Origin of the sequence: Lentzea sp. CC55 (assembly GCF_021056325.1) — a bacterium.
Taxonomy (GTDB): domain Bacteria; phylum Actinomycetota; class Actinomycetes; order Mycobacteriales; family Pseudonocardiaceae; genus Lentzea; species Lentzea jiangxiensis.
The window spans coordinates 120,192-232,581 of sequence record NZ_JAJCXE010000056.1 but is presented as its reverse complement, the minus strand read 5'-3'; the positions used below and the strand labels follow the sequence as shown (position 1 = coordinate 232,581).

80 protein-coding genes and 4 pseudogenes are annotated in these 112,390 nt (G+C 70.8%); 35 read left to right on the top strand and 49 right to left on the bottom strand.

Translation table 11 applies throughout. The features are described 5' to 3' along the window. Both L6E10_RS35895 and L6E10_RS35890 read left to right on the top strand, forming a co-directional pair. Window positions 1-470, top strand: a pseudogene (locus tag L6E10_RS35895) (MFS transporter); the annotation flags it as partial. Beyond that, on the top strand, window positions 457-1,074 hold the full coding sequence (locus tag L6E10_RS35890; RefSeq protein WP_236224614.1) for a class I SAM-dependent methyltransferase: 618 nt from the start codon (window positions 457-459) through the stop codon (window positions 1,072-1,074). The pseudogene L6E10_RS35895 and the gene L6E10_RS35890, both read left to right, overlap by 14 nt. A gap of 122 nt (window positions 1,075-1,196) precedes the next feature. Here L6E10_RS35890 and L6E10_RS35885 read toward each other — a convergent pair whose 3' ends face one another. The 6 genes from L6E10_RS35885 to L6E10_RS35860 form a co-directional block, all read right to left on the bottom strand. Continuing rightward, the gene (locus tag L6E10_RS35885; RefSeq protein ID WP_236224613.1) at window positions 1,197-4,361 is read right to left on the bottom strand and encodes a DUF2961 domain-containing protein; all 3,165 of its coding nucleotides are present in this window, start codon (window positions 4,359-4,361) and stop codon (window positions 1,197-1,199) included. 10 nt (window positions 4,362-4,371) lie between these two features. Then, entirely contained in the window at window positions 4,372-5,868 is a 1,497-nt protein-coding gene (locus tag L6E10_RS35880; RefSeq protein ID WP_236224612.1) for an FG-GAP-like repeat-containing protein, read from the bottom strand. 18 nt (window positions 5,869-5,886) lie between these two features. Next, entirely contained in the window at window positions 5,887-7,422 is a 1,536-nt protein-coding gene (locus tag L6E10_RS35875; RefSeq protein WP_236224611.1) for a glucosaminidase domain-containing protein, read from the bottom strand. Between the two features lie 24 nt (window positions 7,423-7,446). Beyond that, entirely contained in the window at window positions 7,447-10,314 is a 2,868-nt protein-coding gene (locus tag L6E10_RS35870; RefSeq protein ID WP_236224610.1) for a BTAD domain-containing putative transcriptional regulator, read from the bottom strand. 34 nt (window positions 10,315-10,348) lie between these two features. After that, complete coding sequence (locus L6E10_RS35865; RefSeq protein ID WP_236224609.1) at window positions 10,349-11,389, bottom strand: hypothetical protein; 1,041 nt, start codon at window positions 11,387-11,389, stop codon at window positions 10,349-10,351. Between the two features lie 197 nt (window positions 11,390-11,586). After that, on the bottom strand, window positions 11,587-14,244 hold the full coding sequence (locus L6E10_RS35860; RefSeq protein WP_236224608.1) for a BTAD domain-containing putative transcriptional regulator: 2,658 nt from the start codon (window positions 14,242-14,244) through the stop codon (window positions 11,587-11,589). Window positions 14,245-14,393: 149 nt separating this feature from the next. Here L6E10_RS35860 and L6E10_RS35855 point away from each other — a divergent pair, with 149 nt between their 5' ends. Together L6E10_RS35855 and L6E10_RS35850 are read left to right on the top strand one after the other, a co-directional pair. Next, window positions 14,394-15,587: a serine/threonine-protein kinase gene (locus L6E10_RS35855; protein ID WP_236224607.1), complete on the top strand. Its 1,194-nt coding sequence runs from the start codon at window positions 14,394-14,396 to the stop codon at window positions 15,585-15,587. A 158-nt stretch (window positions 15,588-15,745) separates the two neighbouring features. Continuing rightward, on the top strand, window positions 15,746-16,021 hold the full coding sequence (locus tag L6E10_RS35850) for a hypothetical protein (RefSeq protein ID WP_236224606.1): 276 nt from the start codon (window positions 15,746-15,748) through the stop codon (window positions 16,019-16,021). A 21-nt stretch (window positions 16,022-16,042) separates the two neighbouring features. Here the strand turns inward: L6E10_RS35850 and L6E10_RS35845 are convergent, their stop codons facing one another. The 3 genes from L6E10_RS35845 to L6E10_RS35835 form a co-directional block, all read right to left on the bottom strand. After that, window positions 16,043-16,255: a hypothetical protein gene (locus L6E10_RS35845; RefSeq protein ID WP_236224605.1), complete on the bottom strand. Its 213-nt coding sequence runs from the start codon at window positions 16,253-16,255 to the stop codon at window positions 16,043-16,045. A 234-nt stretch (window positions 16,256-16,489) separates the two neighbouring features. Next, the gene (locus L6E10_RS35840; RefSeq protein WP_236224604.1) at window positions 16,490-17,311 is read right to left on the bottom strand and encodes a DUF2382 domain-containing protein; all 822 of its coding nucleotides are present in this window, start codon (window positions 17,309-17,311) and stop codon (window positions 16,490-16,492) included. Between the two features lie 116 nt (window positions 17,312-17,427). After that, window positions 17,428-18,267 carry a hypothetical protein gene (locus tag L6E10_RS35835; protein WP_236224603.1) on the bottom strand — a complete coding sequence of 280 codons (840 nt, stop codon included), beginning with the start codon at window positions 18,265-18,267 and terminating at the stop codon, window positions 17,428-17,430. A 360-nt stretch (window positions 18,268-18,627) separates the two neighbouring features. On the opposite strand from L6E10_RS35835, the gene L6E10_RS35830 reads away from it, so the two are divergent. Both L6E10_RS35830 and L6E10_RS35825 read left to right on the top strand, forming a co-directional pair. Then, window positions 18,628-19,020 carry a YciI family protein gene (locus L6E10_RS35830; protein WP_236224602.1) on the top strand — a complete coding sequence of 131 codons (393 nt, stop codon included), beginning with the start codon at window positions 18,628-18,630 and terminating at the stop codon, window positions 19,018-19,020. Then, on the top strand, window positions 19,017-20,303 hold the full coding sequence (locus L6E10_RS35825; RefSeq protein WP_308102948.1) for a DUF6596 domain-containing protein: 1,287 nt from the start codon (window positions 19,017-19,019) through the stop codon (window positions 20,301-20,303). Before L6E10_RS35830 ends, L6E10_RS35825 begins: the two co-directional genes overlap by 4 nt. Here L6E10_RS35825 and L6E10_RS35820 read toward each other — a convergent pair. The 3 genes from L6E10_RS35820 to L6E10_RS35810 all read right to left on the bottom strand — a co-directional run bounded on the left by L6E10_RS35820 (window position 20,245) and on the right by L6E10_RS35810 (window position 22,352). Continuing rightward, window positions 20,245-21,207: a hypothetical protein gene (locus L6E10_RS35820; protein ID WP_236224601.1), complete on the bottom strand. Its 963-nt coding sequence runs from the start codon at window positions 21,205-21,207 to the stop codon at window positions 20,245-20,247. The two genes, L6E10_RS35825 and L6E10_RS35820, sit on opposite strands and share 59 nt — an antisense overlap. Then, a complete protein-coding gene (locus L6E10_RS35815) occupies window positions 21,204-21,701 on the bottom strand; it encodes a SigE family RNA polymerase sigma factor (protein WP_236224600.1) in 498 nt (165 codons plus the stop codon). Before L6E10_RS35815 ends, L6E10_RS35820 begins: the two co-directional genes overlap by 4 nt. 135 nt (window positions 21,702-21,836) lie before the next feature. Next, on the bottom strand, window positions 21,837-22,352 hold the full coding sequence (locus L6E10_RS35810; RefSeq protein ID WP_236224599.1) for a helix-turn-helix domain-containing protein: 516 nt from the start codon (window positions 22,350-22,352) through the stop codon (window positions 21,837-21,839). 89 nt (window positions 22,353-22,441) lie between these two features. Between L6E10_RS35810 and L6E10_RS35805 the strand changes: the two genes are divergently transcribed. Then, window positions 22,442-23,215: an SGNH/GDSL hydrolase family protein gene (locus L6E10_RS35805; protein WP_236224598.1), complete on the top strand. Its 774-nt coding sequence runs from the start codon at window positions 22,442-22,444 to the stop codon at window positions 23,213-23,215. 22 nt (window positions 23,216-23,237) lie between these two features. Here the strand turns inward: L6E10_RS35805 and L6E10_RS35800 are convergent, their stop codons facing one another. After that, complete coding sequence (locus L6E10_RS35800; protein ID WP_236224597.1) at window positions 23,238-24,248, bottom strand: zinc-binding dehydrogenase; 1,011 nt, start codon at window positions 24,246-24,248, stop codon at window positions 23,238-23,240. Window positions 24,249-24,499: 251 nt separating this feature from the next. Next, window positions 24,500-25,120 (bottom strand): TetR/AcrR family transcriptional regulator, encoded by a 621-nt coding sequence (locus L6E10_RS35795; RefSeq protein ID WP_308102947.1) that lies wholly within the window; start codon window positions 25,118-25,120, stop codon window positions 24,500-24,502. A 211-nt stretch (window positions 25,121-25,331) separates the two neighbouring features. On the opposite strand from L6E10_RS35795, the gene L6E10_RS40540 reads away from it, so the two are divergent. Beyond that, the gene (locus tag L6E10_RS40540; protein WP_236224595.1) at window positions 25,332-25,802 is read left to right on the top strand and encodes a nuclear transport factor 2 family protein; all 471 of its coding nucleotides are present in this window, start codon (window positions 25,332-25,334) and stop codon (window positions 25,800-25,802) included. A gap of 280 nt (window positions 25,803-26,082) precedes the next feature. Then, window positions 26,083-26,754 (top strand): hypothetical protein, encoded by a 672-nt coding sequence (locus L6E10_RS35785; protein WP_236224594.1) that lies wholly within the window; start codon window positions 26,083-26,085, stop codon window positions 26,752-26,754. A 66-nt stretch (window positions 26,755-26,820) separates the two neighbouring features. Here L6E10_RS35785 and L6E10_RS35780 read toward each other — a convergent pair whose 3' ends face one another. The 4 genes from L6E10_RS35780 to L6E10_RS35765 all read right to left on the bottom strand — a co-directional run bounded on the left by L6E10_RS35780 (window position 26,821) and on the right by L6E10_RS35765 (window position 37,360). Beyond that, entirely contained in the window at window positions 26,821-28,419 is a 1,599-nt protein-coding gene (locus L6E10_RS35780) for an aldehyde dehydrogenase family protein (protein ID WP_236224593.1), read from the bottom strand. Continuing rightward, window positions 28,416-35,714: a type I polyketide synthase gene (locus tag L6E10_RS35775; protein WP_236224592.1), complete on the bottom strand. Its 7,299-nt coding sequence runs from the start codon at window positions 35,712-35,714 to the stop codon at window positions 28,416-28,418. Before L6E10_RS35775 ends, L6E10_RS35780 begins: the two co-directional genes overlap by 4 nt. A gap of 69 nt (window positions 35,715-35,783) precedes the next feature. Next, window positions 35,784-36,440 (bottom strand): DJ-1/PfpI family protein, encoded by a 657-nt coding sequence (locus L6E10_RS35770; protein ID WP_236224591.1) that lies wholly within the window; start codon window positions 36,438-36,440, stop codon window positions 35,784-35,786. Window positions 36,441-36,514: 74 nt separating this feature from the next. After that, complete coding sequence (locus tag L6E10_RS35765; RefSeq protein ID WP_374237596.1) at window positions 36,515-37,360, bottom strand: GlxA family transcriptional regulator; 846 nt, start codon at window positions 37,358-37,360, stop codon at window positions 36,515-36,517. A 209-nt stretch (window positions 37,361-37,569) separates the two neighbouring features. On the opposite strand from L6E10_RS35765, the gene L6E10_RS35760 reads away from it, so the two are divergent. The 5 genes from L6E10_RS35760 to L6E10_RS35740 are packed head-to-tail and all read left to right on the top strand — an operon-like array spanning window position 37,570 to window position 44,364. Continuing rightward, window positions 37,570-39,462 (top strand): cytochrome c oxidase assembly protein, encoded by a 1,893-nt coding sequence (locus L6E10_RS35760; RefSeq protein ID WP_236224590.1) that lies wholly within the window; start codon window positions 37,570-37,572, stop codon window positions 39,460-39,462. A 6-nt stretch (window positions 39,463-39,468) separates the two neighbouring features. Next, a complete protein-coding gene (locus L6E10_RS35755; RefSeq protein WP_236224589.1) occupies window positions 39,469-41,691 on the top strand; it encodes a cation-translocating P-type ATPase in 2,223 nt (740 codons plus the stop codon). 26 nt (window positions 41,692-41,717) lie between these two features. Then, complete coding sequence (locus tag L6E10_RS35750; protein ID WP_236224588.1) at window positions 41,718-42,398, top strand: DJ-1/PfpI family protein; 681 nt, start codon at window positions 41,718-41,720, stop codon at window positions 42,396-42,398. A 56-nt stretch (window positions 42,399-42,454) separates the two neighbouring features. After that, window positions 42,455-43,597, top strand: coding sequence for an MFS transporter (locus L6E10_RS35745; RefSeq protein ID WP_236224587.1), 1,143 nt, complete (start codon window positions 42,455-42,457; stop codon window positions 43,595-43,597). Further along, the gene (locus tag L6E10_RS35740) at window positions 43,594-44,364 is read left to right on the top strand and encodes a hypothetical protein (protein ID WP_236224586.1); all 771 of its coding nucleotides are present in this window, start codon (window positions 43,594-43,596) and stop codon (window positions 44,362-44,364) included. The genes L6E10_RS35745 and L6E10_RS35740 overlap by 4 nt, the downstream gene beginning before the upstream one ends. Here L6E10_RS35740 and L6E10_RS35735 read toward each other — a convergent pair. Beyond that, window positions 44,333-45,421, bottom strand: coding sequence for an acyl-CoA dehydrogenase family protein (locus tag L6E10_RS35735; protein WP_236224585.1), 1,089 nt, complete (start codon window positions 45,419-45,421; stop codon window positions 44,333-44,335). The two genes, L6E10_RS35740 and L6E10_RS35735, sit on opposite strands and share 32 nt — an antisense overlap. 73 nt (window positions 45,422-45,494) lie before the next feature. On the opposite strand from L6E10_RS35735, the gene L6E10_RS35730 reads away from it, so the two are divergent. After that, on the top strand, window positions 45,495-47,075 hold the full coding sequence (locus tag L6E10_RS35730) for a CoA transferase (protein WP_236224584.1): 1,581 nt from the start codon (window positions 45,495-45,497) through the stop codon (window positions 47,073-47,075). Further along, on the top strand, window positions 47,072-48,703 hold the full coding sequence (locus L6E10_RS35725) for a class I adenylate-forming enzyme family protein (RefSeq protein WP_236224583.1): 1,632 nt from the start codon (window positions 47,072-47,074) through the stop codon (window positions 48,701-48,703). Before L6E10_RS35730 ends, L6E10_RS35725 begins: the two co-directional genes overlap by 4 nt. 532 nt (window positions 48,704-49,235) lie before the next feature. On the opposite strand, the gene L6E10_RS35720 is transcribed toward L6E10_RS35725, so the two are convergent. The 8 genes from L6E10_RS35720 to L6E10_RS35685 form a co-directional block, all read right to left on the bottom strand. After that, window positions 49,236-49,544 carry a hypothetical protein gene (locus L6E10_RS35720; protein ID WP_236224582.1) on the bottom strand — a complete coding sequence of 103 codons (309 nt, stop codon included), beginning with the start codon at window positions 49,542-49,544 and terminating at the stop codon, window positions 49,236-49,238. Between the two features lie 5 nt (window positions 49,545-49,549). Continuing rightward, the gene (locus tag L6E10_RS35715) at window positions 49,550-49,759 is read right to left on the bottom strand and encodes a hypothetical protein (protein WP_236224581.1); all 210 of its coding nucleotides are present in this window, start codon (window positions 49,757-49,759) and stop codon (window positions 49,550-49,552) included. Beyond that, the gene (locus L6E10_RS35710; RefSeq protein WP_236224580.1) at window positions 49,756-49,941 is read right to left on the bottom strand and encodes a hypothetical protein; all 186 of its coding nucleotides are present in this window, start codon (window positions 49,939-49,941) and stop codon (window positions 49,756-49,758) included. Before L6E10_RS35710 ends, L6E10_RS35715 begins: the two co-directional genes overlap by 4 nt. Before the next feature lie 343 nt (window positions 49,942-50,284). Beyond that, window positions 50,285-51,478, bottom strand: coding sequence for a helix-turn-helix transcriptional regulator (locus L6E10_RS35705; RefSeq protein ID WP_308102945.1), 1,194 nt, complete (start codon window positions 51,476-51,478; stop codon window positions 50,285-50,287). A gap of 214 nt (window positions 51,479-51,692) precedes the next feature. Next, complete coding sequence (locus L6E10_RS35700; RefSeq protein WP_236224579.1) at window positions 51,693-52,466, bottom strand: metal ABC transporter substrate-binding protein; 774 nt, start codon at window positions 52,464-52,466, stop codon at window positions 51,693-51,695. A 3-nt stretch (window positions 52,467-52,469) separates the two neighbouring features. Then, the gene (locus L6E10_RS35695; protein ID WP_236224578.1) at window positions 52,470-53,273 is read right to left on the bottom strand and encodes a metal ABC transporter permease; all 804 of its coding nucleotides are present in this window, start codon (window positions 53,271-53,273) and stop codon (window positions 52,470-52,472) included. Beyond that, window positions 53,270-53,923, bottom strand: a complete 654-nt coding sequence (locus L6E10_RS35690) for an ATP-binding cassette domain-containing protein (RefSeq protein WP_236224577.1) — start codon at window positions 53,921-53,923, stop codon at window positions 53,270-53,272. The genes L6E10_RS35695 and L6E10_RS35690 overlap by 4 nt, the downstream gene beginning before the upstream one ends. A gap of 26 nt (window positions 53,924-53,949) precedes the next feature. Beyond that, window positions 53,950-54,549: a sigma-70 family RNA polymerase sigma factor gene (locus tag L6E10_RS35685; RefSeq protein ID WP_374237595.1), complete on the bottom strand. Its 600-nt coding sequence runs from the start codon at window positions 54,547-54,549 to the stop codon at window positions 53,950-53,952. A gap of 243 nt (window positions 54,550-54,792) precedes the next feature. Here L6E10_RS35685 and L6E10_RS35680 point away from each other — a divergent pair, with 243 nt between their 5' ends. From L6E10_RS35680 to L6E10_RS35670, 3 genes are all read left to right on the top strand, one after another. After that, window positions 54,793-55,548, top strand: coding sequence for a zf-HC2 domain-containing protein (locus L6E10_RS35680; protein WP_236224575.1), 756 nt, complete (start codon window positions 54,793-54,795; stop codon window positions 55,546-55,548). Window positions 55,549-55,648: 100 nt separating this feature from the next. Further along, window positions 55,649-55,918, top strand: a complete 270-nt coding sequence (locus L6E10_RS40535; protein ID WP_308102944.1) for a sensor histidine kinase — start codon at window positions 55,649-55,651, stop codon at window positions 55,916-55,918. 129 nt (window positions 55,919-56,047) lie between these two features. Further along, window positions 56,048-56,965, top strand: coding sequence for a DUF1963 domain-containing protein (locus L6E10_RS35670; RefSeq protein WP_236224574.1), 918 nt, complete (start codon window positions 56,048-56,050; stop codon window positions 56,963-56,965). A 91-nt stretch (window positions 56,966-57,056) separates the two neighbouring features. Here L6E10_RS35670 and L6E10_RS35665 read toward each other — a convergent pair whose 3' ends face one another. After that, window positions 57,057-57,383, bottom strand: coding sequence for an alpha/beta hydrolase (locus L6E10_RS35665; protein WP_236224573.1), 327 nt, complete (start codon window positions 57,381-57,383; stop codon window positions 57,057-57,059). On the opposite strand from L6E10_RS35665, the pseudogene L6E10_RS41325 reads away from it, so the two are divergent. Next, window positions 57,328-57,519: pseudogene (locus L6E10_RS41325) on the top strand (TetR family transcriptional regulator C-terminal domain-containing protein); the annotation flags it as partial. The gene L6E10_RS35665 and the pseudogene L6E10_RS41325 overlap by 56 nt on opposite strands. 346 nt (window positions 57,520-57,865) lie before the next feature. Further along, a complete protein-coding gene (locus L6E10_RS35660) occupies window positions 57,866-59,287 on the top strand; it encodes a M1 family metallopeptidase (RefSeq protein ID WP_236224572.1) in 1,422 nt (473 codons plus the stop codon). Window positions 59,288-59,338: 51 nt separating this feature from the next. Here the strand turns inward: L6E10_RS35660 and L6E10_RS35655 are convergent, their stop codons facing one another. From L6E10_RS35655 to L6E10_RS35645, 3 genes are read right to left on the bottom strand one after another with little or no spacing between them, the layout of a single operon-like run. Beyond that, window positions 59,339-60,274 (bottom strand): LysR family transcriptional regulator, encoded by a 936-nt coding sequence (locus tag L6E10_RS35655; protein ID WP_236224571.1) that lies wholly within the window; start codon window positions 60,272-60,274, stop codon window positions 59,339-59,341. Between the two features lie 15 nt (window positions 60,275-60,289). Beyond that, window positions 60,290-61,588: a cytosine permease gene (locus L6E10_RS35650; RefSeq protein WP_236224570.1), complete on the bottom strand. Its 1,299-nt coding sequence runs from the start codon at window positions 61,586-61,588 to the stop codon at window positions 60,290-60,292. 2 nt (window positions 61,589-61,590) lie between these two features. Then, a complete protein-coding gene (locus tag L6E10_RS35645; protein ID WP_236224569.1) occupies window positions 61,591-62,289 on the bottom strand; it encodes a tRNA-dependent cyclodipeptide synthase in 699 nt (232 codons plus the stop codon). Window positions 62,290-62,457: 168 nt separating this feature from the next. Here L6E10_RS35645 and L6E10_RS35635 point away from each other — a divergent pair, with 168 nt between their 5' ends. The 6 genes from L6E10_RS35635 (at window position 62,458) to L6E10_RS35610 (ending at window position 68,878) form a co-directional block, all read left to right on the top strand. Next, window positions 62,458-63,390: a LysR family transcriptional regulator gene (locus tag L6E10_RS35635; protein ID WP_275677282.1), complete on the top strand. Its 933-nt coding sequence runs from the start codon at window positions 62,458-62,460 to the stop codon at window positions 63,388-63,390. Between the two features lie 90 nt (window positions 63,391-63,480). Then, window positions 63,481-63,828 carry a rhodanese-like domain-containing protein gene (locus L6E10_RS35630; protein WP_236224568.1) on the top strand — a complete coding sequence of 116 codons (348 nt, stop codon included), beginning with the start codon at window positions 63,481-63,483 and terminating at the stop codon, window positions 63,826-63,828. A 46-nt stretch (window positions 63,829-63,874) separates the two neighbouring features. Then, the gene (locus tag L6E10_RS35625; protein WP_236224567.1) at window positions 63,875-64,336 is read left to right on the top strand and encodes a co-chaperone YbbN; all 462 of its coding nucleotides are present in this window, start codon (window positions 63,875-63,877) and stop codon (window positions 64,334-64,336) included. Between the two features lie 70 nt (window positions 64,337-64,406). Then, on the top strand, window positions 64,407-65,555 hold the full coding sequence (locus L6E10_RS35620) for an MFS transporter (RefSeq protein ID WP_236224566.1): 1,149 nt from the start codon (window positions 64,407-64,409) through the stop codon (window positions 65,553-65,555). A gap of 172 nt (window positions 65,556-65,727) precedes the next feature. Further along, entirely contained in the window at window positions 65,728-67,170 is a 1,443-nt protein-coding gene (locus L6E10_RS35615; protein WP_236224565.1) for an FAD-dependent oxidoreductase, read from the top strand. Between the two features lie 436 nt (window positions 67,171-67,606). Continuing rightward, window positions 67,607-68,878: a cation:proton antiporter gene (locus L6E10_RS35610; RefSeq protein WP_236224564.1), complete on the top strand. Its 1,272-nt coding sequence runs from the start codon at window positions 67,607-67,609 to the stop codon at window positions 68,876-68,878. 63 nt (window positions 68,879-68,941) lie between these two features. Here L6E10_RS35610 and L6E10_RS35605 read toward each other — a convergent pair whose 3' ends face one another. Next, complete coding sequence (locus L6E10_RS35605) at window positions 68,942-70,399, bottom strand: NAD(P)/FAD-dependent oxidoreductase (RefSeq protein WP_236224563.1); 1,458 nt, start codon at window positions 70,397-70,399, stop codon at window positions 68,942-68,944. A 497-nt stretch (window positions 70,400-70,896) separates the two neighbouring features. Here L6E10_RS35605 and L6E10_RS35600 point away from each other — a divergent pair, with 497 nt between their 5' ends. Next, window positions 70,897-71,688 (top strand): class I SAM-dependent methyltransferase, encoded by a 792-nt coding sequence (locus tag L6E10_RS35600; protein WP_236224562.1) that lies wholly within the window; start codon window positions 70,897-70,899, stop codon window positions 71,686-71,688. A 55-nt stretch (window positions 71,689-71,743) separates the two neighbouring features. Beyond that, a complete protein-coding gene (locus L6E10_RS35595) occupies window positions 71,744-73,069 on the top strand; it encodes a salicylate synthase (RefSeq protein ID WP_236224561.1) in 1,326 nt (441 codons plus the stop codon). Between the two features lie 48 nt (window positions 73,070-73,117). Here L6E10_RS35595 and L6E10_RS35590 read toward each other — a convergent pair whose 3' ends face one another. The 6 genes from L6E10_RS35590 to L6E10_RS35565 are packed head-to-tail and all read right to left on the bottom strand — an operon-like array spanning window position 73,118 to window position 92,087. Continuing rightward, entirely contained in the window at window positions 73,118-74,734 is a 1,617-nt protein-coding gene (locus L6E10_RS35590; protein WP_236224560.1) for a (2,3-dihydroxybenzoyl)adenylate synthase, read from the bottom strand. After that, window positions 74,731-76,068 carry a cytochrome P450 gene (locus tag L6E10_RS35585; RefSeq protein ID WP_236224559.1) on the bottom strand — a complete coding sequence of 446 codons (1,338 nt, stop codon included), beginning with the start codon at window positions 76,066-76,068 and terminating at the stop codon, window positions 74,731-74,733. The genes L6E10_RS35590 and L6E10_RS35585 overlap by 4 nt, the downstream gene beginning before the upstream one ends. After that, a complete protein-coding gene (locus tag L6E10_RS35580) occupies window positions 76,065-77,237 on the bottom strand; it encodes a Gfo/Idh/MocA family oxidoreductase (protein WP_236224558.1) in 1,173 nt (390 codons plus the stop codon). The genes L6E10_RS35585 and L6E10_RS35580 overlap by 4 nt, the downstream gene beginning before the upstream one ends. Continuing rightward, window positions 77,234-78,352, bottom strand: coding sequence for a saccharopine dehydrogenase NADP-binding domain-containing protein (locus L6E10_RS35575; RefSeq protein ID WP_236224557.1), 1,119 nt, complete (start codon window positions 78,350-78,352; stop codon window positions 77,234-77,236). Before L6E10_RS35575 ends, L6E10_RS35580 begins: the two co-directional genes overlap by 4 nt. After that, window positions 78,349-83,799 carry a non-ribosomal peptide synthetase gene (locus L6E10_RS35570; protein ID WP_236224556.1) on the bottom strand — a complete coding sequence of 1,817 codons (5,451 nt, stop codon included), beginning with the start codon at window positions 83,797-83,799 and terminating at the stop codon, window positions 78,349-78,351. Before L6E10_RS35570 ends, L6E10_RS35575 begins: the two co-directional genes overlap by 4 nt. Then, the gene (locus tag L6E10_RS35565; RefSeq protein WP_236224555.1) at window positions 83,796-92,087 is read right to left on the bottom strand and encodes a non-ribosomal peptide synthetase; all 8,292 of its coding nucleotides are present in this window, start codon (window positions 92,085-92,087) and stop codon (window positions 83,796-83,798) included. The genes L6E10_RS35570 and L6E10_RS35565 overlap by 4 nt, the downstream gene beginning before the upstream one ends. A 672-nt stretch (window positions 92,088-92,759) precedes the next feature. Between L6E10_RS35565 and L6E10_RS35560 the strand changes: the two genes are divergently transcribed. Together L6E10_RS35560 and L6E10_RS35555 are read left to right on the top strand one after the other, a co-directional pair. Next, complete coding sequence (locus L6E10_RS35560) at window positions 92,760-93,284, top strand: EF-hand domain-containing protein (RefSeq protein ID WP_236224554.1); 525 nt, start codon at window positions 92,760-92,762, stop codon at window positions 93,282-93,284. A gap of 629 nt (window positions 93,285-93,913) precedes the next feature. Continuing rightward, entirely contained in the window at window positions 93,914-95,776 is a 1,863-nt protein-coding gene (locus L6E10_RS35555; RefSeq protein ID WP_236224553.1) for a KedN5 family methylcobalamin-dependent radical SAM C-methyltransferase, read from the top strand. A gap of 341 nt (window positions 95,777-96,117) precedes the next feature. Here the strand turns inward: L6E10_RS35555 and L6E10_RS35550 are convergent, their stop codons facing one another. From L6E10_RS35550 to L6E10_RS35535, 4 genes are all read right to left on the bottom strand, one after another. Further along, window positions 96,118-97,206: a GRAS family protein gene (locus L6E10_RS35550; RefSeq protein ID WP_236224552.1), complete on the bottom strand. Its 1,089-nt coding sequence runs from the start codon at window positions 97,204-97,206 to the stop codon at window positions 96,118-96,120. A gap of 194 nt (window positions 97,207-97,400) precedes the next feature. Then, window positions 97,401-98,579: a 2-oxo acid dehydrogenase subunit E2 gene (locus tag L6E10_RS35545; protein WP_236224551.1), complete on the bottom strand. Its 1,179-nt coding sequence runs from the start codon at window positions 98,577-98,579 to the stop codon at window positions 97,401-97,403. Beyond that, window positions 98,576-99,589 (bottom strand): alpha-ketoacid dehydrogenase subunit beta, encoded by a 1,014-nt coding sequence (locus tag L6E10_RS35540; protein ID WP_236224550.1) that lies wholly within the window; start codon window positions 99,587-99,589, stop codon window positions 98,576-98,578. Before L6E10_RS35540 ends, L6E10_RS35545 begins: the two co-directional genes overlap by 4 nt. Beyond that, entirely contained in the window at window positions 99,586-100,440 is an 855-nt protein-coding gene (locus tag L6E10_RS35535) for a thiamine pyrophosphate-dependent dehydrogenase E1 component subunit alpha (RefSeq protein WP_236224549.1), read from the bottom strand. Before L6E10_RS35535 ends, L6E10_RS35540 begins: the two co-directional genes overlap by 4 nt. Before the next feature lie 1,800 nt (window positions 100,441-102,240). On the opposite strand from L6E10_RS35535, the gene L6E10_RS35530 reads away from it, so the two are divergent. Continuing rightward, window positions 102,241-102,471 carry a hypothetical protein gene (locus L6E10_RS35530; RefSeq protein ID WP_236224548.1) on the top strand — a complete coding sequence of 77 codons (231 nt, stop codon included), beginning with the start codon at window positions 102,241-102,243 and terminating at the stop codon, window positions 102,469-102,471. A gap of 173 nt (window positions 102,472-102,644) precedes the next feature. On the opposite strand, the gene L6E10_RS35525 is transcribed toward L6E10_RS35530, so the two are convergent. Genes L6E10_RS35525 through L6E10_RS35500 form a run of 6 tightly spaced genes read right to left on the bottom strand, consistent with a single transcriptional unit; the run spans window position 102,645 to window position 108,687 of the window. Beyond that, the gene (locus L6E10_RS35525; RefSeq protein WP_236224547.1) at window positions 102,645-104,054 is read right to left on the bottom strand and encodes a glutamate decarboxylase; all 1,410 of its coding nucleotides are present in this window, start codon (window positions 104,052-104,054) and stop codon (window positions 102,645-102,647) included. 30 nt (window positions 104,055-104,084) lie between these two features. Next, the gene (locus L6E10_RS35520; protein ID WP_236224546.1) at window positions 104,085-105,065 is read right to left on the bottom strand and encodes an aldo/keto reductase; all 981 of its coding nucleotides are present in this window, start codon (window positions 105,063-105,065) and stop codon (window positions 104,085-104,087) included. Then, complete coding sequence (locus tag L6E10_RS35515; RefSeq protein WP_236224545.1) at window positions 105,062-105,373, bottom strand: L-rhamnose mutarotase; 312 nt, start codon at window positions 105,371-105,373, stop codon at window positions 105,062-105,064. Before L6E10_RS35515 ends, L6E10_RS35520 begins: the two co-directional genes overlap by 4 nt. 39 nt (window positions 105,374-105,412) lie before the next feature. Continuing rightward, a complete protein-coding gene (locus L6E10_RS35510) occupies window positions 105,413-106,300 on the bottom strand; it encodes a sugar phosphate isomerase/epimerase (protein WP_236224544.1) in 888 nt (295 codons plus the stop codon). Between the two features lie 21 nt (window positions 106,301-106,321). Then, on the bottom strand, window positions 106,322-107,653 hold the full coding sequence (locus L6E10_RS35505; RefSeq protein ID WP_236224543.1) for a D-arabinono-1,4-lactone oxidase: 1,332 nt from the start codon (window positions 107,651-107,653) through the stop codon (window positions 106,322-106,324). Window positions 107,654-107,655: 2 nt separating this feature from the next. Then, on the bottom strand, window positions 107,656-108,687 hold the full coding sequence (locus L6E10_RS35500) for an NAD-dependent epimerase/dehydratase family protein (RefSeq protein WP_236224542.1): 1,032 nt from the start codon (window positions 108,685-108,687) through the stop codon (window positions 107,656-107,658). A 263-nt stretch (window positions 108,688-108,950) separates the two neighbouring features. Between L6E10_RS35500 and L6E10_RS35495 the strand changes: the two genes are divergently transcribed. Further along, complete coding sequence (locus L6E10_RS35495; protein WP_236224541.1) at window positions 108,951-109,502, top strand: NUDIX domain-containing protein; 552 nt, start codon at window positions 108,951-108,953, stop codon at window positions 109,500-109,502. 536 nt (window positions 109,503-110,038) lie between these two features. Continuing rightward, window positions 110,039-110,203 (top strand): annotated as a pseudogene (locus L6E10_RS41320) (hypothetical protein); the annotation flags it as partial. A gap of 100 nt (window positions 110,204-110,303) precedes the next feature. Here the strand turns inward: L6E10_RS41320 and L6E10_RS35485 are convergent. Beyond that, window positions 110,304-111,596, bottom strand: a complete 1,293-nt coding sequence (locus L6E10_RS35485; protein WP_236224539.1) for a salicylate synthase — start codon at window positions 111,594-111,596, stop codon at window positions 110,304-110,306. A 424-nt stretch (window positions 111,597-112,020) separates the two neighbouring features. Here L6E10_RS35485 and L6E10_RS35480 point away from each other — a divergent pair. Continuing rightward, window positions 112,021-112,390 (top strand): annotated as a pseudogene (locus L6E10_RS35480) (hypothetical protein); the annotation flags it as partial.

Genomic DNA, 112,390 nt, shown 5'->3' with positions numbered 1-112,390 from the left:
CGGCCGGCGCCGCCGGACTGACCGTGCACGAGAACCTGTGGCTGCTCGGACCGGTGCTCGCCGCGACCGGGTTCGCCGTCTCCATCTCGCTCACCGCCGCCTCCGACGCCCTGCTCGCCGCCGCACCGCCCGAGCAAGCGGGCGCGGCGGCCGCGGTCGAGGAAACCGCCTACGAACTCGGCGCCGGCCTCGGCGTCACGGTCCTGGGCAGCATCGCCGCACTGATCTACTCGACCGGCCTTCCCCGCGAGGCAGCACAGGCACGAGACGGCCTCACCGAGGCGACCGCCGCTGCCGCCGCACTCACCCCCGAAGCAGGCTCCCACCTGCTCGAACTGGCCCGTGCCGCGTTCGTGACCGGCCTGCGAGCCGCGATGGTGGTCGGCGTCGTCCTGTTCGTCCTCGCCACGATCGCCGCGGCACGCGCACTGCCCAAGACGAAGGAATCACACAACGATGACCGAGCTTGACCTCAAGACCAGCACGACAGAGCCGGCCCGGCCGGGTGTCCGCGGCGGCTGGCGCACCCCCGACCGCCTCTACCGGCTGATCAGCAGCCCGGTCCTGCGGATGATCCTCGGATGGGACCTCCCCCGCTACGACCTGCGGGTGGTCGAACGCCGTGCCGGCACGGTCTGCATGGAGGTCGGCAGCGGCGGCGGCTTCTACACCACGGCGCTCAAAACCCACCTGGGCAGCGAGAACACCCTGATCGCCCTCGACCCGTCACCCTCGGCCATGCAGTCACTGCGGCACCGGCTGGACGGCGTGCCCGGTGCGCGGATGTCCTACCTGGCCGGTGACGGTTGCAAGCTGCCCCTGGCCGACGACCAGGCCGACACCCTGTTCTACGGCTACAGCCTCGAGGAGATGCCCGACCCTCTGGCCGCCATCCGCGAGGCGCACCGGGTGCTCCGGCCAGGCGGAGAGCTCGTCCTGTTCCTCTGGCGCCCTGTGTTCACCCGGCATCGCCGCCGCCCGGTCGTCGCCCTCCTGGACGAGCTCTTCGAACGCCGTCGCACCTCGGCCGGCCCGCAGAACATCCGCCTGGTGTACCGCAAGCCCGCCGAGTGACCTCATCAGGCGGCTGTGGACCCCGCGGCACCGAACGGCACCTCGACAGGTCGCACCGGCCCGCTGACGGCCGCATCCCCTGAGCACGGTCGCCACGGCGGCCGGGCTCGGGGGCGGGCCTGTCAGATCGACGGGCGGGGCAGCTCCGCGCCGAAGGCGAACCGGTCGTGCCACTTCACGCCGTCACCCGCGAAGCCGGCGCCGGTGGAGGTGGCCACGTACACGTCCCCCGCGTCACCCCTGGTGAACGTGACGACGTCCGCACGGCCGTCGCCGGTGAAGTCGGCGACACCGGGAACCTCGTCCCCGACCGCGAACCGCTCGTGCCACACCGCGGCGGCGCCGAAGGCGAACCCGGTCGACCGGGCCACGACCACCTTGCCGCCGCTGAAGGTGACGGCGTCGGCCCGGCCGTCACCGTCCACGTCCCCCAGCGACGGCCGCCCTGGCAGGTCCGCGTGCCAGCGGAGGCCATCACCCGCGAACGACGAGCCCGTGGACATCGCGGCGTACACCGCGCCGCCTGTGAACGTGACGATGTCGTCGCGGCCGTCGCCGTTCACGTCACCGACCGCCGGGGTTTCCGCGCCGACCGCGAAGCGGTCGTGCCACTTCTCGGAGGTTCCGGCGAACGACGAGCCGGTGGACAGCGCCACGTACACGTCGGCCCGGTCGCCGCGGGTGAAGGTGACGATGTCGTCCCGGCCGTCGCCGTTGAAGTCACCCACGAGCGGGATCTCGTCGCCCACCGCGAAGAACCCGTGCCACTGCCGGGCGTCCTGCGCGAACCTGGAGCCGTCGGACAGCGACACGAAGACCTTCGCGCTCCGGCCCCGGGTGAACGTCGCGACGTCCGCCCTGCCGTCACCGTCGAAGTCACCGGTGAGCGGGATCTCGCCGCCGACCGCGAAGTCGTCGTGCCACTTCGCGGAGGTGCCCACGAAACTGGAGCCGTCCGACCTGGCGACGAACACGTCGGCGGTGTCACCACGGGTGAACGTCGCGATGTCCGCCCTGCCGTCACCATCTACATCGGACACCGGAGCCTGCTTCACGGTCGCTGACACCACGGCCGACGGCGCGCTCGCGTTGCCCGCCGCGTCCACCGCGACGACCCGGTAGTGCCACGTCGAGCCGACGGTGAGCGCGGCATGGCGGAACGACGTGGTGCGACCGGTGCCGAGCAGCGTCTGCGGGGTGATCGGTACGGACGCCGACCGCGAGCCGTGGATCCGGTACGCGTCCACGCCGACGTCGTCGGTGGCCGGTTTCCACTCCAGGCCCAGGGAACGCGCCCGCGAGCCGGTGATCGCGGCCTGGGGCGTGGCGGGGGCTCTCGTGTCCGCGACCGGCTCGCCCAGCGACTCCACCGCGTACCGGGCCGCCGTCCACGGACCGCTCGGCCGCAGTGTCACGGTGAGCCGCGCCTTGTCCGTGGCGGGCAACGTGAACGAGTCCTCCAGCCAGCGCGAGGTGCTGTTGTGCAACGGCTGGTGCCAGGTGCCGACGGCGGTTCCGTCCACCAGCACCTCCGCGCTCGCCGGCGCTGCCTGGTCGCTCGTGCGGCGCAGCACGACACCACGGCTGCCCGGTGTCACCGCTATCCGGAACGACACGGGGCCCGTGCTCGTGCGGACGTCGTCGCGCACCGGCACGTCGTTGTCGTCGCCTTCGAACTGGGCGGTCAGCTCCGACCGGGTGCCGCCCGTCTCGGTCCAGCCGTGGGCGGCCCGGCTGGCCGCGTCTCCGGCGTCGAGCACGTCGGTCCGCCTGCTCGACGGCTCCGGCCGCGTGTACAGGTACGCGGTCGACGCGTAGTCGGCGTCGAAGGTGTTGCTCGGACCGTGTTCGATGCCGAACCGCAGCGCACTGGAGTAGCCGATCGCGTCGGCCAGCAGCAGCCGGTAGACGCTGTCGCACTCGCGCGGGCAGCCGGCGGTCTCCTTCTGGTGCAGGGTGTTGCCGTTGAGCGGCGCGCTGAACTCCTGGCGGTGGAAGTACCAGCCGCCTTCGTAGAAGTCCTCCGTGCCCGTGCCGTGCCAGGACGGTGAGGGCGAGGAGTCCACGTGCACCCGTTCGTCGCCCTCCAGGTACTCGCGGAGGTGCCCGGTGGACTCCAGGCCGCGCATCGTCTGCGTGACGCCGACGAGCTTGCCCCGTCCTCCCGCGTCGGCGATCGTCCAGTCGCGGCCGTCCTCGGTCCGGCCGGCTCGCGACTGGGTGGTGAAGTGGCCGGACGACTCGGTCCACGCCCGCGGTGCCGAGGTCACCTCGGCGGTGGCGGTCACGGCCGTTCCCGGGTTCACGAGCTCGACCAGCGCGGAGGACCGGTACGGCATGGGCCACCAGCTGGTGTGCCGCGGCCCGTCCATCGCGAACATGAGCGACCGCACGGCGGCCTGTCCCAGTCCGCTGCCGAAGAACTCGCCGACCGGACTGTCGACGGTGGTCTTGCCGTCGAACGTGAGCCGCAGCCGCAACGAGTTGTCGTACGCGGGCAACACGAGCCGCAGGGCGTTGATGCTGCCCGGTCCGGTCAGCCGCGCGAGCGGCACCCGGCTCCCGGCCGGAACCTCCACCGTCCTGGTGGCGGTCGTGGCACCGGGTGCGACCGGCTTCGGGTCACGGGTGCCGGAGGCGCGCAACATCGCCAGCACGTCCTCCGCGCGGTCGGACCTGTCGAACGCGCGAACCCCCTCCGCCGAGGCGAAGTCGCGGTACGTCACGTGGTAGAAGTTCGGGTTGTGCTGCACGGTGATCCGCATGGATTCCCGGTAGGGCATGGGGACCTTGACCTGTACGCCACCGGAGCTCTGGTCGGCGTTCGCGACCAGGGGGTGCACGAACGGCGCGCCCTCCTTGCCGTCGACCAGTTCCTGCAGCGAGCGCTGCACGACGGTGCGACCGTCGAGTTCGACGCGGATCCAGCCGGTGGCGCTCACGTCGCCCTCCCGGCCGCCGGCGCCCTGCGTGAACCAGATCGACGCGACCTCGCCGGGACCGCTGCGTTCGGCGAGCACGCACCCGGTGTCGTCCTTGCGCAGACAGGAGTACTCACCGCTGAAGCCGTCGCCGGTGTTGCTGCCGTCGCGCCCGAAGCTGGAGAACTGCCCGGTGCGCGCCGGGTTCAGCTGAGAAAGCCGGTCCAGCCTGCGGTAGGTGTCCCAGCCGACCGGTCCGTTGTCCGGCGCCGGTGCCGGTGCCGCCTGTGCGGCGGGGAGGGCGAGCGCACTCGCCGCGAGGATGATCGCGGCGAGTGCGGAGCCCCCGGGTGAACGGGAGTTCATCGGATGCCTTTCAGGCGCCGGGAGGGCTGACGTAGCCGGAGACCGGCCTGTTGGCGTTCGCCTTCGCGGTGCGCGGGTCGATCGTCGTCTGGTGCACGTACCTCGTGCCGGGGCCGGAGTTGCCGTCGACCGTGGTGATCGTGCCGTTGCCGTTGACCGCCACCACGACGGACACGTGCCCGCCGGTACCGCTGCCCGGTGCGCCGTAGATGACCCAGTCGCCCACCTGCGGGTTGCCGACCTGGCCTGCCGGACGCGGCTTCCACGTGCCCTGCTTCTGGCCCCAGCTGCCGAGAGAAGTCGCGACGTACTGACCGCGTGGCACGCCCTTGACGCCGGCCCGCTCCCACACCCAGGTCGCGAACATGGCGCACCAGGCGGTACGGCCGCCGTTGCACGGCCCGTACTTGTTGCAGTTCGGCTCGGCGACACCGACCTCGCCCTTGGCGATGGTGACGATGGTGGTCCTCAGCCCGACGGTGCCACCGAGCACGAACGTCGCGATGTCGGCCTTCTTGTCGCCGTTGAAGTCACCGGTGCGGGGCACCTCGGTGCCGAGGGCGAACCGGTCGTGCCACTTCAGCGCGTCGCCGACGAACGCGGTGCCGTTCGAAGCCGCGATGTAGACGTCCGAAGCGCCACCACGGGTGAACGTCGCGATGTCCGCCTTGCCGTCGCCGTTGAAGTCGCCGACCTCGGGGATCTCCGTGCGGAAGGCGAAGTTCTCGTGCCACTTCCAGCCGTCCTGCACGAACTTGGTGCCGTCGGAGAACGAGACGAAGACGTCGCCCGCGTCGCCTCGGGTGAAGGTGACGATGTCGTCCTTGCCGTCACCGTCGAAGTCACCGGCGTCGACGACCTCGCCGTGGAGGCCGAACCGGTCGTGCCACTTCACCGTCGTGCCGGCGAAGCCGCTGCCGGTGGACAGCGCCACGAAGACGTCGCCCGCCTCGCCTCGGGTGAACGTGGCGATGTCGTCCTTGCCGTCACCGTTGAAGTCACCGGCCACCGGCACCTCGCCGCCGACGGCGAACCAGTCGTGCCACTTGACCGCAGTGCCGGCGAAAGCGCTGCCGTTGGACAGCGCCACGAAGACGTCACCGGTGTTGCCCTGGGTGAAGGTGGCGATGTCGTCCTTGCCGTCGCCGTTGAAGTCGCCGACCAGCGGCGTCTCCGTGCCGAAGGCGAAGTCGTTGTGCCACTTGACCCCCGTGCCGCTGAAGCCTTCTCCTGACGACAGCGCGACGTACACGTCGGCCCGGTCGCCGCGGGTGAAGGTGGCGACGTCGTCCTTGCCGTCGCCGTTGAAGTCGCCGGTGAGCGGGATCTCGTGGTCCACGCCGAAGAACTCGTGCCACTTCCAGCCGTCCTGGACGAACCTGCCCCCGTCGGACAGCGACACGTAGACGTCGCCCATCGCGTCGTTCGCATTCGCGGTCGGAGCGGTGGTGACGGTCAGTGCCGCCAGCCCGCACACCGCTGCGGTGATGAGTTTCCTGTGGTGCATGGTTTCCCCCCGGGTGTCTCAGAGAACAGCGGGTGCCGGGATTTCGGCGCCCGCCGCGAACCAGTCGTGCCACTTCACGCCGTCACCGGAGAATCCCCCGCCGGTGGAGGTCGCGACGTACGCGTCGGCGACGTTTCCTCGGGTGTAGGTGACGATGTCGTCCTTGCCGTCGCCGTTGAAGTCGCCCACCCCCGGCGTCTCGGTGCCGACGGCGAAGCGGTCGTGCCACTTCACGCCGTCACCGACGAACCGGGCGCCGTCGGAGAGCGCGACGTAGGCGTCACCAGCGGCGCCGCGCGTGAACGTGATGACGTCGGCCTTCTTGTCGCCGTTGAAGTCGCCGACCAGCGGCACCTCACCGTCGAAGGCGAACCGGTCGTGCCATTTGACGGTGGTGCCCGCGAAACCGGAGCCGGTGGACAACGCCACGAAGACGTCGCCGGCGGAGCCGCGGTTGAAGGTGGCGATGTCGTCCTTGCCGTCACCGTCGAAGTCGCCGACGGCCGGAATCTCGTTGTGCGCGGCGAACCAGTCGTGCCATTTGACGGTGGTGCCCGCGAAACCGGAGCCGGTCGACAACGCCACGAAGACGTCCGCAGCGGCACCCCGCGTGAAAGTCGCGATGTCGTCCTTGCCGTCACCGTTGAAGTCACCGACGGCCGGGACCTCGTCGTGGTAGGCGAAGGTGTCGTGCCACTTCACGGTCGTGCCGGTGAAGCCGCTGCCCGTGGACAACGCCACGAAGACGTCCGCCGAACCGCCGCGCGTGAACGTGGCGATGTCGGCCTTGCCGTCACCGTCGAAGTCACCGGTCAGCGGGATCTCCTCGTGGAAGGCGAAGTCGTTGTGCCACTTCGTCGCCGTGCCGGTGAAGCCGGTCCCGGTGGAGGAGGCGACGAACACGTCCGCGGCGGCGCCACGGGTGAACGTGGCCATGTCCGCCTTGCCGTCACCGGTGAAGTCGGTGTCGCCCCCGCCGATGATCAGCTCCTGCGGCGCGGGCAGCGGGCCACCGCTGTCGAACCGGTAGAGGTTGTTGTCCCGCATGACCTTGATGACCTTGTCGGCGTAGGCCGGGTCGGTCGCGTACGGCCGGGCGATCGCCCGGATGTAGCGGTCGGGGTCGTTGCGGAACGGCATCGCGTGGGCGTAGGCGGAGTTGGTGGTCAGGTTGCGGCCGTGGTCGCGGAACGAGTCCCGCATCGACGCGAAGACCCGGAAGTACGCCTTGGTGCCCCCGCAGTTGCCGCCGGGGCACTCGACCGTCGGCAGCTGCCTGCACCCCGTCGCGATCGGTCCCGGCCGGTCCGGCGACCCGCACTTCAGGCCGTGGAAGTTCAGGTAGTTCCTGGAAAGCCCGCTCCTTCCCCAGTTGGACTCCAGGATCGACTGGGCGATGCTCACCGAGGCGGGGACGCCGTATTCGGCCTTCTCCGCTCGCGCGTGCCCAGCCGCCTCGGTGATGTAGGCGGTGTCGGCCCGAGCCGGTGCCACCGCCACCAAGGTGATCGGCAGCGCGACCATCAGCCCCGCCGCCAGTGCTCTGAGTTTCATGGGAGCGACGCTAGGGAGGCGCTCTCACAGAATTCTGTGAAGATCCTGCGAGCCCGGCAGTGGCGGGGACGGTTCCCCCACCTCCCTGCTGCCGTGCCGCGCGAACAACGCCCCGGCCTCGTCCCGCACCCTGTCCGCCTCTGCCGGACGGCCGAGCGCCCGGTACGACTCCGCCATGTCGCGCAGGCATCTCGCGCGCCACAGCGGCAGGGACAACGCGTCCCACCACTGCAGCGAGAGGCCGAGCAGACGGCAGGCCTCCTCCGGGCGGCCCCTGGCCAGTTCGAGTTCGCCGACCGTGCGCAGCACCAGCGCCTGACCGAACCCGTCCTGCAGCCCACGACAGGTGACGAGCGCTTCCTGCAACACGTCGTGCACCTCGTCCGGTGCGCCCTGCCGGATCCGGGCCTTCGCCCAGGCCTGCGCCGCGTACGCGGTCATGTGCCGGTCGCCGAGGTCGCGCAACGTGCGCAGCGCGCGGGCCGAAAGGCGTTCCGCGGTACCGAACGCCCCGGCCGCTCGGTGCGCGATGGCCAGTGACCGTTCGACCAGGGCGACCTCCCTCGGCGCGGCCAGCCCCAGATACGCCTCGCGGGCACGTTCCAGTGCCCCGACGGCTTCCGCCAGGCGGCCGAGCTCGGTGAGCACCTTGCCCCTGCCGTGCCGGGCCCGCGCCGTCAGCGCCGCGTCCTCGAGGTCCGCCAGTGCCGCGGTCACCAGGTCCAGCGCGCCGGCGAGGTCGCCGCGCTCGCGCAGCACCTCGCTGAGCATCACCTTGATCGCGGTGATGGCGCTCCTGTCACCGATCTCGCCGTACTTCTCCATCGACCGCTCGTAGTAGGCGGCTGCCTCGTCGAGCCGGTCCTGCTCGCGGCGCAACCACCCGAGTCCGGCCAGCAGCTCGGCCTGCCCTGGAACGTCGCCGGCTCTCACGGCGGCGTCGAGTGCCACGCTGTGCGTCTGCCAGCGCAGGCTGAACTTGTTGCCGGCGGCCAGTTCCGAGGCGCACACGTCGACCGCCAGGCGCACCGCGACGTCCGTGAGGCCGAGTTCGCAGGCCCGGTGCACGGTGTGCACCACCGCGTCCTGCCCGGCGTCGAACCACTCCTGCGTGGCGGGCAGGGCGACCAGCCGCAACCAGCCGTGCGCCACCCGTTCCACCGCGTCCAGCAGGTTCTGCCGCACGTCCCCGGCCTCCGCGAGCTCCCAGCCGAACGTCCTGGTCAGGTCGTGCAGCCGGTAGCGCCCGGCGCCCGCGATGTCGAGCAACCGCGCGCGCACCAGTTCGTCGAGCACGTCCTCGGCGTCCTGGGCCGCGACGCCGAGCAGGGCGGCGGCGAGCCACGGTTCGAAGTCCGGCACGCCGAACCAGCCGAGGCCCCGCAGACCGGCTTGGGCACGCGCGGACAGCCCGGTGTAGCTGAGCGCGAGACTGCCGCGCACCTCCAGGTCGCCGACCGCCAGTTCGTCGAGAAGCCTGTGCTGCTCCCGCAACCGGGCCGCGAGCCGCCCCGGCGAGAAGTCGGGCCGCGACACCAGCCGGGCCCCCGCGATGCGCAGTGCGAGCGGCAGCCGGCCGCACAGCCGCACGATCTCCCGCGCGGACCCCGGTTCCGCCGCCACCCGCCCGGCTCCGACGATCCGGTCCAGCACCACGAGGGACTCGCCCTCGCCCAGCGTGCCCAGCTCGACGTGCGCGGCACCCTCCAGCGCGCTGAGCCGCGACCGGCTGGTCAGCACGCAGGCGCACGTCGGCGCCCCCGGCAGCAGCGGCCGGACCTGCCGCTCGTCCGCCGCGTCGTCGAGCACCACCAACACCCTCCTGCCCGCGACCAGCGACCGGTAGAGCAGGACCCGTTCGTCGGCGCACCGGGGCATCGCCGCGTCGGACACCCCCAGTGCGTGCAGGAACCGCACGACCACCTCACGCGGCTCCCGCACTCCCCGCAACGACGCGTACAGCTGGCCGTCGGGATACCGCTCGCGCACCTGGTGCGCGGCGCGGACGGCAAGGGTGCTCTTCCCCGTCCCGGCCGGGCCGGAGATCGCCACCACCGGCACGACGTCCGGGGTGCCGGTCAGCCTGCGGTACAGCCCGGCGAGTTCGGCTTCGCGAGCGGCGAAGTCGGCGATGTCCGGTGGCAGCTGCGCCGGTGAGGTGCCGGCCGGCTGACCGGCCAGCACCCGCCGGTGGGCGTCGCGCAGCTCACGACCGGGATCGACCCCCAGTTCGTCGGCGAGGATCCGGCGGCCCTCGTCGTAGCAGGCCAGCGCCTCGGCCTGTCTGCCGAGGCCGGACAGCACCAGCACCACCTGAGCGCGCAACCGTTCCCGCAACGGGTTCGCCGCCACCAGAGCGACGAGCTCGGCGACGGGTGCCACGGCGAACCCGGTCGTCGCGGCGACCTCGAGCTGGTCCTCCACGACCGCGAGCCGCAGGTCGGCCAGCCGCGCGCGTTCCCCGTCCGCCCACGACCCCGTTGCACCTCCGAGCGCGGCACCTCGCCACAACCCGAGCGCGGCCTGGAACTCGGCGGCGGCCTCCGCGTGCCGGCGCTCGCGGAAGGCCTCCCGCCCCCTGGCGACCCGGCTGCCGAACTCCCGGACGTCCACCTGTTCCGGCGGCACGTCCAGCAGGTAGCCGCCGCCCCGGCGCACGATCACGTCGGCGGCGAGCGCCCGGCGCAACGCGCAGACGTTGGTGTGCACCGCCGCGCGCGAGTTGCGGGGCGGCCGGCTCCCCCAGACCGCCTCGACGACTTCATCCATCCCCACGACCTCGCCGACGGCCGTGGCCAGCACGGCGAGCATCGTCGCGGGCCTGGCTCCCCCGAGCTCCACCCGCTGCGCGCCGACACGAACCTCCACAGGCCCCAGTACCTGGAATCTCATGCTCGCGAACCCCCTCGGTCCGACGGGAACTGCTTCAGTCCGAGGTCTCCTTGTCCAGCCCGGCGACGCCTCCCGCGAGGTAGACGCCGACGACCGTGAAGACCAGCGAGCGGCGGAACTCCGCCGTGCTCGGCTCGTCCCGCATCCGGCCCAGGTTCCGCAGCACCCCCAGCACGCACAGACCGATCACGAGCAGCGTCACCGTCGCGTCGAGCTTCGGCGCGTCGCTCAGCAGGACCGCTCGCGCCCACGACTCGACATCGGCCGGATAGAGCGCGTACGTCCCGTGGACGTTGCCCACGAGCATCAGCACCGCCAGCGTGGACCCGACGGCGATCGCGCCCATCACCACTCCCCTGCGGCCACTGCCCGCGTGCGCGCCACTGCGGATCTGGTCGAGGAACAGCCGCCCGACCACCCGGCACACGACGACGGCGAGCAGCCACCCGAGCACCAAAGCGCCGATCGACGCCCCCTCCTCCCAGAACTCCCCCGGTACCAGGCCGATCAGCCACCGCCCACCGGCGATGACACCCACCAGCACCGCGGCGCAACCGAGGGCCGGCGAGACCCCCTTCACCCACCTGGCCCTGGCCTCGTAGGCGGTCCCCAGCACCACCGCGACGACGAGCGCCGCCCCGACCCACGCGAAACCGCCCAGCAGGAACTCGAACAGCCCCACGAACGGGCGGAGCAGGTGGTCGTTCAGCAGGGTCACGACCCAGCCGACGACGCCGAGCACGAACCCGATGACGGTGCCGATGATCTTCGCGATGAACCGGCCGAGGACGAAGACCCACGCGAGTCCGTGCAGCACGAATGTGGACGCCACGAGTACACCGAGTCCCCACAGGACAAGGCGCGGCCGTTTGTGCCGCCACGACAGCAACACCAGGGCCACCACGTACGCCGTCACGGCGCAGCCGATCCACGTCAGCAGGGACGTGATCGGCGGCAGCGCCGCCTTGAGGGCCGCGCTCGCCTCCCCCGGCCGCGCGAGCCAGGACCAGCCGGCGCGCTTGGCCAGGAGCTTGGTGCCGTCCGAGAGGCTGGCGATGAGGAACACGGCACCCACGACGATCACCGCCGTTGTGGCGAGAATCCGACGAAGAACGGTGAATACGGGTCGAAAAGCAGATTTCCGCAAATCTTCACGATGTCTTCCGCGATGAGCAAAAATTGCTTCGCCGTTGTACATGAAAATGAATTCTACTGACCGGAACGCACGTCGTCCTGGCCTCTTGAGCTGGGAATTCCAGGTTTTCGAAGGATTCAGTCCGCCAGCTTCACCCGCACTGCCGCCGCTTCCTCCAGTTCCAGTTCGGCGAACAGGAACTCCGCACGCCGCCACGCCTCTCGCGCGGCGGTGATGCGACCGACGGCCTGCAGTGCGTCGCCCAGCCAATCGGCGGTGACGGCCTCGCTGTAGGAGTCGCCCAGCTCGTGGAAGAGCTCACGGGCGCGCTCGTGGTGGCCGACGGCCGCCGCGACATCACCGCGTTGCCGTTCCACGAATCCAAGGGTGCGCTGGGCGTGCGCCTCGCAGTCCCGGTCGCCCTCGTCCTCCAGCAGGCGCAGGGCCGCGAGGCTTTCCTCGACCGCGAGGTCGAGATCGCCCATCTGCGCGTGGTACCAGCCCGCCGCGCAGAGGCTGAACGCCTCCCAGGCGCGGTTGCCCGTGGCGCGGAACAACGCCAGCGCCTGCCGTCCGTGCTCCAGCGCCGCCACGGCGTTCCCACTGCGGGCGTGCGCGACGCTGAGCGAGAAGTGGGTGATGCCCTCGCCCACGGGGTTCGCGACGGCGCGGAAGGACGCCAACGCCTCGGTGAGCTCGTCGATCGCACGAGGTTGATCACCCAGGACGCTGTGCCCGCGGCCGAGCAGCAGCAGCGTCTCCGCCAGCGCGGCGTGGTCGCCCAGCCGGCGAGCGGCGGCCACGGCGGCCCGCTGGGTCGCGGTCCGCTCGTCCCAGTGGCCGCTGCGGGTGAGGTAGGTCGACAGCACCCAGGGCAGCTGCCAGGCGTGCACGTCCCAGCCCTCGCGGGCGGCCAGGTCGGCGCAGGCGAGCAGCACCGCCCGTTCCGCGGTGAACCACTCGATCGCCTCGTCGTAGGAACCGGTGGAAGGCGTTGCGGCGGCCAGCTCGATGGGCGGCCAGTGCGGCGAGAGGTGGCGTTCGGCGGCGAACCCGGTGTGGAGGTAGTGGTCGAGCACCCGGCGCAGCGCCTGCCGCGCTTCCTCGGGTGAGGCCTCGTCGCGGGCGAAGGCACGCAGCAGGTCGTGCGACGCGAACCGGCCGGGCACCGGCTCGTCCAGAACGTGCGCCCTGGTCAGCTCGGCGAGCAACGGCCTGGCCTCCGCGCCGGCCAGCGCGGACGCGGCGGTCACGTCGATGTCGGGGCCGGGGTGCACGCCGAGCAGGCGGAACAACCGCGCGGCGGGCGCGGAGAGCCGGTGATAGGACCACGACGTCACGGCCCGCACGCTGGACGCCGGTTCGCCGGCGTCCAGCGCGTCGAGCCGGCCGCGTTCGTCCTGCAACTCCTTCACCAGTGCCCGCAGGGGGAAGCCGGGATGTGCCAGCGCCCGTGCCGCGACCACGGAGAGCGCGAGAGGCAGGCCGGCGGTGAGCCTGATGAGGTCGTGCACCGCCTCGGTGTCCGCGAGCCGCTCGCCGCCCAGCCGCTGGGTCAGCAGCGCGATCGCCTCGTCGACGGCCAGCATCGGCACCGTGACCGGCCGGGCCTGCTCGGCCACGGTCAGCCCGGTGAGCCGGTTGCGGCTGCTCACCACCACGAGGCAGGTGTCCCCGCCCGGCAGCAGCGGCCGGACCTGGTCCTCGTTCCAGGCGTTGTCGAGCACGACCAGCATCCGCCGCCCGGAGACGCGTTCGCGGAAGAGCGCGCTGCGGGAGTCGAGGTCGTCCGGCATGCGTTCGGGCAGGACACCGAGCGCTCCCAGGAACCCGTGCAGCACCACGCTCGCCTGGGCGGGAGGCGCAGACGGGTCGAAGCCGCGCAGGTTCACGTGCAGCTGCCCGTCCGGGAAGAGGTGGGCCCGGTCGTGTGCCCAGCGCAGGACGAGCGCGGTCTTCCCGACACCACCGGGTCCGCCGACGACGACCACCCCGCTGACCGCATCGTCCAAAGTGGCCCGTTCGCCCGCACGGCCGACGAACGCGGGCGGTGGCGCGGGGAGCTGACGCGGAACCGCGTTGTCGCTGATGAGCAGTTGCTGGTGCAGGCGGCGCAACTCGACACAGGGATCGGCACCCAACTCGTCGCGGAGACGCTCGCGCAGGTCCTCGTAGTACCGCAGCGCCTCGGCCTGGCGCCCGTCGCGGTACAGCGCGAGCAACAACTGCCCGGCCAGCCGTTCGTCGCGAGGGTGTTCGGCGACCGCCGCGATCAGCTCGGGCACCAGTGCGCTGTGCCCGCCGCACCGCAACGCGATGTCGGTGCGGAGCATGCGCGCCGCGAAGTGCTCCTCGACCAGCGTCGCACGCTGCGTCACGAACCAAGGCGTGCCGGCACCGTGGAACGGCTCGCCGCGCCACAACCCGAGCGCTTGCGCGACCGGTTCCGCCGCGTCGGCATCGGGCAGCTCGCGGGCCTGCCGCACCAGTGCGCGAAACCGGTGCAGGTCAACGGATTCCGGTGCGGTGTCGAGCAGGTAGCCGCCTGAGCTCCGCGCGATCTCCACACCCAGCACGGGTCGCAGCCTGGCGACGTAGGTCTGCAGTGTCTCTTTGGGCCGGTGCGGCCGGTCGGTGTGCCACACCGCGTCGACGATCTGCTCCACCGGCACGACCTGCCCGGCGTGCACGAGCAGCACGGCCAGCACCCTGCGCTGCTTCGGCGGCCCCAGGTCGAGCACCTCGTCGCCGGCACGAGCCTCGATGGTGCCCAGCACCGTGAAACGAGTCCCCACAGGCGAACTGTACCGAGCTGGTCACAGAACGTGACAGCCCAGGGTGCGCCGCCGGACAGCACGCTGCTGGGCATTTGTCACTTGTGGTGTTTCACGCCTGCACAGCAGGGCACCCGAAGGTGTCGCGTTGGACTATGGAGGGTGTGGCGGTGTCACAGACGGTGAACGGCAACCTGCTGGCCGGCCGCTACCGGTTGCTGGACGCGGTGGGTGCCGGCGGGATGGCGGAGGTCTACCGCGCCGAGGACACCGTTCTGGGCCGTGAGGTGGCGGTCAAGGTCTTCCGGCCGGGATGGGACGACACGGCCAGGCGCCGGTTCGAGTCCGAGGTCCGCACACTGGCCGGGCTGTCGCACCCCGGTTTGGTGCCGGTCCACGACGCCGGCACCGGAGAGGACACGCCGTTCCTGGTCATGCGGTTGCTCGAGGGGCGCACCCTGCGCACGGAGATCGCTGACGGCCCGTTGTCCCCGCAGCAGGTGCGTCGACTGGGCGCGGAACTGGCCGAAGCCCTGGCCTACGTGCACGCCCGGGGTGTGGTGCATCGCGACGTCAAACCGTCCAACATCCTGCTCGACGACCTGGACAGGCCCTACCTCGCCGACTTCGGCCTGGCCCGTCTGCCCGGCGCGACCAGGCTGACCCGCACCGACCAGATGGTCGGCACCGCCGCGTACCTCGCTCCCGAGCAGGTCCGGGGCGCCGACGTCGACCACCCCGTCGACATCTACGCCCTCGGCCTGGTGCTGCTGGAGTGCCTCACCGGCCACCGCGAGTACCCCGGTGGCGAGGTCGAGGCCGCCGTCGCCCGCCTGCACCGCTCTCCGGCCATCCCCGAGCACCTGCCGGCCGACCTGGCCGGCCTGCTGTCGTCGATGACCGCGTCCGACCCCGGCCAGCGGCCGACCGCGGCGCACTGCGCTCGAGCCCTGCAGGCGAACCCCGCCGCCGACGACACCGTGCCGGTCCCCGTCCACGTCGCGGAGAAGACTCCGGCCGAGGCGCCGCGGTCGGGTCGGGTGCCGCGCAAGGCGCTGCTCGCCTCGGCGGCGGCGCTGCTGGGCGCGGTCAGCGTCGCCTGGGCGGTCGCACCCGGTGCCCAACCGGTCAACTCCGCACCCACGCCGAGCACGTCCTCGACCACCACGTCATCCACCGCGTCAACCCCGTCCGCCGTACAGGTGACGACGCCGGCGCGACAACCAGCCGTTCAGACCGGCACCGCCACGCCCGTTGCGGAGGTCGCGCAGCAGCCGGCTGCCCCGGCCCCGGCCCCGGCCGCGGAAGCGGGCGCGAAGAAGCAGAAGAGCAAGCCACAGCCACCAGCCAAGGGCAAGAAGTAGCCGGTGCCGGCACACGCGTGATGACGTCGTGGCTTCGGCGAACTCGGCGTTCAGAGGATTAGCCATCGCCCGATCGGGGTAAAAGCGGATGCCGACGCGCCTTCGCATCGGTGCAGTCCTGACCGTGTTACCCCATCGATCCACCAGGGACCACAGCGATGAGCAGCTCCAACCGCCCCGTCGAGGGTTCCGTCGAGCACAGCGGCAGCACTGCCCCCGATGACCGCGAGGGCGCTTCAACCGCTGCCCAGCCGAGCACCGCACCCGCCGCCGATACGGCGGCGACCCCGATCTACGACGAGTTGGTCGCCCGCTTCGGTCTGCCGCGCCTTCGCGAGGAACCAGAGCACCGCACCGACAGCGCGCCAGTCGACGTGGCCCTGTCCGGCGTCGTGGACGCGGAGCCGCCCGAAGGCATGCGCCCGGCCTGCTGACGAGCCGCTGACGTTCGCGTCCTACGCGACTGCCGGACCGGTGTCGGCCGCCGAGTCGCAGGCCTGCCCAGCCGCGTTGCGGCGATCCGGCCCAGCGGTGAGGTGGAGCGTGGCACGGTGCCGTTCGATGCGCAGCAGGAGGTCCTGTGCGCATTGGGCGATCAAATCGACACCGTTCGCCACCTCGGGCTCGGCGGACCCCATTGACGAGTTCGCTTGGACGTCTTCATCCAAGACGAGTTCTTCGTGCCCTGCCAGCTGTGCGCTGATCGCCGGTGCAGCTGGTTGAAAGTCATCAGGCCGTGGTGCGTCATGAGGTGAACTTCTGCGTCTCGACGTCGTGCCGGTTGGGAATGTTGTTGCGTCCCAACAGGAATGGCTTGCTCAAGGCGCGATGAGGTGGTCGGCTCCAGGCCGAAGCCCCGACCGCCGGTGGGCAAGATCGGGGCTTCGGCGCGGAACCTGTGGTCAGCGTCGGCCGTGGCGTCCCTGGTCGACGTCGCCTTCGGCATCGGTGTCGATGCGTTCCTTGCGGACCTCACCGGTGACGGTCTCGGTGTCGGTGACCTGTTCCTTGGCCAGCCGCACGCGCTCGACCGGCACGGCCTCGGTGTCCACCACCGGGCGTTCCTCGTGCAGCGTCACCTCGTGCTCGGCCTCGGAGATCGCCGGGCCCGACAGGGCCTCGCCGCGGTTGGCCTCGGTGATCGGCTCCCGCTCCAGGCGGACCTCCTCGCGCGTGACGGGCACTTCGACCTGCTCGGTCTCGGTCACCACGTACTTGCGCAGCCGCGCCCGGCCGGCCTCGCGCTGCTCGGTGCCCACCCTGAGGTGCTCCTCCGAACGGGTCATCGCCTCGTCGGTGTCGCGGCCGGTGGTGCCACGACCGGTGAGGTCGCGATCGGTGGTGCCACGACCGGTGAGGTCGCGCTCGCCGCCCGCGTAGCCCGTCTCGGTGTGCCGTGCCGTGCTCACGCCGTAGTGATTGTAGAGGCGTTCTTCCTCATCGGCGTCGAGGTGTGCGCCATCGGCGTCGATGTTGGGCGCGTCCTTGACCTGGTCCTTGGTGTAAGGGGTGCGCAGGTCGCCGTTGCTGTCTTCGGTGATGCCCTGCACGGGCAGGAAGGACTCGCGCAGGCCGAACAGGCCCGTGCTGACCGACAGCCAGGTCGGCTGCCCGCTGTCGTCGTCGAACCACAGCTGTGCGACGGTACCGATCTTGTCACCGGCGGTGTCGCGGACCTCCCGGCCGGTCCAGTGGGTCATGCGCTCGCGAATGGTGTTCGTCATGGTTGTCCGTCGTTCCTTCCTTCGGCACACCCGGTCGTGAAACCGGTTCTTCCGTGCGCGCAGAGTGGATTTCGGTCGGTGGTCCCCCGAGTGCTTCCTTCGGATGACCGGCTGCGTCAGTAGCCGCGGGTGGAACCTCCGTTCGGCGGTGGCGTCGGCTGCCCGGCGACGGCGGGCATCTGCTGGGTGGGCGCGTTCATCGCCTGCTGCGTGGGCGCCGCGGTGCGGGTGGCGTCCTCACGGCCGCGCTGGTAGGCCTGCGCGTGGGCCTTGGCCTGCGGCAGCTCCTGCTCGGCCTTGTTCAGCCACTGCTCCCACCGCTGCTGCATCGGCCGCACCAGGCCGCCACCCACACCGATCACGGCGATACCGCCGGCGGTGGCCAGCACCGTGATCAGGATCGGGGTGGTGACCGAAGTGGCCACACCGATCTGGTTGAGCGCGGCGATCACACCCAGGCCGAGGATGAACACCGAGGCGGTGTTGGCCACGACCCGGCCGTAGGACAGGCCGCCCAGCGCGTTGCCCACGAGGTCCTTGACCGCCTTGGCGATGGCCGCGGCGATCACCACGATCACGATCGCGACCGCCGCGCGCGGCAGCCAGGCCACGATGTCGGTCAGCAGCGCCGAAACCGGGTTCGGGCCCCACACGCCGAACGCGATCTGCAGCGTGATCAGCAGGATCGCGTAGTAGACCAGCTTGGCGATGATGTCCGAGGCGTCGTACTTCGACCGCGCCAGCGCCTGCTTGACCCCGCCGCGTTCGACCACCTGGTCGAACCCGACCCGTTCCAGGACCTTGTTCACGGCCTTCGCGACGAACTTCGCGACGAAGAACCCGATCACCAGGATCAGCAAGAAGCCCACGAGCTTGGGCACGAAGGTGATCACTGAGCGCCACGCGTCCGAGACGCCCTGACCGAAGTCGATGGCGACCACTGTCGATGTCGGCATGTCCGGCCGTTCCCTTCTCCGTCACCTGCCGGCCCCCTCCGGCACAGGTCGCCGGACCGGTCACGACGCCGATTACCCCGAGCGAGTGAACTAACACCTTTGAGCGGTGCCCAACCTGAACGGAGTAGCCACAACTACGCATTACGGACAGAAGTGCTACGTAGAGTAGTTGCCGAAGGGAAACGGGCACGGGCCGCCGCTTCGCGTCCGCAGAGAGACGAAGTCTGCTTCACCTGTGCTGCCGGCATGCGGCGCGGAAATTCTGCGGCGGGATGTAGACGCGGCGCGCCCAGCTCCGACGTCCCACGCGAGGATGGGGCCGACCGGCCGCGTCCACGACGAAGACCAAGGGGCCGACAGGTGAAGTACGTGATCATGATCCACTCCAACCCGCAGCCGTGGGGGCACCCGACCTCCGACTACCTGCCCGAGTACCAGGTCATGTCGAAGGAGCAGCTGGAACGGCTGAACGCCGACTTCGAGGCGATGCTCACCGACCTGCGGGAGAACGGTGAACTGCTCGGGGGCGAGGCGCTGGGTGCGCCCGAGTCGTCGCGGCTCTACCGCTGGAGCGACGGCAAGCCGCTGGTCACCGACGGCCCGTATTCGGAGGCCAAGGAGCACCTGGCCGGGTTCTTCCTCATCGACGTGGACAGCCGGGAACGCGCGGAGGAGATCGCGGCACGGTTCGCGGGTCCGGGCGAGACCGTCGAGCTGCGGCCGGCGATGGGGCCGGGCGGGTCCGACCAGTGATCGGACGGGTGGTCGAGGACGTGTGGCGGCGGGAGTCCCCGCACGTCCTCGCCGCCCTGCTGCACCGGTACGGCGACCTGGGCGACTGCGAGGACGCGGCACAGGAGGCGGCCGAGGCGGCGGCGCGGCAGTGGGACCGCGACGGCGTGCCCGGCAACCCCCGCGGCTGGCTCATCCGGGTCGCGTCGCGGCGGCTGGTCGACCGGCTGCGGGCCGATGGCGCGCGGATGGCGCGGGAGAACGCTCTCGGCACCGCACTTCCCGCCGACGCCCACCTCTCCCCTGCCGCCGACCGGTCACCTCGCGACGAAGCCGACGACACCCTGCGGTTGTTGCTGCTGTGCTGCCACCCGAGCCTGAGCCGGTCCTCGCAGGTCGCCTTGACGCTGCACGCCGTCGGCGGGCTGAGCACCGCGCAGATCGCCGCCGCGTACCTGGTGCCCGAGCGCACGATGACGCAACGCCTCACCAGGGCGCGGTCCACGTTGCGGGCGGCGGGTGCGGTGTTCGGCCTCCCGGCCCGTGCCGACCTGCCCGCGCGCATCGCCGCGGTGCTCGACGTCTGCCACCTCATGTTCACCGAGGGACACACGCGATCCACCGGTGACGCGCTGGTCGACTCGCCGCTGGCGGAGGAGGCCATCCGCCTCACCCGGCAACTGCGCGCGGTCGTCCCCGACCACGACGAGGTCGCCGGTGCGCTGGCGTTGATGCTGCTGACACACGCCCGTGCGGCTGCCCGCACCGAGAACGGCGACCTCGTGCCGCTGGCCGAGCAGGACCGGTCCCGGTGGGACCGGCAGCGGATCGCGGAAGGCGTGCGGATCCTCGAACGGGTCCTGCCGCGCGGGCACGTCGGCAGGTTCCAGCTGCAGGCCGCGATCGCCGCCGTCCACGCCGAGGCCGAGAGCGGGGAAGCCACCGACTGGCGGCAGATCACCCTGCTCTACGCCATGCTCGCACGGGTGGCGCCGGGCCCGGTCGTGACGCTCAACCAGGCGGTCGCGCTCGGGATGGCGTTCGGTCCGGAGCACGGCTTGGCCCTCCTCGGACCCTTGCTCGACGATCCCGCGATGCGGCGACACCACCGCACTCACGCCGTGCACGCGCATCTGCTGGAAATGACCGGCGACCTGCCCGGCGCGCTCGAGAGCTACCGCCAGGCGGCCCGGCTCACGGCGAGCCAGCCCGAGCAGCGCTACCTCAACGCCCGCATCCGCCATCTCACCGCAGGCCGAGCGTCACCCTCCACTCCCCCGTGGAGCGCTCGGGAACCACGGTGATCTTGACTGTCCGTCCCTGCGCGATGTCCAGGCCGAAGGTCTGCTTCCACTCGCGCGGTTCGACCTGCTCCCCGCCGACGCCGTAGGACCAGTTCGAGTGGTCGACGATCTGGACGTCGTCGACGAGAACGCGCATCCTGCCGGGTGCGTTCATCTGCGCCACCATCACGTTGTCGCCCGGCCACGGCACCGTGAACTCCCTGCGCGCGTTGGGATCCGCGGCATCGGACTTCAGCTCCACCACGGGTGTGGGGTGGGTCGGCGGGAACGCCGGCAGCGTCTGCGGGCGTGGCGGGAACGGGTACTCGCTCACCGGTACCGCCTCGCCGATGCCGATGGCGAAGGTGCCGTTCGCCGGCAGGGGAAGCACCCGCAGCTCGCCCGTCTCGTCGAAGCTCTGCTTGCCGTCCACGGTCAGCGTGATGATCGACGGTTGTCCCGGCACGACGTCGAGTCCGGTCCAGTCGAGCGGCCTGCTCGCACCACCACAGGTGTTGCGCTCGGCCATCGGGTGACCGTTCACCGTCGTGCTGAACAGCAGGCGGTCCTCCGGCCCGGTCTCGCACCGGGTGAAGATCATGAGGTCCAGCGACTTCGGCACGAACCGCAGGGTGACGGCGGTGGAGGGAAGGTCCGCCCAGGCCTGCGCGATGATCCGCGTGCCGTACTGGTACTCGGTCATGCTCCTCGGCGGCTCAGCGGGTTCGGGCAGGCGGTCGGGCCGGGGAAGCACGGCGTAGACGATGCCGACGAGCGCGAGCACCACCGCGGCCACACCCGCGACCGCACGCCGCCGCCGTGCCGCGGCCACCTTCGCCCGCACGCCGGCCATGCGCGCCTCGTGGGCCGAGTCGGCGAGCGCCGCCCGGTCGCGCAGCACCTCGGTGAGATCGGTCAGGTTCATCGCCGCACCCCTTCGAACGTGATCGTCTCGTCGATCCGCAGCTTGGCCAGCGCCTTGCTGGCCTGGCTCTTGACCGTGCCGACCGCACAACCGAGGAGTCCGGCGACCTGCGCCTCCGTCAGGTCCTCGTAGAACCGCAGCACCAGCACCGTTCGCTGTCTTCTGGGCAGCCGGCCCAGCGCCTGCCACAGCCACTCGCGTTCGTCCACCACGTCCTGCGGGGACTGCCCGGGCCGTTCCGGCAGGTCACCGGTCGGTTCCTCGCCTCTCCACCGGCGCCGCCACCAGGTGGCGCGGGAGGTCACGATGATCCGCCGCACGTACGGCTCCGGATCGCCGTCGACGCGGCCCCAGGCCCGCCACGCCTTGGCCAGCGCCGTCTGCAGCAGGTCCTCCGCGTGCCCCGCGTCCCGCGTCAGGAGAAAAGCCATCCGCAGGAGCCGGGGCGTCGCGCCCACCACGAACTCCTCGAACCCCTCAGGTGAGCGCTCCACTTCCCGGCCCCTCCACTCAGTCCGTCACTGCTACTACCAGTCGGACCGCGCGGATGGTTGCCGGCCGGGGACGAGCGACCGTCAGCGGCTTCGAGTTCGACCTGAGCCTCTCGGCGAGGCGTCCGAGGCGATGGCTCAGTCGCGTGCGCGGGCGCCGGGTCCGGGGGCGGCCCGGATGTCGCCGAGGCTGTCCACGGGGTGGTCGCGGGTGCAGCGGACCTGGGTGCGGATCGGCGCGCCGCAGTCGCGGTGGGTGAGCACGACGGTGGGCCCGCCGGGTGCGGGAAGCCAGTGGTCGGCCCAGTCGAGCAGGCTGATGATCGCGGTGGCCAGGTCCCGTCCCTTGTCGGTGAGGCGGTACTCGTGGCGGCCGCGTGATCCGGTGTCGTGGTAGGCGACCTTGGCCAGGATGCCCTGGTCGGTCAGGTCGCGCAGGCGTGCGGACAGCACGCCGGGGGTCAGGCCCGTGTGGCGGCGGAAGTCGTCGAAACGCCGGGTGCCGTAGAACGCCTCCCGCACGACCTGCCCGGCGCTGCGCGGCACGAGCACGTCGAGCGCTCGTTGCACCGAGTCCGGCTCCAGGAGCCACGCTTCGCGGTTCCACGCCGGGTCCGCGGCTTCGGTCGGATCGTGCGCGCGAGGCTGCTGCATGCGCGCACTGTGTCACATGCCTCTGCTTTCGGCGTCGCCAAGAGCCGCTGTTGTGCGGCGTGACGAGAGGTTCGGCTACCGTGCTGAGTATGGTTTACAGTACTCAGCCGGTGCGGCGGTTCGTGGCGCTCGGCGACAGCCTCACCGAGGGGGTCGGCGACCCCCGGCTCGACGGCACGCTGCGCGGCTGGGCCGACGTCCTGGCCGGCGAGCTCGACCACGCGTGGCCAGGGCTGCGCTACGACAACCTCGCCGTGCGGGGATGGCACGCCCAGCACGTCATGGAGCACCAGCTGGAGCAGGCGCTGCGGCTCGAACCCGATCTGGCGAGCGTCATGGTCGGCGCGAACGACGCTTTCGACCGTCACGGGTTCGACGGTGCCGAGGTGGGCCGTGTGCTGCGCAGGACGGTGGCGGCCCTGTGCGACAGCGGTGCACGGGTGGTCATGGCGACGCTGCCGGACATCACCCGGCGCTGGCCGGGGCCCGCACGCCTGCACCAGGCGACGCGCTCACGGTTCGAGCTCGTCAACGACCACGTCCGCACGATCGCGGCCGAGCACAACGCGATCATGCACGACCTGTGGCACGACGAACGCACCCACGCACCGCGAATGTGGTCGATCGACCGGGTCCACCCCGGCACGCACGGGCACGCCGGCATCGCGCACAGCTTCGCCGAACTCCTCCTCGGCAGCACCCGCTCACCGTGGACCCCGGCGGGACCGGCGGTGACCGCGGCGCAACGACTGGCGGAGATCCGCTCGCTCTGCACGATCCTGCGAGCCGACCGCGGGCGCCCACTGCCCGCCCAGCTCCCCCGCGGGCCGTGGAACCTCTCCCACACCGGAACACAGCACTAGGGAGCGATTCCCGGCGGCGGTGTCAGAACTCGATGACCAGGCGGGCGGGGACCGAGCCGTTCAGGATTTCGGTGAAGGAGCTGTTGACGTCGTCGAGCTTGCGGGTGAGGGCGACGACCCTGGTGCGGCCGGCGGCGTGCAGGGCGAAGACCTCCGCCAGGTCCTGGCGGGTGCCGACGATGGAGCCGACGACGGTGATGCCCTTGAGCACCAGGTCGAACACGGGAACGGGCAGGACGCCGTCGGCGGGCAGGCCGACGCAGACCAGTCGCCCGCCGCGGCGCAGCGAGGCGAACGCCTGCTCGAAGCTCTTCGGCGAGGCGGCGGTGGCGATGGCCACGTCCACGCCGCCCAGCTCCGCGATGGCGGCGACGGGGTCGGTGGTGCGGGCGTTGACGGTGTGGTCGGCGCCCAGGTCGCGAGCCAGGGCGAGCTTGTCGTCCTCGACGTCCACGGCGACGGTGAAGCCGCCGGCGATGCGCGCGTACTGCAGCGCCAGGTGCCCGAGGCCGCCGATGCCGAACACGGCGACCCGCTCGGCGGAACGCACCGCGGCGACCTTCACGGCCTTGTAGGTGGTCACACCGGCGCAGGTCAGCGGCGCGGCGTCCACACTGGACACACCGTCCGGCACCGGCACGGCGCAGCGGGCGTCGGCGAGGGTGTGCTCGGCGTAGCAGCCGTCGACGGAGTAGCCGGTGTTGCGCTGCTGCTCGCACAGCGTTTCCCAGCCGGACACGCAGTAGGAGCACTCGCCGCAGGCGTGCCCGAGCCAGGGGATGGCCACGCGCGTGCCGACCCGTTCCGGGGCGATCCCCCGGCCGACGGCCTCGATGACGCCGACGCCTTCGTGGCCGGGGACGAACGGCGGGGTGGGCTTGACCGGCCAGTCACCGTTGGCGGCGTGGATGTCGGTGTGGCAGATCCCCGACGCCTCCAGCCGCACCAGCACCTGACCGGCGGCGGGTACCGGCACCGGCACCTCGCGGACCTCCAGCGGCGCACCCAGCTTCGTGACAACAGCAGCCCTCACGGCGACTCCTCGATCTCGTTGCTTCCGCGACCAGTCTTGCCAGGTCGCGGTGCGGGAGCCGCAGCCCGAGGTCACGTCGGAGCAGGGCCTTTCGCCTCACGCGGGCCACCACCGCGACGTGGGCGAACGGTTCCTCCCCTCGGCCAGGTTCAACGTGAACAGGCTGTGATCGACGCCGTTGCCAGCGACACGAGCCCGTCCCGATCCGGTGGCACCTGCCGATCTGCGCGACGGCGTGGGGAGCGGGTCCGTTATGGACGGTGCGCAGGACCGGCTTCTTCCATGCGCTGACCGCGGAGCGCGCGGAGCGCGTCGAGTGCGACCGCGGTGAGAACTCCGCGGCCGACACCGGCGCGGCCGAGCAACTCCATCCCCCGGGTGACGGCGACGAAGTAGAGCGCCAGCGACTGCACGTTCGCGTCCTCCGCGAGATCCCCGTTCTCCCGCGCGTGTTCCAGGCATTGGGCATAGATTTCGGCGAGCTGTTCGATGCCGGCCTTCGTGACCGTCGAGAGAGGATCCTCCTCGCCGGTCGATTCGACCAGCGCACGCGTGGTGAGCGAGACCCGCCGATCGCTGCTGCTGAACTCGATCGCCATCGTGAGCAGATGACCCCGGATTCGTTCCAGCGGCGAAGCGTCCTCGTGCCCGAGCGCTTCCGAGACGGCGCGCGTCGCCTCCTCCCGATCCTCGGAGAGCGCCCGGAAGAACAACTCCCGCTTCCCGCCGAACGCGTTGTACAGGCTCTGCTTCCCCAGGCCGGTCGCCCGCACCAGGTCGTCCAGTGTCGCCGCGGCGAGGCCGCGCACGGCGAACACCTCGCCGGCGCTGCTGATGACATCACTCTCGCGGAACTTGCGGGGACGAGGCACGTGAGCAAGCTTACGTTATTGACCATATGGTCAATAACTTGCTAGCTTGACCGGGCGCACATCGAAAAGGCCACGTCGGAGGCGTCGTCGCCTCGGCGGATGGCGTCGTCACCCGACTCCTGCCCATCCCCCGGGCCGCCCGCGAGCGCCGGCGCCCGGGCGGCAGCGACTTGTCCCGTGCAGCGATGTGAAGGAACACAGGAGAGCAGAAGTGAAGAGCAACGAAGAGATCGTCCGCGAGGCGTACCGGCTGGCGGAAGGGAACGTCCTCGACGGACCCGGTTTCCGCGCCTTGTTCACCGAGGACGGGACGTTCAACGACGTGCCGAATTCCCAGACCTTCCGCGGGGACGAGATCCCCTGGGCGTTGACGGGCCTCGCCGGCGTCTTCCCCGACATCCACCGCGAACTGCTCGAAGTCCACGCGCTCGGCGATGTCGTCGCCGTCGAACTGCGGATCCAGGGCACGCACCTCGGCGCGTTCCCGACCCCGATCGGTGACATCCTCCCGACCGGCAGGCGCATCGACGTGCCGGCGGCGGACCTCTGGTACCTCCGTGAGGGGAAGATCGCGAGGTTCAACTGCTACAACGCGACGAGCGTGATGCTCGCCCAGATCGGAGCCACCCCCGACTTCAAGTCGGCGATCGAGGCCGCCGAGATGGCTGCCACAGGGGTGTAGCCCCCGACCGGGAGGCGCCGGCGCACCGCCTGCCCGGAACCCGCGCGACTCGGAGCGGGCGGAAGGGATCGCACGACCTCGACCGATGCCGTCGTGCCAGTCGGTGCGCCGTGAACACCGCTTGGACTTCCGGAGCGGTTTCGACGAGGCTCGGTCGACGCGTGACGGATCACCCGCTCACCGACACCCAGGTCGCGGCGTCGTTTCCGCCGCACGCAGACCTCATTCTTTCGAGTTGTCTACGGCCGAGTCCTCTGTGGAATGCGTGACACTGGGAATCATGGCGATCACTCGACGTATGTTTGTCAGCGGCGCGATGGCGGCTCCTGTTCTCGCGCAGCTGCACGGTGCGACATCCGCGAACGCGAGTCCGACGGCTGACGCGGCGTTCACCCTGCTGGATGGACTGGGTGAGATGCGGTTGACCGAGGTCGCGCGTGAGCGGCTCGCGACGGAAAACATCGAAGTGCAGGCCGTGGCGCCGGCTACCCCCGTCGTGGGCGCTGACGGCACGACTGTTGTGGGCGTGAAGCTCCCACCTGAGTACAGCACCGGCACGATCAGCCCGGTGGGGCAACCGGGGAAGGGGTCCGGACGCGCGCTGGGCGGGGTGGTCTTGCGGAACGCGAAAGCACGCATGGAGATCACCGGCATTCGGGGTTCGGTTCCCGACGGGCGGGTCCACGCCTTTTTGAAGATCGACGACGAGTGGGTCGGCGAGGTGCCGTTGTACGCCGGGGACGTGAGCGCGGTGAGGCTGTCCGTGGAGCCGGGGGCGCCGGGGCAGCCGACCACGATCAAGGGGAGCGACATCCCGATCACCCCTACCCAGGAGGGCGTGGACGCCTTCACGAAGGCTTTCGGCGTTGCGTTGTTCGCGATGACGGACACGGTGTTCACCGCTTCCGGCAGCGGGCGCGCGTGGCCTGTACCGGCCTCGCTGCCCGGCTGATCAGCTCGGGACGACGACCACCGGCGCATCGGGTTCTCCCGATGCGCCGGTGGTCGTCGCGTGGTGTCAGTTCATGCCTATGACGGCTTGCCAGGGGTGAGTTCTGGTCGTGGCGATGGCGACGGCCTGGAGGCGGCTGGCGCGCAGGAACGGGTAGGCGGCCTCACCGTGAGAACCGCCGCTGCGCCCGGTGCCACCGAGCCCGGGCAGGTGCCGGGCGTGCGCCATGTGGGAGTCGTTGACCTTGAGCACTCCCCCGTTGGTCACCGCGGTGGTGAACCGCTCGATCACCTCCCGGTTCTCCGCCCACAGCGAGTTGCGCAGACCGAACCTGTTGCCGTTGAGGAAGGTGATGCAGCGGTCGAGCAGGTCCGGGCCGTCCTGCGGCACCACGACGGACAGCAGCGGGAAGAAGCACTCCTCACGCACGGCGGCAACGGTCTCGGCGAACTCCAAGCCGTTGACGCGCAACACCGTCGGTTCGAGGAACAGTCCATGGGGATCAGGCTCGCCGCGCAGGTTGATCTGCGCGCCACCGCAGACCTTCGTGGCGCCCGCGCGCAGTGCTTCGTCGAGACAGCGCTTGAAGGCCGTGGCACGCAGAACGGGACTGAGCACCGTGTCGGAGTCTTCCGGGTCGCCGGGGCGCAGCGCGGACGCGGCCTCGCGCAGCCGGGTGAGCAGCTGATCGGCGATGGCGGGGTGGACAACGGCGTACTTCGGGCCGATGCAGGCCTGGCCCGAGGCGTAGAACGACTCGACCAGTGCCGCGGTGGCGTGCTCGAGGTCGGCGTCGTGCCACACCAGCAGCCCGTCGTTGCCGGACAACTCCAGGATCGCCCGCTTGCCCCGCTCCACGCATTCGCGTTCCAGTGCCAGCCCGCGGCTGCTGGAGCCGAAGTAGTAGATGGTGTTCACCAGCGGACTGTCCAGCCACTGCCGCATGGTGGCTTCGAAGTCGGCGCACAGCACGTTGATCGTTCCCGGCGGCGCCCCGTGTGCCTCCAGCGCCGGGATGATGATGTTGTGCAGCGCATGGGCCAGTGAGCTGGCGCAGCTGCGCGGCACCCGGATGACCACGCTGTTGCCCGCCAGCAGGACCAACGAGGCGATCAACCCGTACAGCGGCGTGTTGGCGGGCGGGTCGACGCAGACCACACCGTCGGGCTGGCGTTGCAGCACGATCTTGTGGTGAGGCGTGGTGATCTCCTGCCGCAGCAGGGAACGCGCCAGCTCCAGGCTTTCCGGGTGGACGAGGTGCAGCACCGCGTTGAGCTGGGCCTCGGCCAGCAGGCGCGGGCACCCCTCCATGCGCATCAGCCGCGCGAGTTCCTCGCGATGCTCCAGGAATCCTTCGTACAGGGCGCCGACGCACGCCAAGCGGTCGGTGAACGGCAGGACGCGCAACCGCGCCGCTGCCTCCGCTGCCGCCCGCAGCGCCGCCTGCCCCTGCTCCGGTGTGGACAACGCGACGGAGCAGAGGATGTGCGGGTGGGCGTGCAACTCCTCTTCGGAGCCTTCGCGGAGCAGGCGGAACAGCGATGTCGCGGCGGCCCCGTCCGGTTCCAGGACGGCGCGCACGCTCATGCCGTACGCGCGTTCGTCGGTGTCGACGAGTTCGCCGCCGATGTAGAGCGGGAAGTGCCGCACGGTCGCCTGGGTCACTGGTTGTCCTCGGTCTTGAAGTAGGTGGCCAGGGAACGGGCCAGGTCGTCGATGCCGCTGCTCGCGACCACCCGCATGATCGGGATCTCCCTGCCGAACCGGCGCCGCATCTTGGTGACCAGCTCGGCGCCCATCAGCGAGTCGACCCCCAGCTGGTCCAGTGGCCGGTTGCGGTCGACGCGTTCCGGTGCGACGCCCAGCACTTCGGCGAGCGTCTTGACGATGTGTTCGGCGACGAGCTCGGCCGCTTCGTCCACCGAGGCCTCCCGCAGGCGGACGAGAAGATCGTCGTCCTCACCGCCGGCGGCCTGTTCGCCCCCTGCCAGCTCGCCGAGCCGTGGTGTGGTCAGGTGGGAGTAGAGGCGGCGCAGGAACTGGCCGTCGTGGCTCCACACCAGCGACACCTCGGGACCGCCGACCAGTTCGTCCAGCGCTTGGCGCACCGCACGCAACGGCAGCAGGGCCAAGCCGGCCCTGACCACCGTCTTGGCAGTGGCCTCGTTGCGCGCGACGTAGCCGACTTCGCCGAGGGCACCCCAGGCGATCGTCTGCCCGGCCAGTCCCCGGCCGCGGCGAGCACGGGCCAGTGCTTCCAGGAACAGGTTCCCGGCGCAGTAGGCGGCCTGACCGGCGTTGCCCACCACGGCCGCCCCCGAGGAGAACAGGAGGAAGAGGTCGAGGTCGTGGTGACAGGTGAGGCGGTCGAGGACCATCGCGCCGGCCATCTTCGGCGCGAGCACGGCGCGGAACCGCTCCGGCGTCAGGTCCGCGATCATCGCGTCGTCGAGCACCATCGCCGCGTGCACCACGCCGCGCAGCGGGGCGCCACTACGGTCGATGGAGTCGATGACCGCGCGCATCGCGGACTCGTCGGTCACGTCGGCGGCGTGCACGGACACCGCCGCGCCCCGCGCGGTCAGCTCGGCGATGAGGTCTTCGGCTTCCGGTACGGCCCGCCCCCGGCGGTTCACCAGTGCGAGGTGTCCGGCCCCGCGGTCCACGAGCCAGCGTGCCGTCTCGGCGCCGAAGCCGCCCGCGCCACCGGTGACCAGGTAGGTGCCGGACGGGTCGGGCACGAAGGCGCCCGGCTGGGCAGCCCGCTCGACCGGCGGTCGCCGGTCGAAGGTGGCGACCAGCTTGCCGATGTGCCGGGAGTGCTGCAGGGACCGGAACGCCTCGGCAGCCTGGGCGGCCGGGAACGCCCGGTACGGGACGGGGTGGACGGCTCCCGCCCGGACGTGGTCGATGATCTTGTCGTGCTCGTCGGCGATCTCCTGCAGACGCTGGCTTCCCAGCTGGTCGACGTCCACGACGAAGTAGCTGATGTTGTTGCGCAACGGGAACAACGAGACGTTGCGGTCGCTGTAGAGATCGCGCTTGCCGAGTTCGACGAACCGGCCGCCGAAGCGCAGCAACTCCAGGCTGCGGCCGATGAACTCCCCGCCCAGCGAGTTGAGCACGACGTCGACGCCCTGCCCGTCGGTCACGGCGAGCACGTCGGCGACGAAGCTGAGGCTGCGGGAGTCGAAGACGTGCTCCACGCCGAGCAGTTTCAGGAAGTCGCGCTTCTCCTCGGTGCCCGCGGTGGCGATCAGCGTGGCACCCAGGGAGCGGGCGCACTGGAACGCCGCCAGCCCGACGCCGCCGGCGGCGCCGTGCACCAGGACCGTCTCGCCCTTGGCGAGCTTGGCCTGGTGCACCAGGCCGTAGCTGGCGCTGATCAACGCGACGGGCATGGTCGCCGCGGAGACCAGGTCGATGCCGTCGGGCACCGGTCCCACCAGGTTCTCGTCGGCCAGCACGTGCGAGGCGAAGGAACCGGCGACGGACCCGAAGACCCGGTCACCCGGCCGGTACCGGGTCACGCCGGGACCGACGGCCGTGACCACCCCGGCGCATTCACCGCCGAGGTGCGTGCCGGTCATGCCGGCCTCCACCACCCACCCCGGCAGCAGTCCGACCGCGAGCAGCGCGTCGCGGTAGTTGATGCCCGTGGCGTGGACCTCGAGGGCCACCTGGCCCGGACCGGGTTCCGGCATCTCCGCGGCCACCCACGCCAGCTCGTAGGAGGGCCCCGCGTCGCGGGCGATGAGCCGGTACGGCGTGGCGGGGTCGTCGGCAGGAGGTGGCGGCATGTCGCGCAGACGCGGCACGAACCGGCCCGACGCCGTGAGCACCACCTCGTCCTCGTCCGTGGGGTCGAGGAGCTCGCGTGCGACTCGGTCGACCGGGACGTCACGCGCGACCGAGATCCGCCGGATGCCCATCGGGCTGTGTTCGGCGGCCACGGTGCGCGTGGCGCCCCAGAACGCGGCACCGGCCGGGTCCGTCGTCCCTTCGGGCGCCGGGTTGACCCCGGTGGGGCGGCTGACCAGCCACAGCCGCGTCACCGCGCCCGCGGGGAGCTCGGCGGACCTGACCGCGAGCGTGCGCACGAGCTCGAACCGCCGTGTGGTCGCCTCGACGGCGCCCAGCGGATCCACCTCGTCCTCGGCGAGCACGAGCACCACATCGGTCTCGGAGGAGGTGAACCAGTCGGCTGTGCCGGTGACGGTGGTCGTCCGCACCGCGTCGGCACCCAGCTCCGCGAGCCTCGTGGTGAGCGCGACGGCCAGCTCGTCGGTGCCGTCCTCGGCGACGACCACGACACGGCTGCTCGCGGCGGTACCCGTCGCCTCCTGCACGGGGGCGGTGCGCGGCACCCTGCTCGCCGTCGTCAGCGAGCACAGTTCCCCTTCGAGAACCGTTCGCGCGGCGCGGAAACCGCTGCCCGGCAGCAGATCACGCCACTGCTGAGCGGACAGCACCGGCGAGGTGGGCCGCAGGTCGAGATCGGTCATCGACCAGAACTCGGGTACCAGGCCGAACGGCAGGGCGAGCAGCACCGGATCGTGGGCCTCGACGAACAGCAGACGTCCGTTGTCGGTCAGCATCTCCGACACCGCGCGCAGTGCCGCACGCACGTCCTTGGCTGCGTGGAGGGCGTTTCCGGCGACCACGACGTCGAAGCCACCGGCCTCGACGTCGGGCTGGTCGAGGTCGAGGATCCGGTACTCGACGAAGTCGTACCGCCCGAAGCGCGCCTCGGCCGGGGCGAGGAAGGTCTGCGAGATGTCCGTGAACACGTAACGCGTGCGGTCTCGCGGCAGGACGGGCAGCAGCGCCGCGGTCAGCGCACCGGTGCCGCCACCCACCTCCAGGATCCTCAGTGGACGGTCGGCCGGCCACGCCTCGGCCAGTGCGCGCATCACCTCCGCCGCGGCGTGGTTGCACGACCGCAGCAGCGGAGACAGGGCGTGGTAGTGGGCGAGGGTGTCGCTGCCGTGGGCGGGGAGGAGGATGTCCAGCGCGTCCCGTTCACCGCGCAGCAGCTCGGCCAGGTGCAGGCCGCACCGGCCGAACAGGGTCAGGTCCGGGACGTGCTCGGGGAAGTCGGCGACCAGGCCCGCGAACGCGGGTTCGGCGACGTCGGGACGGATCCGCCAGCGGGTGCGTCCCTGGAACTCGCCGAGCCACTCCAGGTGGCCGTGGTCGGCGGCCAGTGCTGTCAGCAGGTCGAGCAGGCGGCCGAACTCCGGGCGCACCCCGGCGGCCAGCAGGGCGTCGGTGAAGAACACCTCCGCTCCGTCGAGGACGGTGGTGAACGCGCGCACCGTGAAGGCGGCGGCCGCCTCGAGCCGCCGTCGCCTCAGCTCCGCGTAGCCGGTGACCGGCGGGGCCTGGACCCGCGGTGACGGGCAGGGCACCTCCGCGGCGGGTGGCAGGCCGCGCGGTGCGGCGCGGAGCTCGGTGTGCTGGCGCCGGACCACGCGCCGGCTGGGCACCTTGACCCGCAGGAACCGGCAGTCGAGCAGTTCCAGGGCGACGGTGCCCGCGTCGTCGGTGAGGGTGATGTCGGCCGAGGCCCAGGACTCCGAGAGGGTGCGGCAGCGGAAGTGCACGGCGCCGGTCTTGGTGGGTGGGTTCCACAACCGCGCGGAGCCGATCGCCACGGGCATGTAGGAGTCCTCGTCGGCGACGTGGCCGCGGCGGATCCGGCCGAGTTGGATCGCGGCCTGCGGGGCGACGTCGGTCCACGCCGGGTGCGCGTGGAACCCGGTGAAGTCCAGGTGGCCGCAGTCGTAGTCGCCCAGGACCTCCATGCCGTCCACCCACAGGCCGGAGAGGACCAGGAACTCGGGGCCGTAGCCGAGTCCGATCCGTTCCCCGTCGGCGTACAGAGTGTCCCGGTCCACGTGCTCGCCCCTCCCGGCGAACCGTGCGCGCAGTGCGGTCAGGTCGAGCGGTGGCGGGGCCGAGGCCACCCGGCGGCGCACTCGCCCTCGTGCGTGGGTCAGCCACGTCTGGCCCTCGGCCGAGCACGTGGCGACCCGGAACACCCCGTCCTCTTCGGACAGTGAGACCTGCATGCGCGGCAGCACCGACTCGTCGTCAGGAGCCACCATCGGCTTGGTGATGTGCAGCTCCCTCACCTCCGCCGGTCCGTCGAACACGAGCTGCCCGGCCGCCCAGCCCATCTCCAGGTAGCCGGCCGCCGGCATGATCGGCGTCCCCGCCGCCCGGTGGCCGGTCAGCCACGGCCACCGCGCCGGGTCGACGGTGGTCTGCCACGTCGGGTCGGAGACGGCGACCCGGTCGCCGAGCAGCACGTGGTCGGGTGGAGCACTGGTACCGCCCCAGGTGTGCTGACCGCCCAGCCAGAACCGCTCGCGTTGCCACGGGTGGGCGGGCAGCGTCACGACCCGGCCTCGGCGGGGGAAGAACCGTTCGGGGGCGATCGCCACGCCCGCGGCCAGCGCGGACTCCACCGTCGCCCGCAGCGCGGCCGCTCCGGGCTCGTCCCGGGTGAGCGTCGGCAGCACGGCGAGCACGCCGTCCTTCGCGGCTCGCTTCAGGTACGTCCGCAGCACCGGTTTCGGCCCGATCTCGATGATCGTGTCGAACCCGGCGGCGACCAGGTGGTCGGTGGCCGCGGCGAAGCGGACCGGCTCGCGGACGTTGCGCCACCAGTACTCCGCGTCCAGTCGCTCGCCTGCCAGGGGTTCGCCGGTGACCGTGGAGACGAAGTCGACTGTGGCGGCTTTCGGTGCCAGAGCGGCCAGGTCCGCCAGCAGCGGGGCGCGCAACGGCTCCATCGCCGCGCTGTGGAACGGGTAGTCCAGGTCGAGGACGCGGCAGAAGACCTCGCGCTCCGCCAGCCGGTCGGCGAGGTCCTGCAGATCGGTCCTCGGCCCGGCGACGGTGACGTCGCCGGGACTGTTGATCCCCGCGATCTCCACGCGCCCGTCGTAGCGTGCGAGCAGTGTCCCGATCTCCTCCGGCCCGAGGCTGACCGCGGCCATGGTGCCGGTGCCGGCGGTGGTCGCCTGGGCCCGGCTGCGCGCCACCACCAGCGCCACGGCCTGGTCCACGTCGTAGATCCCGGCGGCGAAGGCGGCGGCGATCTCCCCCACGCTGTGGCCGTACACGGCTTCCGGACGCAGACCGTGTTCCGCGAGCACCGCCACGATGCCGGCCTGCACCGCGAAGAGGACGGGCTGGATCACACCGGTGTCGTGCAGCCGCGGCTCGGCCGACCGCAGTTCGCCGGCGACCGTCCAGCCGACGAGCGGTGCCAGCGCGGCGTCGATCCGGGCAACCGCGCCGGCGAACACCGGGTCGGTGTCGACGAGGTCCGCCGCCATGCCGGGCCACTGCGCGCCATGACCGGAGAAGGCGAAGGCGACGCGGCCCCGCTCGGTCGCCCGTTGCGGCGGGATCTGCTTCGCCAGGCGACGACGCGCCTCGTCCGCGTCGGCGGCGAGCACCACGCGGCGGTGGGCGTGCTTTCCCCGTCGCTGCGACGAGGTGTAGGCGAGGTCGGCGAAATCCGTGCAGCCGGCCAGGCGGAGGTCCATGCGGGACACCGCGTCGGCGAGGGCGGCCTCGGTGTGCGCCGAGACGACGATCGGCACCTCGGTTCCCCCGTGCGGCGCTGGATGAGCCGCAGGTGGTTCCTCCAGGACGACGTGCACGTTCGCACCGCCGAACCCGAACGAGTTCACCCCGACCAAACGGCCCGCCGCCGGCCGGGACCGCTCCACCGGGGTCAGCGCCAGGCCGTCGAAGTCGATCTCCGTGCTGCGCGGGCTCGCGTTCGGGGTCGCGGGGATCTCGCCGTGGCGCAGCACGAGGATCGCCTTGCACAGCCCGGCCATGCCCGATGCCGGTTCGAGGTGCCCCAGGTTGGCCTTGATCGAGCCGATCGGCAGCGCCGCGCCGGTGCGGCGCAGTCCGAGGGCGTTCCCGATCGCCCGGCACTCGACCGGGTCGCCGATCGGTGTCCCGGTGCCGTGCGCCTCCAGGTAGGCCAGGTCGTCCGGGTCGAGCCCGAACCGGTCGTAGACCTGGCGCAGCAACGCTTCCTGGGCCTCGCAACTGGGCAGCACCAGTCCGCTGGTGTGCCCGTCGCTGTTCGTGCCGGACCCCGCGATCACGGCGTGGACGCGGTCCCCGTCGGCGACCGCGTCGGCCAGGCGCTTGAGGACCAGCACGCCACCGCCCTCGGCACGGACGTACCCGTCGGAACGGGCTGAGAACGGCCGGCAGTGCCCGGTCGGCGACAGGAACCCGGCTTTGGCGAACCCGACGTAGGTGATGGGGTTGAGCAGCAGGTTGACCCCTGCGGCGAAAGCGACCCGTCCGCCGCCGTGCCGCAGGTGCTCGCAGGCCAGGTGGACCGCGTTCAGCGACGAGGCGCACGCCGTGTCCACCTTCAGGCTGGGCCCGTGCACGTCGAGCTGGTGGGACAGCCGGTTCGCCGTGTTGGACAGGGCGGCTCCGGAGTTGGTGTAGGGACCGACCGCGGACGGGATCAGCATTTGCTGTCCGCCGTAGTCCAACGCGGACACACCGACGAACACGGCGGCGTCGGTGCCGGCCAGCGAGGCCGGGTCGATCCCGGCGTCGTCGAGCGCCTCGACGCCCAGTTCCAGCACCAGCCGCTGTTGCGGATCGATGCACACCGCCTCACGCGGGCTGATGCCGAAGAAGCCGGCGTCGAACCCGGTGATGTCGTCGAGGTACCCGCCCGCGAACGTGTAGGACTTGCCCGGCCGCAGCTGGTTGGAGTCCCAGTACCGCTCGACGTCGAACCGGTTCGGCGGTGGCGGCCCGACCACCTCGCGCTCTGCGGCCAGCAACGACCACAGCCCCTCCAGATCGCCGGCTCCGCCGGGGAAACGACACGCCACGCCCACGATTGCGATCTTGTCCAGCACGTCGGGATCATTTCGGACCGGGAGTGCCGAATCCATGCCGGCAAACGCTCTCACCCGGATAACCAACCCATCAGGTGACGCGCGCTCGCCCCTCCGGGGGTGAACTCAACTCGACAGCACGCGCCTCGCACTTTCGACCACGTCCGCCGGGGCGGAGTCGAGCGACCCCGCGGAGTAGGGCGGCTCCGGCGCGTACTCGATGACGAGCTGCACCGTCTGCGCGACGTCATCGCCCGCGATCAGCCCGCCCAGGGTCAACGCCATGTCGATGCCCGCGGACACGCCGGCCGCGGTCGCGTAGTGACCGTCGACGACGACCCGCTGCTTCGATGGGATCGCGCCGAACCCGGCGAGCTGGTCGAGCCCAGCCCAGTGGGTCGTCGCCCGGCGGCCCTCGAGCAACCCGGCCGCGGCGAGGAGGAAGGTGCCGGTGCACACGGCCGTCGTCCACCTGCTGGTGCGGTCGGCCGTACGCAGCCAGTCGAGCAGGGCGTCGTTGGCCATCTGCTCCACCTGGCCCGGTCCTCCCCCGACGAGCACGACGTCCGGCGTCGTGACGTCGGCCGGGGTGGCCACGGCCTCGATCGACAGGCTCTCCAGGTCGTTGACGACCAGGCCCGGCTTCTCGGCCACGAAGACGACCTCGGTGTCGGGAAGGCGTCCAAGGACCTCATACGGCCCAAGAACGTCCAACGAGGTGAAGCCGGGATACAGAACGATGGCGACCTGCATGTAGGTGCCCCTCCAGTTCGCGAAGATCAACGCGAAGAACGCTAGTTCCGCCGGCCCGAGGCGGCTATGCCATGCACCCCAACGAATCTGCCATCTGCCAGAGATCAGAGTCGACCGCGCCGGTACTCCGTGGGCGAGACACCGAGTTCACGCACGAACGCGCGGCGCATCCCTTCCTGCGTCCCGTACCCGCATTGACGTGCGATCCGCGACACGCCTTCACCGGTGTCCACCAGCATGCGCTGCGCGGCCTCCAGCCGGATGAGGTCCACGAAACGCCCTGGTGTCACCCCGGATTGTTCGGCGAACGCCCGCGCGAACTGCCGCGGTGACAGACCGGCCCGCCGCGCCATCGCGGGAACGGACAGGTCCGCCGCGAGGTTGGCGGTGGCCCAGTGCTGGACCTCGCGCAGAGGAGCGGAGTGGGCGACCTGGGCGGAAAGCTGCGCGCTGACTTGGGCCTGGCTGCCCGGTCTGCGCAGGAAGACCACCAGCAGCCGGGCGACCTCGTGCGCCACCGCGCGGCCGAAGTCCTCCTCGACCAGGGCGAGCGTGAGGTCCACCCCCGCGGTCACCCCGGCCGACGTGTAGACGGGACCGTCCCGGACGAAGATCGGCTCCGGCTCGACCCGCACCTCGGGGTGGCGGTCGGCCAGGTGCGCGCAGGCCTCCCAGTGGGTCGTCGCCCGGCGGCCGTCCAGCAGACCGGCCTCGGCCAGCAGCCAGGCCCCGGTGCACACCGACACCACCCGTCTCGCCCTGGGAGCGCGCTCGCGCAACCAGGCCACGAGCCGGTCGTCGACTTCTGCCACGCCCGGTCCCCCCGGTACGAGAAGCACGTCGGGGTCCTCGGCGGCGGCCAAGTCCACGTCCGGAAGCATCCGCAGTCCTCCGGCGGCACGCACCACTTCACCGCCGAGCGAGGCCGCGCGAACGACGTACGGCGGCATGTCCTCGGTCCGGCGAAACGCGCCGCCGCCGCGAACACGTCCAGAGGTCCGGCGACGTCGAGGGGCTGCACACCGTCGAACAAGATCACGAGCACGGATCGGGTGCGCACCTGCGGCACCTCGCACGTGCGCAGTCTGATGCGTCACACGGACGCCGGAAGTTCGGGCTCTCCGGGAACCGAACCGGAGTTCTGCCCGACCGCCTGTGCATGAGGGTGGACAGGACCGTCGCGGTGGCGTCGGCCGGCTCGGCGTTGTGCGTCGCGGTTGTCGTGTTCTGGGCGGGTGACGTGCACGCCGCTCTGGGAGACAGTGATCCGGGCAGACTCACGTCGCTGGCGTTCGGCATCGTGCGCACGCTCGCGAACGCCGCCGCCACCGTCACGGTGGGAGCGCTTGCTTTCGCGGCGTTCGTCGTGCCCGCGCCACCGAAGCGGATCAAGCTGACCGCGCACGCGTATGCCGCTGTGCGCACCGCCGCGACGGCGGCCGCGGTGTGGGCCTGCGCGGCGACCTGTGCCGTCGTCCTGTCCGTCGCGGACGCGTCGGGGCAGTCGGTCGCCGTGGCGCTCGACCACCTCGGTGGGCTCGTGGCGGCGACCGGGGAACCGAAGGCCTGGATCTGCTCGGCTGTGGCCGCCGCGGTCGTGGCGGCGGGTGCGCGGGCGACGCTGACGTGGACGACCTCGGTGTTGTGGCTCGTGCCCGCGACCGCCGGTGTGCTGGCGCCGGTCATCGCGGGTCATGTGGCGAACGGCGCGTGGCACAACGTCGCGACCAACGCCATGGTCTGGCACGTCCCGGCGGCCGCGGTGTGGATCGGCTCGCTCATCGCGTTGCGCGCGTATCTGCGTCGGCCCGGGACCAGCGCCACCGACGTCGTCGTGCGGCGCTATCACCGGCTCACGACGTGGTGCGTGGTTGTGCTCGTCCTCAGTGGATCGGTGACCGGCGCGGTGCTGGCCGGACCTGCCGGGCTGCACAGCGGTTACGTGGTTTTGTTGCTGCTCAAGCTTTCCGCGTGTGCGGCCGTCCCGGTGCTGCGGGCGCGGTGGGGTGTGTGCCGGCCGCTCGGCGTGGAGTTGGTGGCGGTGGGACTGGCGATCGGCGCGTCGGCCGGGCTCGCGCACCTCGTGCCGCCCGCGTGGTTCGTCCGCGGGCCCTCGCCTCAGGAGACGGTGCTCGGCTACGAGCTGCCGAACCCGCCGACGCCGGCGGAACTGGTTCTGGGCTGGCGGCTCGATCTCGTGCTGGGGCTGGGCGCCGTCGTGCTGGCGGTGGCGTACGTCGTGGCTGTCCACACCTTGCGCCGGCGGGGTGACGGGTGGCCGGTCGGCCGGACGGTGGCGTGGTTGTCGGGCTGCGCGGTCGTGCTGGTGGTGACGTCGTCCGGTGTCGGCAGGTACGCGGCGGGCACGTTCAGCACGCACATGGTCGCGCACATGTCGCTCACCATGCTGGCGCCGGTGCTGCTCGTGCTCGGCGGGCCGGCCACGCTGGCGTTGCGGGTGCTGCCGCCGGGGCCGAGGCAGTGGGTGGCGGCGTTGCTGCTCTGCCGCGCCGCGCGGCTGGTCGCGCACCCCGCGGTGGCCGCGACGACGTTCGCCGGGTCGTTCTACGTGCTGTACTTCTCCGAGCTGTTCGGTGCGGCGATGCGCTTGCACTGGGCGCATCAGCTGATGAACATCCATTTCCTGCTCAGCGGCTACGTGTTCTTCTGGCTCGTCATCGGGGTCGACCGCGCACCGCGCACGCTGCCGCACCTGGCCCGGCTCGGGCTGTTGTTCTCGGTGATGCCGTTCCACGCGTTCTTCGGCGTGGTCCTGATGAACCACCAGACCGTGATCGCCGAGTTCTTCTACCGCACCCTCGGCCTCACCTGGGTGCCCGATCTCCTCGGCGACCAGCGCCTGGGCGGCGGGATCGCCTGGGCCACCGGGGAGATTCCCATGTTGGTCGTCGTGCTCGCGCTGCTGCGGCAGTGGGCGGTCGCCGACCGGCGCGAGGCCGTGCGGTTCGACCGCGTCACCGACACCGGGCACGACGACCGGCTGACCGCCTACAACGCGATGCTCGCGGAGCTTTCCGGAAGGAAGAACTGACCTGTCATGACGACCACAACGCACGACGCCGTCGAGCTGTCGGTGTCCGGTATGACCTGCGCGGCCTGCGCCACGCGGATCGAACGCAAGCTGAACAAGGTCGACGGCGTGCGCGCCACCGTCAACTACGCCACCGAACGCGCGATCGTGCACGTGCCGCAAGGAATGCGCACCGACGACGTCGTGCAGGTCGTGCGCGATGCCGGCTATGACGCCTCCGTGGCCGGGCACGACCGCGAGCAGCCTCAGGACACCGTTGCCGAGCTGCGGCGCAGGCTCGTGGTCGCGGCCGTGCTGGCGATCCCGCTGGGCAACCTGTCGATCAGCCTCGCGCTCGTGCCCGCGTTGCGCTTCGCCGGCTGGGAGGCGTTGTGCGTGCTGCTCGCGCTGCCGGTGGTCACGTACTCGGCGTGGCCGTTCCACCGTGCGGCGTTGCGCAACCTGCGGCAGGGAGCGTCCAGTATGGACACTTTGGTGTCGCTGGGTGTGCTCGCCTCGTTCGGGTGGGCGTTGTGGTCGCTCCTGGCGGGATCGTCCGGTCCCGGTTACTGGCTGGGGTTCGGTGTGACGGCGGAGGGCGCGGACGCCGTGTACCTCGACGTGGCCGCGGGTGTCACGACGTTCCTGCTCGCCGGGCGTTATTTCGAGCTGCGGTCGCGGCGTTCGGCGGTGGGCCTGCTCACCGCGCTCGCGGGCCTCGCGGCCAAGGACGCCAGGGTGCTGCGTGACGGCGTCGAGACGACGGTGCCCGCGGCGCGGGTGCTCGTCGGGGACCTGCTCGTGGTGCGGCCGGGTGAGGCCCTGCCCGCGGACGGTGTCGTGACCGAGGGGTACTCCGCGATCGACACGGCGTCGATGACCGGCGAACCGGTCCCGGTCGAGGTGGGGCCCGGCGACCAGGTCACCGGCGGCACGGTCAACAGCGCCGGTCGGCTGGTGGTGCGGGCGACGGCGGTCGGGGCGAACACGCAGCTGGCGCAGTTGCGGGCACTCGCCGAGCAGGCCGCCGAACGCAAGGCGGCGGTGCAGCGCCTGGTGGACCGGGTGTGCGCGGTGTTCGTGCCGGTCGTGCTGGTGCTCTCGGCGCTGACGCTGGTGGGGTGGCTGCTCGCGGACCACTCGACGCGTGAGGCGTTCACCGCGGCGGTCGCCGTGCTGATCATCGCCTGCCCGTGTGCGCTCGGGCTCGCCACGCCGACCGCGCTGATGGTGGGCGTGGCCCGCGCCGCCCAGCTCGGCATCCTGGTCAAGGGGCCGGAGGCCCTGGAGGCGACCCGTGCCGTGGACACCGTCGTGCTGGACAAGACCGGCACCGTCACCACCGGTCGTATGCAGGTCACGCGGACGCGGTCGTTCACGGACGCGGACGAGCAGGCCGTCCTGAGGTGGGCGGGCGCGGTGGAGGCCGCCTCGGAACACCCGATCGGCGTGGCGATCGCCGCGGCCTGCGCCGACGTGCCCGTGGTCACCGGTTTCGAGGCGTTGGTCGGGGCGGGCGCACGCGGCGAGGTCGAGGGCGCACCGGTGGTCGTGGGGTCCCCGGAACTCATGGCGCGCCGGGACATCGCGGTGTCTTCGACGGCGACGGGGTGGCTTTCGGACCTCGGCCCGGCGACCGGGGTGCTGGTCGCCCGGGGTGGCGAGGTGGTCGGGGGTATCGCCTTGCGCGACACCGTGCGCCCGTCCGCGCGTGGAGCGGTCGCACGGCTGCACTCGCTCGGTCTGCGCACCGTGCTGCTCACCGGTGATCACGAAGCCGCGGCCCGGGCCGTCGCGGCGGAGATCGGCGTTGGTGACGTGATCGCGAACGTACGCCCCGCGGACAAAGTCGCCACCGTGGAACGGTTGCGCGCGCAGGGACGCCACGTCGCGATGGTCGGTGACGGCATCAACGACGGTCCCGCGCTCGCCGCCGCCGACCTGGGCATGGCGATCGCGCACGGCAGCGACATCGCCGCCCAGGCCGCCGACGTCGTCCTGGTGCGCGACGACCTCGACGCCGTCGCGGACGCGGTCCTGCTCGCCGGCCGCACGCTCGCCACCATCAGGGGCAACCTGCTCTGGGCGTTCGGCTACAACGCCGCCGCGCTCCCGCTGGCGGCTTTCGGGCTGCTCAACCCGCTGATCGCGGGCGGGGCGATGTCGTTGTCCTCGGTGCTGGTGGTCGCGAACAGTCTGAGATTGCGCAATCAGCTGGGGAACCGGACGGACTCGCCACCCGACCTGTAGGGGGACACCGACTTGAGGAGGCCATCGTGGAACGCCGGACTTTCTTGCGGGCATCGGCACTTTCCGCGGGTATCGCGGGCGCGGCGAGCGCGACCGCCTCGGCGGCGAACCCGCTGCGCGTGCAGGTGCTGATGTTCGACGGCGTGGAGGAACAGGACTTCGTGGCGCCTGTGGAGGTGCTCGGCCTGGCCGCGAAGATGTCGGGTGGCGCGGTGCGCACCACCCAGGTCAGCGCGGGCAAGCCGGGAACGGTCACGTGCACGTACGGCACGAAGGTCGAAGTGACGCGCGGCTGGTCGCCCGAGGACGCCGACCTGCTCGTGGTGCCCGGCGGCGGCTACCTCGACAAGACCGGGCCGGGCGTGCGCAAGCTCATCTCCGACCAGTCGTTCCTGCGTCGCCTGGCCGCCGCGGACGTGCTGCCGGTGGGCATCTGCACCGGCACGATGCTGCTGTCCGCGGCCGGTCTCACCCGAGGCCGCAACGCCACCACGCACAACGGGGCGAAGGCCGACCTCGCCGCGCAGGGCGCGACGGTGATCAACGCGCGCGTGGTCGACGACGGCGACCTGATCACCGGCGGTGGCATCACCTCCGGCCTGGAGGTCGCGCTGTGGCTGCTGGAACGGTTCCTCGGCGCCCAGACCGCGCACCGGGTGGAGACGGTGCTGGAGTACGAACGGAGGGGCACCGTCTGGCGCAGGTGACCGCCTTGTCCGGGTTCAGCCGGAACTCCCCTGCCGCGGTATCCGACCACTGAGGTGTGAGGACTGTAGTGACCGCGGTGTCCACGGCCGCGATGGCCGTGTCGATGCTGCAACTGTTCGTGCTGGGCGCGTTGGGGCCGGTGCTGGTCGCCGAGCTCGGGGTGGCCGAATGGCAGCTCGGCGCGCTGGTCGCGGCCGGGTTCGGGGTGGCGACGCTGCTGTCGCTGCCCGCGGGGTCACTGGTGGACCGCGTCGGGCCCCGGCGCAGCCTGGTCGGGCTGTTTCTGGTGAGCGCGGTGGCGTTGACGGTGCTGGCGGTCGCCAGATCGGCCTGGTGGATCGCGGCGGGGGTGGCGCTGGGCGGCATCCCGCAGGCGCTGGCGAATCCTGCGACGAACAAGGTGGTCCTGGTGGCCGTGGAACCGGAGCACCGTGGGACGGTGACGGGGTGGAAGCAGTCCGGTGTGCAGCTGGGTGCGTTCGTGGCTGGTGTGCCGCTCGCCGCGGCGGCCGCGGTGGCGGACTGGCGCTGGGGTGTCGGGCTGCTCGCGGTGCTGTGTCTGGTCGGTGCGGCGGTGACCGCGCGACTCACCCTGCCCACGCTTCCTGCCAGGAGCGTGCCCGGCGACGGCGTGGGTGACCGGGTGCGTGCGCTGGCGGCGTTCTCGTTCACGCTCGGGTTCGGGCTGGCGTCGGTGAACACGTTCTTCGCCCTGTACGGCGTGCAACGGCTCGACCTGTCCGCGCCGGTTGCGGCCTGGCTGATCGCGGTGATGGGACTGGCCGGCATCGCGGGCCGGGTGTGGTGGAGCGGTGCGGCCGGCAGGGCGGACGATCCCGCCGCGGTGTTGCCGTTGCTGGGACTGGGGGCCGTCGTCGCGGTGGCGGTGGTGGCGCTGGCGGACCAGGCGCGGTGGCTGGTGTGGTTCGGGGCGGCGGGGATTGGCGTGTTCGCGGTGGCGGGCAACGCCGTGTCGATGGTGGCGGTGATGCGGGCGGTGCCGCAGAAGCTCGCTGGACGTGCGGCGGCGGTGGCGTCGGCCGGGTTCTTCGGCGGCTTCGCCGCCGGGCCGCCGCTGACTGGGCTCGTCGTGGGCCAAGCCGGTTACTTCTGGCTGTGGGTCACCGTCGGGATCGTGTTCGGGGTGGCGGCGGGTATCGCTTTCTTGGTCACGCGGCGCACCGCGGTGACGGTGTGAACGATTGGGCGCACGACCTGGTGCGCCGCATGTGCGACCAGGTAGACGAGATCGAAGCCGCTATCGGGGACCGGTTTCCGCTCTACCTCCACGATGGACGGTGGAGAACCTCCGCTCGTGGGTCGTGGACGGGCGGGTTCTGGGCCGGGCTGCTCACCCTGCGGAGGCTCGTCACCGGGGCCGGGGACGTCGCACCGGTGCGGGACCGGCTGGACGTGTGGGCGGAAGCGGACACGGTGCTGCGCGGCATGATCTTCTGGTACGGCAGCGGCGCGGAACGACTGGGCCTCATCGCGCCGCGCCCCAGTACGACGAAGGTCGCGGACAGCCTCGCGGGCGGCTTCGACCCGGAGCTGGGCGCGATCCCGTGGGGCACCGCGTTCTCCGCAGACGGCCCTGACATTCGCGCGGACGGGGCGGCCGGAGTCGTTCCGCTGCTGGAGACCCACGGTCACCACGACGTCGCCCACCGCCACCGGAACGCGCACGCACACCTCGCCCCGACCTGGCCGCGAGGCAAGGCCTGGTTGTCGCTCACGAACCCAGGTGGGTGGAATGAATCCACACAGGACAGTTCCGCGCAGGCAATCGCCGCTGTGGCATTGTTGAAGGCAGGCGAGCGCGGTGAAGGCGAGCGACTGCTGCGGACCCTGCCGGAAGGCGCCGAGTACGACGGCTTGACCGGGCTGAAGGTCGTGTGGGGCGAGTTCTTCACGTTCCTCGGCGCCGCCGTCGTCACCGGTCTGGTGCCGCCCGACGTCTGGTGAGCAACCGGCGTCCGGTCGTGGTGACGTGCAGTTCGTCCGCGCCGTCGAGGATCCGTGCGGCTCGCGCCACGCGCAGCAGCCGAGGCAGGCCTGTTGCGGCGGTGAGTCCTTCCGCGCCGTAGATCTGGATCGCGGCGTCGACCGCGGTGTTCAACGCGCGTGCGGCGGCGACCTTCGCCAGGCTCACCTCGACCGGCGCACGCTCTCCGAGGGCGACCAACGCGGCCGCTTCACGGGTGAGCAGACGCGCCGACCTCACCTCCAGCTCGGACTCGAAGACCAAGCGCTGCACCAGTTGCCGGTCGGCCAGCACGCCGTCGCCGAGCGCCCGGGACACCGCCCGGTCCGCGAGCAGGTCGAGACATCGCTGTGCCTGGCCGGTCCAGCGCAACGCCCGCAGCGTGCGCCCGAGCGCGAGACGTTCGCCGGCCAGGCGCATGCCCTGCCCCGGTTCGCCGATCAGGTAGGTGGGCGGCACCCGGACCGCGTCGAAGGAGATCTCGTGCTGCCCGCCGGTGCCGAGGACGTCGAGCTCCCGTTCGACCCGGAAACCACCGGCGGGCACGGCGACGATGGAAAAAACGTCGCCGGTGCGCGCGACGACCAGCACCAGGTCTGCCCGCGCGGCGCCGCTGGTGAACCATTTGCGGCCGGTGACGGTCCACCAGCCGTCCGTGCCGCGTTCGGCGGTGGTGCGCAGCCCGGAGGGGTCCGAGCCCGCGACGCCGGGCTCGGTCATCGCGTAGCTCACGTGCACACGGCCGGCCACGAGGTCTTCCAGTACGGCGTCTTGGAGTTCCGGGTGGGCGTGCGCGGCGAGCATCCGCACGGTGAGCAGGCTGGCTGATCCGACGACGTCCGGGCCGTGGTCGCTGCGTCCCTCGTCTTCGGCCACGGCGAAGTAGTCGGTCAGCGGCTGGCCACCACCGCCCAGCCCTGGCGGCAGCGGCCGTGCCCACAACCCGGCGTTCCGGGCGAGCGTGCGCAGCTCGAGGCCTCCACCCGCGTCCAGTTCCGGTTCGGCTGGGATGACGACTTCGTCAACGAATCGACGCAACGCACTGTGACCTGTCACCGACACATAACACCATCGTGGGAACCCGGACGGTTAGCTGTACGACCTCTGAGTCATGACGGAAGCCACAGCAGTGCACGCCTCGGCTCTGGAGGGCGCGACCGCGTCGGTCTCGGGCACGAGCGCGGCCGCACGCCTGATGCGCGCGCATCTGCGCGCGCTGGGAGCGGAGGTCCACGACGGTTCCACCGAGAACGCGGCCGAGGCACTTGTCGTTCTGCGCAACGGTGATCGGCACGCGGTGACCGTGGACTGGGCCGGACCGGTGATGGTTCCCGGGCTGCACGACGAGGCGACCGTCCAAGCCGCGTGCGGTGTGATGCACGTGCACGGCAGGCGTTCCGGCTCACCGCGTGGCATCGGTGTCGACTACTGCGGCACGGCGGCGGGCGTGCTCGCAATGACCGGGTTGCTGGCCGCGGTCCTGCGGGGCGAACCACGCGTACGGACCAGTGTGGCCGAGGCGGCGTTGCTGACTGTCTCTCAGTACCTCGCCGCCGCAGGGGCGGACGAGGCCGAGGCGGTCGATCTGCGGCCCGGTGGCCCGCCGTTCGTCAGCGCGGACGGCGTGCGGTTCGAGGTCGAGGCGCTGGTGCCCGAGGTGTGGGCGGCGTTCTGGACCGCGCTCGGCACCGACAGCGCCGCGATCCGCGACGGCTGGAGGCCGTACCAGTTCCGGTATGCGACGGCGACCGCCCCGATCCCCGACGCACTGCACACGGCTACTCGTGCCGCCACATTCGCGAAGATCACCGGAGCCGCCACCGTCAGCGGCGCGAGCGTCTGCGCGTTGTACGGCCCGATCGAGCCGATCGCCACTCCGTGGCGCATCGAGCCCACCGAAGGCCGCGCTACGCGGAACGGTGCGGAACTCGTGGTCTACGAAGCAGGTCGGCGCATCCAGGCACCGATGGCCGCGCACCTTCTGGGTTTGCTGGGTGCCACCGTGATCCGGGTCGAGCCACCGGGCGGTGACCCGCTGCGCGGCATGCCGCCGGTGTGCCGGGACATCTCGGCCCGCTGGCTCGCGCTCAACCGCGGCAAGGGCGCCGTCGAGATCGACCTGAAGAACCCGGCTGACCGGCGGCGGCTGCGCGACGAGCTGGCGGACGCGGACGTGTTCCTGCACAACTGGGCGCCGGGCAACGCGGAGAAGTGGCGGCTCGCGGCGCCTGACCTGCCGGACGGCATCGTGTACGCCCACACCTCCGGCTGGGGTGGCGGTGATCTGCCGGACGTCCCGCTGGGCACCGATTTCATGGTCCAGGCCCGCACCGGTCTGGCCGAGCTCGTGCGTCCGTCCGATGAGGACCCCGCGCCGTCACTGATGACCCTGGTGGACGTGCTCGGCGGGCTGATCGGCGCCGAGGCGGTGCTGGTCGGCGTGCTCACCCGGCGGCTCACCGGCCGTGGCGTCGCCGTCGAGAGCAGCCTGCTCGGCGCCGCCGGCGCGTTGCTCGCCGGTGCGCGCGAACGACCGGCGCCGGGCTTCCGCGTCCCCGTCTGCGGCCGCATCGACGGCGTCGATGTGGTCACCGATCTCGCGGCACTGCCGGGTGATCCCCGCTTCGCCGCTGTTGTGGGCCGCGACGACCGCGGCTGTCCGGCACTCGGCTCCCCGTGGAGGTTTTCGTGACACTCGCCGCAACCGCCGCCGTGAAGCACTTGGCCGACCTGGTGCCCTACGAGGTCCGGCGTGGCTGGGCCGCCGAAGGTCTGTACCGCGACCGCGATCTGTACTCGCTGTTCCGCGAGCACGTGCTCGCCCGCCCCGGCCGCACCGCGATCGTCGACGCGGACGGCGAGATCAGCTACGCCGGGCTCGACCAGATGGCCCGCTCGCTCGCCGTGGGCCTCGCGGGCATGGGTGTGGAGCAGGGTGACGTCGTCGGCGTCCAGCTGCCCAACGGCAGACTGGCCTGCGCGTTCGACCTGGCGATCGCCGCGCTGGGCGCTGTCTGCCTGCCCTACCCGGTCGGTCGCGGCGACCGGGAGGCGGCGAGCCTGCTCAGCCGTTCCGGTGCGGTCGCCGTGGTGACCACGACGTTGCACGGCGACTACCCCTGCGCAGGGCGCACCCGCGCGCTGGCCGGTGAGCTGCCCGAGCTGCGGACCGTCATCGCGGCGGGCGACGGGCCGGTGCCTGCGGGCTGCGTTCCCGTGACGGCGTTGCTGGCTGCCGACCCCGCCCGGTTCTCCCCCGCTTCCCCCGACCCTGACGGTCCGGCGCGGATCCTGGTCACCTCCGGTTCCGAGGCGGCCCCGAAGATGGTCCTGTACTCGCACAACGCACTCGTGGGCGGCCGTGGCCGATTCATCGGCGAGCTGATCGGCGACACCCCGGAGTTGTGGAACTACGTGATGGTGCCGCTCGCTTCGTCCTACGGCAGCAACGGCACGTCGGTCACGCTAGCGGTGCACGGCGGCACGCTCGTGCTGCTGCCCAAGTTCGACGCGACCGCGGCGCTGGCGATGATCGAACGCGCCCGGCCGACGCACGTGCTGGCGGTGCCGACGATGCTGCGAATGATCGCCGACTCTCCCGAGCTCCACCGGTTCGACACCTCCAGCCTGCGGGTGATCGCGCTGGGCGGTGCCCCGCTCGACGCCACGACCGCCGCACGCGTCCGCGACACGCTCGGCTGCACGGTGGTCAACGTCTACGGCTCGGCGGACGGCGTCAACTGCCACACCGCGCTGAGCGACCCTCCCAGCCACGCCGACACCGCCGGCCGCCCCAACCCGGCCGTGGCCCGGCTGCGGATCGTGGACGACTCGCTGCGCGACGTCCCGCCCGGTGAGGTCGGCGAGATCGTCTCGCTCGGCCCGATGTCCCCGATGTGCTACGTGGGCGCACCCGAGCTCAACGAGCGCTACCGCACACCGGACGGCTGGGTGCGCACCGGCGACCTGGGCCGCATCGACGCCGACGGTTATCTGCACATCGTCGGGCGGCGCAAGGACGTGATCATCCGCGGTGGCCTGAACATCAGCCCCGCGGAGGTCGAGGCACTGCTCGCCACCCACCCCGCGGTGCGTGACGTGGTGTGCGTGCCGGTGCCGGACGAGGTGCTGGGCGAGCGGCTGTGCGCGTGCGTCGTGGCCAATCCGGCGCCGACGCTAACGGATCTGACCGCGCACTTGGCGGCGCAAGGCCTGGAGCCGCGCAAGTTCCCCGAACACCTCGTCGTGGTCGACGCGCTGCCGCTCGGCGCGGCAGGCAAGGTCGACCGCCGCGCCGTGCAGGACCTCGTCAGGCCTTGAGAGCCTTGGAGATCTCCTCGGCGTTGGCCTTGAAGACGCCGAGCCGACCTAGGTCTTCAGCACGAAATGACCAGCCGGATGAACTGTTTGTTGATGACCTGGCCACCGCTGAGAGCACCGTCCGGCATGTTCGCGCGGTAGGCCGTGATGGTCGGCTGAGCGGTGCGGTCCTCGCCCCAAGTACGGATTGCGGTGCACAGCCGTTCGGCGAGCTGCTCTCCGACAGGGCCGTAGCCGATCGCGTCGAGCTCCTAGCGCTTGTCCTGCGCGGCGGGCTCGGGGTTCTTCAACGTCATGTACGCCAGCGATTCTCCGTCGACGAGGGCGACGCTGCTGTACCGGAAGGCGGGCTTGGCCAGTCCGGCTTCCACAGCATCGTTCCCTGCGCAGAAGCGCACCGTTCCCGACTCAACCGCGGTGACCAGCGGCCAAATGAGGCGTCGGTTCGACATCAACCTGACTGAAAAGCGTTGTGGTGCAGGGCATTCGAGTCAGGACTTGCCGGGTGAACTCGTCGGTGAGCACCCGGAAGTCATCGCGGCCCCGCTGGGCCGGTGAACCACCAGCTCTGGTCGACCTGCAGTACGTCGGTCGCGGTGGCCAGTTCCTCGGTGTCGGCGTCCGTGTCGGGCGCCGGTTCTGGCGTTGTTGCCGCGAGCATTTCGGGGGTGATGACGGGCATCTCGATGGTGTCGAAGTTGTTGCCGGGCCAATCCCACGTGGTGCCGTCCTCGCTCCACTCCAGGTGCAGGGGTCGTCCTTCGGCGACGGCGTTCTCCAGCAGTTCCGGAACCGTTATGCCCCACTGGTTGCCCTCGCGGTAGGCGTGCTGAGCTGCCACGGCGCTCACCGCCAGCGGCTGCTGTCGTCCGCCTTCGCCCCGACCTTCTGCAGGCAGTCGTCGCAGAAGCTGCCGCTCGGTGACTTGTCCGCCTTCACGATGTCGAGCACCCGGCCGCACTCGGTGTCCACTGTGCCGCCGCCAGGACCGGTGCTGTCCCCGATCGCGTGGGTCAGATGGTCCAGCGGCGAGGTCCACCAGACGTGGCCGCTCACCGGTCTTCCTGGCGCGCAGCAACGCGAAGGCGAGCCTGCCCGCCGTAGGCCGGCAGGCTGGTTGCGCGGATCGACGCAGCAAGTCGGTCACGGGCGGCCAGCCAGCCCGGATCGGTGGCGAGCGATTCGAGTGCCCCGCTGCCACCGGGCGATCGAGCGGGATCGGCGTTGAGCAAGGACATGTTCGGAGTCTCCGTTCACGTACGGCGCGACCCGCATCCCCGAGGAAGAGGAATGCGGATCGCTGCTCGTAGGGCTCTGCGCCGGAAGGGCCGACCAGATCAGCACAGTGTCGGCGTCGAGAAAGGCGCAGGATGCGGTGGACGCGGTGTCACGGCCGGAGCGTCGGGGAGCAACCGGCCATGACACCGCAGCATGCGAACGGAAGATGAGGACCCGCGCGACCTGATGCCGCAACCTCGTCAACAGCAAAAATCCCACCTGGTGTCACCTCCCGTATCTGGAAAGTGACGCTAGGTGGGACCTTGGGTCGCTATTTCACAACTTGTGAACGGGCGGCGTGGATCACCCGGATGGGGCTACACCGACCCTGTAGGCCAGGCCGCGAAGGTCACGGCCGCCAGCCTCGCGCCGGGCCTGAGCGAGCAGGCCAGCCACGGACTCGCGGACGAAGACGTTGTTGCGAACCTTCTGCGGAGCCAACTTCTCCGCCTCCAGAAGTGCGGCGAGGCCCTGATCGCGATGCTTGCGCTCGGTCAGCAAGCCGCGGCCGACGTCGATCCAGAACTGGGCTTGACGCGACTTGGACACACCGGTTGGCCTGACGGTTGAGGCAATCTCGCGGACCTTCGCGCCCGCGCCGAGCTCAAGGCCGATGGAGACCTTCCAGATCCCGACGTTGGTGCGTCCGAAGTTGGTCTGCATCCACGGGCTGACATCCGGCTCGATCCGGTCCGCGAGCGCGGTGGCCTCTGCCAGGTGGGTCTGGGCGGTGTCGGCGTCTCCCCGCGACGCGCACGCCAGGGCCGCGGTGAGGTGCGCGAGGCCGTGAACCTCCACCCGCGCACCTGGAACCTGCGCGGTCTGCACAGCGAGGTCGTACTGGCGAGATCGGTTGGTGCCACTGATCAGCTGCGCGCGCTGGTAGGCGGCATACGACAGCCAGACCGGGTCGTCGAGCTCCTCGGCGGCCTCACGCATCCGTTCCACCGCCAGCACCGGCAGCCCAGCCACGCCGAGGTCGTGGGCGAAGTAGGCCACCGCCTTGTAAGTCGCGATGAGCCCCACCAGGGCAGCCGTACGCCGCTTCGGATCGCTCGCAGCGACGAGCAGGTCTCGGATCAGCGAAGGCAACAATGCGCCCTGGGCGGCGTAGTCGGCGTTGGGCCGCAGCGTGAGGTTGAGCAGGTCCAGTTCGGCGCTTACCTGCTGCCACGGCCGCGCCGGTGCGTCAGGCACCTCGCCGATCCGCCACGCGGTCATGGCGTCTTCGACCTCGAAGATGTGGCCGTGCGCCTCTTCGGAGGCCGCGTCAGTCGGCGCGTACGGTTTGCCGGTCAGCTCCGCCGGCGACACGCGCAGCGCGTTGGCCAGCGCCTCCAGCGTCGCCCGCTGGTTCACCGGCCGCAGGCCACGCTCGATCATGCTCAGGTAACTCGGCGCCATGCCCGCAAGCTGCGCTGTCGCGGTCAGACTCATTCCCCGGAACGAGCGGATCTCACGGACCCGTCGACCGACGTGGGTCCCGTCCACGGCCACCTGCCCCTCGTCGGAGACTCATGTCATCCGAGATACTCCCTCTGGTCGACGCCAGGAACAGTACCTCTCGGCGTACCAGGCTAGCTGCCGGCCGAAAACCACGAGTAACGATCGCTTCAGCAGCCGCCCCGTACTCGACGGGTCCCCGTCTTGCCTGCTCACACTGCCGCTCGGCGCGGCGGGCAGGTCGACCGCCGCGCCGTGCAGGACCTCGTCAGGCCTTGAGGGCCTTGGAGATCTCCTCGGCGTTGGTCTTGAAGACGCCGAGGAGATCGAGGTCCTCACCGGGGTAGTTCACGATCTTGACCTGCTTCGCGGACGAGCCGGGCAGCACGGTGCCGGTGGACATGTGCACGTTGTCGAACACCAGGTCCGGCTGTTTGCCCGACAACTCGGCGAGCTGCGCCGGGGTGACCGGCTGCGGGCCGAACGTGCCGACGATCTCGGCGCCCGTGATCGCGGCCATGTAGGCGACGAACGCGTGGCTGACCACCTTCGGCGCCCTACCGCCGGGGAACGAGCCGCTCACCTGCGTCTTGGCCTCGGCCAGCGTGCTGTCGAACTCCTTCAGCCACTCCTGCGCGGCGGGCGTCGTGCCGAGCAGCCCGGCCAGGCGCGTCACCTCGGCGCGCACCACTTCCGGCGCGTTCTCCAGCTTCACCGCTTCGACCTTCGCCGAACCGCCCGCGGCCTCCTTCAGCCTGGCCGCGAACCCCTCGAACTCCGCGTACAGCACGAGATCCGCCGTGGCGACCGCGGCGAGGTCGGACGGTTTGGGGTCGTAGTCGGCAGCGTGCGCCACGGTCGCCGGCACGACGACTTTCACGTCGGTCGCGCCCGCGGCTTTGGCCAGCGCGGCCTCCCACGCCGTCGCCGCCACGACCTTCTTGCCGGCCGGGGCCTTCGAGGCCGCGTTGGGCGTCTGCGCGCCGCCGCCACAGGCGGCCAGCGCGAGCAACGCGCCGATCGCGACGAGCTTGATCTTCACGGTTCAGGTTCTCCTCATCGGTAGCAACTGGGCGAGCAGGGCGATCACGCCGGCCAGCAGGACGAGCACCGGACCGGGCGGCTGGTCCAGCGCGAGTGCGAGCAGCAGTCCGGCAACGGCCACGACGAGTCCGATGACGATGGACGCGACGACCATGCCGGTCAGTCCGCGGCCGATGCGCCGCGCGGCCAGCGCGGGCAACAACGTCAGCGCGTCCACGAGCAGCGCGCCGGTGAGTTTGACGGCTCCGGCGATCGACACCGCGATCACCACGAGCAAGGCCATCGTCAACGGACCGGTGCGCACGCCTGAGCAGGCGGCGAGTTCCCGGTCGTGCAACAACAACGACAAATCTCTGCGACGCCACCAGAACAGCGCGGGGATCGCCACCGCCAGCCCCCCGAGCACAACGAGGTCGACCGGCCGGGTCGACAGGATGGATCCCCACAACAGCTCGAACGCACCGTTGGCGTTCACACCGGAAACCGACAACACCAGCAGTGCGACGGCGATCGCGAGGCTCATCAGCAAGCCCATCGCGCCGGACAGACCAGCCGGGGTCGTGGCGAACGGCGCGAGCCCACCGCCCGCCAGCGCGCACAGCACCAGCGCCCACAGCAACGGATCCGTGCCGGTGAGCAGACCTGCGGCGCTGCCCAGCAACGCCACGTGCATGATCGCGAAGCGCACCGGGTAGATGTCGAGTCCGACGATCAGCACCCCGACCGGTGGCAACGCGATCGCGCCGAGCAGCAGGCCGAAACCCGCGCGCTGCACCGGAACCAGCGCGAGCAGCTCCGCGATCACGCGACTTCCCGCAGACGTCCGGCGGCCATCTCCACCACGCGGTCGCACGCATCGGCCACCGCGCGGTCGTGGGTGGCGACCACGAGCGTCACCGGCAGTTCGGTGAGCACCGCCGCGGCTTCCTCCTGCCCGGCGAAGTCCAGTGCGGCGGTGGGTTCGTCGGCCAGCAGCATCCCGGCACCCGCCGCCACGGCACCGACCGCGCGGGCGAGCCACGCCCGTTGCGCCTGCCCGCCGGACAGGGTGTGCACCCCACGCGACTCGAGCCGTGCCAACCCCAGACGTGCGGCCGCCTCACGCGCGGCCGCACCGTCACCGCTGCTGTCGAGAAGTTCGCCCAGCAGCAACGGGAACCGGCCGGTCGACCGCAGCTGCGGAACCCACGCCACCTCGCCACGCCGCCTGCGCCACTGCGCCGAGGTCCCCGCCCGCCGGCCGCCGACCTCGATCACCCCGTCGGAGACGGGCTGGAATCCCAGGACCGCACGCAAAAGGGTCGACTTGCCGGAGCCGTTGGTACCGATCAGGGCGACTCGAGAGCCCGCGGGCACGTCGAGGTCGACGGAGTGGACGGCAGGATGCCTGCCGTAGCGGCAATGCACTCCCTCGAGCAGCAGGGACAACGCGGTCACGTGCCACAGGTCGTTCACCCTGCCGGGATAGTTCCCGGCGAATCTCAGCCGACTTCGCTGGCATCTTGCCCGGCGGCCCTGACCAGGTCCTCACGCGCCCGAGCGACGCGCGAGCGGATCGTCCCGATCGGGCATCCCACCACCTGCGCGGCCTCGGCGTAGCCCAGCCCGAGCACCTGGGTGAGCACCAGCGCCTCGCGCCGGTCCGCGGCCAGCCCGTCGAGCAGCACGTTGAGCTCGACGGCTTCGGTGAAGCCGGACGACGTGCCCTGCCCGCGGTCCGCCGCCTGCACCCAGTCGACCCCCGGCGAGACACGGGGCCTGGACCGGGCCATCCTCACCTGGTCGACCACCACCCGCCGGGCGATCGACAACAGCCACGTCCTCGCCGACGACCTGCCCTCGAAGTGCCGCAGGCTCGGCAACGCGCGCAGGAACGTCTCCTGGGCGAGATCGTCCGCCACGCCGACGTCCGCGAGGTGGGCGACGAACCGCCACACGTCGCGCTGAGTCGCCCGCACGAACCGCTCCAGGGCGTCCCGGTCACCCCCGCGGGCCTGCAACGCCCAGCGGGTCACCTCGTCATCGGCGGAGTTCACGGGGCCGAATCGTAACGGCCACGTCTTCGGGAACTCACCGGCCATTCGGACCGACCGGTGGAGCGTGTCCGGCCGAATCGTGCGTGAAGCGCTCCCTGCCAGCCTTGACGGTGAGCGCGCACCCGTGTGCGCCGAGGCGGACGCGCACACCGGCTGTGCCGAGCGGCCCGTCCACGCACACCGCTTCTCCGGCGACGACGGCTCGAGCGCACCACCCGGCAGTCGAGAGGGTGGGCCGCGGGCCCGGCACGCCGCCGCTCGCAGATCGCCGGGAACCAGGCAGGCCGCATGACCGACAATGTCCACGTGGACTGCAGCACCTGCCGTGAAGCCCTGTCCGCGCGACTCGACGGGGAAGACGAAGGCGTGCCCGCCGACCGGGTGGACGCGCACCTGGAGACGTGCGCGGACTGCCGGGAATGGCGCGAAACCGCCACCGCGCTCACCCGCACCCTCCGCGTGCGGCCGGCGACCCCGGTGCCGGACCTGGCAGCGGAGATCCTTGACGCGGCGCCGCCGATCGTCCCGCCCGCGCCACGAGGCTGGCTGCCCCGGACGTTGCTGGGCGGCGTCGCGATCGCCCAGCTGACCCTCGGCGTCGCCCAAGTGCTCGGCACCGGCGCGTCCCCGCACGGCGCCCACGCCACCGGTGTCGACAGCAGCCACCTGTTCAACGAGAGCACCGCCTGGAACCTGGCACTGGGCCTCGGCCTGCTCTGGGCGGCGCTGCGCCCCGCCGCGACCGCGGGCCTGCTGCCCGTCACCGCCGCGTTCGTCGCCGTGCTCATCCCCTACTCGGCCAGCGATCTGCTCACCGGCGCAGCCACCGCGGGCCGCGTCCTGTCCCACTCGCTGCTGCTCGTCGGCCTCGCCCTGCTGGCTCTCGTGCACTTCCGCGACCGAGGCCCCGGCGGTCGCACACCGGTGCGGGACAGCGACTCCACCGACATCACCGGCTCACCCGACTCCCCTCGGCGCGCCGACCAGCCCGGTCCTCGCCGCCGCATCCGGCTGCGGCCGGTGAGCCGGCGCCACGCGGCCTGACCGCTCAACCGACGTGAGGGCACCCGGATGACCTCCCGTCGCACGGCCGCGGCTCTGCTGCTGGAGTTCATGACGCCCGGCTCGTCCTGCTTGGGCCTCGATGTCGCCGCGCAACACCGCCGCCGGACCGGGCAGGTCCAGGAAACCCAGTTCCGGCCTCGGCCTCGGCACCGAGGACCTCGGCAGGATCTTCGACCGGTTCTACCGCGCGGACACCTCGCGATCACTACCCGGCTCCGGGCTCGGCCTGGCCATCGTGGCCGGCATCGCCGAAGCCCACGGCGGAACCACCTTCGCGAGGAACCGGACAGGAGGCGGAGCGACGATCAGCTTCACCATCGCCGCCGGCCGCCTCCTGCATGATCGCTGACCTCGCCGAAAGCCGTTGCCGAAGTTTCCTGTCCGCATGCTCCGGCGCCCACGTCGGCCGCATTGCACGTCAGGCCATTATTCTCCGGACAAAGAGAGCGCTCTCATTACTATGCGATCATGTGGCACCGTGAACCGTTACGAGCAATTCCGCCAGGCAGCGACCAGTCAGGGCATACCGGACGACGAGATCGACACGTTCGCGGATCAGCTCCGATTCGCCGTCTGGCTGAGCGGCGCACGCGCCGGCGAGAGGATTGTCGGCCGGGAGGGAGGGCTGCCCCGGTTACCGGTGGGCACGAAATGGCCGACCGACGGGGACGGGTACGCGTTGCCGTTCATCGCTTCCATCGACTGTGCGGCCCTTCCGCGGGCCGAAGGTCTTCCCCTGCCGGCGGACGGCTCACTGCTGCTGTTCCTGCAGCACGAGGAAGACGTGCTGGATCCCTTCAGCTCTGACGAGCAGCCGGAGCACGCGCGGGTTCTGCACGTCCCGGCAGGCACGGAGACGGCAGTGGCGCCGTTGCCTCCCGAACTGGAGGGGACGAACAGTGACGGCACGCCGCTTCTCATCCCCGAGCGCGAGCTTTCCGCGTGGGTCGAGGCGGATCTCCCGGATTGGATGGGAGAAACCGATGAGCTCGAAATGGAGTTCCGGCCGGACTACGTGAAGCAGGTGTTCGACGGCCTGAAGCACTTCGACCAGCTGTGTGACGTCGTGGACGGTCTCTGGCCGGGGCCCGGCAACCGGATGTCCACGATCCGCATCGGTGGGCACTGCATGGAGATCGGCGGCAGCGACAGCCCGTGGCACGAGATGGCGACCGCGAACCTCAAGAACCGACCTCAGGCCGGCCTCGACCACGCGGACACGAAGACCCTCTCCCCGATCGAGGCGGAGGAGCACCGGCTGATCCAGCAGTGGGCGCCACTCGCCCAGTTCTACACCCAAAGCGATGTCCACTACGGCTGCTTCCTGATCAGCTTCGAGGACCTCGCGGCCCAGCGCTTCGACCGGATGCGCTCGTTCACCATGTTCTCCGAATAGGTCCTCCGGCACACGCGAGTCGCCGGGCCGGTGCCGCGAGGCTCCGGACCCGCGTGCATCCGATTGGCCTCGGCTCCGGCTGACCCGCCCGTCACGCGAAGGCCGCGCCGATGGCGTCGCCGATCTCGTCCAGCACGTCGCGCGAGATCCGGACGTCGCGGGTGAAGGGCAGGAACGCGTGGGGCACGCCCTCAACCGCTCGGTGCGTCACCGGCACACCAGCCCCGCGAAGGGCATCGGCGTACCGGATTCCCTGGTCGCGCAGCAGGTCGAGCTCAGCGGTGACGATGAACGCAGGCGGGAGTTCGGCGAGGTCCTCCGCGTGCGAGTGGTGCGAACGCGCCGCCGTCCGCCTGGATGCGGTGCACTGCGCTGGAGGCTGTGAGATCGGCTCGCTCGCGAGCGAACTGTCGGACATCGACCCCTTGGTCCGCCTCGGTCTGGCTTCCGGTTTCGCCGCGTGGCAAGCAGCGATCGAATCCGGTCTCGCCCGCATGCGCGAGCGCGGCGACCTCGGAGCCGACGAGGACGTTCCGGCGCTCGCGGTCGCGCTGCTGGCCGCCATCCAAGGCGGCATGCTCCTATCCCAGGTGAACCAGGACGCGACCCGTACCGCTGAGCGGTCAACGTCGTCATCGACCACATCGCACACCACGTCGCGGCGGCTCGAGCTCCGCGGTCCACCGAGCACTGAACACCGGCCGGTCAGCTCCAGCGGAGAAAGTGGAATCCGGACCGTCCGTGCACACACTCCCCGTCATCGACCACGAGTCAGAGCCGAACTTCTCACAATCCCGTTGACGCCGATAACGCTCGGACATGAAGAAACGGCATTGGTACCACAGACCTCAGGGCTCACAGACTGGGCGCACCCCTGCCACTGCCCCGAGAGGTTTGCCCATGGCTGTGCGGATTCGACGAACGTTCTCGTCGACCACCCTGTCGCTCTGCGGTCTGTCGTTGTGCTGTTCACTCCTGAGCCCCGCTGTCGCCCACGCCGACGACACGATCGGCTCCGACGGCTACGTGCACGTCGCGCCCAACGGTGTCGTGCTCGGCGTCGACCCCTACTACCCCACCGACGGCAACGGTGGCTACGACGTCGGCGACTACACAGTCGACCTGTCCTACGACCCGGCCTCTCGTTTCCTCAACGCCAAGGCCTTCGTCACGGCCACCACCACGCAACGCCTCAGCCGGTTCAACCTGGACTTGCGCGGTCTCACCGTGACCGCGGTGAAGGTCAACGGTGTGCCTGCGTCGTTCGTCCGGGCGAAGGCCCACGAGCTGGTGATCACGCCCGCCACCGAGCTGGCGGCGGACACGTCGTTCACCGTGGAGGTCGTCTACTGCGGCCGTCCGCAGCCGGAGTACACCCCCGGCCGGGGCCTCACCGGGTGGCGCACAACGCGGTCGGGCGGCGCGGTCGCGGCCGGGGCACCCCACTCGGCGAGCACGTGGTTCCCGGTCAACGACACCTCGGCGGACAAGGCGACCTTCCACCTCAACGCCACGGTTCCCACCGGGTGGGGTGTGGTGTCGACCGGGGTGCGCAAGGCCGTCCGCGGCGGAACCCACAGCTGGGCGGAGGAGGTGCCCGTCACGCCGTCCGCCACGATGATCGCCGTCGACCGGTTCACCGTCCGCGAGTCCACGCTCCCGGGCGGCACCTCCGTGTTCGACGCCTTCGCGTCCGGCGCCGACCCGGCACTCGCAAGGAAACTGCCTGCGGTGATGGAGTTCCTCACCGGCAAACTGGGGCCCTATCCCCTGCCGTCCACCGGTGGGGTGTACCTGTCCGAGTGGCTGACCCACTCGCACCCCTCCCAGGGCAGGCCCGTGCACGGCGTCGCCGCGGACGAGTCGGCCCTGGTGCAGTCCTTGGCATCGCAGTGGTGGGGCAACCAGCTCGCCATCAAGATGTGGAAGGACCAGCCGATGGTCGAGTCGTTCGCCCGGTACGTGGTGTGGTTGTGGAACGAGGCGAACGGCGGTCTCGCCGTGGAACAGCGCTATCAGGACGTGCTGCGCAGGGTGGGTGCCGACCCGCGGTTCTGGGGGCGGGAGCTGGCCGATCCCGGCGCAGGACGGGAGTTCTCCGTCACCGACAAGGGTGTGCTGATGGTGCACGCGCTGCGCAAGCACATCGGCGACGACAAGTTCTTCATGGTGCTGCGGGACTACCCGGAGATCGCGACGCTGTTGAACCAGGGCTGGCACGACTGGGAGCTCTACACGGCGGCGGTGGCGGACAAGGACCTCACAGCGTTCCACGAGGCCTGGGTTCACGGAACGACCCTGCCACCGGCAGAGCTCCGCTGACGGTTCCGGCGGCGGTGTGTTCCTCCTGTCCTGGAGGGACACACCGCTTCGTCAAGCCAGGTAACGGGAGTAGACCGGCGAGGCCTCGCACTCGAGCCGGTAGGCCAGCGCGGCGTCCGCGAGGACGTCGCGAGCCACCGGCGCGATCTCGCTCTCCCGGTGCCACACGAGCAGGAACCTGCGCGACAGCGCGTCCTCCGCGAGGAGCCGGGCGACGACCTGCTGGTGCCCTTCGCACGCCGCCTGCGACAACCCGACGGCGCCGTTGCGCACCGCCGCCACGGTCATCCCGAACGACTCCGAGACGTACTGCACTCGGGGAGCGAAACCCTTGCGGCGACAGGACCTGTGGAAGTACTCGTGGAAGCGCGACGAGTCGGGTGGGGGCAGCACCCACTGCTCGTCGGCCAGCTGTTCCAGGGCGATCACCTTGTGCCGGGCCAGCGGGTGGTCCTCGCGCAGCAGCACCAACGTCCTGTCGTGCGCCACCACCGCGAAGTCCACCGACGCGGGCACGACCGCCTCGAATTCGGGGTAGTCCTTGACCACGCCCACTTCCAGCCGCCGCTGCGCCACCATGTCCACGACCAGGTCCCGGCACTCGCTGTCGAACAACGACGCGGCCGGCCCGTGCGGCCGGTGGCTGCCGACGATCGCAGGTAGGTGGCACAGGACCGGCGAGCAGACACCGCCCACGCGCACGATCTCGGAGGGGCTGGTGCGGACCTCGATGTCCCGCGCCAGCCCCTCCATCATGGGCAGCACCGCGCTGATCCGGTCGAGCAGCAGTTCACCGGTGGGTGTCGGCATGACCGGCGCTGTGCTGGAGCCGCGGTCGAACAGCCGCTGCCCCAACGCGTTCTCGAGGCGCTTGAGGTTGCCGCTGACGGCGGGCTGGCTGATCCCGAGCCGCACCGCCGCTTCGGACAGGCTGCCGGTCTCGCCGATCGCCCGCACGAGCTTGAGGTGGTGGACGTCGAGCTCCATGCCATCACTTCCCCATCAGCGATGAGTGTCGACCGGGGATCGCGGCGGGCGCATGATGCCGACCGTCCTGCCGATCGCAGCGTACAACGCGAACGCGACCACGACGGAGTTGATCGTCGGGATGCCGAACGGCACCAGGAAGCCGACTGCGGCTCCGGCCGCCCAGCACACCAGCGAGGCCGGGACCCAGTCCGGCGAGGCGGTCGGCAGCTCCCCTCGCGCGCGCGAGGTCTCCAGCTCCGCGCGCCAGGTGCGCACCACGAAGTACTCGGCGATCATGATGCCCGCGACCGGTGGTGTGATCACCCCGACCCAGGTGAGGAACACGGTGAAGTGGCCGAGGATCCCCAGAGCCGACAGCAGGGTGCCCAGGGTGCCCAGCCACAGCGTCGCGGTCGATCTGCTGATCCTCCTGCCCAGCAGCACGTCGACCGTGGTCACCAGGCCGAGGGACGCCGAGTAGAGGTTCCAGTCGTTGATCTTCAGGATCGCCGTGACCATGATCAGCGTGCCGATCGCGCCCGAGCTTGACATGATCACGCCGACCACGTCGGCGCTGTGGGCGGCGTGCGCGAGCAGCACCCCGGTCAGGCCGATCAGGTACTCGCCGAGGGTGACGCTGATCAGCGTCTGCTTCACCACGTCGGAGGGGCGCCGGTTGAACCTCGTCATGTCGGGGGTCATGACGGCGCCCATGATGAACGCGCCCGCGACCAGGGTGGTGCCCTGGGCGAGGCTCAGCGCCGGGCCGGGCGGGGCCGTGCCGACCAGGTCCGCAAGCTCGTGCCGCTGCAGCTCGGAGACGATCGTCCAGCCGGTCAGCAGCAGGAACGCGGGCACGGTGAGGTAGGCCGTCCACGCCATGGTGTGGAAACCCGCCACGACGATCACGGTCACCGCGATGCCGCCGAGGACCGCCCACGCCCAGACCGGCGGCCCGCCCATCAGCCGGTGCAGGCCCTGCGCGAACACTTCGTTCTGCACGCCGAACCAGCCGGCGAGGCTGAGCGTCACGAGCAGGCCCACCAACGCGGACCCGCGTGCCCCGAATCCCGCCCAGCGGGCCAGCACGGACGTCGAGACGTTCTCCCGCACGCCCGCGATCCCCATCAGGATCGTGACGATCTCGAGCATCACCGACCCGAGCGTGATCGCGAGGACCGCGTGCCAGAACGTCATCCCGAGTCCGAGCGTGGCACCGAGGAGGAACTGGTGGAACGCCGAGACCTGCCCGAACCGTTGCACGGCGACGGAGACCCACGACCTCCGGGCCTCGGCGGGGAGCCTGCTCAGCGAGTAGTCGTCGTGGGCCACCGTCAGACCGCCTCTTCGTGAGGCGTCAGCACGACGAAACCCTGTGCGGGGTTCGGCTGCCAGGCCAGTTCCCTGGCGTACAGGCGTTCCAGGAACGCCACCCTCTGGTGGTAGGCGAACACCGAGCTGTCGACGCCCGCGATCGCCGGGGTGTCGATGAACATCGGCAGCTCCGCGAGGAAGTACCGGACGGCGGACCTCAGCTGGTCCTCGGTGGGTGACTGGCCGTCCGGCAGACGTCGGTCGAGCACCCAGCGGGTGGCCTCCAGGCACTCCGCGGCGAAGGCGCCGTCGGTCATGAACCGCGCACCCGCGTCGCGGAGCAGTTCGCGGTACGTGTCGTTGCGGGCCAGAGCAGCGCCGTCGAGCAGGTGCTCCTCCGGTTCCGGCACGCCGACGTCGCGCAGGGCGCGGCAGATCTTGTTCACCACGTACTGGCCCTGCCGTCCGGCCTTGCGCTGCGCACGGCCGGGTTCGTAGCCGAGCGCCTCCAGGGTGTACACGGCCGCGTGGTCGGGCACGAAGAAATGGAACCGCTCGAATTCCCGCATCGCCCAGCGGGCGAGCGCGGTGATGCGTTCCACCGAAAAATAACTGTTGAACGGGCTCACACCGATGCACACGTGCCTACCGCTCCGCAAAGGGGTGACACAATGCTCGGTCAGCGGAGTTGTCAACAACACTGTCGACTCCGAAGTCATATTCACAGGGGCAGGGAAATCCGGATTCGACCACTATCGGCAGAAGCAGAACCGGCGGGTACTGCCGGAAGGTCATGCCGTCGGCTTATGCGTCCTACGCCCGAACATCCTGCTCCGTTCGGCGCCGAACCGCTGACAGAACGCGTTCGGCCGTGTCTGATGAGTGACATGGAGCTCCAGGTCCGCCATCTGCGGGTGCTCGTGGCCATCGCACGAGCGGGCAGCCTCAACCGGGCCGCCGGCGAGCTGCGACTGGCCCAGCCCGCCCTCAGCCACCAGCTGCGCCGCATCGAGCAGCTGGTGGGCGAACGGCTCTTCGACCGCGGTCCGCGCGGCGTGCGCCCGACCCGGATCGGGGAGCTGGTGCTCGCCCGCGCCGAGGCGATCATCCCGGCCTTCGACGAGCTGGACCGGGACTTCCGCCTGCAGCAGCCGTCCTCCGGTGGCCTGCGGATCGGCTGGAACGACAGCAACCTCGTGCCCGGCCTGTTCGGATGCCTCGAGCGGCTGCTGCCGGACCACGAGCTCACCAGCCGCGCGGACCTGTCGCACAGCAGGCTGGTCACGCAGGTCGCCGGCGGGTGCGTCGACCTCGCCGTGGCGATGATCTGCGGTCCGCGGTCGCTGGTCGTGCCGGACGGGGTGCGTGCCGAGCGGGTGGTCGTCGAGCCGTCGTTCGTGGCGCTGCCGCAGCGGCATCCGCTGGCCGCCTCAGCCGTCGTCGAGCTGGGCGCCCTGGCACAGGAGCGGTGGATCGTGTCCAGCTGTGGCGACGGCTGCCGGGTCGTGTTCCGCGAGATGTGCCTGGCACACGGGTTCACCCCACGCATCGCGCACGACGTCGACGCGCTGCGGCACCGCCTCGTGTCCGGCGAGCACGGGGTGTGCCTCGTGCAGCCGACCACGCCGGAACCTCCCGGCATGGTGATCCGGCCGCTCGCCGGCGACCCGATGAAGGTGCAGCACCTGCTGCTCTGGCGCGCGGACCACCCGCTCGGCGACCGGTTCACCACCGTGCACCGCGCCGCCGTGACCGTCTACGAACGGCTCGTCGCGCAGAACGACCGCTATCGCGGATGGCTGGATAACGGCGCGGCATAGCGCGCTGGCAGTGGGCGTGAATCCCTGGCCCGGCCACACTCGGAATCAGCGCGAACACTGCGCGAACCGTGCCGGAAAGGGGTCACTTCGATGTTGCCGTTGATCTCCCGAGAGGAACTCCGAAAAGGAATCGACGCGGGCACCCTGGTAGTGGTCGACACCATGCCCGCGGGCTACTACGAGAAAGAACACCTGCCCGGCGCGGTGAACATCCCCGGATTCCCCTACGAACAGGCGGCCGAGTTCACCGACCGGCACGCACCCGACGTCCTGCCGGACAAGGCCGCCGAGATCGTCGTCTACTGCGCCAACGTGCCCTGTCGCAACAGCGAACTCGTAGGGGCCCGGCTGCTCCGGCTGGGTTACTCGAACGTGCGCAAGTACCGCGAGGGCATCGAGGACTGGGTCGGTGCCGGCCTCGCCACGACCTCCGGCTGAGCGCCGACGGGTGTCCGTATTTTCCCCTGCGTACCGAGGAGTTTCGATGTCCCTGCTCAAGAACTGGCTGCGCGCCGGCGTCGCCGTCGTGGCGCTCCTGGCCTCGACGCTGCTGCCCGCGGCAGCCCAGGCCGCTCCGACGGCCGGCTCGAACATCCGCGTCAGCGCGGAGAACGTCGTCGCGGTGACGTCCGCGAACTACCAGCAGGTGATGGAGGTGTCCAAGACCAAGCTGGTCGTCCTCGACTTCGGCGCCTCCTGGTGCCCGCCCTGCCGCCAGCTCAAGCCGGTGATCGAGAAGCTGGCCGCGGAGTACAACGGCCGGATCCTGGTCGGCATGGTCGACGTCGACGTCAGCCGTGACCTCTCGTCCCGCTACCGCATCCAGTACCTGCCCACGCTGGTGCCGGTGCGCAACACCGCGGAGCTCCCGGGCTCCCGCATGATCGGGTTCAAGGGCGAATCCGCGCTGCGGACGTGGATCGACGCCCAGCTGGCCAAGGGCTGAACCCGGTCCGCCGCCCCGGCACGGGTGTCCTGCTCCCGTGCCGGGGCGGTTCTCACGTGAGAGGAATCCCTTGTCCCAGAACAGGCTGCCGTGGCGGGCGCTGCTCGCACTGACCCTGACGGTGCTGCTCGGCTGCCTTTGCGAGGTGCTGCCAGCGGGGTTGCTCCTGGGCATGTCGGAGGAACTGCGGGTGTCCCCGGCCGCCGCCGGACAACTCGTGACCGTCTACGCGGTCACCACCGCGGTCACCGCGATCCCGTTGACCGCGCTGACGTCCCGCCTGCCTCGCAAGCGCGTGCTCCTGGCGCTGGTGCTCGGGTTCGTCGTGACGAACCTCGCGATCGCGGTGTCCCCTGGTTACGGTGTGGTGCTGGGCGCACGGGTGGTCTCCGGCGCCATCACCGGCGTGATGTGGTCCCTGGTGGCGGTGTACGCGATGCGGATCGCACCGCCGGGGCAGGCCGGCCGCGCGCTGGCGATCGCGATGACAGGCACCCCCGTCGGCTTCGCGGCGGGGGTGCCCGCCGGCACGGCTCTCGGTGAACTGGTCGGCTGGCGCTGGTCGTTCGCGGCCATGGCGGCGATCGCCGTGCCGTTGCTGTGCTGGATCCTGCTCGTGGTGCCGGCGGTCACGACCGAGCCGGCGCAGCCGACGCGACATGCCTTGCCGAAGTTGCGTCAGATCCTGGTCGTGGTGTTCGTGTACTCGTTGGCACACAACATGCTCTACACGTACATAGGCCCGGTCCTCGCTCGATTGGCACAGGAAAGGTTGCTGACCACGGCGCTCCTCGTCTTCGGCATCGCCGCCGTGGGTGGAATTCTCGCAGTGGGATCCACAGTGGACCGCAGTCCTCGTGGAGTGCTGGGCTGGTGCCCGTTGCTGACCGCTGCCGGCATGGTGCTGCTGGCGGTGTCCGACGACGCAGCCACGACACTGATGGCCTGCGCGGTGTGGGGTCTGGCGTTCGGTGGTGCTCCCACGGCGTTCCAGTCGGTCACAGCTCTGATCGCGGGACGAGACGCGGATCGAGCTCAGTCGCTGACCATCGCGGCCTGGAACGGCGCGGTGGCAGGGGGTGCCGCGGTGGGAGGAGTGGTGCTGGACACCGCGGCACCCGCGTTGGCCTGGACGGCCGCGGCACTGATGGTCGTGCCGTTCTGGGCCGCGCTCCGGCTTCCCGCCGCCGTGGGGCGCAACGTGTCCACAGGATCCTGATGGAGGATCCACGGCCATCTCCGGTGGCGGTGAGCGACTCCTCCCCCACTCGGGACTCGCGAACCACTCCATCGTGTCGTAGTCCGACGTTTGATCCGGCAGTACGGTCGAAACGAGGACGGCCGCCTCTCCTACCAACTCAAGGTGACGACGGTGAGTGAGGGGTTCGGTCATGGCTGTGGACGTGCTCGACCTGTTGAAGGACGGGTTGCCGGAGAGTTCGGCGCCGAAGCGCCGGGTCGTGGTGGTCGGTGCCGGAATGGCGGGCTTGACGGCCGCCTTGTTGCTCAAGGAAGCCGGGCACGAGGTCACCGTCCTGGAGGGGCAGAACCGGTTGGGTGGGCGCGTCCTCACCCACCGCGGGTTCGCGGGCGACATGTACGGCGAGTTCGGCGCGATGCGCTTCCCGGAGCAGCACCCGCTGGTGCAGTGGCTCATCAAGGACAGGTTCGGCCTCGCGACCAAGCCCTTCCCGATGTACGACGAGGACACGTTCATCTACCTGCAGGGCAAAGGTGTGCGGCGGCGCGACTTCGACGCCGGCTCGTTCAGCTTCGACCTGTCGGCGGCAGAGGCTGGCAAGACGCCGCACGAACTGCTCCGGCACACCGTGCAGCCGCTGATCGACGTGATGGAGAGCGAGGGCCCGGACAGGGCCTGGCAGAAGATCCTCGTCGACTACGACAAGTACACGCTGCTGGGTTACCTCAAGGAGCGCGGACTCGGTGACGGCGCGCTGTCCATGCTCGGCCCGCTGTTCAACCTGGAGGGCCGCTACCACTTCTCGCTCGTCGAGTGGTTCTCCCACTACTACGAGGACGTCTTCGGCGATCTCGTCTACATCGTGGACGGAGCCGACTCGCTGCCGCGCGCGTTCGAGCCGTACCTGATGGACGACATCCGGCTCGGCGCGCAGGTGCACGGCATCGACCAAGACGAGAACGGAGTGCGCGTGCACTACCGCTCGGGCCGTCGATCGCACACCGTCACTGCGGACGAGGTGGTGGTGACCGTGCCGTTCGCGGCCCTGCGGCACATGGAGATCCAGGGCCTCGACCCCGACAAGTGGTACGCGATCCGCAACACCTACTACGGCCGCGCGCACAAGCTGTTCATGCAATTCAGCGAGCGGTGGTGGGAGAGCTCGTACGGCATCACGCACGGGCTCACGGTGACCGACCTGGCCATCCGCAACATCGTCTACCCGCCGGCCGGCCAGGACACCCGCTACCGCAAGGGCGTGATGATCGCGTCCTACTGCTGGGAGCAGGACAGCATGCCCTACACGCCGCTCGCCGGCGAGGAGAGCGTGCAGCAGGCGCTGGAAGACCTGGTCAAGATCCACCCGGAGGCGCGGGACACCTTCGAGTTCGGCGTCTACAAGGACTGGGCGCTGGACTGGTACGCGTGCGGCATCGGCCCGCTGTTCCGCGCGTTCGAGATGAGCGAGGGCTTCTACGAGGACGTGGTCCGGCCGGTGGGCCGGGTGTGGTTCGCCAACGACGCGTGCGACCGCCGTCACCGCCGCTGGGTGGAGGGCGCGCTCAAGGCCGCGGTGAAGAACGCCTTCGCCATCCACGAAGGCATGCGCGACGAAATGCCCTGGAAGGACTAGCCCGGCAGCTGCCGTACGTCGTGGAGGGCCGTGCCGGCGCGGTCCTCCGGCCAGCCCGGCGGGGCCGTGCGCGAAGCTGAGCAACGTGAACGGCCCGCTCATCGCCGGATGCGCGCCGGCTGTGTTCGGCATGATCTTGATGGAGACCGCGCTTCGCCACTGGCGGGAAAACTCGAAACAACGCAGCTCAGTCGGCGCGATCAAGCCCTGCAGACGGCTCGTACCCACTGGGCCGACCACTCTCCGGCCGGATCGCGCCGATGTCGGCGGCCGCTCCAGTCACCCGAGGAAAGGTGTTCGGACAGTTGCGATATCCGACGTCGCCAGAGGTGCCACGCCAGGAAGACGTGATCCGGCGGTTGCCGGCACAGCACGCTGAACAGATCCGCCCAGCCGCGGTACCGCCCCGGGCGGCAGGCTGCCCGGAGACATCCGCGTGCTGACCCCGGATCACCTCGTGCACGCGCTCCACGTCGCGGCCGCGACCGCTGGTGCGATCGGCGCGGGGAAGGTCGGCGGCTTCGTGGCGCGTCGGGTCCGGCAACCCGAGGTGATGGGCGAAATCCTGGTCGGGCTGCTCATCGCACCGGTTGCCGCCCACGTGCTCGGCGCGGGAGTGATCCACGCACTTCTGCCCGACCGCGTCCTTTCCGGCCTCACGGTGGTCGCGGAGGTCGGCCTCGCGTTGTTCCTCGTCGGCGTGGCGCACGAACTGCGGGAGGGCTTGGCCCGGACACCTCCTGGCACGGTCGGCTGGGTGGCCGCGGGCGGCTTCCTGCCGGCGGTGACCGCCGGCCTGCTGCTCGCGATCTGGGTGATGTCCGTCGAATCCCCTCACGTTCGCGGCACCGCGCCGGCCTCCGCGTTCGTGGTGATGATCGCCGTTTCGCTGACGGTGACAGCGGTGCCGGTCCTGGCGCGCATCCTCGTCGAACGCGGGATGACGGCGACCGCGACCGGGAGGCTCGCGCTGGCTTCGGCGATCGTGGTCGACGCCGGGGCGTGGCTGGGGCTGGCGCTGGCGGTCGGGTTGGCCACCGGCGACTCCGTGGGGCTGGTGCGCTCGGTGGCGGTGCTGGTCGGCGCCGGGGCCGTGGCGCTCGGGGTGCGGCGCCTGCTGGGCGCCAGGCGCGTCAGCGAGTCGTGTGCGCGGCGCCCCGTCGCCTCCGCCGTGCTCGTCGCCGCCGTGGCCCTGGGCCTGGCGCTCGGCGTCGGGTACGGCGGCATGACGTCCGTCCTGGGCGCGGTGCTGGCGGGGCTGGCCGTGCCCGCGGCGGGGCGGTGGACGTTCGCGGTGGCCGGGGTGACGGCGGTCGGCCGAGCGCTCGTACCGGCCTTCTTCGTGGTCACGGGCATCGCGGTGCTCGGCGGTGGTCTCGCCGGCACCACGATGTCGCTCGTCGTGACCGCGATCGTGCTGGGGGTCGCCGGCAAGATCCTCGGTGGCTATGCGGGCGCACGTCTCGCCGGGCAGCACCCCTGGTCCGCGCTGCGGATCGGGTGCCTGCTCAACACCCGCGGCCTGACCGAGCTGATCGTGCTGCGAGCCGGCCTGAACGCCGGTCTCCTGACGCCGCCGATGTTCCTGGCGCTGCTCGTGATGGCCTTGGCGACCACCGCGATGACCGGCCCGTCCCTGACGCTGGTCGACCACGTCGAACGTCGTTCCCGACGACAGCGCGCAGGACGGCGGGAAGAGGGCGGGTGACCGGCCGGTGCCGGAGCGGTGGCCCCGCACCGGCACCCGTCCTCACGACCGCGCGACCGGGCGTCAGTGCCCCTGGTGGGCGAGACCGAGCCGGGGTTCCGTGACCACGTACAGCCCGGGAGGCCGCACCTGGCCTGGAGAGGGGAAGCCCATCTTCCCCGAGTTGAACAACTTGAACCTGGCCTGGGTGAGCTCGTCCTGGCCGACCGGCGTGGACGCAGCCGCCGGAGCCGAGGGCTCCCTGCGCACCTCGACCATGTGCGAATGGGCTCTGGCCACCGCTTCCAGCGCGACCTCGAGGGTCACCTTGGCGTCCCGCAGGTCCTCGATGCCGGAGACGATGTCGGTGAACGCCTGCTTCATGTCGGCGTCACTGCAATCCCGCCGGGTGAGGCGTTGCGCCTCCCAGAAGTAGGACTCCTTGCCCTGGTACTGCTGGTACAGGTTCGAGATGACCAGCAGGTAGCGGAGATACGCGTTCCGGTAGGTCTCGTCGTAGTGGTCCGCCGCGGCCTGCTCGGTGACCTCGCCCCGCACGGTGCTGGCCAGGCAGGCCGCGGCGAGCGTCGCGCTGTACATCGCGAGGTGCACCCCCGTGGAGAGCAGGGGATCCAGGAAGCAGGCGGCGTCCCCGGACAGGAAGTAGCCGGGACCGGAGAAGCGGTCGGCGGTGTAGGAGTAGTCCTGTTCGACGCTCAGCGGCGAGATCCGTTCCGCGGACGACAACAGGTCGGCGACGAGCGGACACTCCTCGATGCCCGCGCGGTAGATCTCTTCGAGGTCGAGCCCGCTGTCCCGCTTCGCCTTGAAGTCCGTCGTGTGCGTCACCAGGCCGACGCTGAGCCGGTCGTCGTGGAGCGGGATCCCCCAGAACCAGCCGTGGGGAACGGAGCAGATCGCGATAGCGCCCCTGGGGCCTGTGGGAAGCTTCTTCGCGCCGGACCAGTATCCCCAGACGGCGACGTTCTTGAAGGTTTCGTGGAAACGGCGCGTGCGCAGGTGGCGATTCGTCATGACACCCGCCCGGCCGGATGCGTCGATCAGGTAGTCGAATTCGATTTCCCGTTCGTCGCCGCCCCTGTCGGTCGAGGCCCACACGGCTGATCGTGGCCGGTCGCCGTCGAAACCCAGCCGCTTGACCTCCACCCCTTCCATGACGTTCACGCCCTGGCTCTTGGCGTGTTCCAGCAGGAGGTGGTCGAAATCGGCGCGGGTGACCTGGTACGAATAGTCGGCCTCCCAGCCCGGGAGGTCACCGAAGGTCACGTCCCACGACTCGTGCCCCCATTCGAAGTGACCTCCGCCCTTGAACTGGAAGCCGAACGCGTCGATCTTCTCCCGCGCACCGAGCAGGTCGAGGACGGGCAGCAGGGCCGGGAGGAGTGATTCGCCGATGTGGTAACGCGGGAAGACCGCCTTCTCCATGAGGGTCACATCGAGCCCTTCGCGGGCCAGCAGGGTGGCGGCGGTCGACCCCGCCGGGCCACCACCGATCACCAGAACGCGTACTGCACCGGACATGGTCATTCGATTTACCCCTAATGGGTAGACGGTCAAGGGCGCACTCGGGGCAGCGGCGACTCGCCGCACGACGGCGATTGGTTCGCCAACGCGGTGCCCGTCCGAGGCATTCCATTCGAGCCGACCGTTCTGGTGCGACTCCGTCATCAGGTATAGCCCCGTCCTCCAGGGCCAACAATGCTGTACCCCTGATCGTGGAAAACCGGGCACCGGCAAGGTGAAAGCCTTCAGGACATCGATCCCGTCACCGGTAACCGCTCGCGCCCGATCCGCGAAGAATTGTTACCGATCAGGTGAAGATCTCACCACGCCTCACCTCCGGAGGTCGCCCCGTGATCCACTGGTGGCGTGGCCCAGGTCATTGCCGGGCGAATTCGCGGTCGGACGGGCGCGTCGTGGTGCCCTGCTGGACGTGAATCACCCCGGCGAACGTTCTGGGCGGTGTCGGCCATGTCCCGATCCCAGCGCGCAACACCTCCCGGGAGAGTGCAGTCACGATGCAGACACAACCGCCTGCGGCGGACTACGTCGACCCTTATGCCGGTTATGACGACATCCATCTGCGGTTGGCCGAGTGGGCCATCGACAAGACCGGCGAGCGCACACCGGTCGCCATGGCCGACTTCTTCGAAATGATCTGGACGAACCACGCGGCTCCGGTGCGGGACGTGCTGGAGCTCTGCTGCGGCTTCGGCCGCAACCTGCGCGTGCTGGTCGAGCGGGGTTTCTCCGTCACCGGGGTCGACAGGTCTCCCTCGATGCTCGCGCGGGCCCGGAAAGAGCTGGGTGACGAGGTGGAGCTCATCCGCGCCGACCTGCCGGACCTCCCCGTTCGACGTCAGGTCGACGCGGTCGTGTGCCCCGGCACCGCCTTCAACCACGTGGCCGGCGAGAGCCAGCTCGGCCGGACGTTCGCCGAAGTGGCCCGCGTCCTGCCGAGCGGCCGCACGTTCATGTTCGACCTCATGTCGTGGCACATGCTCAAGGAAGCCTTCCGCGACAACGACCTCGCGGTCGACCTGGGCGACGTGGCCGCCTTCTGGCGGTTCGACAGCGATCCCGCCACCGACTACTGCGAGTACCACTCCACCCAGTTCATCGAGACGGACGCCCCCGGGCTCTACCGGGTGGAACGGGAGGTCCACCACCTCCGCGCGTTCCAGCGCGAGGCGATCCGCCGCATGGCCACGGCCGCGGGGTTCCGCGAAGCGACCGTCTACGACAACTACACGACGCGACCCGCTTCGAACGACACGCTGTACGAGACATGGGTCCTCGTCCGCCGATGAGGCGAACCGGGGCCTCCGGTCGTTTCCCCCGTCCAAGCGAACGAGGAAGATCAACATGATCACCGCAGCCCGGCACTACTCCGAGACGAAGGTCGCAGTGACCGGGGATCCGCTCGACGTGGTGGTGCGCTTGGCCGAAGCCGGGCTTCACGACGAGTACGTCATCTACGAGAAGGACCGCGAGTTCTCCTACGCCGGCGGGGTGCTCGCCCAGGTGATCCTCGACCGGAACGGGGGCAGGACCGTCGACACGGCACTCGCCTGGAACGACAGGCCGCTGAGCATCATCAGGTCCTTGCTCTCGGACCTGCGGGTGGACGGCTGGCGGGCCTACGGGTGGGCGGCCTTCGAACTGTCCTACGCCAAGAACGGTGCACAGGACCTGCTCGGTGGTCAGCGCCTGGCCCACCTGGTGGTGCCGCGGTGCGAGGTCCGCGTCACTGACGGGTGGGCGCGGATCAGAGCGGTCGCCCCGGCGGAAGCCGACGCCCTGACCGATGTGCTCACCGACTCCAGGCCGCCCGTCATGCCGCGCCCCGAACCCGTGGACGTGCGGAACACGGACGCTGACGCCTACCACTCGGCCGTCATGGAGGCCGTCGACGAGATCAAGGCGGGGCTGTTGCAGAAGGTCATCCTTTCCAGGGTGGTCGATCTGCCCGGCGACATCGACCTCACCGCCACCTACGCGCTGGGCCGCCGGGCGAACATGCCCGCGAGGTCTTTCCTGGTGCGCCTGGACGGCGTCGAGGTGGCCGGCTTCAGCCCGGAGGTCGTCACGTCCGTGAGCGCCGACGGCGAAGTGGTGAGCCAGCCGCTGGCCGGCACCCGCGCACTCTCCGATGACGAAGTCCTGAACGAGTGTCACCGCAGGGATCTGCTCACCGATCCCAAGGAGATCTACGAGCACGCGATTTCGGTGAAGGTCGGAAACGACGAGTTCCTGTCCTTTTGCAAGCCCGGCTCCGTGCACGTGCGGGAGCTGATGTCGGTGAAGCGACGCGGCACCGTGCAGCACCTCGCCTCGAAAGTCGTCGGGCGGCTCGCCGACGGCCGCGACGCCTGGGACGCCCTCGAGGCGATCTTCCCCGCCGTCACGGCATCAGGTATCCCGAAAGAAGCCGCCTACGGCGCGATCCGGCGCCACGAATCCGAAGCTCGAGGCCTCTACGGGGGCGCGGTGATGACCGTGGACCACTCCGGTGCGCTCGACGCCGCCCTGGTCCTCAGGTCGGTGTACCGCGAACGAGGTCGCACCTGGTTGCGTGCCGGCGCGGGCATCGTCGCGCAGTCCACACCGGACCGCGAGTTCGAGGAAACCTGCGAGAAGCTGGACAGCGTCGCGCGCTTCCTCGTCCCGGCCGCGAGACGAGGTCGATGACGGGAGCTCCCCTGAACTTCGAGGTTCGGGAAAGCTCCCTCATCGACCTCACGGCCCGTCCACGCCGTTCAGAAGGCGGGACAGCTCACGCTTGTCCGTCTTCCCCACCGGTGTGCTCGGCAGCTCGTTCAGCAGGCGAACCTCGTCGAGCGTCTTGTAGGCGGCCAGTCCGCACGCGGTCAGGTGGGTCACGAGATCTTCGCGGGTGGGAGCGCACGCCCCGCTCGGCACGATGAAGGCGACCGAGCGCTCCCCGAGGACCGGGTCCGGCGCCGGCAGCAGCGCCGCCAGCCGGACCGCGGGGTGGGTTTGGAGATGGCCTTCGACCTCGGGTGCCGAGATCTTCTCACCGGCGCGGTTGATCTGGTCCTTGCTGCGTCCGACCACGACGAGATGGCCCGACGGCAGCCGCCGCACCAGGTCGCCGGTGCGGTAGAAGCCATCCACGAACGCCGTGGCGTTGTGCTCGGCGGCGCGGTAGTAGCCGCGCAGCGTGTACGGCCCTTTGGTCAGCAGTTCGCCGACGCACCCTTGCGGTACCTCGGCGCCGCACTCGTCGACGACGCGCACTTCGTCCGCTTCCGACACCGGTGTGCCCTGCGTCGTCCCGATCACCTCGGGGGAGTCGTCGAGCCTGGTCATGCACAGCAGGCCCTCCGCCATGCCGAACACCTGCTGGAGGGTGCAGCCGAACCCCTCGACGACCTGGCGCGCCAGGTCGTCGGAAAGCCGCGCACCACCGATCTGGAGGACCTCGAGGCTCGACAGGTCCGCCGCCGCGGCGCTCGCCTCGTCCAGCCACACCGGGGTGAGCAGCGGGTTGATCGCCGTGATCGTCACGTGCTCCCGCTCGACCAGGTCGAAGCAGTACGACGGGTCGGGGTTGTCCGCGAGCACCGCGGTGCCGCCGGCGCCGAGCACGCCGAGCACGCCGGGACAGCTCATGGTGAAGTTGAACGCCACGGGCAGGGCCGCCAGGTACACCGAGTCCTCGTCCAGGCCGCACACCTCGGCCGCCGCCCTGGCGTTGTAGAGGTAGTCGTCGTGAGTGCGGGGTATCAGTTTGGGCTGCCCGGTGGTGCCCCCGGAGAGCAGGAGCAGTGCGAGGTCTCCTGGCCGCGACTCGTTCGCCACCGGTGTCGGTGCCGTCGACAGCAGGTCGTCGAAGGCGGTGAAGCCATCGCCGGGGTCGCCGACGACGATGACGTGCCGCAGCGACGGGACATGCGCGCGCACGAGCGATGCCAGCTCCCGGTAGTCGAACCTCGCGTGGACGTCGGGGATGACGTACGCGACGGCTTGCGACAGACGGGCGAGGTGGATCATCTCGGCGTGCCGGTGGCCGGGTTGGGTGTGCACCGGCACGGCGCCGAGTTCCTGCAGCGCGAACCACAGCACCGCGAACTCGGTCCGGTTGGGCAACTGCACGAGCACCCTGTCCCCGGCCGCGACACCGAGGGCACGCAGACCGCAGGCGACTCGCCGCGCCCGCTCCGCGAGTTCGCGGTACGTCAGCCGGACGCGATCGTCGACCAGGGCGGTCCGCTCGCCGAACTCCCCCGTCACCCGCTGCAGGAACCGGGCGAACGGCTCCCCCCTCCAGTACCCGGCCGCGCGGTACCGGACCGCGTCCGCCTCGGGCCACGCGACGAAATCGGCGGTCACCGCCTCTCCTCCCCCGCCGGTGCCACGGCACGCACCTGCACGGTCAGCCCGTGCTTGGGGCGCATGCCGATGAGTCCGGACGGCTCCGCGTTTCCGCGCACCAGCCGCAGTTCCGCCCGCGCGGCCACCCTGGCGAGCGCGGTCCTCACCACGGTGGTCGCCAGGATCGCGCCGACACACCGGTGCGGCCCGCCGCCGAACGGGAGGAACGCGTCGGGAGGGGGCTTGCGGAAGTCCGGCCGGGTGGTGTCCCACCTGCCGGGGTCGAAGCGCAGCGGTTCTTCCCAGAGGCTCTCCAACCGGTGGGTGTGGTACGGGCTGATGAGGAGCTTGGTCCCGATCGGAAACCGTTGGCCCGCGAACATGAACTCCGTCGCCACCGCCCTCGCGACCACCACGGTGGCCGGGTACAGCCTCAGCGTCTCCTGCACCACCCGGTCCACATAGGACAGACTGCTCGGGTCGCGGCCGGAGCGCGCTTCGGCCGCGACGGCGTCCCACACGGCGCGATCGGACAGCGAGGAGTAGAGGGACCAGGCGAAGGTCGCCGACGTCGTTTCCGCCGCCGCTTCCCAGAAACTGATCAACTGGTCGCAGATCTCGTCGTCGGTCAGCGGAGGAACCCCCTGCACCCCACCGGCGAGCAACGTGGACATCACGTCGGCCCCCGCGGGCACTCCCCCGGACCTGCGCCGCTCGCCCTCCTCGGCCACCCAGCACCGGACGGCCTCCCGGGCGGCGACCGCACGCTTCCACGACGGCGTTCCCAGGCCCTGCACCTTGCGGAGCAGCGGGCCGGCGTCGACCGCCTGGTGGATGGTCTGGAGGTGGCCCCGCAGACTGTGCGCGCGCGTGAGGGCACCGGGCCCGAAGAGGATCTCCACCATGGCGTCGCGCAGGGCGAACCGGAACTGCCGGTGCACCTCGACCACCTCACCGGCTCGCCAGGCGCCGAGGACCCGGTCGACGTGCCGCCGCACCGTGCCGGCGTGGCCGGCGGCCCTGCGTGCGGTGAACGCCGGTTGCACGAGTCTGCGGAGTCGCCGGTGCCGTTCTCCGTCGTTGACCAGCAACGCGCCGGGGCCGGCGAGCGGCACGAGACTCCCGAAGGCGCGCTCCCAGCTGAACAGCTCGGGGTTGGCGAGGACGAACCCCGTGCTCTCCCGACCGAGCACCAGGGCGAACCGGACAGGTCCCGCGCCCAGCCAGGAGACCGGACCGTGGCGGGCGTGCAGCCGGTCCATCGCGCGGCAGGGGTCGGTGGAGAACTCCTTCAACTCGCTGAGCGAGCCGAGCGTCCGGCGCAGCGGCGCCAGGAACGACGTGGTGGTCACCGGAGCACCGCCTGCGGTGCCGCCTCGGTTCGCGATGCCGCTCCGCTCGTCCACGGGTCCTCTTCCAGGACTGCTTCGGCGGCGACCAGCTCCAGCAGGTCCACCCGCTCCGGGGACCGCGGGTGGATGAACCGCGGCTCGCCGAGTCGTCCGGTGAGGTCCTGCCACATGCCGGCGACGGTGAGCGCCCACTGGCCCGCCCTCGCCGACCGGTGTTCGTCGGCGATGTCCGCGCGCAACTCGCCCAGCGCGACCCGCACGGCGTCCGGCCACACCCGGTCGAACACCTCGCGGAAGGTCGGGCCGGTGCCCTCTCCCACCGGCTCGGTGCCCGGCACCCGCAGCCGTTCGGTACCCGGCCCCGCCATGATCAGACGGCCGGTTCCGTCACGTTCGCTGTGCATCCGGGGGCTCCACAGCACGGGCCCGTGGGTGTCGGCGAGCGTGAGCACCCCGGACTCGAAGACCAGGGAGAGCCGGTGCAGCAGCAGCGCGTGGTTGTCCGGGTCGGCCGGGTGGATGTGGTTCTGCACCCGCAGGGACACCGGCGTCCCGCCGACGACGCCGTGCAGGTGGGTGTAGGGGTTGGGGACGCGGGCCAGCTCGTCCAGCGCGGGTGGAGGAGGGACCGGGTCGGCGAACCGCCACGGCCTCAGTCCGCCGACCGCGCGGCCGATCACGTCGAGCAGCGGGTACAGGACCTGGACACCCGCCATCGCGTCCACGAACAAGGGCGGCTGGCGGCGCCGCATGGCCTGTGCCGCCAGCAGGAACCGCCGCACGGCCGCCACGTGCGGGTAGAAGGAGTTCACCCGGAACCGGACCTCGTGCCGGCGGGCGACGCGCAGGCAGTCGGACAGTTCCTTCGGGTGCAGCAGGTGCTCCTGCACCACGTGGATCCCCCGTGCCATCAGCCGCTGGGACAGCTCGGCGCCCGATCCCCCGGCGACTCCCGCGCGCACGACGACGCAGGCGATGTCGATGTCGTCGGGCAGCTCGTCAGGAGCCCGGTAGCAGGGCACGCCGTACGCGTCGGCGTACCGGTGCGACGCCTGGCTGCCCCTGGACAGCACGCCCGCGAGCTCGACCGTCGGATCGTCGTGCACCGCACGCAGGTAGACGCGGCCGAACGACGTGCCGCACACCAGTACACGAGGCGGACTCGTCACAGCACCCCTTCCTCGATCGGTTCGGAACATCGGTCGTGGTCGTGCACGTCGAACGCGGACAACGCACCCAGTTCGAGCACGCCGCGCAGCGTCTGCGCGGGGTCCAGCACCTCGTCCGCGTGGTGCAGACCCGGCGGCACCGAGCCGTCGAGCACCGCGCGGACCGCGAGCGCGGCCGTGGCGGCGCTCAGCCGGAAGCTGCTCGTCGTGCGCAGGACGGCGGTCCGCGCCGAAGATCCGGTGTACAGGGTGAAAGCCATGAGGTAGTAGGGATCCCGGCCTGCCCGGTCCACCTCGCCGGCCGCTATCACCTCGTCGGCGGCGGCGGTGAGCGCGGCACGCTCGCGGGGCACGCGTCCCCGCAACCGGGACAGGGCCGGCCGCAGCCGGGTGCCGGTGAACACGGTGAACCAGTCCAGGGAGGCGAGTCCCGCCGACCGGGCCAGCCGCACGCTGTCGGCGGTGAGGAACGGCACCAGGGAGACCCGGCCGGGGAAGTAGGGCAGCTCGACGTCCTCGAGGGGCGCGAGCGCGCCGGAGACCGGCCGGCCGTCACGCCAGGCGGCGAGGGCCTCGCCGTACCAGTACGCGTCCTGCTGGGCTTCGTCCACACCGTCGACCGACAGCACGAGGTCACCCGCCGCGGCGGGGCTGAACCGCTCGATGCCACCCGAGTGCACCACCAGGTCGGCGCCTGCGAGGTCACCTCCCAGGACGTGCGGCACCAGGTTGGCGAGTCCGGGCATCATCCCCGCCGAGAGGACCACCCTGGACGAGCCGGTGACCGCGCCGGAGGCCGTCAGCAGGTGGTGCACCGGCCGGTCGCCGGAGATGTCGACGTAGTGGGCTCCCGCGGCGAGCGCGGCCCTGGCGACCCGGTCCAGCAGCAGGTACGACGGGCCTGCGCAGTTGAGGACGAGTTCGGCGCCCGCGCAGAACCGCGCCAGGGACGCGGCGTCGTCGGCGTCGACGTGGAGGTGTTGAGCGGCCTCGGCGAGCCAGCGGGCGTCCCGGTCGCCGGTCTTCACGTGACCGACACCCAGCTCGTGCAGGACGCCTACGACCGACCGGCCCACCAGACCGGCGGCTCCGAGCACCGCCACCGGCCCGTTCACAGCTCCGCGCCGGTCAGCAGAGCGCCCAGACCGGCGGCGTGCGCGGCTGACACGCAGCCGAAGTGGTCGCCGGGGATGTCGTGCACCGTCAGGTCGCCGACGCAGATCCGCCGCCAGAACTCGCCCACGTCGGCGCGGGTGCCGGGGAGCAACGTCGACGAGTCGCTGTTGCGCAGCACCGTGATCGGGCCGAGGTAGGGCTCCGGGCGGTGCCGGGACACGGCGAGCATGCTCTGCCGGAACACCGAGTGCAGGCGGGTGAAGTCGGTCAGGGAGCAGCCGCCCGGGTTGTAGGCCCCGCCTGCGCCGGAGGCGCGGTGCAGCGCGGTGAGGCGGTCCTCCTGGCTTCTCCGGCCGACCGCCTGGAAGCACGTGCCGACGTCGGCGAAGCGGCCCGTCAGTCCGGCGAGCGCGCCGTCGGGGACGTGGTCGGGCGTGCGGTCCAGGATCGAGCGGACCGCGGCGCTGAAGACGCCGACGTCCGCGAACAGCCCGGCCGCGGCCAGGTCCGTGCCCATCGCCAGCGCGAACACGTACTCGACCATCAGCTCGTCGTGGACCGCGGGCGGCTGGTAGGAGCTGATGACGGTCAGCCCGTCCACCGCCGCCCCGGACTCGGTCAGGCCGCGGGCGATCTCGGTGGCCAGCAGTCCGCCGAGGCAGTAGCCGATGATCCGGAACCGGTCGCCGGTGCCGAGCAGCTCCGACGTGTAGTCGGCGGCGAGCCGGGCGACGACCACTTCCGGCGGCAACGAGAGGTACCGGTCGTAGTCCTCGACCTGCACACCCACCAGGCGGCCGGGACAGGCCGCGCGCAGGTGCGGCAGCAGCGGCTGGTACGGCTGCAGGGTGCCGGAACCCGCGTGCACCAGCACCCAGGTGGCCGTGTCCTCGCCGCCACGGGCCGGACCGCCCAGCCGCATCAGGGAAGAGCGTCCGGACCTCTCGACCGGTGCCGCGTCCCCGGACGAACGGAGGTAGGCGGCCAGGCCGCGCACCGTGGGGTCGCGCAGCATCTGCCGCAGGAGTTCCTGCCATTCCAGCGAGGCGGCCTCCGGTTCGCGTTCGCGGAGCCTGCCGACCATCCGCGACAACAGCAGCGAATCCCCGCCCAGCGAGTAGAAGTCTGCACCGCGGTCGACGCGGTCGACGCCCAGCATCTCGGCCCACAGCGCGGCTGTCCGGCGCTCCAGGTCGTCCGCGGGCTCCTCGACCGGCCCGCTGTCGTCGCCGCCGGGAGCGTCCGCCCACGCGGTCAGCACGGCTCGGTCGATCTTGCCGTTGGTGGTCCTCGGGATGGTGTCCAGCAGTTCCAGTCGTGCCGGCACCATGTGCGCCGGCACCTGGCCGTCCAGGTGCTCGCGGAGCTCGTCACCGGTCAGCCGGACGCGATCGGTGTCGAACCGGGCCAGGAACACCCCTTGCCCCGGCGTGGCCAGTGCGTGCCCGGCCGGCGGCAGGCACAGCGAGTCGCGGGCGCCGGCCTCGTCCAGCAGCGAGAGCCACTGGCTCCTGGTGAAGAAGGCCTGGCCGGTGTCCTTGCGCAGGTCGGTGAACTCGGTCAGCTCGCTGAAGAACTCGAACTCCATCGACACCAGCAGCGCGTAGTTGTGCTGCCGGGTCGGTTCGAGGAAGACGAGCCAGCCACCAGGCGCCAGAACCTCGCGCAGCCTCGCCAGGACCTCGCCCGCGTTCCGCGAGTTGTGCAGCACGTTCGCGCACAGCACCACATCCGCGGTGTTGGGCAGCACGCCCTGGTCGCGGGCGTCGACGTTGATGTCGAACCGGCCGTAGCGGACCCACGGGTAGTCCGCGAACTTCTCCCGTGCCTCGCCCAGGAAGAACTCGGAGATGTCGGTGAACAGGTAGTCCGGCTCGAACTCGGCCAGCGCGGGGATCAGCTCGGTGCTGGTGCCCGCGACACCACCGCCGACCTCCAGCAGTCGCAACCCGCCGTGCGGGTGGCCGGAGGCGATCGCCCGGATGGTCGCGATCATGATCTGGTGAACGCTGTGGCCCACCAGGTTCTCCCGGTAGACGGCGTGCGCCGCACCGACCTCCCCTTGAGGGAACAGCAACTCGCGCACGTCCAGCCGGCCGTCGAGGAGTTCGTCCAGGCGGCTGCTGCACGTGCGGATGTACTCGAGGGTCGCGGCGCCGTAGCCGACCCGCTCGTCCAGTTCCTCGATCCGCCGCCAGAGCTCCCGGACGTCCTCGTCCGTCGCGGCGACCAGACCGCTGTACATCCCCGTGCCGGGGTCGAGGTGGATCGCTCCCGCGTCGACGAGAGCCGCCATCCACCGGCGCAGCAGCCTGCTCTGCCGCGCCGAGACGCCGACCGCCTCGGCGATCCCGGCCAGGTCGCACCGGTCGGCGCCGGTGGCGAACAACCCGTCGGCGCGCAGCCTCGCCGCGATCGAGAGGATCGCGACCTCGTCCACGGCGCGCATCAGGGCGGCGAAGTCCTCGCCGCCGATCTTCGCCTCGACCTCGTCCGCCATCGCGGTCGCGACGCCGACCACGTGGGCGAACGACGGTTCCGCCGGCCCGGCACCGGCGGCCAGTTCGGCGAAACCGGCCAACCTGCGTGCGTCCCGCTCCCCGACCGCGAGCACCACCGCGTCCGCGACCGCGGGATGTCTGCGCATCGCCGCCTCGACGTCGCCGAGCTCCACCCGGTGCCCGCGCACCTTGACCTGGTTGTCCTCGCGGCCCAGGAACTCGATGGTGCCGTCGGGCAGGTAGCGGCCGAGGTCGCCCGTCCGGTAGAGGCGTTCCCCGGTGCGCGGGTGGAGGATGAACCGCTCGGCGGTGCGCCCGGCGTCGCCGAGGTAGCCCTCCGCGAGACCCGCGCCGCCGATGTACAGGCCACCGGTCACGTGGTCCGGGCAGTCCTCCAGAGCGTCGTCCAGGACGTGGAACGTCTGGTTCTCCAGGGGCGTGCCGTAGGGAATGCTCCGCCAGTGCGGCGGTACGTCACCGATGGGGTGCCAGATGGACCAGATCGCGGCCTCGGTCGCACCGCCGAGGCTCACCATCCTCAGCCGGGGGTGCCTCGCGCGGACCCGGTCGGGCAGGTCCACCGGAATCCAGTCGCCCGACAGCAGCGCGAGCCGCAGTCCGGAGATGTCCGCCCCCGGTTCCGATTCCAGGTACGACTGGAGCATCTGCAGCTGGGCGGGGACCGTGTTCCACAGCGTCACGTGGTGCCGGTCGATCACCTCGGCCCAGTGCGACGGGTCGGCGGCCCGGCCGGCATCGGGCAGCACGAGCCCGCCGCCGGCGCCGAGCACGCCGAAGATGTCCCACACGGACAGGTCGAAGCCGAGGCCGGCGATCCCCAGCACCCGGTCGCCGGGGCCGATGGCGAACCGGCGGTTGACGTCGTCGACGGTGTTGGCCGCGGCGCGGTGGCTGACCACCACGCCCTTCGGGTCGCCGGTCGATCCCGAGGTGTAGACGACGTAGGCCGGGTCCGACGGCACCGCCCGCACGGCGGGTGCCGTGCCGTGCACCGGTTCGCCGGTGAGATCGACGACGAGCGCGTGCACCGGGAGGTTCCGTGCCACGTCGTCACCGGGTCTCGTCACCGCGAACCGAACCCCCGCGTCGTGCAGGACGCGGTCCCGCCGGGCGACGGGCTGACCCGCGTCGATCGGCAGGTACACCGCGCTCGCGGCCAGCACGCCCAGCACGGCCACGACCTGTTCGGGCCCTTTGTCCATCACGACCGCGACCCGCTCGCCGGGCGCGCACCCGCTCGCGTGCAACCTCCCCGCCAGGTCGGTGGCACGCGCCGCGAGCTCGCCGAAGGTCATCACCGTGTCGCCCGAGACCACCGCGACCTCGTCGGGGTGCGCGGTGGCGCGGGCGAACACCGGCTCGTGCAGCAGCCGCGCGGGACGGTCGGCGGCGGTGTCGTTGACCAGCTCCCGACGCCGCCGCTGGGCGGCCGGCAACCCCACCGGACACCGGGCGGTCCACGCGTCGTCGTCGGTCGCGAGGGCACTGACCAGCCCGCTGAACGCCTCGAACGCGTCCTCGGCGACGCCGTCGGCCAGCACGCCCCGCCGCACGTCCCACCCGAGCACGAGGCCGCCGTCGTACTCGGCGACCTGGCAGTCGATCCACACCTGGGGCGTCTGGGTGAGCCCGCGGCGCACCCGGACGGACGGACCGGTGGCCAGCCCCGCCGTGCTGGTGAACACCACCGGCATCAGCACCGGGCTGCCGGCTTCGCGGGTCAGCTCGCCCAGCACGTCCACGCCGGTGAACAGCCGGTGGTCCAGGTCGTCGAACAGCCTGGCGGAGATCGCGTGGACCCGTTCGGTGAAGGTGTCCGCCGTGTCCAGGTCGACGGCCAGCAGACCGACCGAGGAGAAGTCGCCGACCAGGGCGTCGACGTCCTCGTGCAACGGCCACCTGCCGGACAGCGGGAGGTTCAGGGTGAACCGGCGATGGCGGCTCCACCTGCCGATGACCTCCGCATAAGCCGTGAGGACGGTCGCGGACACCGTGACGCCGTGCCTGCGCGCCCGTTCCCGCAGGCCCGTCAGCTCGACATCGGTGAGCCACCGGTGCGACCTGTCGAACCGCACCGGGCCGGCCGGTGCGCACTGCTCGGACAGGGGCAGCACCGGCGCGGGTGGAAGGTCCTCGATCCGGTCGAGCCAGTACTTCCGGTCGCGCTGGTACCGCGGTGTGTCGCGCAACTTCCGCTCGGCGAGCACGTAGTCGCGGAAGGTGATCCGCGGCCGGGCGGAGACCGCCGGACCGCCGTGGACGAGCTCCGCCAGTTCGGCGAGCAGCGCCTGCAGGCTCGCCGCGTCGACGGTCAGCAACTCCACCGCCAGGTGCACGATCGTCACGTCGTCGGCTCGGGTGGCGCGCAGCGCGAACAGCGGCCACGCCGCGGTGTCCCCCAACCGGCCCGTCAGCTCGTCGCGACAGGCGTCCAGATGTGCCTGCACCCGCTCGGGCGGAGCGCCACGGAGGTCCGTGACCGGAATCGGGTAGTGGTCCACTTCCGGGAGCACGAGTTGGTAGCCGTCGCCGTGGACGACGGCACGCAGCATGTCGTGCCGGACGACGAGCTCGTTCCAGGCCTCCTCGACGCGCTCCGGCTCGACGGCGGAGAACTCGACTTCGAGGTAGCTCGTGCAGGCCGCGCCCCCGTAGGGGTACGCGGGGTGCCGCCCCAGCAGGTAGGCGGACTGCACGGGGGTGAGCGGGAACGGGTCGTGCCGCCCGGCCGGGTCCGGTTCGATGCGCGGCAGCGCCGACTCGCGCTCCACGAAGCGCAGCACCTCGGTCTTGTGCTCGCGCAGTGCTGTCCGCCGTTCCTCGGTGAGCACACCGCGCGGCGCGCGGAAGCGCAGGCGGCCTTCGTCGGCCCACAGCCTGACGCCGAGGCATTCCAGCTCCGTGAGCAGTTCGGTGATGTTCACAGGCTGCCTTCCTCCGAGTCGATGTCCTCGCCCTGCCGGGCGATCGCGTGGCCGACGGCGGCTGCGAGGTGAGCGATGGTGGGGTCGGCGAAGAACTCGCGCAGCGACAGCGTGACGCCGAACGCGCGGCGCACCCCGTGGATCAGCCTGGTGGCGCTGAGGGAGTCACCGCCGAGTGCGAAGAAGTTGTCGTGCCGGTCCCCCGGCGTCCGATCGAGCAGATCGCCCCAGAGGGCCGCGAGCGTGCGTTCGCGGTCGGACAGCAACGCCTGTCCGACCGGCCCCGCTTCGGCCGGGACCAGTCCCTCGGTCAGCGCGGCCCGGTCGACCTTTCCGTTGGACGTCAAGGGAAAGCCGGGCACCCGGACGATCCTCGGGATGGCGTGGGCCGGCAGGCGGTCGGCGAGGAACCGCGGCAGGCCGACGAGCTGATCCTCGTCCTCCGCCCGCACGAACGCCACGAGTCGCTTGTCCCCCCGGCCGGGCACGACAGCGGCGACGGCTCGGCCGACGCCCGGGTACGCCGACACGGCGGCTTCGACCTCCCCGAGTTCGATCCGGTGGCCCCGGATCTTGACCTGGCCGTCCCTCCTGCCCAGGAACTCCAGCGTGCCGTCCGGCCAGTAGCGGCCCACGTCCCCGGTGCGGTACCAGGACATGCCGTCGTGTTCGACGAACCTGGCGGCGGTGAGGCCGGGATCGTTCCGGTAGCCGCGAGCCACCCCGGTCCCGCCGATCCACAGTTCGCCCGGCACCCAGTCCGGCCGGTCGCGGCCGGTGTCGTCGACCACCCGGAACCTCTGGTTGCGCAGGGGGAAGCCGTACGGGATGGACGCCCAGTCCGGTGCGACGGCGTCGACCTCGTAGGCGTTGGACCAGATCGAGGCCTCGGTGGCGCCGCCGAGAGCGACCAAGGCGCACCGGTCGCCACCGGTCTGCCGCGCGAGCCGTTCCGGCAGGTCGAGCCCCACCCAGTCACCCGAGAGCAGGACCAGGCGCAGCGAGCCGGGCAGTCCCGCACCGGCCTCGGCCTCGGTCAACAGCATGTCGAACACCGCGGGCACGGTGTTCCACACCGTCACCCGGTGCTCGTGCGCGAGCGTCAGCCAGCGCTGCGGGTCCCGGCGCTCGTCCTCCGCGACGAGGACGACCGTCCCGCCGCAGCCGAGCAGTCCGAACAGGTCGAACACGGACAGGTCGAAGTCGGCGGCGGACAGCGCCAGGACGCGGTCGTCCCGGCCGATGCCGAACCGGTCGCACAGGTCGGCGAGCGTGTTCACCGCACTGCGGTGGCGGATCTCGACACCCTTCGGCTCCCCGGTCGAGCCCGAGGTGAAGATGACGTAGGCCATCCCGTCCGGGTCCCCGCCGATCTCCTCGACCGGCGCGCTCCGCTCCGCGTCGCCGATCCGCAGCGACCGCACGCCGTCCGGCAGCGGCACACCGTCCGGTCGCGGCGCGTCGTCGCCCAGCAGCAGCGCGACACCGGCCCGGTCGAGGACGCGGGCGGCGCGCAGCGGCGGCTGGTCGGCGGAGACCGGCACGTAGGCCGCACCGGCGGCCAGCACGCCGAGCAGCGCGGCCACCTGCTCGGCCCCCTTCGGCAGGCGCACCGCGACCGGATCTCCCGGACCGACGCCGTGCTCGACCAGCATCCCCGCCACCTGACGGGCCTGGTGGGCCAGTGTCCCGTAGCTCAGCCGGTGGCCGCAGCTCTGCACCACGGCGATGCGGTCGGGGTGCGCCGCGGCCCGCTCGAAGAACGCGCCGTGCAACAGTCCCCCGCCGGAGGTGCTCTCCGGCTCGGGGCCGGTCGTGGCGTTGACCTTCTCCCGCACCGCCCGCTGGTCGGCCGGCAGCAGGTCGGGCGCCGCGCCGGTCCAGTCGCCCTCGGCCAGCCACGACACCAGGTCGTGGTAGGCGCCGAGCATCGCGTCGACCACACCCGCCGGGAACAGTTCGTCCACCGAGTCCCAGCTCAGCAGCAGCCCTTCCGGCAACTCGACGACCTGGTGGTCGAGCCACACCTGCGGCGTCTGCGACCGGGTGTGGTCCGGCCAGCGCACCGATCCGGCCAGCTCGTCGTCGACACCCAGCATGCTCGTGAACACGACCGGCACGGCCTCCGCGAGGCGGGCGTTCTCCTTGGCCAGTTCGCGCAGGACCCGGACCGCCGACACCTGCTGGTGGTCGAGGTCGCGCCACACCTGCTCCTGGAGGCGCCGCACCCGGTCGAGCCAGCTCTCCCGCGGCCGCGGACGGTCCGCGACCAGCAGGAGCGAGGTGAAGTCGCCGACGACGCGGTTGATGTCCGCGTGCACGTCACGCCGGTCGAACAGGGTCATGTTCACGGTCAGGTCGCGGCTGGCGCTCCACGCGCCGAGGACGAGCGTGTAGCAGGAGAGCAGGACGACGCTGGGTGTCACGTTGAACGCCCTCGCCCGCTCGGTGACGGCACGCCACCTCGCGGCGTCCAGGCGGCGCTCGCGGCGCACGAACCGAGGGCGGACGACTTCGGCGGGCCGGATCCTCAGCGGCAGCTCCGGCCCCGGCGGCAGGTCCGCCATCCGCCCGCGCCAGTACTCCAGCACCTCGGCGAGCGCCCCCGGTTCCGGAACGCCACCCAGTACGTAGTCGCGGAAGGAGACGCCGATGGGCGGGAGCACCGCCCGCGGATCGTGGTAGAGGCGATCCCACTCGGACAACAGCGTCAGGATGCTCAGCCCGTCGACGGCGATGTTGTCGAACGCCACGCACAGCCGTGATCCGCCACCCGCACAGGTCACCACCCGGATGTCGAACAACGGCCAGGTTCCCGCGTCGATGGCGCCGTGGCACATCCGGTCCCGCACCTGCTCCAGCACGTCCTCCGGCGAGTCGCCGCCGTCGACGACCGTGATGCCGTAGGCAGGCACCTCGGGCAGGATGCGCTGCGTGCCGTCCGGCGTCACGACCGCCCGCAACATCTCGTGCCGGGCGACCAGCCGGTTCCACGCCCGCTCCAGCCGGGGCACGTCCAGCTCCCCGTGCTCGTACTCGACGTAGAGCTGGGCGCCGATCCCGCCGAGCTGGAAGTCGGGCGAGCGGCCCAGCCAGTACGCCGCCTGGACGTCGGTGAGCGGGAACGGGTCGTGGCGGTGTTCCTCGTCCGCGGCGAGCGCGCCGGCGGCCTTCGCCACGCCACGGGTGATCGTCGCCGCGAACTCGTGCAGGACCGGGTGGGTGAACAGGCGGGCGAGCTGCGCGCCGGCCAGGCCCTCCGCGCGGAGCCTGACCATCAGGCGGGTGGCGAGGATGCTGTCGCCGCCGAGCTCGAAGAAGTTGTCGGAGCGCCGAACCTCCGGCACCCCGAGGACTTCGCCCCACAGCCGGGCGACCGACTCCTCGACGAAGCCCTGCCGCCCCTCCCCCGTTGGTTGGTGAGGGGAGCTTTCTTGAACCTGAGGTTCATGAGAGTTCCCCTCGTCCACAGGGGGCCGGGCGCGCACCGCGGCGTCCCGCAGCGCGCGGTCGTGCGGGGTCAGCAGCGGCGCCGGCGGTGCGGACCAGTCGGCCTCGGCGAGGCTCTCGACCAGCCGCACGTAGCAGTCGAACATCGCGTCCACGACGCCTTCGGCGAACAGGTCCTCGACGACGTCCCAGTCGATGGTGATCCCGCCGCCGGACTCCGCCACCTTGTTGTCCAGCCAGACCTGGGGCGTCTGCGTGACGCCGTAGACCTGGTGCGGGAACGAACCGGGCAGGTCCAGCGACACGTCGTCGCCGACGCCGAGCACGCTGGTGAACACGACGGGGATCGACGCGGACGCCGATCCGCCGCACCGGGCCAGCTCGCGCAGCACCCAGATGCCGGACGCCTCCCGGTGGGAGAGGCCGCGCCCGAGTTGCTCCTGGAGCGCGCGGACGCTCGAGGCGAACGCCTCGCCATCACGCCGACCGTGGCTGAGGAGCAGCAGCGAAGCGAAGTCCCCGACGACGTGGTGCACGTCCGGGTGCACGTCGCTCCGGTCGAACAGGGTCAGGGTGACCGTCAGATCGCGTTGGCCGCTCCACGCGCCGAGCACCTCCGCGTAGCAGGTGAGCAGGACCGTGCTGGGGGTGAGGCCGTGCCCGCGGGCGGCAGCGGCGATCCTGGTCCACGTGGCGGCGCCGACGCGGTGGTGCAGCCGGTGGAACGTCGGCCTGCCGGCGGTGGCCGGGTCCTTGGCCAGGGGCAGCGCGGGCGGTGGCGGCAGCTCACGGACGCGCTCGCGCCAGTACTCCCGCGCCTGCGCCAGCCGGTCCGGGTCTGGCCGCACCTGCAGCAGGTAGTCGCGGTACGACAGGCCGAGCGACGGCAGCTCGGCGTCGAGGTCGGCGCTCAGCCTGGCCCACTCCGTCAGCAGCACCATGATGCTGCGCCCGTCCATCACGATGCTGTCGAGGCCGACGTGCAGCCGGGTGTGCCGCCGCCCGCCGCTGACGTGGTGCACCGCGCGGATCTCGAACAGCGGCCACGTCGCGGTGTCGAAGAGCTTGTGGGACAACGACATCCGCTGCCGGTGCAGCACGGCCTCCGGCCGGTGGCCCGCGTCGGTCGCGCGGATCCGGTAGCGCGGGACCTCGGGCAGGATCCGTTGGGTGGCATCGGCGTCGATGACGGCGCGCAGCATCTCGTGCCGGGCGACGAGCCGGTTCCACGCCTCCTCCAGCCGGGGCAGGTCGACGTCGACGCCGTCGAGTTCGAGGTAGAAGTGCGAACCGACGCCACCGAGGGGGATGCGCTCGTCGCGCCCGATCCAGAACGCCCGTTGCACGTCGGTGAGCGGGAACGGGTCGTGGCGGTGGTCCGGGTCCGGTCGCACGGCCACCGGCGACTCCGCGCCGCCCGGCGTCAACCGTGCGGCGAAGTCGCGCAGGACCGGCTTGGCGAACAGGTCCGCCAGATCCGCGCCCACCAGCCCGATCTCGCCGAGCCTGCGCATCAGCCTCGTCGCCAGGAGGCTGTCTCCGCCGAGGGCGAAGAAGTCGTCGTCAGGACCCACGCCGTCGACGTCGAGCAACTCGCACCACACTTCGGCGACCGCGTGTTCGACCGGGCGAAGCGGAAGCCGGTCACCGGAACGCGGGCCGCCGCGGTCCTCCAACGCCCGGTGGATCGCCTTGCGGTCGACCTTGCCGTTGGGGGTGAGCGGGAAGGCGTCCACGACGCTGAGGTGGTCCGGCACGAGATAGCCGGGCACGCGGTCGGCCAGCCACGCCCGCAGTGTCGCCGGCCGCACCGTCGCCGGTGCGACCACCGCGGCGGCGAGCTGGCGGGAGGCGGTCCGCACGACGGTCGCGACCGCCTTGTCCACCTGCGGGTGGGTGGCGAGCACCGCCTCGACCTCGCCGAGCTCGATCCGGTGACCGCGGATCTTGACCTGGTGGTCGGTCCGGCCGAGGAACTCCAGGGTTCCGTCCGGCAGGTAGCGGGTGAGGTCGCCGGTGCGGTACCAGCGGCGGCCCTCGTGCTCGACGAACTTCTCCGCGGTGCGCTCGGGATCACCCCGGTAGCCGTCCGCGAGGCCCGCGCCGCTCACCCACAGCTCGCCGGCGACCCAGTCCGGGCAGTCCCGTCCCCTGCTGTCCGCGACCCGGCAGGTGACGCCCCGCAGGGGCGTGCCGTAGGGAACGGCACGCCACGCCGGATCGACCTCGTCCACCTCGCACACGGTGGCGTGGATGGCCGCCTCGGTCATTCCGCCCAGCCCGGCGAACCGGCAGCCGGGCACGAGTTCCCGCAACCGGTGCGGCAGGTCGACGGTGACCCGGTCGCCGCCGAGCATGACCAGTCGCACCGAGTCGCCCAGACCGGCTTCGGCCGCCGCGACGAGCAGCATGTCCAGCAACGCGGGAACGGCACTGACCACGGTGACACGCCGGCGGCGGATCAGCTCGGCCCACGCGGCGGCGTCGCGCCGCCGGCCCTCGTCCAGGACCACCACGCTGCCCCCGAACCCGAGGAACGCGAACAGGTCGTACGCGGACAGGTCGAAGTCCAGTGCCGACAGGGCGATCGTGCGGTCCGCCTCTCCGACGCCGAACAGGTCGTTGACCGCGTCGACGGTGTTCGCCACCGCCCGGTGCGACACCTCCACTCCCTTGGGCACTCCCGTCGAGCCGGAAGTGAAGATCACGTACATCGGCGATCCGGGGTCGACCGGCACCGGCGCGGCCATCGGTTCGTACGCGGCGGAATCCTCCAGCACCAACGGTTCCGGACCGGTCGAACCCGCCGCCGTCGCCCGGTCGACGAGCACGAACCGCACCCCTGCGGCGAGGTGCACGGCGGCCCGCCGTGCCGGAGGAACGTCCACACCGGACGGAACGTAGGTGGCTCCGGCCGCCAGCACACCGAGCACCGCCACCACCTGTGCCACGCCTTTGGGCACGGTGACGCCGACGCTGTCGCCCACCTCCACACCTCGTGCCCGCAGCAGCCGCGCGACCCGCAGCGCCCTGGTGGCCAACTCCCCGTAGGTCATCGAGCCGTCTTGGTCCCACAACAGCGCCTCACGGTTCGGCACAGCCCGTGCGAGGGCGAAGAAGCGCTCGTGGAGCGGGGCGCCGGCAGAGGCTTCCCCCGTGCGGTTGACCCGTTCCCGCACCGCGCGTTGCCGCGGCGGCAGCATCGGCGGAACCGGTTCGTCCCACCGTGCGGCGCCGTCGAGCAGGCCGCGGACCAGCCCGACGTAGGCGTCGAACATCGCGTCGAGCACCCCCGCCGGGAAGATCCGGTCACGGGCGTCCCAGTTCACGAGGATCCCGCCGTCGAACTCCGTCACCTGGGCGTCGAGCCACACCTGTGGCGCCTGGGAGCCCGTCCAGCACGGCTCGCCGAAACAGCGCCGCACCTCGGCGTCGAACAGTTCGCCGAGGCCCAGCGCGCTGGTGTACACCACCGGGGCGAGCACGCGTTCGCCACCGTTGAGCCTGCTCAGGTCGCGCAGCACCTCGACGCCGGTGTACCCGGTCCGGCCGAGCGTCTCCCGCAACCGCGTCTGCACCCCGTGCGCCCGTGCGGCGAAGGACAACGGCTCGGACATGTCCACGTCGAGCAGGACCGAGCTGGAGAAATCACCGACGAGCTTGTCCACGTCCTCGTGCAGCGGCTCCCGGTCGAACACGGGCAGGTTCAGCAGGAACCTGTCCACCGCGCTCCACGCCGCGACGGTCTCGGCGAACGCCGCCGCGAGCACGGCTGCCGGCGTCAGGCGGTGTGCCCCGGCCCGTTCCCGCAGCTTTGTGGTGTCATCAGCGGAAAGCCAGTGGTGGCGACGGGTGAAGGCGCCGGTGTCACCCTCCTCGGAACGCACCGGCAAGGCGGGCGGGCCCGGCAACTCCGACAGCCGGTCGCTCCACCAAGCGCGCGCTTGCTCTCTCGTTCCGCGGCACGCCGCCGCACGTTCAGCGAGATAGCGGGGGTAGCTGTAGCGCAGTGGTGGCAGCGGGTCGTCCGGGGTCCGGTACAGGTGCGCGAGGTCCGCGAGGACGTTGCGCAGGCTCAGCGCGTCCGCCGCCACCATGTCCAGGTTCAGGTGCATCCGGCTGGCACCGGAGGCCAGCAGCGACAGTTCGACGTCGAGCACCCCGCCCCCGGCGAGGTCCACGACCCGGTTCGACAGCCGGGCGCGGATCTCCGCCAGCCGCGCCTCCACCTGGCCGTCCGGGAGGCCGCGCAGGTCGTGGAGGGTGAGGCCGGGCCAGTTCCCGCACTCGTCGATGCGCTGCATCCCGTCCGCGCCGATCCTGACCCGCAACATGCCGTGCCGCTCGACCACCGCACGCACCGCGCTTCCGAGCCGTGCGGGATCGACGCCCTCCCCCGCGCGGGTCTCGAACTCGGTGTAGAAGTGCGCGGCGACACCGCCGAGTTCCTGGCCGGGCGATCGGCCGAGCCAGAACGCGTGCTGCATCGTGGCGAGCGGGAACGGCGCCGACTCGTCCACGACCGGCACGGGTGCGGGCCGCGGTGCCGGCTCCTGCAGCCGGCTCCGCCGGATGACCGCCCACCAGGCCGCCGCGGTCGGTTGTGCCGCCAGCTCACCGGATCCGGCCCTCACGCCGTGCCGGCGCAGCAGAGCCGCCATCCGCAACACGAAGATCGAGTCGACACCGAGCGCGATGAGGTCGGCGTCTTCGGTGACCTGGTCGCGGCGCAGTCCGGTCAGCTGGCAGATGTGCTCACACAAGTCGGCGATGTCGCGCGGCCACGCCTCAGCCGGCTGGAACTCCTTCGACCGCGGAAAGGAGATGGTGCCGATCATCGCCTCGTCACCCCGTGAAGCCGCGTCGAGTCCTGCCTTCATCCGGCGGCCACAGCGGTGGACGCGGAACGGCGAGATGCGGGCAGGACGGGAAGAGAACCCGGTATCGCACGCAGCTTCGCTGCCATCGAACCTCCCAATGCTGTTCGTGCCACGACCCATGGCTGCCGGCGGCGGAATGCCCGCATCGGCAGGGGGTGAACTCGTCACGGCCGCGTGGGCACCACAGCCAGGACGGCGGGGACTGCGGTGCCGGACATCGATCTCGCGACCATCAGCAGGATGGAGGCTCCGCGTGACGGGGGCAGTGCGCCGTGCACGTGACAACCCCATTGAGCGAAAAGACCACTACTCGTCGGGGAACGGGTCATCACTCACGGCGACTCCAGTGCATCTCCACCGAAACGAACGAGAACAGTCGACCGAGCGCGACGGTGATGTCCGTCGGACCTCGTAAAAGATGAAACCGGGTACGTGCGTAGCCATCGATCCGATTACCGACCTCGGTGACGCGCTCCAGCAGAACTACAGCTATATGGGCATGTTCCTGTCCCTACAGGGTGACTGACCGTCCGATCCGGCACGCCGGGCGGTATACACGAGGGGGAAGTCGCCCGAGTTCACCCTCGACGAATCGATGCGAATCACAGCCCGACGGCAAGGAGCAGAACCATGACCTCGGACCTGCAACAGCAAAAGCGCGACATGCTGTTCTCCAAACTCGACAGGAACAACGACGGAGCGATCGACGAGAGCGACATCCAAGCGCACATCATGGGATTCCTCGGCGATTTCCAGGTGCCGCCGGACTCACCGCACGCCCAGGACATCCGCGAGTCGGGCGCCGATCTGTGGCGGCAGTTGAACCATGCCGACGCCGACGGCAACCGGGTGATCACCAGGGAGGAGTACATCGCGGCGGTCGACAACGACATGGTGGAGCAGATCTACGTCTCGATGAACGATTCCTTCTTCAAGATCCTCGATTCGGACGGCGACGGCCGGGTCACCGAAGAGGAACTCACCCAGGCACTGAGGCGGGACGGCCTCGCCGGCGGCGACGTGCACGCCGCGTTCCAGAAGCTCGACACGGACGGCGACGGGCACATCACGAAGGAGGAGTGGAACCGGGCGACGAGGGAGATGCTGCTGAGCTCGGATCCGAACGCCCCGGGCAGCGTGTTGCTCGGCGTGTGACGGACAACCGCCGGCGCGCCGCAGTGGCCCTGGGACTCCCTCCGATCCGCCGTCGACAGCCTCCTGTGTCGTCTGGCAGATCCCCTGCGCCGTCCTGGTAGATCACCGCAGGGCGCCGCCGAACGGTGTCACCGGGGTGGCCGGTTCCGCTCGGCGACACCCCGGAGTCAGGTTGCGCCGCCGGTTCCGGCGGTGGCGGCGGCTCACCGGCGCGACCCGGACGCGCCGGCTGGGTGACGCGCGCTTCAGCGGGGCACCGACGGCACCGCCCCGCGTCCGCCCAACACGAAGGACGCCGGGACAGCACCACGACGCTCCCGTCTGAGCGCAATTCGCCCGGCACCGTTTCTCCGGCCACGCCGCCGGCCCGTTCCGCCGTCTTCGGAAGGAGGCACCGCCGAGCCCGTGCGCTCGGCGGTGCCTCCGCATGTCGGGAAATCGCGACGACCGGGTGGAACGCACGACGGTTCTTTCGACTTCGCGGGACGTCGGATCCCGGTCACACCGCCAGACCGGCGCCAAGTGCTTTTCCGCCGAACGCCCGAGGTATGGAGATTCTGATGGCACGAACTGACCGGGTTTCCGTCTTCCTGGTACAACAAGGTGTTTGGGATCTCCCACTGGAATCCATGCCGCTGGCATCCGGGTTCCTGAAGGCGACCGCGCTGGACGACGCCCGCCTGCACGGGCGGTGTGACATCAGGATCATGAATTTCAACGGCGGGGCCACCCTGATGAAGATGGCGCAGGAGGTCTTCGCGAACGATCCGCCGGACGTCATCGCGTTCTCGGTGCTGGGATGGAACTACCGGGACTTCGGCGCACTCGCGGAAACCTTCAAGCAACTCAACCCCGACGGCTGGGTCGTCTTCGGCGGCACGCACGTGGCGAACCAGGGAGCGCGGACGTTCCGCATGCACCCCGATGTCGACGTCGTGGTGAACGGCGAAGGGGAAATGGTGTTCAAAGACCTGCTGAACGCCTACCTCGACGGAGCGTCACCCAGGAACCTACCGCTGATCACCGGAATCTCCTACCAGGACTCGAGCGGTGAGGTCGTCACCACGCCCCCCAGGGACCGCATCGACGACCTCGACGTGATCCCGTCCCCGTTCCTCACCGGCGCCATCGACCTCACCGACGACGACGGGCGGTTCAAGTACGACGTCGCACTGATGGAGACGAACCGCGGTTGCCCGTACAAGTGTTCGTTCTGCTATTGGGGAGGAGCCACCGGCCAGCGCATCCGCGCGTTCTCCCGGGAACGACTCCGGGCAGAGCTCGAACTCTTCGCCAAGCACAAGGTGCACACCATCGTGTTGTGCGACGCCAACTTCGGCATCCTGCCGATCGACGCGGAGTTCGTCGACGACATGATCGAGGTCCGGGACCAGTACGGCTATCCGCGCGCACTGGAGACCTCGTGGGCGAAGAACAAGTCCAAGTTGTTCTTCGACATCGTCCGCCGCATGAAGGAAGCCGGTATGCGCAGCTCCTTCACGCTGGCGCTGCAAACCCTCAGCGAGGACGCGCTGAAGACGATGAACCGGCACAACATGAAGGTCAACGAATGGGAAGACCTCGCCCAGTGGCTCGACCAGGAAGGACTCGACTGCTACGCCGAACTGATCTGGGGAGCGCCCGGCGAGACGGTCGAGTCCTTCATGGAGGGGTACGACCGGCTGTCCCGCCACGTGTCGAGGATCGCCGTCTACCCGCTGCACCTGTTGCCCAACACCAGCTACGCCGAGAAGAAGGACGAGCACGGCATCGTCACGGTCCGCGGCGACAGGGACGACTTCGAGTACGTCCTCTCGCACGACACCATGACCTTGGAGGACAACCGGCTCGTCAAGCGGTTCCTCTTCTGGGCACGGGTGATGGCGGAGAACGCCGTGCTGCGCCACACGTGGGTGGGCCTGCGGGAACTCGCCGGCATCAAGCAGTCGGAGGTGATGCGCGACCTGGACGCGTGGATCGGCGCGACGGACGCCCCTGCGGCGGACCCGCTGCGCGCCGCGGTCCTGAGGGCCTCGACGGACGACCGGGCCTACGGTGACGCCGTCAAGTACCTGCTGGGCGACCCGAGCGCGAAGCGACTGCTGGAAAGGTGGTGGACGGAGTCCGTGCGCCCCTCGCTCGCCACCGAGCACGCCCGGGTGCTCGACGCGATCTTCCGCTACGACGTCCTGACCCAACCCGCTTACCACAGCACGGAAGCCGCGGAACCCGCCGAGCGGCTGCCGGTGGTCGAGCTGAACGGCACGGAGTACTTCGTGCGCGAGGATGTCGAGCTCGAGTACGACGTGCCGTCCATCATCGAGAAGGTCCGCCTCGGCTCCCGCGACCTGCCGGAGCCGGGACGCTGGAAGTCGGACCTCTACTACCGCGTGGGGGCGGAGGACTTCATCGGATCGACCAACCACGAGGAGATCGTCTACTTCATGGGCATGACACCGGCCGAGGTCCGCGCCGCCTCCGCTGCTCGCTGAGGCGCGCCGCGGACTCAGGTCACGGCGGTGCGGTTGGGTCCGCTGGAGGGCAGCTCGATCCCGTTACCCCGCCTTGACTTCTCCCACTTCCTCCCAGGTCGGCTCCGTGTCGACCACTACGGGCGCCGAACACCGATGCGCAACTCAGGTGGCCGGCGTCCTCCCGGCAACGGCCGTCATACCGCGACGATGCGGTTGATCAGCAGCAAGGCAGCTCGCGGCGGTGGCGACTCGACTCGCGGCCGAGGGCGCGGGGTTTCCGGACTGCGAGCCGGAACCCTTGCCCTGAGCACGGACAGGTGCTCGGCAGGCGCGGCCACCGCGCAGGCCTCCGGGATGCCTCATCCGGCAGGACGCGCGCCGATGACCGAGCAGACCGTGGCGTTGCGATAGCCGAGCCGGACCTGTTCGGGCAGGACACGAACCGTGAAGTCCGCGGGGAGCGGGGGGACCGAAAGCCCCGGAGCGTCCCCGTAGGGCTCGAAGCCGCAGCGGCGCAGCCGGTCGATCCAGGTAGCGGCCGCCTCGTGCCGTTCGTAACGCTGGTCGTCGGTGCGCGAACCGACGATGTTCATGACCTCGCGGGCGAAGAACGTCTTCATGTGGTCCTTCTCCTGCCGGGTGGCGGGCGCGGCCTCGATGGCGCGGAGGATGGTGCCGAAGAACCGCCATGAGTTGAAGAACCGCTGTGGGAAGGGCACCTCGTGGTGGTCGGTGTCGAACTCGTTCAGCACCACCCCGCACGGGTCCAGCATGCGCAACCGCTGGAAGAACTCGTCCCGGGCGTCGTGGCCGGGACTCGGGTCCTGCATGTGGTGGAGCGCCAAAGAAGCGTTGACCACCAACGGGACGTCGATGCGGGACAGGCTCATCCAGTCGTCGTCATCGAGGTCCTCGGCCACCTTCGCCACCGGGAGGAAGTCCAGATCGACACCGTGCTCGTCCGCCGCCTTCCGCAGAATGCGTTCGGCTGTGGCCAGGCTCTCGCGGTCGGGGTCGACACCGATGACCGTGCAGTGGCTCAACTCCGGGTTTCCGGCCGCGAGAGCGTGCAGCAGAGCGCTCTCCTGGTGGCCGTGCCCGATGCCGACCGACATCAGGGCGAAGTCGGCCGCGCCGCCCACCTGGTCGGCGAGCAGCTCGTTGACGACCCGGGTCGTGTCCATGAACGGCAGGTAGGTGGTGAGCAGGTAGTACAGATCGATCTGCGGCTGGTCGTAGGTCTGTGTGTACAGGTTGGTCTCCGAGGGGCTGCCGTGCTCCTCGACGCGGTTGACCAGTGCGGCGCGGTAGAGCTCGTACGCCGCGTCCTGCGGCCGCACCTCGGGCCCGATCAGCCTCCGCACCGCCTCGAGCGCGGGACGGGCCTGCGCGGGACGGCCGGCGTGGATGTGGGCGACGGCGTCGCACAGCAGGGCGAACTTCTCCATCGGGCAGCAGCCTCCTCGGGATGAACGGAACTTCTCGGTGTTGCGGAGCGCCGCCGGAGGCTGAGTGACCGGTCCGGCCGCACATCCAGTCCTTCGACGGGATCACTGTCATCACCTCGGCACCCGCGCTCGTGTGCCGGGGGTGGGCTGCGGGCGAGGTGCTCCGGCTGCCCGCCGCGCGTGGAGGTCCGCTGTCAGGTCGCGGGCTCGGACGTCTTCTTCGGCGCGTCCTCGTCGCCTTCCGCACCGGCCGCGAGGGCGGCTGGGGTCTCCAGTGCTCGTTTGAGGTCACCGAGGAAGGCCATCGCGTCGCGGCCGTTGACCACGCGGTGGTCGTAGACCAGACCCAGGTACGCGAACCGGCGGGCTTGTGGCCTGCCCCGCTCGTCGAGGACGAGCTGTTCGTCGATGCCGCCCAGGGAGAGCGCGCAGGTCTGGCCGGGGAAGACGATGGGGGTCGCGAAGACCACGCCGTCGGTGGTGTGCGGTGAGATCAGGATGTTGGCCCCGGTGAGCTCGTCGGCCCGGAAGGTGCCGCGGACAGCTTTGTCGCGGAATCCCGTTATGAGGTCGGCGATCCGGGTGACGCTCAGCGCGGCGGCGTTGTGCACGACCGGGGTGTAGAGGCCCTGTCCGGCGTCCACGGCCACCGCGACGTGTGCGCAGGGGGCGGGCCGGATGGTGCCGTCGTCGAGGAGCCGGGTGAACAGGCTCGGGTGCGCCGGGAGCTGCTCTGCCACCGACTTGATGAGGAGGCCGAGCAGGGAGACGACGCTGCCGGTGCGCCGGCGCAGCCGGCGGGCGAGGTCCTGCGCCTGGCCGACGTCGACCTTGGCGTAGGCGGCGGCGGCCGGGATGGTGCGCATCGACTCGGTGACCACGGCGCCCACCGTCCGCTGCTGCGCCGACAGGTGCCGGTCGGTGGGGGCACCGGCTTGCGCGGGGAGTGGCAGCAGCGCTTCGATGTCGGCTGCACGGATCAGGGTGCGGCCCAGTCCGCGCAGGTCGTCGTCTGTCAGGCCGTGCTGGTCCGCGAGGGCGCGCGCCGCCTTGGTGAGCGTCAGACCGGCATCGGATGCCGGCTCCGGCCGTGCGGTGGGCTCGACGGCCGGTGCCGAGAGGTGGGCATGGCGTTCGTCCGCCGAGGCGAAGAGGTGGGCGACGGTCTGGCCGGGGCTGCAGTCGGCGCCGCCTGCGACGAGGGTGTGCAGGATGCCGTCGGCGGTGCTGTCGATCTCTTCCTGCGCCTTGGAGGTTTCGACCACCACCAGCGGCTGCCCTTTCTCGACGCGTGCGCCGTGCTCGGCGAGCCATTCGACCAGGACGTAGCTGGCGTCGTTGGTGTTGAGGGTGGGCAGCTTGACGCTGATCACTGCGAAGCCTCCGTGAGAGCGCGGCGGAGTGCGGTCGCCTGGAGCAGGACGGTGTGCTCCAGGTGGGCGGCGGTGGGGATGACGCTCGGTTGGGCACTGAGCAGCAGTACGGGGCGCACCAGCCGTCGCCAAAGGTGTTCATGCAGCTGCCGGGCGAGCATTTCGCCCCAGGTTCCGCCTGCCGCGCTGTCCTCTGCGACACAGATGCGGCGGGCGCGGGACACCGTCTCGAGCAGCGGTTCGACGGTGAACGGGTAGAGCCGGGAGGGCACCAGCAGTTCGCAGGTGACCTCCTCCTCCACCAGGAGGGTGCGCATGGCGGCGACGGCTCGCTCGGTCAGGCCGCCGGGGGCCAGGATGATCCAGTCCGGGTCGCCGCAGTCCACGGGGAACACGCGCGCGGTCCGGCTCGGGTCGTCGAGCAGCTCGTACCGGAAGAGGTCGTCGACGACCCCGCCCCGGTGCATGGTGCGGGTGTAGAGCGTCTTGTCCTCGAACAGCATGCACGGCTGCTCGCGGGAGAGCACGGCGGTGAGGACGTCCGCGTTGTCGTGAAACGGCGACATCTCGTGCAGGCTGAGCGCCGGGATGCCGATGAAGTGCTTCTGCAGGCTCTGGCTGTGGGTCGGCCCGTAACCCCGGTTGCCGCCGGTGGGGCAGCGGACCACCATGCTCATCGGAACGGTGCGGCCGTACATCGACACGGACTTGCTGGCGAAGTTCAGGAGTTGGTCGAAGGCGAGGGCGGCGAAGTCGGAGAACATCATCTCCACGACCGGGTGGTTGCCGGTCAGGGCGAGGCCGGCGGCGACGCCCACGATGCCGCCCTCGCTGATCGGCGAGGAGATCACCCGGTCCGGGTGGCGGTCCGACAGGCCGCGGGTGGCCTTGAAGGCGCCGCCGTACGGGTCGGCGATGTCCTCGCCGATGACGTAGGCGTGGGAGTCGTTGTCGAGCAGCGTGTGCAGGGCCCGGTTGAGGTTGCCGATCACCCGCTCCGGCCTGGTCACAGGTGCTCCCAGCGGGACGCGGGGCGGGCCTGGACCTCGCGCACGACCTCGGCGATCGCCAGCCGCTGGCGCCGGTCCGCCACGGCGAACTGCTCCGGGTGCTGCTCCTCGTACCGGCGGTACCAGTCGTGCGCAGCCGCCCGCCGCATCGCCTCGGCGGGGCGGGAGTCGTCACCCTTGCTGTGCGGGCCCACGCGGTTCGTGCTGAACTCCACCACCCAGGGCTGGGGCCGGGTCCGGATGTCGGCGATCACGCCCGACAACTCGCGGCGCACCTCAGCGACGTCATGAGAGGTGACGTGGTGGTGCCGGATGCCGAAGGCCGCCGCGCGCGCCTGAATGGTGCCGGCCATCTGCAGTTCGGTCGGGGTGGACTGAGCGATCTTGTTGTTCTCGACCACGACCAGCAGGGGCAGCCGCCACAACTGGGCCATGTTGAGCGCCTCGTACACCGCGCCTTCGCCCCACGTGCCGTCGCCGATGTGCACCACCGCGATCCGTCCGGGCTCCGCCCGTCGCAGGTGCAGGGCGACACCCGCGGCCACCGGCAGGCTTTCGCCCTGCACGCCGGTGGACAGGTAGCGGTCGCGGTAGATGTGCTGGCTGCCGCCCACCCCGTGGCACACGGCGCCCTCGCGCCCCATGATCTCCGCCAGCAGGCCGTGCGGGTCGCGAAAGCGGGCCAGGTAGTGGCCGTGCCCGCGGTGGTTGCTGAAGACGTGGTCGTACTCGTCCAGCAGTGCGTAGAGCGCGACGGGGATGTACTCCTGCCCTAGGCAGGTGTGGGTGGTGCCGTGCAGCAGACCCTGCGAGAACAGCTCCAGCAAGGCCAGTTCGAAGTGGCGGATCATCAGCAGGGTGTCGAGGTCCTCGGCCGATAGCTCCGACAGGGGCTCCGCGCCCGTCCGGGGTGGGGGTGCCGTGGCCTCCGTCGCAGTGGTGCTACTGGCGATGAGCTGAGGTGCAGCGCCGGCCACGTCGTCTCCTCAGGGAATTCCGACCACCTGGGCTCACCAGGCGTGGTCACTTGCTTTAATTTCGGGAGCGAGGTCACGGGGACGCCCACTGCGGTTCAACGAAACCGCAGCATTCGCGATAAAGTGGAGCAACCTCGGTTGTGGCCCATTTCGGGATATGAGAGCGGGCCTTTCTCTTCGAAGTCTGGCACGTCGGCCTGTCCCCGCAGAAACCGTCATTCCAAGGCCTGGGACAGGTCGGTAGCCGCGGCAAGCCCTGTATCACATCCACGCCACGATGAAAAGATGACACCGTCTCCACAACGCGCCGACAGGTGTACCCGAAAGATGCTTCTCAGGCTCAGAATCTCGTGTTGGCGTCCACGTGCCGACCTCTCGGAGAGTCGAGATGAGCGTTTCCCGCCCGAGAACGACGTGGATTTCCCGCTCAGGCTCCGACGGAGCTGATCTCCGGCACCGATCGCCGCCGCTGCCCGAACCGCCAGGATCATCGGCCCGAAGGTGACGCGGCGTGGGAGAACACTTCACCGCCGATCAGCGGCGTGCTGTGATGCACGCCGTCGGCGGCGCCGGCGTTCCCTTCCAGCCGAGCAGTCGGGATCCACCACGCCCATCAGCGAGCAGCGCACCCGGCCTCCACTCGGCAACCTCGCCAGGACCCTGCGGATCACCGTTCGCCGCGTCGACGCGGAGCTCCGCCTCGCGACCGATCCCCGGGCTGCCGCGGCGGCTCCCCCGTCGAGCACCGAACTCCTCAGGCAGGTGGAGCCGCCTCCGGTGTCCGCCCGGCTGTTCGCCGTCGTCACCGCGGCGGCAGCGGGAGGTTCTTCGCACAACGCCATGCCGGTGTCGGTGATGTCGGCGTTGTGGTGGGCCGGTGCGGACACGCGCACGAGCGGAGCGGCTGTCCGGTTGCCGTTGTGCTACCTGCGTTCTCCTGACATCGCGGAGGACCTCCGCCGGGGTCCTCGAAGAGACGGCGGTCGATCTCGGTCCGAGGTCGGGCGCTCACAGCAACGCCTACGCGCGCGAGGCGTTCATGGCGGCGCGGACATGCGCGTCTTCGGACTGGTCGCGGTGGCGCGACTTCGGGAGGCTGTACGGGTTGCCGGCTGATCAGGCCGCCGCGAACTCCGCCGGCGACGAGCGAACACCACCGCTGTTGCTCGCCGACGCCTGCAAGGTCGCGAGCACGCACGTCAGGCACCACATGATTCGACTCGGCGAGGAGGCCGGCCGGAACGCCGCCGCCAGGACGGTGCTCCGGGACCTCTCCAGCACCCCTGGCGCCGTGCAGCTGTACGACCGCGAGATCCACGCGGTGAGCACCCTGACGGGTCTGTGCGAGCCGAACCCGTGCCGCTTGTTCCTGCGTTCCCGGCTGGACGGACTGCTGCGACGCTCGCTCGTGCGTCCGCGCGAAATGGTGGGTTCGCCCGCCCCGCAACGCCCGGTTGCACCTTGGTTTCCAGCGCGGTACCCGTACCAGCCGTCAACTCCACCCGAGAATTCCTGCCCGTTCGCTTCGGCGAGTTTCCCGATCGGACACTGGCAATGACGCCGTCGACCGGTTCTTCACCAATCCGTTCCGCCAGGCTAAATGAGGCTCGTATTCGCGACGATCCGTGATGCACAGTGTCGAAGCGCTGCTTCGACCGCCCTGGGAGGTCCGCTGTGTTCGCCGGTCACCACAGCGCCTTCGCCGAGCGGGGTGCCGCGTCCTTCTGCGCCGCGGGCGTACTCTCACGTCTTTTCGTCGGAATCCACCCGCTCGGCTTGCTCCTTGTGCTGGCCCTGCCCACCGGACAGTTCGGGGAAGCCGCGCTGGTGAACGGCTGCTGGACGATCGGGAACGCGTTGGGCAAATCCCGCCGCCGGGATGATCGCCGCAAGCCTCCGGCCTGATCACCGGGTGGTCGCGCAGGACGCGCTCGGCGAACCGCCTGTCGGCCTGGAAGGGCTCGTCGTTCTGGTGGGGGCGTGACGGCTCCTCGGCAGCCTGCGCACCCGGGGAGCCGGGGTGCGCAGGCACATCACCGGACACGGCGCGCATGCGGTGGGACGACTTCCTACGAGCGTCAGGGCGCCGCGCCGGCCACCGCGGTGTCGAGGTCGGCGGATGCCATGCGCTCCAGGGTCTTCCCCGCGTCGATCGTCAAAGCGATCTCGGTGCTGAGCGGCACCACGTCGCGACGGCGCTGAGAGCGCGGTGCACCGCGGTCGGCGCGGAGTGCGGTGACCGCTGTGGCGATGTCGTCCGCGAGCCGGCGGGCGAGGACGTCGGAGAGGTCGTTGCGGCAGACGATCCTCGCGACGGTGACGTCGGCTTGGCCGGACGGGAGTGCGTAGGTCGGCACGAGCCAGCCGCGCTGGCGGAGGCGGTCGGCGAGATCGGTGACGCTGAATCCGGCGTGGTCGTGGGTCGTGAACGCGACCACGGGCAGGTGGTCCGCGGAGGAGATCACCCGCAACTCGGGGAACTGGCCGAGATGGGCGGCCAGTGACCGGGCGAGGTCGCGGCAGCGTTGCATGACAGCCCGGTAGCCCTCCGCGCCCAGGCGGAGGAACTGGTAGTACTGCGCGACGACCGGCGCGACGGGCCGGGTGAACGAGAGGGTTTGGGTGGACATGCGGCCACCGGTGTAGTCGGTCGAGAACCCGAGTTCGGCGGGTACCACGCTCGGGTCGCGCCACACGATCCACCCCAGCCCCGGAGCGACGAGGCCGTACTTGTGCCCGGAGGTGTTGATCGAGCTCACCCTGGGCAGCCGGAAGTCCCAGACCAGTGCGGGGTCGAGGAACGGCGCCACCATCCCGCCGGAGGCCGCGTCGACGTGCACCGGTACGTCGACGCCGTCGCGGGCGTACCGCCGGTCCAGCGCGGCGCACACCTGCTGCACCGGTTCGTAGAAGCCGTCGTAGGTGGTGCCGAGCACGGTCACCACGCCGATGGTGTCGCTGTCGCACATCTCGGCCGCGGTCTGCGGGTCGATGCCGGAACCGCCTTCCCGCACCGGGATCTGCCTCGCCTCGACGTCCCAGTAAGCGCAGAACTTGGCCCAGCAGACGTGCACGGCGGTGCTCATGACCAGGTTGGGCCGCCCGCCGGAGCCGCTGGTGCGGGAGCGCCACAGCATCAGCATCGCCAGGCCGGCGAGCATGCACGCCTCGCTGGAACCACCGGTCGACGTGCCGACCGCGCTGTCCGGGTCGGGGGCGTGCCACAGGTCGGCGAGCGCCGCGACGCACCGCTGCGCCAAGTCGGCCGTGTGCAACGGCTGCACGCCGTCGACGGTGTTGTTGTAGAGGAAATCAGCCATCAGCCGTTCGGCTTCCGGTTCCATCCCGGTGGTGATGAACGTCGCCAGGTTCAGCTGCGGTCGCACGTCCGGGCGCAGCTCGTCCTGCACCGCCCGGTACGCAGCGCCCGCCGCCGTCGACTCCTGCGGCAGCCGCCAGCCCGTGGAATTCCCCTGCTGCTCAAACATCACACACCCCACATGAAGATCGAAGGAACATCAGCCGGCCGCCTTCTCGAAGCCCTTCGGCAGCGGCACGGGAACGGTCGGGGAAAGCAGGTTCTCGGCGCGCAGGTCGGACCAGACGCGGGCGGGCACCTCGCCGGCGGCCATCGCGACGTTCTCGCTGACCTCCGCCGCCGACCGGGCACCGACCACGACCGCCCGCACCGCCGGGTGCCCGAACGGGAAGTGCAGCGCCGCCCGCGGAAGCGGCACGCCGTGCCGCCGGCAGATCCCGGCGATCCTGCGGGCGCGCTCGACCAGCGCGGCCGGTGCCGTCGTGTAGTCGTGCGTGGCGTCGGCCGGGACGTCGTGGCGGGCCAGCAGCCCGGAGTTGAAGACACCGGCCGCCACGACGGAGACGTCCCGTTCCGCGCACAGCGAGAGGAAGTCCGCGGTCGCGGCGTGCTCCAGCACCGTGTACCGGCCGGCCAGCATGACGTGGTCCAGGGGATGCCCCAGCACGAACCGCTCCGCCACCTCCCACCGGTTCACGCCCACGCCGATCCCGCGGATCACGCCCTGGGCCCTCAGCTCCGCCAAGGCCGGCAACGCCTCGCGCAGGACCTGCTCACCGTGGTCGTCCGGGTCGTGGACGTAGACGAGGTCGACCCGGTCCAGGCCGAGCCGGGTCAGCGATGCCTCCAGCGAGCGGCGCACCCCGTCCGCGCTGAAGTCCCACACCCGCCGGTGGGTCGCGGGCACGGCGAAGCCCTCCGCCAAGTCGTCGCCTCCGCCGCCGCAGGGTTCCAGCAGCCTGCCGACCTTGGTCGAGATGACGAACTCCGACCGGGGCCGGTCCGCGAGCGCCGCGCCGAGCCGCCGTTCCGACAGGCCGAGGCCGTAGTGCGGAGCGGTGTCGAAGTACCGCACGCCGGCCTGCCACGCGGCGTCGACGGTGGCACGGGCGTCCACATCGGACACCGGGCGGTACAGGTTCCCCAGCGCGGACCCGCCGAGGCCGAGGCCGTCGATCACGGCAGCTCCCACACGAACTTCGCGTCCGAACGGCCCGAGTCGTAGTCGAGCGGGGCGTCGAGGAACTCGTCCATCCTCTTCTGCCACGGGACGTCCGCCGGGTGCCCGTGCATCTGTTCCATCATGGCCGCGTAGTCGTCCACCTCGACGACGTGGAACAGGTCGAGACCGCTGCGCCAGATCCGCCACGACCGCACCCCCGCCGCGCGCAGCGCCGCGTCGAGGTCGTCGGGAATCCGGGCGTGCGCGGCCTCGTAAGCGGCTTCCTTGCCCGGCTTGAGCCTGGTGTGCAGGGCGACTGTCTCCATCGTGCCGGTGCCTTCCGATCGGGTTGCTGGGGACGCGGTTCAGGGTGCGGGGGTGGACGCGGCGGCGCGTTCGGCGCACTTGCGTTCCACCAGCGGTTTGAGGAACGCGAGCCCGGTCCGCGCGTCGTGGTCGGGGTCGATCCCGCGGCGGTGGAACCCCGTCTCGGCCGTGAGGTAGCCGTCGAAACCCGTGTCGAGCAGGGCGTCGACCAGGCCCTCCCAGTCCTCGTCCCCGAGACCGGCGGGCAACCGCGTCTGCGTTCCCCTGGTGTCAGCGATGTGGATCTCGTGCAGGTCCGCGCCCATCAGGTGGACCTGGTCGGTGAGCGACTCCCGCCGGTAGCGGACGTGGCTGCAGTCGAACATCACCTTCACGTTCGGCCGAGCGATGTCCTCCATCAGCTCCATGGCGTCCTCGCCGCTCTCGCACAGGTTCGAGTTCTCCGCGAGCGGTTCGACCACCACCGTGAGGCCGTACTGCGCCGCGTCGTCGGCGACCCGGGCCAGGCATTCGCGCGACCACGCCCAGGCTTGCCGCCGCCGGGTGCCGAACACGACCCAGCCGGGCAGGTAGACCACCGCTCCGGCGCCCCACTCCGCGCACAGTTCGTTGATCGCCCGGTAGTGCTCCACGGTCGCTTCGCGTTCCTCGGCCGAGGGAGAGCTCGGGTTGTAGCCGGGTCCCCCGGTGGGTGCCGGGCCGATGCCCGAGACCTCGATGCCGTGGTCGTCGAGCAGGCTGCGCACCTCGCGCCGCCTGGCGGGGCTCAGGTACGGCGGATAGGCGTGCGGTGCGGCGGCCCCGATCTCGATGCCGTCGAAGCCGATCCGCGCCAGCCGCTTGACGGTCTCGTCCAACGTGTACGCGGGGACCCAGCTGCCGAAGCTGGAGTAGGACCAGGTGTGGTAGCCGAACTTGATCGCCATGAGCTTCCGCCTCTCGAGGGGTCAGCGTTCGAAGAGCTCTCGGAGGTGCCCTCCGAGGAAGACGCCGTCCGGGTCCCAGGCCCCGCGCAGCTCCTGGAACCGGTCCCACCCCGGGTAGCGCGCGGCCAGCTCCCGGCCCGTCCTGAAGTGGACCTTGGCCCAGTGCGGGCGGCCGTCGAAGTCCCACAGCACCGAGTCCACGGCACGAAGCGGTGCGACCCACCCCTCGGGGTCCCGCGCCGACACGGGGTGCGTCACTCCGATGTGGCAGGTGAGGGCCTGCCTGCTCGGGCTGAGCCAGGCGGTGTCCGCAGCGGTGAAGCGGACGTCCACCGGTGCGCAGACGCGCAACCCTCCTCGGCGCACTTCTCGGACCAGGGCGCGGATGGCGTCGGCCGCCCGGTCGAACGAGACGCTGTACTCGGTGCCCTGCACGGGCGGTGGGAGGTGGTGCAGGAGTGCGTCGTCGCACCGCATGACCTGCGCACCGCCCCGGCCGGCGGCCACGGCGGCCGCGTGGTGCGCGGCGCCCGCCACCCGCGCAGGCCAGGAGTTGTTGCACAGCGCCGAAAGCAGCGCGCCGGGCGGTCCCGGTGGCGGGGTCGGGGCCTCGTCCGTCGGCGCGGCTTCCCAGACGATCGCCTGGGAAGTGTGCGGGTACCACCAGAAGCCGCCGAAGTGGACCCCGCGGAACTCGTCGAGGTTCGCCAGCACCTCCGCCAGCGGCCTGCGCAGGACGACCTTGCGCAGCCGGTGGCCGGGCACGACGGCGAAGGTCAGGTCCAGGACCACGCCGAGGCATCCCAGGTGCGTGCGGACGCCGTCGAGCTCCGGGTCGTCCCGCGTGATCGTGCGCACCCGGCCGTCCGCGGTGAGGATGCGCGCCGCCACCACGTGGCTGGAGAGCGTGCCGTGCCGGGGACTGCTCCCGTGGGTGGCCGTGGCCACGACGCCGGCGACGGTCTGCTCGTCGATCGCGCTCTGGTTCGGCAGCGCGAAGCCCGCCGCGGCGAGCTCCCGGTTCAGCTCGCGCATCGTCGTGCCCGCCCTCACCGTGACCGTCATCGCCGCCGGGTCGACGGCGACGACGCCGCGGTGGTGGCGCAGGTCGACCAGCGTCCGGCCGGTCGGTGCGACGAGGTTCGCGTAGGAGTGCCCCGATCCCACAACGCCGATGCCGCGTGCGCGTGCGGTGTCGTCGAGCACGATGTCGCGCAGCTGGTCCACGGTGCCGGGAGCGAGGAGGCGGTCCGCGATGCCGCGGACCGCCCCGCTCCAGTTGGACCACGCCGTGCGCCGGCGTTCCCCGGTGGTGATCTCCGGTCCTGGTGTCGACCGCGGTGCGTCGGCCATCTCTACCTCGTGGTCAGCCGCTCGGCGAACTCGTCCGTCGTCATCCGCTCCGCCTGCCGCGACTCGAAGTACCACTCGGTGAGCCGCTTGAGGCCGGTGTGGAACGGCACCTCGGGTGTCCAGCCGAGCCGCTCGAACGCCGTGGCCGCGGACGCGACCCGGTTGTAGGGGCCGGTCGGCTTGTCCGGCAGCGGCTTGATCTCCGTGTCGGACTGGCCGGTGAACCCGAGGATCATCCTGGCCGCTTCCTTGACCTGGATCGGCTCCTCGGTGCCGAGGTTGATCGCGCTGCCGTCGTGGACGCGCTCTCCGGCGAGGACCAGACCGCGCACGATGTCCGTGACGTAGGTCCAGTTGCGGATCTGCGTCCCGTCGCCCCAGACCTCGAAGGGCTTCTGCCGGATGAACGCCCGGCCCACCATGGCGGTCAGGGCGTGGCTCTCCGGGCAGCGCTCGCCGTAGACCGTGAACAGGCGGCACGACACCGACGGGAACCCGAGCTCGCTGTGGAGCGCGGCGAGCCGCTGCTCCGTCATCAGCTTGGCCCAGCCGTAGATCCCGTCCGCGTGGAAGGGCGGACCCACCTGGGGTTCGGTGAGCCGCACCTCCTCGTTCACGTCGGCCTGGAGGTCGACCGGGTAGACGCAGCCGGAGGAGGCGAAGACGAAGTTCTCCACTCCCGCGTCGACCGCCGCCTGCGAGACCACGCCGTCCAGGACGAAGTTGCGCGAGCACGCGGCCTGGTGCAGCTCGATGAACCCCCGTCCCCCGTGGATCGCGGCGAGGTGGAAGACGACGTCGATGCCGCGCATCACCTCGGCGGCGAGCCGCGGGTCGCAGAGGTCGCCCTCCACGAACTCCCAGGAGGACTCCGGAACGGCGCTGAGGTTCTCCAGGCGTCCCGAGCTGAGGTCGTCGGCCACGCGCACCCTGGCACCGGCACCGACGAGGTGTTCCACCAGGTGCGATCCGATGAACGAGCAGCCACCGGTGACCAGCACTCGTTTACCGCGCCAGAATTCCTGCTGGGGCATGAGGGGTTCCATTCGTGAGATCGGGCTGTCGTGCATTTCTTCGCAGCTGCCGATGAAGTTCTCGACCGGCATCCGCCCGTCGGATGAGGGGAGTGTGTGACAGCCCGTCGTCGATCAGCCAGAACCCGTACCAGCGCTCGGGATGGAATGCAGGCCGTGCCTCGTGGAACGCGGCTCATCCCACCGAACGGGACAAGAGGTGGTCCGGCGCGGAACAGGTCCATACCTTCTGGCGGAACGCGATCACCGGAAGGCGGAAGACGATGCCTGGACCGCTCAACCCCGTGCAGTCGGACGCACTGCCCACCGCACCCGCGCTCGACTGGAGTGACGGTCGAGGCGCGGGCGGACACGCCTGGGTACCGGAGGAGCTGTACCGCGAGATCCTGGAACGGATGCCCGTCGTCTGCGTCGACACGCTCGTCGTCCGGGCCGGCGAGGCGTTGCTCACCCGGCGCACCCAGGAACCCCAGGCGGGTTCCCTGTGGTTGCAGGGCGGCCGCATGCGCAAGGGCGAGCAGCTCGCCGAGGCCGCGGTGCGCACGGCAGGGCAGGAGTCCGGGCTGAGCTTGACCCTGTGCGGTGTGCTGGGGACCTTCTCCACCGTCTTCGAGGCGTCCGCACACGGCGACTCCCCCACCCACACCGTCAACGTCACCTTCCTCGCCCACGTCGAGGACGATGCCCGGCCGCGGGTCGACACCACGCACGACGACTTCGACTGGTGGCCGCTGACGGAGCCCACCGGGAACGCCTACCTCGACCAGCTCTTCGTGCTGGCGGTGAAGCAACTGGGCGTCGCCGGGCGGAGTTGAATTCACTCATATCGCGCTCCGGTGAATGCGCGAGATGTTCCAGGACCGACCATGGGAGATTTCGCCGGCCGACCCAACGGTTGGAACGGGAACTTTCTGCTCTGTCACGACGTCATCAGCTTCGATCCGCTCCTCCGCCCGTTGACGGGCGCGTCGAAATGGAGTCCTCGGTGTTCGCGGTGCATGTCGTTCCTGATGATCTCGGCCGGTTCGCTGGATCGAGCAACGGGTTCGGTGCGGAGGTGGCGCAGGGCGCGCTCACCGTCCTCCACGCGGTGGCGGGCTCCTCCTCGACGTCACCTCGCTGCTGTTCCGGGCGCTCTGCCTCGACGGGCGCCATGAGGACGCGCGTGAAGCGTTGAGCGAGTCCATAGCCAGGACGTGCGCTTCGGCGCCGGAGTTCTCCGCCCAGCTGCGCCTCGCGCTCCGCGTCACCGGCCGCGCTGGTGGCGGAGGACCCGAGCAACCGGGGCGAAGACCTGACGACGTCCCGCGAGGCCGCGCTGGCCGCGTTGTCCGCAGGCGCGGTGTCGTTCATGCGGGACCCGCAGCGGATGATCGTCGCCATCAACTCGCTGATCAGGACCAACGAACTCGAACTGGCCCTGCGGTACTCCAGCGAGGCAAGCCTGGTCGCCGCGGACTCCTCGAACGACGAGGTCGCCCGGAAGTCGTCCGTGTCCCGGCGGGCCGTCGAGTTCCACCTCACCCGCGTCTACCGCAAGTTCGGGATCCAGCGGCGCACGCAGCTGGCGGCGATGCTCTACACGACCGGCAGCGGCAGGTGGGGAACGGCTTGCGTCACGCCGGGCCCGCTACGAGGTGCGCCGCGATGCTCCGCAGCTCCGCGCAGGTCTCCTCGAACTCCCGCTCCGGCCGCGAGGACGCCACGACCGCGGCGCCCGCGCGCAACCACCGCTGGCCCTTCCTCTCGTACACCGCGTGCAGGACCAGGCCGGCGTCCAGGAAGCCGTCGTCCGACGCGAACAGCACGGCACCCGAGTAGACGCCCCGCGGCGAGGATTCCGACCGGGAGGTGAACTCACACGCTGCTTCCCTCGGCGCACCCGAGACCGTCATGCCGGGGAACAGCGACTCCAAGGCGTCCCAGGAGGTCTTGCCCTCGGCCAGCCGACCGCACAGCCGCGAAGCCAGGTCGTCGACACCTCCCCGGGCCATGACCGCCATCAGTTCTTCCACCACCACCGAACCCGGTTCGCAGACCTCGTTCAAGCCGGCGAACGCGTGCTCGACGGCGATCGCGTGCTCGTCCGCCTCGTCCGGGTCCGGCACCAGCTCGTTCGCACGTTCGAGCGCACGGTTCCCCAGCCGCAGTCGTGTCGACACCTTGCCGTCCGGCGCGGCCTCGAGCACCGTCTGCGTGCAGAAGCCCGTCGCCGTCAGGCCTCCGATCGACAGCAGGAACGACCGCTCCGGTGCGGTGGCCGCGCGTCCGGCCAGGTACGTCTCGACGAAGTCGACGGGCTCGTCCACGGGCACGCTGCGGGACAGGGTCACCCTGTGCAGTCCGGTCGACCGGATCTCCTCCACCGCCTCCAGCACCGCGTCGCGGTACCGGACGCTGCCCGCGTCCAGGTCCACCTGCACGATCGCGCGCCCCGAAGCGGGCATGTCCTCGACCGGTGCCGTGCGCAGGTGTTCGAGCAGTGCGCCGAGCCGCGGGTCGCCGCCCCGCACGACACTTGCCCTTCCGCTCTCGATGCGCACCTCCACCTCGGGCGCCACGAGGTGCACGACCTCCGAGTCGCCGGCGAGGTCCGAGCGGTCGTTCAGGACGTGCACGGCTTCGAACGCGATCCAGCCGCACACCGTCCACTCGCGCAAGGACAACCGCTCCAGCGCCGCACGTGCCGCGCGCACGGGCCCGCCCACGACCGGCCACGACTCCTCCACCGAGTCACGCCGGACCCGCACGCGGGTCGCGTTCACCACGATCTCCACGCGCACGCCCCAGGCGACCGTCCAGACGTCACCGTGCTCGTAGACGAAGTACGTGTCGAAGAACCCGGTGCGGATCAGCGCGGCGGCGAGCTCGGCGGACGACCTCGGGGAGGGTTGCGTGAGAACGGCCATTACCAGCTCCTCGGATGTCGCGGCGGAATCGCGACTTCGGCGATCGGTCTTCCAGTTCTCACCGGACCACCGTCTTTCACAGCTCCACGGTGATCCCTCGTCCCGCCAAAGCTGAAATTGGCCCCAAACGAACTTATTCACCGCGAATCCACCCGGTCAACCAGCCGTACCAACCGATGGGACCTCCCGGACGTCCGCCGCGAAGCATCCTCAGAGGACCGCAGGTTCACTCTTTCGCGTGCGGCTTTGTGGAACTTCGTTGCTACACAACGCGACGCTCTCAATACGGCGTGCTGGAACCCGCAGGCGAAAGAAGAAAACCGTGATCACCAACCAGAACACCGCCTTGGACACCCCCGCGACCGTGCCGCCCGCGCGAGACCCACACCCCTCGCGACGTACCGCTGCCACGAAGGTGTTGTCCGTGCTCCAGGCTTTCGGCTCGTGCGACGGCGCGGCGTCGCTCACCCGCCACGCCGACCTCCCGAAGTCCACGGTCCACGGCATGGTCGGCTTCCCGCGGGCCGAGGAACTCGTCGAAATGATCGACAACAGGTTCTTCCTCACCACCAAGATCATCGAGTTGTCGACCGCCGTTCCCCTGGAGATCTCCGACCACACCCGCGAACGACTGCTGCCGGTCCTCGCGGACCTCTACGAGTCCACTCGCGACGCCGTCCAGCTGTCCGTCCTGTGCGGCACCACGGCTCGCGTCGTCGAACGCCTGCACTGCACCGCGCCGGGAAGGTTCTCCTGGCGGGCATCCCCGGTCTACTCCCCGTTCTGTGCGCCCA

What these genes read in the sequence shown, in the direction of transcription:
- L6E10_RS35890 (WP_236224614.1), top strand. Translation starts at nt 457, where the DNA reads ATGACCGAGCTTGACCTCAAGACCAGCACGACAGAGCCGGCCCGGCCG.
- L6E10_RS35885 (WP_236224613.1), bottom strand. Translation starts at nt 4,361, where the DNA reads ATGAACTCCCGTTCACCCGGGGGCTCCGCACTCGCCGCGATCATCCTC.
- L6E10_RS35880 (WP_236224612.1), bottom strand. Translation starts at nt 5,868, where the DNA reads ATGCACCACAGGAAACTCATCACCGCAGCGGTGTGCGGGCTGGCGGCA.
- L6E10_RS35875 (WP_236224611.1), bottom strand. Translation starts at nt 7,422, where the DNA reads ATGAAACTCAGAGCACTGGCGGCGGGGCTGATGGTCGCGCTGCCGATC.
- L6E10_RS35870 (WP_236224610.1), bottom strand. Translation starts at nt 10,314, where the DNA reads ATGAGATTCCAGGTACTGGGGCCTGTGGAGGTTCGTGTCGGCGCGCAG.
- L6E10_RS35850 (WP_236224606.1), top strand. Translation starts at nt 15,746, where the DNA reads ATGAGCAGCTCCAACCGCCCCGTCGAGGGTTCCGTCGAGCACAGCGGC.
- L6E10_RS35840 (WP_236224604.1), bottom strand. Translation starts at nt 17,311, where the DNA reads ATGACGAACACCATTCGCGAGCGCATGACCCACTGGACCGGCCGGGAG.
- L6E10_RS35835 (WP_236224603.1), bottom strand. Translation starts at nt 18,267, where the DNA reads ATGCCGACATCGACAGTGGTCGCCATCGACTTCGGTCAGGGCGTCTCG.
- L6E10_RS35820 (WP_236224601.1), bottom strand. Translation starts at nt 21,207, where the DNA reads ATGAACCTGACCGATCTCACCGAGGTGCTGCGCGACCGGGCGGCGCTC.
- L6E10_RS35810 (WP_236224599.1), bottom strand. Translation starts at nt 22,352, where the DNA reads ATGCAGCAGCCTCGCGCGCACGATCCGACCGAAGCCGCGGACCCGGCG.
- L6E10_RS35805 (WP_236224598.1), top strand. Translation starts at nt 22,442, where the DNA reads ATGGTTTACAGTACTCAGCCGGTGCGGCGGTTCGTGGCGCTCGGCGAC.
- L6E10_RS35785 (WP_236224594.1), top strand. Translation starts at nt 26,083, where the DNA reads ATGGCGATCACTCGACGTATGTTTGTCAGCGGCGCGATGGCGGCTCCT.
- L6E10_RS35775 (WP_236224592.1), bottom strand. Translation starts at nt 35,714, where the DNA reads ATGGATTCGGCACTCCCGGTCCGAAATGATCCCGACGTGCTGGACAAG.
- L6E10_RS35765 (WP_374237596.1), bottom strand. Translation starts at nt 37,360, where the DNA reads ATGCCGCCGTACGTCGTTCGCGCGGCCTCGCTCGGCGGTGAAGTGGTG.
- L6E10_RS35760 (WP_236224590.1), top strand. Translation starts at nt 37,570, where the DNA reads ATGAGGGTGGACAGGACCGTCGCGGTGGCGTCGGCCGGCTCGGCGTTG.
- L6E10_RS35755 (WP_236224589.1), top strand. Translation starts at nt 39,469, where the DNA reads ATGACGACCACAACGCACGACGCCGTCGAGCTGTCGGTGTCCGGTATG.
- L6E10_RS35730 (WP_236224584.1), top strand. Translation starts at nt 45,495, where the DNA reads ATGACGGAAGCCACAGCAGTGCACGCCTCGGCTCTGGAGGGCGCGACC.
- L6E10_RS35710 (WP_236224580.1), bottom strand. Translation starts at nt 49,941, where the DNA reads ATGTCCTTGCTCAACGCCGATCCCGCTCGATCGCCCGGTGGCAGCGGG.
- L6E10_RS35685 (WP_374237595.1), bottom strand. Translation starts at nt 54,549, where the DNA reads ATGGCCGGTGAGTTCCCGAAGACGTGGCCGTTACGATTCGGCCCCGTG.
- L6E10_RS35680 (WP_236224575.1), top strand. Translation starts at nt 54,793, where the DNA reads ATGACCGACAATGTCCACGTGGACTGCAGCACCTGCCGTGAAGCCCTG.
- L6E10_RS40535 (WP_308102944.1), top strand. Translation starts at nt 55,649, where the DNA reads ATGTCGCCGCGCAACACCGCCGCCGGACCGGGCAGGTCCAGGAAACCC.
- L6E10_RS35665 (WP_236224573.1), bottom strand. Translation starts at nt 57,383, where the DNA reads ATGTCCGACAGTTCGCTCGCGAGCGAGCCGATCTCACAGCCTCCAGCG.
- L6E10_RS35660 (WP_236224572.1), top strand. Translation starts at nt 57,866, where the DNA reads ATGGCTGTGCGGATTCGACGAACGTTCTCGTCGACCACCCTGTCGCTC.
- L6E10_RS35655 (WP_236224571.1), bottom strand. Translation starts at nt 60,274, where the DNA reads ATGGAGCTCGACGTCCACCACCTCAAGCTCGTGCGGGCGATCGGCGAG.
- L6E10_RS35645 (WP_236224569.1), bottom strand. Translation starts at nt 62,289, where the DNA reads ATGACTTCGGAGTCGACAGTGTTGTTGACAACTCCGCTGACCGAGCAT.
- L6E10_RS35635 (WP_275677282.1), top strand. Translation starts at nt 62,458, where the DNA reads ATGGAGCTCCAGGTCCGCCATCTGCGGGTGCTCGTGGCCATCGCACGA.
- L6E10_RS35630 (WP_236224568.1), top strand. Translation starts at nt 63,481, where the DNA reads ATGTTGCCGTTGATCTCCCGAGAGGAACTCCGAAAAGGAATCGACGCG.
- L6E10_RS35625 (WP_236224567.1), top strand. Translation starts at nt 63,875, where the DNA reads ATGTCCCTGCTCAAGAACTGGCTGCGCGCCGGCGTCGCCGTCGTGGCG.
- L6E10_RS35615 (WP_236224565.1), top strand. Translation starts at nt 65,728, where the DNA reads ATGGCTGTGGACGTGCTCGACCTGTTGAAGGACGGGTTGCCGGAGAGT.
- L6E10_RS35605 (WP_236224563.1), bottom strand. Translation starts at nt 70,399, where the DNA reads ATGTCCGGTGCAGTACGCGTTCTGGTGATCGGTGGTGGCCCGGCGGGG.
- L6E10_RS35600 (WP_236224562.1), top strand. Translation starts at nt 70,897, where the DNA reads ATGCAGACACAACCGCCTGCGGCGGACTACGTCGACCCTTATGCCGGT.
- L6E10_RS35595 (WP_236224561.1), top strand. Translation starts at nt 71,744, where the DNA reads ATGATCACCGCAGCCCGGCACTACTCCGAGACGAAGGTCGCAGTGACC.
- L6E10_RS35565 (WP_236224555.1), bottom strand. Translation starts at nt 92,087, where the DNA reads ATGATCGGCACCATCTCCTTTCCGCGGTCGAAGGAGTTCCAGCCGGCT.
- L6E10_RS35560 (WP_236224554.1), top strand. Translation starts at nt 92,760, where the DNA reads ATGACCTCGGACCTGCAACAGCAAAAGCGCGACATGCTGTTCTCCAAA.
- L6E10_RS35555 (WP_236224553.1), top strand. Translation starts at nt 93,914, where the DNA reads ATGCCGCTGGCATCCGGGTTCCTGAAGGCGACCGCGCTGGACGACGCC.
- L6E10_RS35550 (WP_236224552.1), bottom strand. Translation starts at nt 97,206, where the DNA reads ATGGAGAAGTTCGCCCTGCTGTGCGACGCCGTCGCCCACATCCACGCC.
- L6E10_RS35535 (WP_236224549.1), bottom strand. Translation starts at nt 100,440, where the DNA reads ATGATCCGCCACTTCGAACTGGCCTTGCTGGAGCTGTTCTCGCAGGGT.
- L6E10_RS35525 (WP_236224547.1), bottom strand. Translation starts at nt 104,054, where the DNA reads ATGTTTGAGCAGCAGGGGAATTCCACGGGCTGGCGGCTGCCGCAGGAG.
- L6E10_RS35515 (WP_236224545.1), bottom strand. Translation starts at nt 105,373, where the DNA reads ATGGAGACAGTCGCCCTGCACACCAGGCTCAAGCCGGGCAAGGAAGCC.
- L6E10_RS35510 (WP_236224544.1), bottom strand. Translation starts at nt 106,300, where the DNA reads ATGGCGATCAAGTTCGGCTACCACACCTGGTCCTACTCCAGCTTCGGC.
- L6E10_RS35505 (WP_236224543.1), bottom strand. Translation starts at nt 107,653, where the DNA reads ATGGCCGACGCACCGCGGTCGACACCAGGACCGGAGATCACCACCGGG.
- L6E10_RS35500 (WP_236224542.1), bottom strand. Translation starts at nt 108,687, where the DNA reads ATGCCCCAGCAGGAATTCTGGCGCGGTAAACGAGTGCTGGTCACCGGT.
- L6E10_RS35495 (WP_236224541.1), top strand. Translation starts at nt 108,951, where the DNA reads ATGCCTGGACCGCTCAACCCCGTGCAGTCGGACGCACTGCCCACCGCA.
- L6E10_RS35485 (WP_236224539.1), bottom strand. Translation starts at nt 111,596, where the DNA reads ATGGCCGTTCTCACGCAACCCTCCCCGAGGTCGTCCGCCGAGCTCGCC.